Annotated in this window: 100 protein-coding genes and 1 CRISPR repeat array (2 of these 101 cut by a window edge); of the genes, 50 read left to right on the top strand and 50 right to left on the bottom strand. The window is 57.8% G+C overall.

From position 1 onward, the window contains the following. The 3 genes in view from cas9 to cas2 are tightly spaced (at most 3 nt apart) and all read left to right on the top strand, a layout consistent with a single transcriptional unit that may run on beyond the window. Positions 1-2,482: the 3' portion of a type II CRISPR RNA-guided endonuclease Cas9 gene (cas9, locus tag HMPREF1627_RS02835; RefSeq protein WP_034500968.1), read on the top strand. 830 nt of this gene lie to the left of the window's left edge; 2,482 of the gene's 3,312 nt are visible here — the last part of the coding sequence; its start codon lies off the left edge, out of view; it ends in the stop codon at positions 2,480-2,482. A 3-nt stretch (positions 2,483-2,485) separates the two neighbouring features. Next, positions 2,486-3,397 (top strand): type II CRISPR-associated endonuclease Cas1, encoded by a 912-nt coding sequence (gene cas1, locus HMPREF1627_RS02830; RefSeq protein WP_034500967.1) that lies wholly within the window; start codon positions 2,486-2,488, stop codon positions 3,395-3,397. A gap of 1 nt (position 3,398) precedes the next feature. Then, positions 3,399-3,719 (top strand): CRISPR-associated endonuclease Cas2, encoded by a 321-nt coding sequence (cas2, locus tag HMPREF1627_RS10925; protein ID WP_052040820.1) that lies wholly within the window; start codon positions 3,399-3,401, stop codon positions 3,717-3,719. A gap of 57 nt (positions 3,720-3,776) precedes the next feature. After that, a CRISPR array of direct repeats spans positions 3,777-5,158; the repeat unit is 36 nt; unit sequence GTTGGGAATCAGTTACCAATCCTCTTGATAGACTTC. Positions 5,159-5,291: 133 nt separating this feature from the next. On the opposite strand, the gene HMPREF1627_RS02825 is transcribed toward cas2, so the two are convergent. Further along, positions 5,292-6,392, bottom strand: coding sequence for a LacI family DNA-binding transcriptional regulator (locus tag HMPREF1627_RS02825; protein ID WP_034500966.1), 1,101 nt, complete (start codon positions 6,390-6,392; stop codon positions 5,292-5,294). Between the two features lie 192 nt (positions 6,393-6,584). Here HMPREF1627_RS02825 and HMPREF1627_RS02820 point away from each other — a divergent pair, with 192 nt between their 5' ends. The 8 genes from HMPREF1627_RS02820 (at position 6,585) to codA (ending at position 19,665) form a co-directional block, all read left to right on the top strand. Then, on the top strand, positions 6,585-8,651 hold the full coding sequence (locus HMPREF1627_RS02820; protein ID WP_034500965.1) for a TIM-barrel domain-containing protein: 2,067 nt from the start codon (positions 6,585-6,587) through the stop codon (positions 8,649-8,651). A gap of 34 nt (positions 8,652-8,685) precedes the next feature. Then, positions 8,686-9,933, top strand: coding sequence for a sugar ABC transporter substrate-binding protein (locus HMPREF1627_RS02815; RefSeq protein WP_034500964.1), 1,248 nt, complete (start codon positions 8,686-8,688; stop codon positions 9,931-9,933). Positions 9,934-10,098: 165 nt separating this feature from the next. Beyond that, positions 10,099-11,022, top strand: coding sequence for a carbohydrate ABC transporter permease (locus tag HMPREF1627_RS02810; protein ID WP_034500961.1), 924 nt, complete (start codon positions 10,099-10,101; stop codon positions 11,020-11,022). Beyond that, positions 11,022-11,963 (top strand): carbohydrate ABC transporter permease, encoded by a 942-nt coding sequence (locus tag HMPREF1627_RS02805; RefSeq protein WP_034500959.1) that lies wholly within the window; start codon positions 11,022-11,024, stop codon positions 11,961-11,963. The genes HMPREF1627_RS02810 and HMPREF1627_RS02805 overlap by 1 nt, the downstream gene beginning before the upstream one ends. Positions 11,964-12,199: 236 nt before the next feature. Continuing rightward, positions 12,200-13,942, top strand: coding sequence for an alpha-glucosidase (locus HMPREF1627_RS02800; protein ID WP_034500956.1), 1,743 nt, complete (start codon positions 12,200-12,202; stop codon positions 13,940-13,942). 329 nt (positions 13,943-14,271) lie between these two features. Then, the gene (locus HMPREF1627_RS02795) at positions 14,272-16,929 is read left to right on the top strand and encodes a glycoside hydrolase family 66 protein (protein ID WP_052040805.1); all 2,658 of its coding nucleotides are present in this window, start codon (positions 14,272-14,274) and stop codon (positions 16,927-16,929) included. 217 nt (positions 16,930-17,146) lie between these two features. Beyond that, positions 17,147-18,406, top strand: coding sequence for a cytosine permease (gene codB, locus HMPREF1627_RS02790; RefSeq protein ID WP_034500951.1), 1,260 nt, complete (start codon positions 17,147-17,149; stop codon positions 18,404-18,406). Then, positions 18,403-19,665 carry a cytosine deaminase gene (gene codA, locus HMPREF1627_RS02785; protein WP_234305220.1) on the top strand — a complete coding sequence of 421 codons (1,263 nt, stop codon included), beginning with the start codon at positions 18,403-18,405 and terminating at the stop codon, positions 19,663-19,665. The genes codB and codA overlap by 4 nt, the downstream gene beginning before the upstream one ends. Here codA and HMPREF1627_RS02780 read toward each other — a convergent pair. From HMPREF1627_RS02780 to HMPREF1627_RS02740, 9 genes are all read right to left on the bottom strand, one after another. Continuing rightward, positions 19,662-20,597: a carbohydrate kinase family protein gene (locus tag HMPREF1627_RS02780; protein ID WP_052040804.1), complete on the bottom strand. Its 936-nt coding sequence runs from the start codon at positions 20,595-20,597 to the stop codon at positions 19,662-19,664. The two genes, codA and HMPREF1627_RS02780, sit on opposite strands and share 4 nt — an antisense overlap. After that, complete coding sequence (locus HMPREF1627_RS10920; RefSeq protein WP_420705308.1) at positions 20,594-20,950, bottom strand: ureidoglycolate lyase; 357 nt, start codon at positions 20,948-20,950, stop codon at positions 20,594-20,596. Before HMPREF1627_RS10920 ends, HMPREF1627_RS02780 begins: the two co-directional genes overlap by 4 nt. A 170-nt stretch (positions 20,951-21,120) precedes the next feature. Beyond that, entirely contained in the window at positions 21,121-21,873 is a 753-nt protein-coding gene (locus HMPREF1627_RS02770; protein ID WP_034500949.1) for a BtpA/SgcQ family protein, read from the bottom strand. Positions 21,874-21,878: 5 nt separating this feature from the next. Next, on the bottom strand, positions 21,879-22,697 hold the full coding sequence (locus HMPREF1627_RS02765; protein ID WP_034500947.1) for an energy-coupling factor ABC transporter ATP-binding protein: 819 nt from the start codon (positions 22,695-22,697) through the stop codon (positions 21,879-21,881). Then, positions 22,690-23,547: an energy-coupling factor ABC transporter ATP-binding protein gene (locus tag HMPREF1627_RS02760; protein ID WP_034500944.1), complete on the bottom strand. Its 858-nt coding sequence runs from the start codon at positions 23,545-23,547 to the stop codon at positions 22,690-22,692. Before HMPREF1627_RS02760 ends, HMPREF1627_RS02765 begins: the two co-directional genes overlap by 8 nt. Next, entirely contained in the window at positions 23,541-24,368 is an 828-nt protein-coding gene (locus HMPREF1627_RS02755) for an energy-coupling factor transporter transmembrane component T (RefSeq protein WP_234305219.1), read from the bottom strand. Before HMPREF1627_RS02755 ends, HMPREF1627_RS02760 begins: the two co-directional genes overlap by 7 nt. A 27-nt stretch (positions 24,369-24,395) precedes the next feature. Then, positions 24,396-24,995, bottom strand: a complete 600-nt coding sequence (locus HMPREF1627_RS02750) for a hypothetical protein (protein ID WP_034500942.1) — start codon at positions 24,993-24,995, stop codon at positions 24,396-24,398. Further along, entirely contained in the window at positions 24,985-25,737 is a 753-nt protein-coding gene (locus HMPREF1627_RS02745; protein WP_034500940.1) for a GntR family transcriptional regulator, read from the bottom strand. Before HMPREF1627_RS02745 ends, HMPREF1627_RS02750 begins: the two co-directional genes overlap by 11 nt. 191 nt (positions 25,738-25,928) lie before the next feature. Next, positions 25,929-26,285 (bottom strand): pilus assembly protein N-terminal domain-containing protein, encoded by a 357-nt coding sequence (locus tag HMPREF1627_RS02740; RefSeq protein WP_034500939.1) that lies wholly within the window; start codon positions 26,283-26,285, stop codon positions 25,929-25,931. Positions 26,286-26,457: 172 nt separating this feature from the next. Between HMPREF1627_RS02740 and HMPREF1627_RS02735 the strand changes: the two genes are divergently transcribed. The 3 genes from HMPREF1627_RS02735 to ndk all read left to right on the top strand — a co-directional run bounded on the left by HMPREF1627_RS02735 (position 26,458) and on the right by ndk (position 28,754). Next, positions 26,458-27,258: a nitroreductase family protein gene (locus HMPREF1627_RS02735; RefSeq protein ID WP_199805872.1), complete on the top strand. Its 801-nt coding sequence runs from the start codon at positions 26,458-26,460 to the stop codon at positions 27,256-27,258. Between the two features lie 61 nt (positions 27,259-27,319). Next, entirely contained in the window at positions 27,320-27,985 is a 666-nt protein-coding gene (locus tag HMPREF1627_RS02730; protein WP_034500938.1) for a hypothetical protein, read from the top strand. A gap of 298 nt (positions 27,986-28,283) precedes the next feature. After that, positions 28,284-28,754 (top strand): nucleoside-diphosphate kinase, encoded by a 471-nt coding sequence (gene ndk, locus HMPREF1627_RS02725; protein ID WP_034500937.1) that lies wholly within the window; start codon positions 28,284-28,286, stop codon positions 28,752-28,754. On the opposite strand, the gene HMPREF1627_RS02720 is transcribed toward ndk, so the two are convergent. Genes HMPREF1627_RS02720 through HMPREF1627_RS02705 form a run of 4 tightly spaced genes read right to left on the bottom strand, consistent with a single transcriptional unit; the run spans position 28,751 to position 30,944 of the window. Then, entirely contained in the window at positions 28,751-29,317 is a 567-nt protein-coding gene (locus tag HMPREF1627_RS02720) for a YbaK/EbsC family protein (RefSeq protein WP_034500935.1), read from the bottom strand. The two genes, ndk and HMPREF1627_RS02720, sit on opposite strands and share 4 nt — an antisense overlap. After that, on the bottom strand, positions 29,310-29,951 hold the full coding sequence (mobA, locus tag HMPREF1627_RS02715) for a molybdenum cofactor guanylyltransferase (protein ID WP_052040801.1): 642 nt from the start codon (positions 29,949-29,951) through the stop codon (positions 29,310-29,312). The genes HMPREF1627_RS02720 and mobA overlap by 8 nt, the downstream gene beginning before the upstream one ends. Further along, positions 29,930-30,415: a cyclic pyranopterin monophosphate synthase MoaC gene (gene moaC, locus HMPREF1627_RS02710; protein WP_034500933.1), complete on the bottom strand. Its 486-nt coding sequence runs from the start codon at positions 30,413-30,415 to the stop codon at positions 29,930-29,932. The genes mobA and moaC overlap by 22 nt, the downstream gene beginning before the upstream one ends. A gap of 10 nt (positions 30,416-30,425) precedes the next feature. Beyond that, positions 30,426-30,944, bottom strand: coding sequence for a molybdopterin-binding protein (locus tag HMPREF1627_RS02705; protein ID WP_234305218.1), 519 nt, complete (start codon positions 30,942-30,944; stop codon positions 30,426-30,428). 135 nt (positions 30,945-31,079) lie between these two features. Here HMPREF1627_RS02705 and narI point away from each other — a divergent pair, with 135 nt between their 5' ends. The 7 genes from narI to HMPREF1627_RS02670 all read left to right on the top strand — a co-directional run bounded on the left by narI (position 31,080) and on the right by HMPREF1627_RS02670 (position 37,096). Further along, positions 31,080-31,868: a respiratory nitrate reductase subunit gamma gene (gene narI / locus HMPREF1627_RS02700; RefSeq protein WP_034500931.1), complete on the top strand. Its 789-nt coding sequence runs from the start codon at positions 31,080-31,082 to the stop codon at positions 31,866-31,868. Between the two features lie 199 nt (positions 31,869-32,067). After that, on the top strand, positions 32,068-32,331 hold the full coding sequence (locus HMPREF1627_RS02695; protein WP_009408046.1) for a SemiSWEET family transporter: 264 nt from the start codon (positions 32,068-32,070) through the stop codon (positions 32,329-32,331). A 411-nt stretch (positions 32,332-32,742) separates the two neighbouring features. Then, positions 32,743-33,453 (top strand): helix-turn-helix transcriptional regulator, encoded by a 711-nt coding sequence (locus HMPREF1627_RS02690; RefSeq protein WP_234305217.1) that lies wholly within the window; start codon positions 32,743-32,745, stop codon positions 33,451-33,453. Positions 33,454-33,527: 74 nt separating this feature from the next. After that, on the top strand, positions 33,528-33,944 hold the full coding sequence (locus HMPREF1627_RS02685) for a TOBE domain-containing protein (protein WP_034500923.1): 417 nt from the start codon (positions 33,528-33,530) through the stop codon (positions 33,942-33,944). Then, positions 33,941-34,765: a molybdate ABC transporter substrate-binding protein gene (gene modA / locus HMPREF1627_RS02680; RefSeq protein ID WP_052040800.1), complete on the top strand. Its 825-nt coding sequence runs from the start codon at positions 33,941-33,943 to the stop codon at positions 34,763-34,765. The genes HMPREF1627_RS02685 and modA overlap by 4 nt, the downstream gene beginning before the upstream one ends. 40 nt (positions 34,766-34,805) lie before the next feature. Continuing rightward, positions 34,806-36,461, top strand: coding sequence for an ABC transporter permease (locus tag HMPREF1627_RS02675; RefSeq protein ID WP_034500922.1), 1,656 nt, complete (start codon positions 34,806-34,808; stop codon positions 36,459-36,461). Positions 36,462-36,463: 2 nt separating this feature from the next. Further along, positions 36,464-37,096, top strand: coding sequence for a hypothetical protein (locus HMPREF1627_RS02670; protein WP_234305216.1), 633 nt, complete (start codon positions 36,464-36,466; stop codon positions 37,094-37,096). Positions 37,097-37,119: 23 nt separating this feature from the next. On the opposite strand, the gene HMPREF1627_RS02665 is transcribed toward HMPREF1627_RS02670, so the two are convergent. Beyond that, positions 37,120-37,482: a hypothetical protein gene (locus tag HMPREF1627_RS02665; RefSeq protein ID WP_034500921.1), complete on the bottom strand. Its 363-nt coding sequence runs from the start codon at positions 37,480-37,482 to the stop codon at positions 37,120-37,122. A gap of 470 nt (positions 37,483-37,952) precedes the next feature. Between HMPREF1627_RS02665 and HMPREF1627_RS02660 the strand changes: the two genes are divergently transcribed. The 3 genes from HMPREF1627_RS02660 to HMPREF1627_RS02650 are packed head-to-tail and all read left to right on the top strand — an operon-like array spanning position 37,953 to position 42,554. After that, positions 37,953-39,701, top strand: a complete 1,749-nt coding sequence (locus HMPREF1627_RS02660) for an ABC transporter ATP-binding protein (protein ID WP_034500920.1) — start codon at positions 37,953-37,955, stop codon at positions 39,699-39,701. A 1-nt stretch (position 39,702) separates the two neighbouring features. Continuing rightward, the gene (locus tag HMPREF1627_RS02655) at positions 39,703-41,655 is read left to right on the top strand and encodes an ABC transporter ATP-binding protein (RefSeq protein ID WP_034500919.1); all 1,953 of its coding nucleotides are present in this window, start codon (positions 39,703-39,705) and stop codon (positions 41,653-41,655) included. 29 nt (positions 41,656-41,684) lie between these two features. Then, complete coding sequence (locus HMPREF1627_RS02650; protein WP_034500918.1) at positions 41,685-42,554, top strand: alpha/beta fold hydrolase; 870 nt, start codon at positions 41,685-41,687, stop codon at positions 42,552-42,554. 66 nt (positions 42,555-42,620) lie between these two features. On the opposite strand, the gene HMPREF1627_RS02645 is transcribed toward HMPREF1627_RS02650, so the two are convergent. The 5 genes from HMPREF1627_RS02645 to HMPREF1627_RS02625 form a co-directional block, all read right to left on the bottom strand. Continuing rightward, complete coding sequence (locus HMPREF1627_RS02645; RefSeq protein WP_034500917.1) at positions 42,621-43,403, bottom strand: amino acid ABC transporter ATP-binding protein; 783 nt, start codon at positions 43,401-43,403, stop codon at positions 42,621-42,623. Continuing rightward, entirely contained in the window at positions 43,403-44,251 is an 849-nt protein-coding gene (locus HMPREF1627_RS02640; RefSeq protein WP_034501153.1) for an amino acid ABC transporter permease, read from the bottom strand. Before HMPREF1627_RS02640 ends, HMPREF1627_RS02645 begins: the two co-directional genes overlap by 1 nt. 128 nt (positions 44,252-44,379) lie before the next feature. Beyond that, positions 44,380-45,261: an ABC transporter substrate-binding protein gene (locus HMPREF1627_RS02635; protein ID WP_034500916.1), complete on the bottom strand. Its 882-nt coding sequence runs from the start codon at positions 45,259-45,261 to the stop codon at positions 44,380-44,382. A 228-nt stretch (positions 45,262-45,489) separates the two neighbouring features. Beyond that, entirely contained in the window at positions 45,490-45,648 is a 159-nt protein-coding gene (locus HMPREF1627_RS10555; protein ID WP_034500914.1) for a hypothetical protein, read from the bottom strand. A 130-nt stretch (positions 45,649-45,778) separates the two neighbouring features. Continuing rightward, the gene (locus HMPREF1627_RS02625) at positions 45,779-46,378 is read right to left on the bottom strand and encodes a TetR/AcrR family transcriptional regulator (RefSeq protein ID WP_034501152.1); all 600 of its coding nucleotides are present in this window, start codon (positions 46,376-46,378) and stop codon (positions 45,779-45,781) included. Between the two features lie 94 nt (positions 46,379-46,472). On the opposite strand from HMPREF1627_RS02625, the gene HMPREF1627_RS02620 reads away from it, so the two are divergent. Further along, positions 46,473-48,752: an FAD-dependent oxidoreductase gene (locus HMPREF1627_RS02620; protein ID WP_034500912.1), complete on the top strand. Its 2,280-nt coding sequence runs from the start codon at positions 46,473-46,475 to the stop codon at positions 48,750-48,752. Positions 48,753-48,765: 13 nt separating this feature from the next. On the opposite strand, the gene HMPREF1627_RS02615 is transcribed toward HMPREF1627_RS02620, so the two are convergent. Genes HMPREF1627_RS02615 through HMPREF1627_RS02605 form a run of 3 tightly spaced genes read right to left on the bottom strand, consistent with a single transcriptional unit; the run spans position 48,766 to position 52,095 of the window. Then, positions 48,766-49,242 (bottom strand): cupin domain-containing protein, encoded by a 477-nt coding sequence (locus HMPREF1627_RS02615; RefSeq protein ID WP_034500909.1) that lies wholly within the window; start codon positions 49,240-49,242, stop codon positions 48,766-48,768. After that, a complete protein-coding gene (locus HMPREF1627_RS02610) occupies positions 49,239-50,615 on the bottom strand; it encodes an amidohydrolase family protein (protein WP_052040819.1) in 1,377 nt (458 codons plus the stop codon). Before HMPREF1627_RS02610 ends, HMPREF1627_RS02615 begins: the two co-directional genes overlap by 4 nt. 4 nt (positions 50,616-50,619) lie before the next feature. Then, complete coding sequence (locus HMPREF1627_RS02605) at positions 50,620-52,095, bottom strand: adenosylhomocysteinase (protein ID WP_234305215.1); 1,476 nt, start codon at positions 52,093-52,095, stop codon at positions 50,620-50,622. Between the two features lie 128 nt (positions 52,096-52,223). On the opposite strand from HMPREF1627_RS02605, the gene HMPREF1627_RS02600 reads away from it, so the two are divergent. From HMPREF1627_RS02600 to HMPREF1627_RS02590, 3 genes are all read left to right on the top strand, one after another. Next, positions 52,224-52,607: a hypothetical protein gene (locus HMPREF1627_RS02600; RefSeq protein ID WP_034500907.1), complete on the top strand. Its 384-nt coding sequence runs from the start codon at positions 52,224-52,226 to the stop codon at positions 52,605-52,607. 20 nt (positions 52,608-52,627) lie between these two features. After that, a complete protein-coding gene (locus HMPREF1627_RS02595; RefSeq protein ID WP_034500904.1) occupies positions 52,628-53,536 on the top strand; it encodes an HAD hydrolase family protein in 909 nt (302 codons plus the stop codon). 68 nt (positions 53,537-53,604) lie between these two features. Then, complete coding sequence (locus HMPREF1627_RS02590) at positions 53,605-54,189, top strand: hypothetical protein (protein WP_234305214.1); 585 nt, start codon at positions 53,605-53,607, stop codon at positions 54,187-54,189. A gap of 122 nt (positions 54,190-54,311) precedes the next feature. Here HMPREF1627_RS02590 and HMPREF1627_RS02585 read toward each other — a convergent pair whose 3' ends face one another. Beyond that, positions 54,312-54,902: a hypothetical protein gene (locus HMPREF1627_RS02585; protein ID WP_052040799.1), complete on the bottom strand. Its 591-nt coding sequence runs from the start codon at positions 54,900-54,902 to the stop codon at positions 54,312-54,314. A gap of 153 nt (positions 54,903-55,055) precedes the next feature. On the opposite strand from HMPREF1627_RS02585, the gene HMPREF1627_RS02580 reads away from it, so the two are divergent. The 3 genes from HMPREF1627_RS02580 to HMPREF1627_RS02570 are packed head-to-tail and all read left to right on the top strand — an operon-like array spanning position 55,056 to position 57,266. Beyond that, positions 55,056-55,577 (top strand): peptidylprolyl isomerase, encoded by a 522-nt coding sequence (locus HMPREF1627_RS02580; protein ID WP_034500899.1) that lies wholly within the window; start codon positions 55,056-55,058, stop codon positions 55,575-55,577. A gap of 13 nt (positions 55,578-55,590) precedes the next feature. After that, on the top strand, positions 55,591-56,493 hold the full coding sequence (locus tag HMPREF1627_RS02575; RefSeq protein ID WP_034500897.1) for a rhomboid family intramembrane serine protease: 903 nt from the start codon (positions 55,591-55,593) through the stop codon (positions 56,491-56,493). A gap of 8 nt (positions 56,494-56,501) precedes the next feature. Beyond that, positions 56,502-57,266 (top strand): Rossmann-like domain-containing protein, encoded by a 765-nt coding sequence (locus HMPREF1627_RS02570; RefSeq protein WP_034500895.1) that lies wholly within the window; start codon positions 56,502-56,504, stop codon positions 57,264-57,266. A 483-nt stretch (positions 57,267-57,749) separates the two neighbouring features. Here HMPREF1627_RS02570 and HMPREF1627_RS10135 read toward each other — a convergent pair whose 3' ends face one another. Further along, positions 57,750-58,178 carry a cell division protein CrgA gene (locus HMPREF1627_RS10135; RefSeq protein ID WP_234305213.1) on the bottom strand — a complete coding sequence of 143 codons (429 nt, stop codon included), beginning with the start codon at positions 58,176-58,178 and terminating at the stop codon, positions 57,750-57,752. Between the two features lie 187 nt (positions 58,179-58,365). On the opposite strand from HMPREF1627_RS10135, the gene HMPREF1627_RS02560 reads away from it, so the two are divergent. The 3 genes from HMPREF1627_RS02560 to HMPREF1627_RS10550 are packed head-to-tail and all read left to right on the top strand — an operon-like array spanning position 58,366 to position 59,999. After that, on the top strand, positions 58,366-59,094 hold the full coding sequence (locus HMPREF1627_RS02560; RefSeq protein ID WP_081940744.1) for a DUF881 domain-containing protein: 729 nt from the start codon (positions 58,366-58,368) through the stop codon (positions 59,092-59,094). After that, entirely contained in the window at positions 59,087-59,833 is a 747-nt protein-coding gene (locus HMPREF1627_RS02555; protein WP_034500891.1) for a class E sortase, read from the top strand. Before HMPREF1627_RS02560 ends, HMPREF1627_RS02555 begins: the two co-directional genes overlap by 8 nt. A 13-nt stretch (positions 59,834-59,846) precedes the next feature. Next, entirely contained in the window at positions 59,847-59,999 is a 153-nt protein-coding gene (locus HMPREF1627_RS10550) for a hypothetical protein (protein WP_034500888.1), read from the top strand. 113 nt (positions 60,000-60,112) lie between these two features. Here HMPREF1627_RS10550 and pknB read toward each other — a convergent pair whose 3' ends face one another. From pknB to HMPREF1627_RS02515, 7 genes are read right to left on the bottom strand one after another with little or no spacing between them, the layout of a single operon-like run. Beyond that, positions 60,113-62,119 carry a Stk1 family PASTA domain-containing Ser/Thr kinase gene (pknB, locus tag HMPREF1627_RS02545; RefSeq protein WP_034500885.1) on the bottom strand — a complete coding sequence of 669 codons (2,007 nt, stop codon included), beginning with the start codon at positions 62,117-62,119 and terminating at the stop codon, positions 60,113-60,115. Beyond that, the gene (locus tag HMPREF1627_RS02540) at positions 62,092-63,639 is read right to left on the bottom strand and encodes a serine/threonine-protein kinase (RefSeq protein ID WP_034500882.1); all 1,548 of its coding nucleotides are present in this window, start codon (positions 63,637-63,639) and stop codon (positions 62,092-62,094) included. Before HMPREF1627_RS02540 ends, pknB begins: the two co-directional genes overlap by 28 nt. Next, entirely contained in the window at positions 63,636-65,093 is a 1,458-nt protein-coding gene (locus tag HMPREF1627_RS02535; protein ID WP_034500880.1) for a peptidoglycan D,D-transpeptidase FtsI family protein, read from the bottom strand. The genes HMPREF1627_RS02540 and HMPREF1627_RS02535 overlap by 4 nt, the downstream gene beginning before the upstream one ends. Beyond that, positions 65,090-66,508: an FtsW/RodA/SpoVE family cell cycle protein gene (locus HMPREF1627_RS02530; RefSeq protein WP_034500878.1), complete on the bottom strand. Its 1,419-nt coding sequence runs from the start codon at positions 66,506-66,508 to the stop codon at positions 65,090-65,092. The genes HMPREF1627_RS02535 and HMPREF1627_RS02530 overlap by 4 nt, the downstream gene beginning before the upstream one ends. Continuing rightward, positions 66,508-67,848, bottom strand: a complete 1,341-nt coding sequence (locus tag HMPREF1627_RS02525; protein WP_034500875.1) for a PP2C family protein-serine/threonine phosphatase — start codon at positions 67,846-67,848, stop codon at positions 66,508-66,510. The genes HMPREF1627_RS02530 and HMPREF1627_RS02525 overlap by 1 nt, the downstream gene beginning before the upstream one ends. A 1-nt stretch (position 67,849) precedes the next feature. Next, a complete protein-coding gene (locus HMPREF1627_RS02520) occupies positions 67,850-68,326 on the bottom strand; it encodes an FHA domain-containing protein FhaB/FipA (RefSeq protein ID WP_034500874.1) in 477 nt (158 codons plus the stop codon). Then, complete coding sequence (locus tag HMPREF1627_RS02515) at positions 68,323-69,024, bottom strand: FhaA domain-containing protein (RefSeq protein ID WP_034500872.1); 702 nt, start codon at positions 69,022-69,024, stop codon at positions 68,323-68,325. Before HMPREF1627_RS02515 ends, HMPREF1627_RS02520 begins: the two co-directional genes overlap by 4 nt. 232 nt (positions 69,025-69,256) lie before the next feature. On the opposite strand from HMPREF1627_RS02515, the gene HMPREF1627_RS02510 reads away from it, so the two are divergent. Continuing rightward, positions 69,257-71,893, top strand: coding sequence for a SpaA isopeptide-forming pilin-related protein (locus HMPREF1627_RS02510; RefSeq protein WP_034500870.1), 2,637 nt, complete (start codon positions 69,257-69,259; stop codon positions 71,891-71,893). Between the two features lie 86 nt (positions 71,894-71,979). Here the strand turns inward: HMPREF1627_RS02510 and nrdF are convergent, their stop codons facing one another. The 6 genes from nrdF to HMPREF1627_RS02480 all read right to left on the bottom strand — a co-directional run bounded on the left by nrdF (position 71,980) and on the right by HMPREF1627_RS02480 (position 79,208). Continuing rightward, complete coding sequence (gene nrdF / locus HMPREF1627_RS02505; RefSeq protein WP_034500868.1) at positions 71,980-72,942, bottom strand: class 1b ribonucleoside-diphosphate reductase subunit beta; 963 nt, start codon at positions 72,940-72,942, stop codon at positions 71,980-71,982. A gap of 136 nt (positions 72,943-73,078) precedes the next feature. Further along, a complete protein-coding gene (locus tag HMPREF1627_RS02500) occupies positions 73,079-74,389 on the bottom strand; it encodes an alpha/beta fold hydrolase (protein WP_034500866.1) in 1,311 nt (436 codons plus the stop codon). 316 nt (positions 74,390-74,705) lie between these two features. Further along, positions 74,706-75,035 carry a branched-chain amino acid transporter permease gene (locus HMPREF1627_RS02495; RefSeq protein ID WP_034500865.1) on the bottom strand — a complete coding sequence of 110 codons (330 nt, stop codon included), beginning with the start codon at positions 75,033-75,035 and terminating at the stop codon, positions 74,706-74,708. Beyond that, entirely contained in the window at positions 75,035-75,844 is an 810-nt protein-coding gene (locus HMPREF1627_RS02490) for an AzlC family ABC transporter permease (protein WP_052040798.1), read from the bottom strand. Before HMPREF1627_RS02490 ends, HMPREF1627_RS02495 begins: the two co-directional genes overlap by 1 nt. 104 nt (positions 75,845-75,948) lie before the next feature. Beyond that, positions 75,949-77,013 (bottom strand): ribonuclease H family protein, encoded by a 1,065-nt coding sequence (locus HMPREF1627_RS02485; RefSeq protein ID WP_034500863.1) that lies wholly within the window; start codon positions 77,011-77,013, stop codon positions 75,949-75,951. An 11-nt stretch (positions 77,014-77,024) separates the two neighbouring features. Continuing rightward, positions 77,025-79,208 carry a S9 family peptidase gene (locus HMPREF1627_RS02480; protein ID WP_034500862.1) on the bottom strand — a complete coding sequence of 728 codons (2,184 nt, stop codon included), beginning with the start codon at positions 79,206-79,208 and terminating at the stop codon, positions 77,025-77,027. Positions 79,209-79,462: 254 nt separating this feature from the next. Between HMPREF1627_RS02480 and HMPREF1627_RS02475 the strand changes: the two genes are divergently transcribed. Together HMPREF1627_RS02475 and HMPREF1627_RS02470 are read left to right on the top strand one after the other, a co-directional pair. Continuing rightward, the gene (locus HMPREF1627_RS02475; RefSeq protein WP_107066751.1) at positions 79,463-79,888 is read left to right on the top strand and encodes a GtrA family protein; all 426 of its coding nucleotides are present in this window, start codon (positions 79,463-79,465) and stop codon (positions 79,886-79,888) included. 126 nt (positions 79,889-80,014) lie between these two features. After that, the gene (locus HMPREF1627_RS02470) at positions 80,015-80,911 is read left to right on the top strand and encodes a patatin-like phospholipase family protein (protein WP_034500858.1); all 897 of its coding nucleotides are present in this window, start codon (positions 80,015-80,017) and stop codon (positions 80,909-80,911) included. A 64-nt stretch (positions 80,912-80,975) separates the two neighbouring features. Here HMPREF1627_RS02470 and HMPREF1627_RS02465 read toward each other — a convergent pair whose 3' ends face one another. The 7 genes from HMPREF1627_RS02465 to nrdH form a co-directional block, all read right to left on the bottom strand. After that, a complete protein-coding gene (locus tag HMPREF1627_RS02465) occupies positions 80,976-83,519 on the bottom strand; it encodes an ABC transporter permease (protein ID WP_034500857.1) in 2,544 nt (847 codons plus the stop codon). Positions 83,520-83,524: 5 nt separating this feature from the next. Then, positions 83,525-84,256 carry an ABC transporter ATP-binding protein gene (locus tag HMPREF1627_RS02460; protein WP_034500856.1) on the bottom strand — a complete coding sequence of 244 codons (732 nt, stop codon included), beginning with the start codon at positions 84,254-84,256 and terminating at the stop codon, positions 83,525-83,527. Between the two features lie 165 nt (positions 84,257-84,421). Next, positions 84,422-86,203 (bottom strand): ABC-ATPase domain-containing protein, encoded by a 1,782-nt coding sequence (locus tag HMPREF1627_RS02455; protein WP_034500854.1) that lies wholly within the window; start codon positions 86,201-86,203, stop codon positions 84,422-84,424. 6 nt (positions 86,204-86,209) lie between these two features. Further along, positions 86,210-86,830: a hypothetical protein gene (locus HMPREF1627_RS02450; protein WP_034500853.1), complete on the bottom strand. Its 621-nt coding sequence runs from the start codon at positions 86,828-86,830 to the stop codon at positions 86,210-86,212. A gap of 489 nt (positions 86,831-87,319) precedes the next feature. After that, a complete protein-coding gene (gene nrdE / locus HMPREF1627_RS02445) occupies positions 87,320-89,476 on the bottom strand; it encodes a class 1b ribonucleoside-diphosphate reductase subunit alpha (protein ID WP_034500852.1) in 2,157 nt (718 codons plus the stop codon). Further along, positions 89,446-89,862 carry a class Ib ribonucleoside-diphosphate reductase assembly flavoprotein NrdI gene (gene nrdI, locus HMPREF1627_RS02440; RefSeq protein ID WP_034500851.1) on the bottom strand — a complete coding sequence of 139 codons (417 nt, stop codon included), beginning with the start codon at positions 89,860-89,862 and terminating at the stop codon, positions 89,446-89,448. The genes nrdE and nrdI overlap by 31 nt, the downstream gene beginning before the upstream one ends. Positions 89,863-89,955: 93 nt before the next feature. Beyond that, complete coding sequence (gene nrdH, locus HMPREF1627_RS02435) at positions 89,956-90,216, bottom strand: glutaredoxin-like protein NrdH (protein WP_034500849.1); 261 nt, start codon at positions 90,214-90,216, stop codon at positions 89,956-89,958. 728 nt (positions 90,217-90,944) lie between these two features. On the opposite strand from nrdH, the gene HMPREF1627_RS10745 reads away from it, so the two are divergent. The 3 genes from HMPREF1627_RS10745 (at position 90,945) to HMPREF1627_RS02415 (ending at position 98,287) form a co-directional block, all read left to right on the top strand. After that, positions 90,945-95,411: a prealbumin-like fold domain-containing protein gene (locus HMPREF1627_RS10745; RefSeq protein WP_234305212.1), complete on the top strand. Its 4,467-nt coding sequence runs from the start codon at positions 90,945-90,947 to the stop codon at positions 95,409-95,411. Between the two features lie 80 nt (positions 95,412-95,491). Continuing rightward, a complete protein-coding gene (locus HMPREF1627_RS02420; protein WP_081940743.1) occupies positions 95,492-97,117 on the top strand; it encodes a SpaH/EbpB family LPXTG-anchored major pilin in 1,626 nt (541 codons plus the stop codon). Between the two features lie 105 nt (positions 97,118-97,222). Continuing rightward, entirely contained in the window at positions 97,223-98,287 is a 1,065-nt protein-coding gene (locus tag HMPREF1627_RS02415) for a class C sortase (RefSeq protein ID WP_052040797.1), read from the top strand. Positions 98,288-98,369: 82 nt separating this feature from the next. Here the strand turns inward: HMPREF1627_RS02415 and HMPREF1627_RS02410 are convergent, their stop codons facing one another. Further along, the gene (locus HMPREF1627_RS02410) at positions 98,370-100,103 is read right to left on the bottom strand and encodes an L-serine ammonia-lyase, iron-sulfur-dependent, subunit alpha (RefSeq protein ID WP_034500847.1); all 1,734 of its coding nucleotides are present in this window, start codon (positions 100,101-100,103) and stop codon (positions 98,370-98,372) included. A 129-nt stretch (positions 100,104-100,232) separates the two neighbouring features. Between HMPREF1627_RS02410 and HMPREF1627_RS02405 the strand changes: the two genes are divergently transcribed. The 5 genes from HMPREF1627_RS02405 (at position 100,233) to HMPREF1627_RS02385 (ending at position 104,067) form a co-directional block, all read left to right on the top strand. Beyond that, entirely contained in the window at positions 100,233-100,712 is a 480-nt protein-coding gene (locus HMPREF1627_RS02405; RefSeq protein ID WP_034500846.1) for an S-ribosylhomocysteine lyase, read from the top strand. A 56-nt stretch (positions 100,713-100,768) separates the two neighbouring features. Next, positions 100,769-101,533, top strand: coding sequence for a 5'-methylthioadenosine/S-adenosylhomocysteine nucleosidase (mtnN, locus tag HMPREF1627_RS02400; RefSeq protein ID WP_034500844.1), 765 nt, complete (start codon positions 100,769-100,771; stop codon positions 101,531-101,533). Between the two features lie 11 nt (positions 101,534-101,544). Further along, positions 101,545-102,033, top strand: coding sequence for a low molecular weight protein-tyrosine-phosphatase (locus tag HMPREF1627_RS02395; protein ID WP_034500842.1), 489 nt, complete (start codon positions 101,545-101,547; stop codon positions 102,031-102,033). After that, the gene (locus HMPREF1627_RS02390) at positions 102,030-102,875 is read left to right on the top strand and encodes a hypothetical protein (RefSeq protein WP_034500841.1); all 846 of its coding nucleotides are present in this window, start codon (positions 102,030-102,032) and stop codon (positions 102,873-102,875) included. The genes HMPREF1627_RS02395 and HMPREF1627_RS02390 overlap by 4 nt, the downstream gene beginning before the upstream one ends. A gap of 97 nt (positions 102,876-102,972) precedes the next feature. Next, the gene (locus HMPREF1627_RS02385; protein WP_081940742.1) at positions 102,973-104,067 is read left to right on the top strand and encodes an ROK family protein; all 1,095 of its coding nucleotides are present in this window, start codon (positions 102,973-102,975) and stop codon (positions 104,065-104,067) included. Between the two features lie 102 nt (positions 104,068-104,169). Here HMPREF1627_RS02385 and HMPREF1627_RS02380 read toward each other — a convergent pair whose 3' ends face one another. Genes HMPREF1627_RS02380 through HMPREF1627_RS02365 form a run of 4 tightly spaced genes read right to left on the bottom strand, consistent with a single transcriptional unit; the run spans position 104,170 to position 110,863 of the window. After that, entirely contained in the window at positions 104,170-104,718 is a 549-nt protein-coding gene (locus HMPREF1627_RS02380) for a phosphoribosyltransferase (RefSeq protein ID WP_034500839.1), read from the bottom strand. Between the two features lie 50 nt (positions 104,719-104,768). Beyond that, a complete protein-coding gene (locus HMPREF1627_RS02375) occupies positions 104,769-105,281 on the bottom strand; it encodes a SprT-like domain-containing protein (protein WP_034500837.1) in 513 nt (170 codons plus the stop codon). 8 nt (positions 105,282-105,289) lie between these two features. Then, on the bottom strand, positions 105,290-110,038 hold the full coding sequence (locus HMPREF1627_RS02370; RefSeq protein ID WP_034500835.1) for a DUF3418 domain-containing protein: 4,749 nt from the start codon (positions 110,036-110,038) through the stop codon (positions 105,290-105,292). A gap of 45 nt (positions 110,039-110,083) precedes the next feature. Continuing rightward, positions 110,084-110,863, bottom strand: a complete 780-nt coding sequence (locus HMPREF1627_RS02365; RefSeq protein ID WP_034500834.1) for an alpha/beta hydrolase — start codon at positions 110,861-110,863, stop codon at positions 110,084-110,086. 168 nt (positions 110,864-111,031) lie between these two features. On the opposite strand from HMPREF1627_RS02365, the gene HMPREF1627_RS02360 reads away from it, so the two are divergent. The 5 genes from HMPREF1627_RS02360 to HMPREF1627_RS02340 all read left to right on the top strand — a co-directional run. After that, complete coding sequence (locus tag HMPREF1627_RS02360) at positions 111,032-111,319, top strand: hypothetical protein (RefSeq protein WP_034500833.1); 288 nt, start codon at positions 111,032-111,034, stop codon at positions 111,317-111,319. Between the two features lie 21 nt (positions 111,320-111,340). Then, positions 111,341-112,483, top strand: coding sequence for a VIT1/CCC1 transporter family protein (locus tag HMPREF1627_RS02355; RefSeq protein ID WP_034500830.1), 1,143 nt, complete (start codon positions 111,341-111,343; stop codon positions 112,481-112,483). A gap of 118 nt (positions 112,484-112,601) precedes the next feature. Continuing rightward, entirely contained in the window at positions 112,602-113,351 is a 750-nt protein-coding gene (locus tag HMPREF1627_RS02350) for a trimeric intracellular cation channel family protein (RefSeq protein ID WP_052040796.1), read from the top strand. A 122-nt stretch (positions 113,352-113,473) separates the two neighbouring features. Next, positions 113,474-114,847, top strand: a complete 1,374-nt coding sequence (locus HMPREF1627_RS02345) for an amino acid permease (protein WP_034501133.1) — start codon at positions 113,474-113,476, stop codon at positions 114,845-114,847. 198 nt (positions 114,848-115,045) lie between these two features. Continuing rightward, positions 115,046-115,343: the start of an HNH endonuclease family protein gene (locus HMPREF1627_RS02340; protein WP_034500826.1), read on the top strand. It continues 404 nt past the right edge of the window; only the first 298 of its 702 coding nucleotides appear in the window; the start codon lies at positions 115,046-115,048; its stop codon lies off the right edge, out of view.

Raw genomic sequence — 115,343 nt, 5'->3', positions numbered from 1 at the left:
TGATTTCCAACTCTTCAGGATTGTTTCAGTGCTGACGAATCTGCGTGTTCGTGAGGCAGGAGCGGAACGTTGTCTGACTCCCGAAGAACTGAGCGGGTTGACAGATTTCCTTCTCGATGCGGGGCTGAAACAGCAGGTGACTTGGGCCGATCTGGCGGATAACTTGGGTATTGAGCGCGCTGACTTGCGTGGAACAGCGCGTCCCTCAGTTGATGGAGAGCCCGCTTTGCGTTTCCCGCCAACAGATGTCACCACCGAAAAGATCATGGCTTCAAAGGTGAAGTGGCTCAAGGAATGGTGGAAGTCCGCAGATAGTGAGCGACGCGGATTCATGGTCGATGCACTGTCGAACTCGGGAGGTTCGACGGGTGATAACGATATCGATGATGAAGTTGCAGAGCTCCTTGAACAAGCGACCGAAGACGAACAGACAGAGCTTGAAAAAATTCAGCTTCCTCAAGGACGAGCAGCCTATTCCTTGGATAGCTTGCGCAAGCTCACGGAGCGGATGCTGACTGAGGGCGTGGACCTTCACACTGCTCGAAAGCAGCTCTTTAATGTCGACGATGATTGGCGACCAGAACCCGAGCCAATCGAGGCCCCGGTTGGAAACCCCGCAGTTGATCGTGTTCTCAAGCAGGTTGCACGTTGGCTCAATATGGCTACAGATCGCTGGGGTGAACCGGTTGTCATTAACATTGAACACACGCGTGACGGCTTAGGTTCGGAGAAAGTTGCCAGAGAGCTATTGCGTGAGAGCCAGAGGCGGCAGGATCTCAACCAGAAAAATATGGATGAGATGATCCAGCAACTGGGAATTTCAGGTAAGGCGCGCCGTTCTGCTCTGGTGAAGCACCAAGCAATTCAACGTCAGAATTCGATGTGCTTGTACTGTGGAACCACGATTGGCTTTGAAACCGCCGAAATGGATCATATTGTTCCTCGTGCAAATTCAGGATCTTCGAATGAGCGTTCGAATCTTGCCGCTGTCTGCCGTACCTGTAACCATCAAAAGGGTGCAGTGCCCTTCGCTGTGTGGGCGACCTCGGGTCAGGCGCACGCGGGTGTTTCTTTAGAGGGTGCAATCGAGCGAGTCCGTGCGTGGGAACGCGATCCGGCTATGCGTCCGAAGCAATATGCTCATTTCCGTGAGGAAGTGATTTCCCGCCTGAAGTCGCGTAAGCCGGATGAAGAGTTCGACGGACGTTCCATGGAATCCGTTGCATGGATGGCGATTGAGCTCCGTACGCGTATTGATGGCTTCTACCGGAAGCTCAAAGCAGAGTCGGTTCCGAACATTGGTATTTATCGCGGTCAGCTGACTGCGGAAGCGCGCAAGGCCTCGGGATTTGAAAGTCGTGTCAATCTAATCGGTGGAAAAGGTAAGACGCGTTTTGATCGCAGGCACCATGCGATGGATGCCTTGGTCATTGCGATGATGAACCAGTCTGTTTCGCAAACCTTGGCATTGCGCGTCAATATGCGGGAATCACAGCGCATCACCGGCCAGGAAGAAACTTGGAAGAACTTCTACGGGAAGCCCGGTCAAGCCAGCGATCGTTTTGAGCAATGGCGTGAAGGAATGCTTCGCGCGGTCGAACTCTTCAATATTGAGCTCGCGAAGAATGCCATTCCTTTCCATGAGAATGTTCGTCTGCGCGTTGGTTCAAGTAAGGTTCACGACGATACGGTTCGTAAGTTCATTCACGCGAAGCTTGGCGAAGCCCTGTCTGTCGCAATGATCGATCGCGCGGAAACACCTGCGTTATGGACTGCATTGACCAGACTTCCTGACTTTGATCCGAAGGAGGGGTTACCTGAAGATCCGTCGCGGGAAATCTATATTCACGGTCGGAAGATCACCGCAGACGAGCAGTTGAACTTCTTCAATTCGCCATCTGCCTGTTTGAAGGTTCGCGGTGGCTATGTGGAGATTGGAAGCTCAATTCACCACGCGCGGATTTACCGGATCGATGGGAAGAAGACAACGTACGCTATGGTGCGTGTTTTTGCTACAGATCTGGTGAAGATGACTCACGAAGATGTCTTCACCACGCCGCTGAAACCATCGACGATTTCCATGCGTACTGCTGAGCCGAAGATTCGGAAGGCACTAGCTGACGGAACCGTCACTCAGATCGGCTGGTTGGTTGAAGGCGATGAGCTACAAATCGAGACGGATAAGTACTTGAAGGGATTTGTCGGTGAGGTGCTTGCCCAGTATCCGGAGTTGACAAGCTGGAGGGTTGCTGGGTTCCCAGATCCCGCAAAGTTGCGCTTGCGTCCCTACCTCTTGTCCGTTGAGGGGCTGGAAAAGGGGTCTTCAAAAGAACTCAGTGACTTACTCGAGGGACAAGGATGGCGACCAGCAATTAATGTCTTGCTCGCATCAGGTGTTGTATCAGTGGTACGTCGGAACTGCCTTGGTGAGCCGCGTTCAAATTCACAGAATTCACTTCCGATTACTCAACTGCTGAGGTAGCTCATGGCAGAACAGTGGCGCGTGATTGACCTCTGCGAATTTGAGGGGGCGCTTCATTCCACACGGGGCGGGATAGAAGTATGCCCTGAGGGTAAGGATCCAGTTACTCTTCCCGTTGCAGAGCTTGCAGTTGTTCTCATCGGGATGAAGGTCGATCTCAGCGCCGCTGTTCTGCACAGGCTTGCGGACGCGGATATTGCAGTTCTTTTCTGCGACTGGCGTGGGATTCCTGAAGGGGCTTGCTATTCATGGTCGGATCATGGGCGAGTAGCAGCACGACATCGGGCTCAGGCTGACATGACTCTTCCTCGAAAGAAAAATGCGTGGGCACGCATCATTAGAGCAAAGATTGAGGGACAGGCAAACGTTCTTCAGAATCTTGGTCGTTCAGGGAGTAGCGAACTCTTTGCACTCGCGGACCAAGTCCGCTCAGGTGACCCCGACAATATTGAGGCGCGTGCAGCACGTTTTTACTGGTCGCGCGTTCTAGGTGAAGGGCGACAGCCTGGTGCTGGTCAGCTCATTGGTTCGAATGCGTGTCTTGATTATGGCTATGCAGTGTTACGTGGTCACGTGATTCGGGCAGTGCTGTCCGCCGGATTAGCTCCGGCGCTAGGTGTCTTTCATCGTGGAAGGGGCAACGCTTTCGCGCTTGCCGACGATCTTATTGAACCTTTCCGTCCAGCGATTGATGAAGTTGCTCTGCAATTGTCTCCAACGGCATCTCCGTCAGATAGTGATGTGAAGCGGATATTGGTTGCTGCGGCTTCACAGAAATTCGATTCGGATGGTTATGGAATTTCGGCAGTTGCTCAAGATCTTGCGCAGCAATACGGGCGTTATGTTGAAGGAGAAGAAGAGCGCCTAAAAGTTCCCGCATGGCAGGGACCCGCATCCACTGATCTGAGTGGTTGAGATGGTGGATAGTCCCATGTGGTGTCTGGTCATGTTTGATCTTCCAGTTGAAACAAAAGCCCAGAGGCGGGAAGCAACGCGATTTAGACAGGCGTTGCTGGATTGGGGATTCACAATGGTCCAGTTCAGTGTTTATGCAAAATACTGGCCAAGCGGTGGGCAGAACCATGCGACTCTTCGACAGATTCAGTCTCATCTCCCAGAGGGAGGTCAAGTGCGAGTTATCGGGATTACGGATCGTCAGTGGGCAACTGGACTTCATTTTGAACAGGCTAAGAAACAGAAAACGGAGGGGGCTCCTGAGCAGCTCACTATCTTCTGAATTACAGATCACTGCTCTTGATAGACTTCGTGGCTGCTCTCTCGTAAGAGGAGAGGCGTTGGGAATCAGTTACCGATCCTCTTGATAGACTTCGACCAGCTTGGGGGACATGGTGATCTTCGTTGGGAATCAGTTACCAATCCTCTTGATAGACTTCTTATGTGGGAGCTGTCCGGGCTTTACGAGTTGGGAATCAGTTACCAATCCTCTTGATAGACTTCCATCCTGGCGTACCGCTTCTCGGATGGGGTTGGGAATCAGTTACCAATCCTCTTGATAGACTTCAAACTAACCGAGACCAGCGTTCCCGCATGTTGGGAATCAGTTACCAATCCTCTTGATAGACTTCGACCTGATCTGACTACTCATCCCGCCGGGTTGGGAATCAGTTACCAATCCTCTTGATAGACTTCCGAAGCGATACCGTCCGCCGAGGACTTGGGTTGGGAATCAGTTACCAATCCTCTTGATAGACTTCTCATTCCATATGGATGCAGGCGGGATCAGTTGGGAATCAGTTACCAATCCTCTTGATAGACTTCGGAAAGATCACGCAAATCTGTCACGATTGTTGGGAATCAGTTACCAATCCTCTTGATAGACTTCAATATTGAGGACGATATGCAGCTTAATTGTTGGGAATCAGTTACCAATCCTCTTGATAGACTTCTTAAGATTCTTCCGGCTACGGCTGAGATGTTGGGAATCAGTTACCAATCCTCTTGATAGACTTCGGGAACATCTCGCGAACGCGAGACCATTGTTGGGAATCAGTTACCAATCCTCTTGATAGACTTCTTAACGTCCCCAGCATCGTCCTTACTGGAGTTGGGAATCAGTTACCAATCCTCTTGATAGACTTCCGCCTGGCAGGCGCTGGAAGCTCGACAGGTTGGGAATCAGTTACCAATCCTCTTGATAGACTTCTCACAGCTGTACTCGCTATACTCGCCGGGTTGGGAATCAGTTACCAATCCTCTTGATAGACTTCACCACCGAGAACAAGACCGTGACGCTGGGTTGGGAATCAGTTACCAATCCTCTTGATAGACTTCGCGAGTGTAAACGATGTGCGTTCCGTCCGTTGGGAATCAGTTACCAATCCTCTTGATAGACTTCACAAGGCTGTTCAACTGTTCCATATCAGGTTGGGAATCAGTTACCAATCCTCTTGATAGACTTCCTCAGCGGCTATGCAAGGCGTCGGCGCGGTTGGGAATCAGTTACCAATCCTCTTGATAGACTTCCATGTGCCCAAAATACATGTTTGTGACTGTTGGGAATCAGTTACCAATCCTCTTGATAGACTTCTTTCAACACTCCTAATGTTGACAGCGATGTTGGGAATCAGTTACCAATCCTCTTGATAGACTTCTATCGTCCCGAAGCGCAAACCATTTCACGTTGGGAATCAGTTACCAATCCTCTTGATAGACTTCAGAGGATTGGTTTTCCCGTGGAATAGCAAGGTTTTCGGGGCTTCGAACGATTAAAATTCGGAGCCCCGAACGCTATTTTTGGCACTTTTCGGCATCTACGAAAGAAAAACTGAAGGCCAAAGACGGCCTCACGCTATGACCGATCAGCACCAACAACCGTATTCCCAGGCACGAAGATCGGATCAAGCAAGGTCAGGCCATGCACGGGACGGCGGATCTTGGCCTCGGAATCTGCCGAGGTCGCGGCATCGGCGGCTACAGCTTCCGCGGCGGCTTCCTTTCGGGGCTCGCCATCAATTTGGGCGACCAACATTTCAACCGCACGCCTCAATAGTTCGTCGGGGCGCGTATCAAAGTGATCGACATCGAATAGGCAGTGCGCGCGCTCGGCAGACCAGCCGCTGGCTACCAGTGAGACATCGCGGCCAGGACGAATCCCCAGGTCAATCAGGGCATTGCACCAGTCATCCGCAGAAATCGTCGGCCCCAAAACGTAGGAATCAATCCGGTTATCACCGGCAATTTGCCCAACGAGCTTACGGATCTCACGGATTCCCGTCCCGCATGTACGCGAGAGCAAAGGAATCCCCGACTCGCCCGCAGTATCAACAACCGCCTGCCTGAACTGCGAGACGAAGTTCAACGATTGCACATCGGGGCTTGCCGAATGGACGAAAGCAATGTTGCGCGCTCCCGCGTCACGCAGGCGGTGGACCGCGGCGTGCCCGGCCTCGTAATAATCAACGTCGATGGACTGGACCGGTGCATTAAAAGGCCCAGACCCCGGGGTTCCAATGAAAACAGTGGGGATCTTGCTCTCTGCAACGACGCCCAAACGAGCATCATTGAAGCGCACCTCCATGATGAACAGGCCGTCGCACAGCGCGGTCTGCATGACTCGACGAAGCCCCGCAGCGCCCTCGTCGGCGGTGATCAGCAGCAGGTCAAAATCGTGTTCGCGCAAGAGCTGCGCCAGAGTGATCAGCATGTAGTGCTGGGCCGCCGCGTCCGCACCCTCGTGGTAGGGGACCACTACTCCCAGGACGCGAGACTTTCGCGAACGCAAGGACCGGGCACCCGCATGGGGCTGATACCCCAGCTCTTTCATTGCAATTTGGACACGCTTTTCCGTCTCGGGGGAGACGGCTCGGCGTCCACTCATGACATACGAGACCGTGGTTTGCGAGACTCCCGCTAGTTTTGCAACGTCTCTGCTGGTTGGCTGACGCGCCATCTCAGGTCCTCCCGGTATCTTGACAGGATCGCGTGAACAACTTATTGTGAGTTCCGCATCACATGTGCGGGCGTCGATGCCCGCAAATATTTTTTATCCGACGAATACGTATGCGTAATGAACAATACCAGAAAAACTCCTGAAAATTGTCATTAAGCGAATACGTATTCGTCCGGTCAAAAAGGAGCACAGGTGTACACGAAGAAGCAGTACCCCGGCGCAGTTGAACTCTGCTTCGCGCACGAGTTCATCCGCATTGAGGCATGGGGGCGCAACGCGCTTCGTGTGCGCATCGGCCCCTCTGCAGACTTCCCCCAAGGACTAGGAGCCCTCGAAGCGGGGCCTGCCACCGGCCTCGGAAGCATGGAAGAAGCAAAGGTCACCGAGGTCCCCGGCTACGACAAACCCGAAGAAGTCTTCACCAACGGGCGTATCAGCGTCGTCGCCAACCTTGACGGTGGAACAGGAATCGCCCGCTTCCTCCTCGACTTCCAAAAGGACGGCGAATCCGTCCTGCGCGAAGCCCCCGAGCACTTCTGGTGGCCGGGCGCCCACGGAATCTACCCCGGTTTCGGCGGACACGAAGTCCACCAGTGCTTCGCCTCCGACCCCAGCGAACGCTTCTACGGAATGGGCCAGCACTCCTACGATTTCCTCGACCACAAGGGAGTCGTCTCCGACCTCATCCAGCGAAACGGCGAAGTGTCCATTCCCTTCGTCCTCTCCGACAAGGGTTACGGTTTCCTGTGGAACAACCCCTCCGTCGGCCGCGTCGAATTCGCCAAAGAAAGCACCCGCTGGGTCGCCCAAGGCAGCGAGTGGATCGACTACTGGGTGTGCGTGGGCGATACCCCCAAGGAAATCCTCGAGGCCTACGCCGACGCCGTCGGTCACGCGCCCCGCATCCCTCAGTGGGCACTGGGACTGTGGCAATCGAAACTGCGCTACACCAGCCAAGAAGAACTCATGGAAGTCGCGCGCGAATACAAGCGCCGCGGCCTGCCCCTGTCCGTGATCGTCACCGACTTCATCCACTGGCCCGCAATGGGGGAGTGGCGCTTCGACGAAAACGAGTACCCAAACCCCGAAGCAATGATGGCCGAACTGGAAGAAATGGGCACCAAGCTCATGGTCTCCGTGTGGCCAACTGTCTCTCCGCTCGCGCAAACGGACGCAGAAATCCGCGCCAAGGGCCTCTTGGTCGGCACCGAAGCCGGCGTCGAATACCACCAGACCTTCCGCGATAAGGGAATGGACCGCCCGCTCCCCGTTGCCTTCTACGACCCGACAAACCCCGCGGCCCGCGAGTACGTCTGGGACAAACTCAAAAACAACTACTTCGACCTGGGAGTTCGCATTTTCTGGCTCGATGCTTGCGAACCCGAACTCAACCCCGGTCACCCCTCCAACCTGCGCTTCTACGCCGGAAGCGGCCTGAACGTCTCCAACCTCTACCCGCGTGAAAACGCGCGCATGGTCTGGGAAGGGATGCGTGAGCAGGGCGAAGACCAATTCCTCAGCCTGTGTCGCAGCGCGTGGGCCGGCCAAGCCAAGTACGGCTCGGCGGTATGGAGCGGCGACATTGCCCCCACCTGGGAGGCGCTCTTCACTCAGGTCCGAGCCGGCCAATCCATCGGAATCTCAGGAATCCCGTGGTGGACGAGCGACATTGGCGGCTTCCACGGAGGCGACCCCAGCGATCCCGCCTACCAGGAACTCTTCGCCCGCTGGTTCGAGTTCGGCACATTCTGCCCGCTCATGCGCGTCCACGGTCACCGCGAACCCCGCGAGGACGTGGCCTCGGACAACCCCGGAGGACCCAACGAAATCTGGTCCTACGGCGAGGAAGTCGCGCAAATCTGCGCGCGCAACATTCACCTCAGGGAAGCGCTGCGCCCCTACATCGGCCGCGTCATGGACGAGGCCGCCGAGCGCGGAATTCCCCCGATGCGCGCACTCTTCCTCGAATTCCCCGAGGACGCGCGCGCGTGGGAAGAAGAAGGAGAATTCCTCCTCGGTCCCGACCTCCTTGTCGCCCCCATTGTCGAGGCCGGCGCCCGCAGCGCTCGCGTCTACCTTCCCGCGGGAGTGCGCTGGCAGCAGCTGCTGATCGCAGGCGGTGAAGAAGGAGAGAAGGCAGGTACGGCCTCGTACACCCTGGGAGACGTCTTCGAGGGTGGGCAAGAGGTCACCATCGATGCACCACTGGAGTGCATCCCCGTATTTGTCCGTGAAAACACGGAACTTGGTAGTTGCTGACGGACAACTATCAACACTCAAAGGAGAGAGAATAATGGCACACACATCGAAGCTCGCAATGCGCGGCGTTGCCCTTTTCGGTGCCTCAGTGATGGCACTGGGACTGGGCGCATGTTCGGGAGGCAAGTCGGATTCTTCGTCTGGCGCCTCCGGTGGACAGGTCACCGTTGAAATGTGGGACTACCTGAGCGGTGACACCGCCAACAGCTCGATCGAAGCATCGATTGCAGAGTTCGAGAAGGCAAACCCCGACATCAAGGTCAAGCGCACCACCTTTGCTTTCGCTGACCTGTCGAAGTCCATTCTCCAGGGCTCGGTCGGCGGCGAGGTCCCCGACGTTGCAGTCGTGGACGTGGTCGACAACCAGAACTTCGCGTCTTTGGGCATGCTCAAGGACCTCAGCGGTGATGGTATCAACAAGTCTGATTTCTTCGATGGCCCCTGGTCCTCGGTTGAATTCGATGGAAAGACCTACGGTATTCCGCTGAACTCGAACAACCTCGCCCTGTACTACAACAAGACCATGCTCAAGGAAGCCGGTGTTGAGGTTCCGACCGACTGGGAGTCCTTGAAGGAAGTTGCAAAGAAGACCACCAAGGGCGACGTCAAGGGCCTGGCGATTTCCGGTGTGAAGTCTGAGTCCGCAACCTTCCAGATCCTGCCCTTCGTGTGGCAGACCGGTGGCGACCTGTCCAACTACAGCGAGTCCGGCGCAACCGCACTGGCCTACCTGCGCGGCATGATTGAAGAAGGCTCGATGTCCGAGGCCGTCTCCAACTACACCCAGGAAGATGCACGTACCCAGTTCATCACCGGCAAGGCCGCAATGATGATCAATGGCCCGTGGGAGCTCTCGACCCTGACCAAGGATGCCGAGATCGAATGGGACGTCGCTCCGCTTCCTAAGGACAAGCGCGCAGCAACCTCGATGGGTGGCGAAAACGTTGTCGTCATGAACGGTGCAAAGCAGTCCGAGGCAGCCGTGAAGCTCGCGAAGTACCTGACCAGCGCAGAAGGCGCCAAGATCTACTGCGACGGCTCCGGCCAGCTCTCCTCGCGCCCCGACCTGCAGGGCAAGCTCAAGCTCTCGAGCGATCCTAAGCTCAAGGTCTTCGAAGATCAGCTCCAGTATGCACACGCACGCGCATACGGAAAGGACTACCCGAAGATTTCCGAGGCCATCCAGCTGTCCATGCAGGAAGCCCTGACCGGTGCGTCGACTCCCGAGGCCGCAGCAAAGAAGGCCGCGGACACGATGAACCCCTTGCTGCCCAAGAACTGAGCGGCAAAGGACACAGGTCCGGCGAGTATCGTAGGCCTCGTCAAGGACCGCACAATACCTAGTGGCACCCCACGCGAGTACGAACGCAACAATGGGAGCCCGTGGCAAAGCCACGGTATCCCTACTCGCGTGGGGAGCCCGCAACTCTGAGTAAGTGAATTTACGATGACGCGAACAAAGAAAGCGGGTCACGACGCAGGATCTCGTTCCATGGCGCGCACTCGTCGCCTGGGGTTCCTCCTTGCGCTACCCGCAATCATCTACATAACAATTTTCCTCGTTGTTCCCCTGGTCTATAACATCTGGCTGTCAATCTCTGACGCCAACGGTTCCAATCTCATTACGGGCGACTACCACCCGACGGGCTTTGCGAACTATAAGGAAATGCTGGCCAGCCCCGGTTTTTGGAATGGCGTCAAGCTTTCGGCGATCTTCACCGTCGCGTCCCTTGCTTTGCAGTTCCTCGTCGGATACGCGCTGGCACTGTTCTTCCGCAAGCCCTTCCCCGGAAACGGCATTATTCGCGCGCTACTGCTGGTCGCCTGGATTCTTCCCGCCGTTGTGACCGGCACGATCTTCCGCTGGATGTTCGACTCTGATTTCGGCGTCATTAACTACTTCTTGACCTCAATGCACCTGGTGGACAAACCGGTCATGTGGCTCACCGGTCCAACAACCGCAATGGTCGCGGTCGTTGTCGCAAACCTCTGGGTTGGAATGCCCTTCAACATGCTCCTGATCTTGTCGGGATTGCACACCATTGACGATGGCTTGTACGAGGCCGCCGAAGTTGATGGTGCGGGCCCCATCCGTACCTTCTTCTCCATTACGGAACCCCTCATGCGTCCTGTCGTCTTCTCGCTCTTGCTCTTGGGCGTCATCAATACCTACAAGGTCTTCGACCTGATCTACACGATGACGAAAGGCGGGCCCGTTGAAGCGACGACGACTTTGCCGATCTTCACCTACCTGCAGACCTTCAAGGTCTTCGATTTTGGTAATGGTGCAGCCGCCTCGATGCTGACGATGGTTCTGCCCTTGGCGCTGTCGTGGTTCTATGTTCGTTCGCTGGATAAGGAGGACGCGTAATGTCTGTGGAGACTTCTGAAGTCCAAGGTGTGGCCAGCGAAAGTGCACCCAAGGACGGAAAGCGCGCCGAGGCCTCGGAAACGAGGACTTTTGCGAAGACAAAGCACGAGAAGCGTGAAGGCCGCGTGCGCATCACAAAATCTGCCGCCGCATGGGTCATGGCGATCTTCTATCTTTTCCCGGTCTATTGGATGGTGTGCACCGCCTTCAAGACGCAGAAAGAAACATTCGTTCAGCCACCGCACCTCATCCCGCAAAATCCGACGCTTGATTCCTTCCGAGTCGCATTCAGCGACAACTTTGGGATCTGGAAGGCGCTGGGGAACTCGGCGATCATCGCTGCTGGGTGTCTGGTGTTGACGCTGCTCTTTGCAATCCCCGCGGCCTACGCGATCGCGCGAATGAGGAGCGCAGTGACAACCGGAATGCTGATCTTGTTGAGCGTCGTTCAGCTCCTCCCCGCCATCGCGATCTCGATCCCGATGTTCGTGCTCTTCCGCCAAGCGGGAATGGTCAACACCCTTCCGTCGATCATCTTGGCGGACGTGACGGGCACCCTGCCTTTCGCGATCATCATGCTGCGACCGTTCTTCAAGCAGTTCCCGAAGGAAGTTGAGGAGGCGGCGCGACTTGATGGCCTCGGAATCATTGGAACCATCGTTCGCGTGGTGATCCCAACGATTCGCCCCGGCGTCATCATGATCGGATCCTTCTCATTCCTCATGACCTGGGGTGAATTCACCTTTGCGTTGACCTTGCTGACGAAGGCGGATCTGCAGCCTTTGACGGTTGCTTTGAACCGCTTGATCGGTCAGTATGCGACGAACTGGAATGACCTGATGGCTGTGGCCACGGTTATTGCAATCCCGGTTTTGATCCTCTTCATTGCTCTGCAGCGCTACATCGTCGCTGGCCTCGCCGGTGGCGCGACGAAGGGGTGAAGGGGATATAGCGTTGCGAGGCCGGGGCGTGCCCTCCCCACTTCGCTCTCTCATTCCTGCTTTAGCTCACTGACTCCGGGCCTATGACTGTTCTAAGGCCGTAGGTGAGCGAGCTAAAGCAGGAGGGGATGGACGCGTGTAGACATCGCCCAGAAGTTGGTGTTCACTGAGATCACGAACATCCAAGGTCCGCAGGGCATTCGCACCTCCACCAACGAAGATTTGGCAGGTTCTCTGTGTTATTCGATGAAACTCAACTTCCCGAAACGCACTCGGCACTTCACTTTCCGGCCGATGAATGGTGGAAGAGCGCGGTTGTTTACCAGATCTATCCCCGCTCATTTAACGACGCGAACGGAGATGGTTTCGGCGATCTCCAAGGGATCCGCTCCAGGTTGGGATACCTGAAGGAACTGGGCGTTGATGTCCTGTGGCTTTCGCCGATCTACCGCTCGCCCCAAGCCGATAATGGCTACGACATTTCCGATTATCAGGACATCGATCCCGCTTTCGGGACCATGGACGACTTCAATGAACTCATCGCAGACGTTCACTCCCTAGGGATGAAACTGGTCATGGACCTGGTCGTCAACCACACCTCGGACGAGCACCCGTGGTTCATTGAGTCGCGTTCCTCGATCGATAATCCAAAGCGCGATTGGTACTACTGGCGTGACCCGCGTCCGGGTTTTGAGGGAGGAACCCCCGGAGCCGAACCCACAAATTGGGGGTCATTCTTCTCCGGTCCCGTGTGGAAATACGACCCGCATACCGGTCAGTACTACCTCCATCTCTTCGCAGAAAAACAGCCCGACCTGAACTGGGAGAACCCCGAAGTTCGCCAGGCCGTCTACGAAATGATGCGCTGGTGGCTAGACCGCGGGGTCGATGGCTTCCGAATGGATGTCATCAACCTGATCTCGAAGGTCCCCGGCCTTCCCGATGGCACCTGCCAGCCCGGTCAGGATCTTGCCGACGGAAGCCCCTTCTACATGGAGGGACCGCGCCTGCATGAATTCCTCCAGGAAATGCACGGCGAGGTCTTCGAAGGCCGTGGAGCGATCTTCACCGTTGGGGAAACCCCCGGGGTGCTCCTCGAAAATGCGCCTCTCTACTCTGATCCCGCGCGCCACGAAGTCAACATGATCTTCCAATTCGAGCACGTCGGCTTAGGGCTGCCTGAAGGAAAATTCGGCCGCCGCACCCTGGAAGCGGGAGACCTCGCGGACTCGCTCACGCGCTGGCAAGAAGGCCTCGCCGAGCGGGGATGGAACAGCCTCTACCTGTGCAACCACGATCAACCGCGCACGGTCAGTCGTTTCGGCGATGAAAAGTACTGGTATGACAGTGCGACTGCGCTTGCGACAATTCTTCATCTCCTGCGCGGAACCCCCTATATCTACCAGGGTGAAGAACTGGGCATGACGAATACGGTCTTCGCGGGGATCGAGGACTTTGAGGACATCGAGTCCACCAACTACTACCGTGTGGCCACCGAACACGGAGACGATCCCGAGCGCGTCCTTGATGGCCTGCGTGCGATGGGCCGCGATAACGCGCGCACTCCCGTCCAGTGGGATGCGTCGGACAATGCCGGTTTTACGACGGGTACGCCGTGGATTACTGTCAATCCGAACTACCCGGTCATCAACGCCTCCGAGCAGGTGGGGGACCCGGTCTCGGTGTTCTCCTACTTCCGCGCGCTCATTCGCCTGCGTCATCACCTGCCGGTTATCGCTGATGGGCGCTTCGAGCGCATCGACGCCGGCCACCGTGAGATCTTCGCCTTCCGCCGCACCTTGGGTGAGCGCCAGCTGGTAGTTATTGCAAATCTTTCCTCGAAAGATCTGGCCCCGGTCCTTCCTTCAGAGATTTCCGAGGCCGTACCTGCGTTTGTCCCAGTCCTGACCAATGCGAATGTGTGGGAAGAGATGGGTGCGCCGCTTGCTCCGTGGAGGGCGCGGGTTTTTCTTCGATAGTCATCGTGTCAACCATTGAGACCATTCATGTTTGAATTCGCTGGAAATTCACGATTTTTCTGAGAAATAGTGAATACGTATTCGGTGAATTGAGGCTCTGACCTGCGCTGATAGTTATCAGTGCAGGTCAGAGCTGTTTTATTGTCACTCTTCCGCGGTATTTCAACGATTTTTCAATCCAGAATTAAGTCGCTGTGATTCATTGTTATGCCAATGTTGCGTGCAGGAATGGTTCTGGATGCGTTCAGGCGATCTTTGTAGCGTCATCGCGAAGCTTTAACAGGCTGTTTTCGCTGATAACACGCAGAAAAACAGAGTGAGGGATACGCATGCGGATTGGAACCGCAAAGAAGATCGGGGCGCTCGTAACCGCCGGTGTACTCGCGGGAAGCGCGACAGTACTCGGCGCAGAATACCGAGCAGAAGCCGCCCCAACAATTACGAAAGTCTGGGCCGACAAAGCGCGTTATGAGCCGGGGACACCTGTCACTGTCACTGCCCAAACTCAAGGGAGCGGGGAAGTAAACTTCTCACTCACCCACCTGGGAAAGCAGATCGATCACTACACCGCCCAGGCCTCGGAAAACGGCAAAACAACCTGGACTTTTACTCCCCCGAGCACGGACTTCACGGGCTACATGGTGGAAGTCGACACTAAAGATTCCCAGGCGAATACGGCGATTGACGTTTCCAGCACTTGGACGCGATACCCGCGCTTTGGCTACCTGGGTAACTACAGCGCTGATCTCAGCGGAAAGACTGACGGCATCATCGATCAGCTGGCCCAGGACTACCACATCAATTCGCTCCAGTACTACGACTGGATGTGGCGTCATGAAGACCCGGTGCGCTACGAAGACGGCAAGGTCGCGCCGCAGTGGAGCGACTGGAAGAAGTGGAACTTCTCCTCGGACGTCATCAAGCAATTCATCGCCTCGGGCGATGATGCCGGCGTCGCCTCGCTGCCCTACTCCATGAGCTATGCAGCACTTGAGGGGTACCAAAACCACGGCGTGAGTAGCGACTGGGCAATCAACATCCGAGGCGACAACGACACCCGCGTCCCCTGGACAAGCGTCATGATCCCCGGCCAGCAGGACACAACCCTGCACATGATGAACCCGCAGAATACTCAGTGGCGTCAGCATATGGTCGATCAGTACAAGAAGCAGATCGAACTGGGCTTCGAGGGAACGCATATCGACCAGCTCGGTAACCCTCAGGGCGCGTGGGATGTCAACGGGAACCCCGTCGACCTCGAAGCCGGTTTTGCGTCGCTCGTGAACGAGACTTCGGAGCAGACGAAGAAGCCTGTTGGACTCAATGCCGTTGACGGCTACGGTTCCAGCCAATTGGCTCAGTCCAAAGCCGACTACCTCTACACCGAGCTGTGGGGCAGCCAGGCCTCGAACTCGAACTTGGCGGACTATCTGGAACGTCAGCGCAAGGAGTCCGGAGGCAAGAGCGCAGTCGTCGCTGCATACATGAACTCCGACTCCGTGACGGGCGACCGATACGAGGCCGAGGACGCGTCTCACGCGGGACTGCCCACGGCCTCGGACCACGAGGGCTACACGGGCAAGGGATTCGTCGAGCAGCCCGAATGGCGAAGGAAGGCTGTCTCCTTCAACGTCAATGTCACTGAGAGTCGCAACTACGGTCTGGTCTTGCGCTGGGCGAATGCAACCGGACGCATGGCTGTGCGCAGCGTGTACGTCGATGGCAAGAAGATCGGCGTCCTGTACATGGGATCAAGCCCGACACATTTCAACGACAACTCTGACATCTGGACCCGGTGGAGCACGGGCGAGGCCAGGAGCACGTGGCTGGACAAGGGACAGCACACAATCACCTACCAGTTCGATGAGGGCGACTATGGGGATATCAACGTTGATTCGCTGACTGTTTCCTCCTTCGACACTCCTTCCGTTGAGCTGGCCGATGCGATCTTCGCGGCAAATGGCGCGCACCACCTGGAACTGGGCCAGGACAACAACATGCTCAATGGCCCCTTCTTCCCTGACCGCATCAAGTTCATGAGCTATGAGCTGCAGGACTGGCTGCGTAACTACTACAACGTCATTACCGGTTATGAAAATGTCCTCTACGGACCCGAGCTTCACCGCGTCAGCCGAGGAGTGTCGATCCAGGGGCATAACGTCAGCTCCAACGGAAGCGCAAACACCATTTGGGCAAACGCCATGACCAATGGCGATACGCAGGTCCTTCACCTGATCAACCTCGAGAAGGACAACGACGGCAAGTGGCGCGACCCCACCGCAAAGCCCGAGACTTTGCTTGGCTTGCCCGTCTCCTACACGATTGGCGACGGTGAAGTTCCCGCGCACTTGTACGCGGTCAGTCCCGACGTTGATGGCGGTCGTGCTCGCGAGATTCCCTTCACCGTGAAGACCAACGAGCAGGGACAGCTCACCGTGAACTTCACGGCAGACATGCTGTCCGTGTGGGACTTCTTCTACACGCAAAAGGACGAGGCCGCGCACAACGATAGCGGTAACACTGACGCTCACTCGGACGCCGACACTCCTGACAACACTCCGAGCACTCAGCTTCGGGAGGGTGCGCTGGTCAATGGAAATGGGAAGTGCTTGGACCTGTGGGATGGCGCAAGCCTCAATGGTCGCAAGATTCAGGAGTGGGATTGTGTGCGCACGACTTCTTCTGAGCGAAGCGCCTCCGAGCCGATCTACGCACAGAATGTGACCTTCGATCAGGGCAAACTCATGCTGGCCGGTAAGTGCCTTGACATCTTCGAGCAGCGCAATGAGAACGGAACTCCCATTCACTTGTGGGATTGTGTTCCCGCGCCCACGCAGGAATGGAGGCAGTTGTCAGGCGGTCAACTGCAAAACGTGGCGACTGGGAAATGTCTGGCAGTTCGGGAAGACTCTTCCGAAAATGGGACAGTCATTCACCTGTGGGATTGCCATTCAGGGCAGACTGAAACATGGAGTTTCAAGCGGTAGCCGCTGGGGAACTCCGTAGTGGCCGTGGCCCCATTTCCTTGGAGGGAGAGGTGGGGCCACGGTCTTTTTTCTGGGTGCGTTATGTCTCACATGGAATGGGTTTGCAATGAGTGTTCGCGGCGCGATAGTCTTTTGACAATTTGGGCTGGTTTAGCACCAAGTTGATGAAGTTTACGAATGTAGTGCCACGAAACCTTAGAAGCAGGAAGGATAACCGATGAGCACGATCGCCCCCACCCGAGAAAAAGAAGAAGTCACTCGACATGATGATGACTTCTCATTTGAAGCAGTTCCATCTCAGAACCGACGGTCATTTTGGGCCGTCGGTTTTGTTATGCTCGGCTTCACCTTCTTCTCAGCCTCGATGAGCGTTGGAGCAAAGCTCGGAAACGGCCTGAATTACTCACAGTACGTGTGGGCGGTGATCATCGGCGGCGCGATCTTGGCCGTCTACACCGGATCCCTGGGCTACATCGGCGCAAAGACCGGACTGAGCTTCGACCTCATGTCTCGCCACACCTTCGGACGCATTGGTTCCTACCTCCCCTCGGCGCTCATCTCCTTCACGCAGATGGGTTGGTTCGGTGTCGGCGTGGCAATGTTTGGTATCCCCGCAGCAGAAACTTTGGGAATCAGCCCCTGGCCGGTCGTTATCGTTGCAGGCGGACTCATGACCGCTTCGGCCTATTTCGGAATCAAGGCCATCGAAATCGTCTCCTTCATCTCGGTGCCCCTGATCGCAATCCTCGGTAGCTACTCGATGATCGCCGCAGTGAACGACGGAGGCGGCCTCCACGCTGTCTTCGGACAAAACCAGGGAATGACCACGGTGACCGCAATCGGCCTCGTGATCGGAAGCTTTGTCTCCGGCGGAAGCGCAACCCCGAACTTCACGCGTTTCGCTAAGACCACCACTTCGGCGGTCATCACGACGGTCATCGCCTTCTTCATCGGCAACACCCTGATGTTCTCCTTCGGCGCGGTCGGCGGTGCCTTCACCGGCAAGGACGACATCTTCTACGTCATGATGGCCCAGGGACTGCTGATCCCTGCCCTCATCGTCCTCGGTGCAAACATCTGGACAACGAACAACAACGCCCTGTACACGACCGGTCTTGGATACGCGAACATCACCGGAGTCAACAAGAAGCCCCTGGTCCTGATCGCTGGAGTCATCGGTACCTTGGGTGCCCTGTGGCTCTACGACAACTTCGTCGGCTGGCTGAGCCTGCTCAACGCCACCCTGCCCCCCATCGGCGCGGTCCTAGTCGCAGACTACTTCGCCCGCAGGAAGACCTACGTGACCGAAGGCGAGAGCGCAACCACCATCAAGTGGGCGCCAATCGTCGCCTTGGTCGCAGGCGCACTCACCGGCTGGCTGACCCCCGGCTTCGGAATTGTCTCGATCAACGCCATGGCTGTCGCGATCCTCGTCTACTTCGTCGGAAGCGCAATCGAGAAGGGAATCCGTCGATGAGCATCCCCGCAAGCGCTGGAGTGAACCTGCTCATCAAGGGTGTCCGTATTGAAGACGGACCCACCGGAGTCGACATCCGCATCACGGACGGAAAGTTCGCGGAAATCGGCGCGGGACTGACGCCTCGTGAAGGCGAAGAAATCCGCGATTTCACGGGCAAGCTGGTGCTGCCTCCCTACATCGAATCCCACGTTCACTTGGATACGGCGCTGACCTCGGGCCAGCCGCGCTACAACGAAAGCGGAACCCTCTTTGAGGGCATCGAGGTGTGGAGCGAGCGCAAGCAGAGCCTGACCTACGAGGACGTCAAAGATCGCGCCGGCCGGGCACTTCGCCAGCAGGCACAGTTCGGCATCCAGTACGTGCGCTCGCACGTCGACGTGACGGACCCGGACCTGACGGCCCTTCGCGCGCTTATCGATCTGCGCGAGGAACTCAAGGACTCCATGACCCTGCAGTTGGTCGCCTTCCCGCAGGAGGGCATCGAGTCCTTCCCCAACGGACGCGACCTGATGCGCCGCGCGGCGGAAATGGGTGTGGACGCCATCGGTGCGATCCCGCACTTTGAGTTCACCCGCGAGTATTCCGTGTCCTCACTGAACTTCGCAGTCGAGCTCGCCCAGGAATACAACCTGCTCATGGACGTGCACTGCGACGAAATCGACGACGAGGCCTCGCGCGGGCTAGAAACACTGGCCACGCGCGCACTCGAAGCCGGGATTGGGCCGCGAGTGACCGCCTCGCACACGACGGCGATGCACTCCTACAACAATGCGTACTTCCTGCGTCTGGTGCGCCTGCTCAAGATGAGTGGCATCAACTTCGTATCGAATCCGCTGGTTAATACGCACCTGCAGGGGCGCGTCGATACCTACCCAAAGCGCCGAGGCGTCACCCGCGTGAAGGAACTAACCGAGGCAGGAATCAACGTCTCATTCGGGCAGGACGACATCGAGGATCCGTGGAATCCCATGGGTACCGGAAACTTGCGTGATGTCGTGCTCAACGGCCTGTATGTCACGCAGATGATGGCGCGCCCGGAGATCACGGGTTCGTACAACTTCATCACCCACAATGCTGCGCGCACGCTGAGCCTGTCCGATTACGGCATCGAGGTTGGAAACACGGCGAACTTCATTGTGCTGGACGCCGAGGATTGGTTCCACGCACTGAGCTTCGGTGCTCCTGTGCTTGCGAACTTCCGCGCCGGCCGAGTGCTGGCGGAGTGCGAACCCCTCGCACGCCGCGTGCACTTCTAGGGATTGCCGAGGCCGCGCTCCCTTGAGGGGAGCGGGAGCCTTGCGCCTTTGGTACTGACTGCCTGGGCTCCGCTTCTGATTGCACTATCAAGAGCGGAGCCCAGGGGTTTGTCGAGGGCCAGTTCTGCAACCAGGGTTCCGACAAAAGCATCTCCTGCACCAGTTGGATCAACTACATGCGTGGGGATTGCGGGGCGATGTTCCCATGAATCTGCTTCCCTGGTATAGACCCAGGCACCTTTCTCTGCGCCGGTTACGATAAGAGTCGGCGGCAAGGTTGCATCTTTATATTTGCTGGTGAGTAAGGGCATTTCGTTTGTAATGTCATCCCAGCTGGTCGCAAAACACCTGCGGACACCAAACTCATTGACAATGAGAATGTTGGCTGTTGACAGGATTGGATCAGTAGGGTCAAATTCGGCACCAGTGTCTGCATCGATGACGAATCGACCACCGCTCACTTGCATAGAGGAAATGGCCCTAGCAAGTTGGTCGTTATTCCTCACTCTACGGATCTTTTCAGGAGTCGAGCACAGGATAGTCGAAGTCGAGATTCGTTCTAGAGCTTGCTCATCTAGGGTGACTGTTTCAGATTGTCGATCAGGGTAGATGACAGCGTTAGAACCTTCGGTTATGAACACTAAACAGACTGGCTCAACACCGTCAGCGATTTGTGTAATGAGTGAAGTATCGATCCCACAGCTATTGAGATCATCGAGCAAAGTACCTGAATCGGGACAATCTTTGAGGAAGCCAATGAGAGCAACATCGGCTGTGCTGCAACGAGCGGCGACAGCCATGTTGGCGATTGTTCCTCCGGGGATTCGAGCCAGTGAAGAAAATGTCGCTTTGTCCCCCAGCTGTGGCCAGTGATCGAGCGGACATAGGACATCCATAATCGGTTCCCCGATGAATGTCACACGTGCGTTCACGAGTGCCTCCTCGGCCCTCCGTCTGTGCAGTGAGCAAATAGTGCGCTTGTGACACAACCGCCTTCGATGGGGATCCATTCGGAAGGAAAACGAGGGTCAGAGTCAGCAAGCCAGTGATACGCAGTCGAACTATCAATTCCGAAACACGGTGAATGCCATGTCCCACGATGGAGGATCATCGCACAGCCACGTGGGATGACAATAAATGCTGAGTCTTCAGCAGTTGGTACGGGGTGCTGTGAAGAACAGACTGCGAAAATGATAGGTTCGGAGGTTGGGAGCAAGGTTTCTTGGGTGTGGTCATGTCGCTCGAGTGCAGTTACGGGCGTGTCGAAGCATTCCACGAAGGTCATTGCGAGGTTAACAGGATTGCTGTTGATCTTCTCCCGGCTTTTGAAGTCTTCCCAGCCTTCACCGGATGCTTGAATGACGGTGGGGTGCTCCGGAGAAAAACATAATTCTTGTCCCCATGCGGAGATATCATCGATACCCACCGTATAAGTGGGACGAACATGGGATTTCATCAGTGCCCCTCAAGTTTACGAACTAGGCGGACAAGCTCTGCGACACGTGGACGTTCAAGGTCGCCGTGGGCGTCGCCGTCTGTCTTCAACGAAGAGCCAATGATTGCTCCGTCGGCAATCCTCAGTTGTTCGACGCAATTTGATGCACGCACTCCGGCGCCAACAATTAGTGGAAAATCACCAATAATCTCGCGAAATGTTGAGATTTTCTCGATCTCAGTTTCGACACCTGTCGCACGTCCGGTGACGATGATTCCATCACCTCGTCGCATTGCGCGGTGAAGATCCTCTTCAAGAGAGTTTCCGCTAAGTACGGGTTGATTCTTAAGTCGCACGCCTCCCAAGATCACAGTGGGGGAGTTTTCTTGGCACCAGTTCACTCGCTCTTCAAAAGCTGGTTCTTGCTCGGGAGGAAGCTGCCCCGCCAGGGAGTCGAGTTGAATGAATGGAAGTTGGTACTCGACGGCAAGATCGAAGCTTTTGTCGTTATCCCAGATGATATCGACACCGACAAACAGTTGAGGGAATTCTTCGAGAATACGAGGAAGGCAGTAGACAACATCGTCATAGCTTCCAAAGTAGTTTTCTACGATAACTCCGTCGAAACCTTCTTCACTGAAGATCTCACTTTCTTTGCGCGCGCGGTCCAGAATGTCCTGCTGTCCCTCGCCTTTGAGATGGAGCATTCCCAACAGGAGCTTTGATCGGTTGTGAGGCCATTGTCCAAGACAGGCACTACGTGAAGGAGTCATTATTCCTATCTTTCTGCAGTAGTGAAGATCTGATTAAAAAATGCGTGCAGAGCATCAAGCGTGATGAGATCCGGCGAAGCATTCGCGCGGCGGGCAACCTCAACACCTGGAGGAACACGCAAATACGAGCGCTCAAGGACCGCCTCGTTTGCGAATACAGAGGATGCAGTGTCGTCGCAAATGATGGTTCCTTCGGACATAACGACAACTCTGGGGAAATTTTCAATTACAAAACGCATGTCGTGCGATACCGCAATGACACATATTCCTTCTTGGGAAGCCCACTGGAGGATTCCACTTAGCGTTTCCCGTCCGATGTCATCAAGGCCTGCGGTGGGCTCGTCAACGATGAGGTAATCGGGGCGCAGTGCAAGAGCCGCGGCGCAGGTAACGAATTTCCTCTGAGCAAGAGGTAGATCCAAAGGATTAGTCTCGGCCTCATCCGTGAGGGCACAGACTTCTAGAGCATCGCTAACCCTCTGATCGATCTCTTCAGCGGTGAGAGTCTTTCGACGTTCCAGAGCGTAGGCACACTCATGATGCACGCTCGTGCAGAAGATCTGATCATTCGGATTTTGAAAAACGTAGCCGATATGTTGGGCGATCTGGTCGCTCCGCATACGTGTAAGGCTTGTCTCATCAAGGAATACTTCGCCAGACGAGGGCGTAATAAGACCGTTGAGGAGTTTTGAAAGCGTTGATTTTCCCGCGCCATTTTGCCCGACAAGAGCAACTCGTTCGCCCGAAGTAAAGCGTACGGAAACTCTGTTGAGAGCAAGGTTTCCATCCGGGTATGAAAACGAAATATCACGGCATTCAATCATGATGTGCTCCGAGATCTGTTACTCGGGTAGATGCAGCGATGTCAGCCCAAGCGTCTTCGCGAGTGAGCCATGGTGAGCGCCCAATTTCGGCCGATAGACGCAGTACTTCAGGGAAGCCGCAGCGCACACCATCATCCAGTGCTTTGGGGAGTACCTGTTGTGCCCTTCCTTGAGCGTAGGTGCGTCCTCGATCGACGATGATAAATTCATCGACGATATCTACAAGTAGATCGACCTTGTTTTCCGCCAGAAGTACTGTTTTTCCTGTGTTCTTCAGTGAGTAAATTACCTCCAGAATCATGTCAGTGGTCAAAGGGTCGAGCTGCGAAGTTGGTTCGTCAATGAGCAAAATGGGAGTATCCATGGCCAAGACAGCAGCCAACGAGACTCGCTGACGCTGACCCCCTGAGAGTTCGAGGGGGTCTTTAAAGGCAAGGGACTGTAGATGTGTATCGACAATAGTCTGGGCGACACGATCAATCATGCGATCGCGGTCCCAACCAAGGTTTTCTAACCCGAATGCGATTTCTTCGACGACTGTAGTGCACACCCCTGTGAGTTGTGTGTAGGGGTTTTCGAAGACGAGGCCGATAGAGGCTGCAAGTTGTCGGTCGTCCAGCTCGGTGAGATCCTCACCGAGAATACGGATACTTCCGGTCACTGTTCCCCCAAGAATAGAGGGAATGAGTCCGCGCAGAGTATTGCACAGAGTCGTCTTTCCAGATCCGTTTGGACCGATTAATCCGTAGATCTTTCCTTGCTCGAGTTCAAGTGAAATGCCGTCGAGGGCATTGGTCGGAGCTAGTGGGTGGCGAACCGAAAGATCAGTGACGCTTATTGCGTTCACCATAGGAATCGACCTCCCAAAGCAATGGCTGTTGATACAAGTAAAGAGATAAGTAGGTAAAGAGCGTCCCTAACAGAGAACTTTTGGTGAGGTTTGAGAAGCTGTGTATCTTTTGAGACACCAAAACCGCGAACTTCCATTGCAATCGCGCGTTCTTCAACGCTTGCGAGAGAAGAAAGAACCAGCGGAGACACCGTTGGAAGTAACGCGCGTAGGCGAATCCAGCGACTTCCGTCCACTTGGATCCCGCGTGATCGTTGAGCATCTTGGACGGCACTTGCGCGCTGTCCAAGTTCAGGGACCAAGCGGATCGAGTTCATGACGACATAAGAGGCTTGTCGGCTCGCTCCCATTGTCTCAAGAGCCTGAGCCATGTCTTTGAGGGAAAGTATTGAACTCAGAAGAATGAGTGGAGCGCATACCGCAAGCAACATGGCGATGTACCAAATTGCAGAATCGACCCCTTCTTGAGTGACAGTTAGGGGGCCAACATGGAAGAGAACAGAATCTCCGTATTCGAAGAAGGCGCGAACAAAGAGGGTAAAAACCGCAATCGTTGTGCCAATCTTCCAAAACCTTGGCCAGAACACCGAGAAAACTCCGAAGAGAGTGGAGGCAATGATGATCACTATTGAGAAGGCATAGTATGTCGGCGCATCGCCGGTGCTGAGAACCCCGATCATGAGGAGCACAGGTATGGCAAGGCGTAGCAGAGGGTGAATTCTCTCAACGAATCGTTGTGGAACATCCTGCGCAATCTCGTCGAGAATTGCCTGCCGCATCGTGGTGTATTCCGCGGTGTTCTGGCTGGAAGCCGTAGTCATGACATTACTTCGTCGGCGTCTGAATGCTTACTTTGTAACCTTTTGACGAGAGTGGAGGTATTTCTCTCCATTGGGGAACTTCGCAAGTGTGCGCTGTGGCAAGGCAATCAAAATGTAGAAAACGACAAGAGCTGTGATGACTTTGTCTGTGATATCGCCTGAAACGCCGGCACTCATTGCTGCCAACCAGTTTGGAGCACCAATCTGACGCAAGAGGCCAGCAATGATGCCTGTTCCTGTTGAGGACAAACCGTGGTACACGATGATCGTGATAAGTGATCCCGATACGCCGGTAGTAATTCCGCCAATAATTCCCGAGAGTAATGAACGCAGGAATGTCGAATAGCCGTTGTAGTGGGACAAGATTGTCGCGACTCCACCGGTAATAACGAAAAGCGGAATGTAGAAGATGTTGGAGGGGTTCGTAATCAGAGATGCAAGGCCAGTGATAACACCGACGATCGTTGCTGGCCAGAAGCCGGAGATGACTGCGGTGAGTACAACGCCGATCGAATCAAGCCAAATTGGGAGCTTGAGGGCAAAAACGATATTGGAAACAACAATATTAAGAGCGATGGCGATGGGGATGACGTAGAGCGTCATCTTGTTCATCTGCTTAGCAGACATGGGTATTCTCCTCTTTGAGAGTTACAGGTTCGGCATATCCTCTGACCTGATCAATCGTCATGGTTGCCTGGACGCGTGTGGAGTACGTGACTTCGCTGTCTTCAATGCATGCACCATTGTGGTCGTAGGTTGATCCTGTGACGTGAAGCAGGCATCGCGTTCCCACGGGTTCGCCCAACACTGTTCGGGTTTCTTGGTCAATGCTTCGCGCGCTCATCGAAACCACCGAGAACTTCGGAGTTGTCCGATAGGCATCGCGAAGGATGTGATAGATCGAGGCATCGGTGAAATCAACTTGTTGGATGCCGGGGAATAGATCAATCGGGAGGAAAGAAATATCGAGGCTCACCGGGAAAGAGCCGTTGTCGTTCTCAATCAAGCGAAGGCGCTTGAGACGTAGGAAGGGCCGATTCTGACGCAGTACCACCGAGTGATCCAAGACGCGTGCGCGGGCGTGGTCGCTTGTCCCCTCGAGGCGGTCGGTCAACGAGCCGAATCCCCACAAGACACGCTTGTTTTCCTGTGAGGTAACGAAGGTTCCTTTACCTTGATAGGACCGAAGATAGCCCTCACTGACGAGGACTTGGAGTGCGCGGCGGACTGTTCCCCGGGTCACTGAGAACTGCTCGCACAGAATGCTCTCAGAAGGAATCCGTGAACCGGCGGTGAGATCGCCGTCCAGGATTTGGCGTCTGATAGTCTGTGCGATCTGTTCGTAGACCGGAGGGGAAATGCTTGTCACCTCATGCTCCTTTGCAATCTGCGGACAGGCGACAATATATGATGTAGATCATATACAGGTCAATATCCCTCATGTACGTATTTTCTAGACAAGTTCAAGGAAAAGTACATGAATATGAGTCTGTCGACTTAGGTAAAACAATGCCCCGGGGGCCAGCTCACCTGGCCCCCGGGGACGAGATTGAATAAATGTCAGTTGTTACCTTCAACAACCTCGAGAGGAATCTGGTATTCCTTGCCGTTGGGGTCGGTGAGCTTAATGGTGGTTTCACCGACCTTCTTGGGGTGAATACGAAGGTTCTTGGAGCCCTTGACCTGCTCGGCAATTTCCGCGTCAGCAATCTCAACCTTTGCCTTCGAGACGCTGCCATCGAGCTTGAACTCGAGGTCACGCTGCTCGGGGAGCTTCACGCCGGTTTCGACGACCGAGGCCGGGTCCTTGGTGATGAACTTTTCGTTGGTTGCTGATGAGGGGCCACTGGAGCAAGCAGCAAGACCGGTTGCTGCCATAACGGCAATGGACATAGTTGCAATGAGAGATTTACGCATGAAGCTAAGTTTAGCGATAGCTGGAGGAGCGTCCATTTTTGCCACCACATTTTGGATAATTGCACCAAGTTGTCGCCAAATTGTGACCAGATAGGACCGTCAAAGGGAAGAAATGGCGAAAAGTCAGCCGCAAACACACAATAGAAATACGCACTTCGACCAAAGGAGCAAAATGCAGGCTGAAGACTATCGCAAGGTTCCCGAAGTTGGGCTGACCAACCCGACCATCGACGTCCTGCGCGCACATCGCACCATCCGCAAATTCGAGGACACACAGCTTGGCCTCAAGGAACGCGATGCCCTCATCGACGTAGCCCGTCGCGCGCCCACCTCATCCTTCCGCCAGCAGTTCTCAATCATTCACATTACCGATGTGGCAAAGCGTGATGCTCTGGCTGAGGTCGCATGCCAGCCCTACGTGGGCACCAGCTGCGGCGATCTCTTCATGTTCGTCGTCGACCTCTACCGCAATGCGCGAATTCGTGAGGAAGCGGGAATGGATATTGCTCCGCTCCAGCGCACCAATCTGTTCTTAGCAGCCATGGAAGACGCGGTTTTGGCCGCTCACAACATGGAGGTTGCCGCTGAATCCATGGGTTTGGGCACGGTTTACCTTGGCTCGCTGCTGCGAGGTCCCGCGCGCACGATCGAGCTCCTCGAGCTGCCGCGCATGACCTTCCCGATCCTCGGCCTACTGGTGGGACGCCCGCTGCAGGACCCGCCTTACCGTCCTCGCGTCCCCAAGGACTTGGCAGTCGGCGAAAACACCTACCCGAAGGTCGAGGGTTCCTACCTGGAGGCCCTTGCCGAATATGACGAAGACGTACGCGCCTACTACGAAATGCGCAAGGCTGGCCTTGGAGCCACCAATGCCTTCACTCAGATCATCAGCGAACAGATGGGACTGCCTGACACCTTTGACACGGCCCCCGTCCTTGAGGTCTTGCATTCGCAAGGCCTGTGCCTGAGTTAATTTCCATTGCCGAGGCGGTAGGGCGTAGGTGGTCATCGACCACGTTGAAAGAGGAGAGTTTGTGAGTACACAGGTCACGCAAGAACTGGGGTTTTCAACCTACGTGTTCGTCGAGCGCCTAGGTAAGAACGCAGCAATCTTGCACCCTTTCCCTGAATTCAATATCTCCTTGGTGGCGCGCGCACTTGAGGAAGCGGGACTGCCGATTTCCATCATGGGCGAGCACGCACCTGAGCGCGGAGAAGGAATCTACTTCCAAGAAGAACCCTTCCCGGATGAGTTCCTCGGGATTTTGGCCGATGCGCTGAGCGTTCGAGGCATCGGCGCTTACGCCTACTGCCTCGTTGATGGATCACTGGGCGATCTGGATCTGCACCTCTTCACGCGCGTGGGCGGAAGTTTCCCGCGAGCGGGTAAGAAGGTCGTGCTGATGCGCCTCTACTTGGGGCGAAACGCCGAAGGCCCCGCAGCGACAACATGGATTTTCGGCGCGCCCGCGGACCTTGAGGAAGTGAATGGGCTCCTGGGGGAGAAGTACGATACTCAGCCCGTGTCGGATCCCGCCGGGTTTGCGGCAATCGAAATTCAACACCCGGAGTTTTCGGCGGGATTGCAGGAACCTTCGCAGATCATGGACGATATTTTCCAGACTTTGGGGCGTCATGGTTTTGAGGGTCCAGCATTTGTGGAAGATCATTTTTCGCAGTCCAATGATGCGAATCTGTGAGCTGCGGGGTTAAAGCCAAGTAGCGCAGTTGACGCATGGGAAACCTGCTCCAGAAAACTCCCAGGAAACGCACGTATTCCTCGCAGTTGATCTTCGTAGACTAAGTGCATCAGACAACGAGTGACTGGTGTTGCTCGTATCTCTCCGGAAGACTTTCTGGGAAGACTGCTCTGTGTTGATGGGATAACGAAAAAGGGCTGACCATGGCGGTCAGTCCTTTTTCGTATCGTCTGGGGCTATGACTTTCGGCCCATCGCCGGTTATGCTGAAGCGTCCTCACTCAAGCAAAGGAGATTTTGTGAGCGCCGATTCCGTTCTGATTACACGTCAGCACCTATTGGATCCCTCGTTGGAGCACACCCTTATCCTCGTCAAGCCCGACGGTTACGCCCGCGGTTTGACCGGTGAGATCCTGCGCCGCATCGAAGCGAAGGGCTACATCATCAAGGGCCTGAAGATCATGGTTGCCTCGCGTGAAATCCTCGCTGAGCACTACCGCGACCACGCAGGCAAGCCCTTCTTCGAAGGCCTCCTGGACTTCATGAGCGCCGGCCCCCTGGTCGCGATCATCGTTGAAGGCCAGCGCGTCATCGAAGGTATGCGCACCATGATGGGCTCGACCGATCCGACAACCGCTCCCGCCGGCACCATCCGCGGGGACCTCGGACGCGCCTGGGATACGCCGAACATGGAGAACATCATTCACGGTTCAGATTCGCCTGAATCCGCACTGCGCGAAATCGGCATCTGGTTCCCCGAAATCGACTAAATTCCCAGGCCCTCCACTATTTTGGCGCCGGGAAGCGCAGCAAGGAGCTCTCCGGGAACGAAGAGCTTTGAGCGGCGCAGCCCCGAGCCGATGCAGGACCATCCCTGCACGCAACGCGAATCGATCAACAGTCGCCAGGCCTCGGGGATGCCAAGCGGAGTGATCCCTCCGTATTCCATCCCCGAGGCCTCGACTGCGCGTTCTTGTGGCCAAAATGAGGCTTTTCGTACGTCGAGAAGCTTCTTCACCACGTGATTGACATCAGCGTTGGTCGTTGCGCGCACAACACACGCTGCGATTCTTTCTTCACCCGCGCGCTTGCCCGCAACCAAAATACAATTCGAAGACAGCGCAAGATCCATCCCGAAAGCCTGGGTGAGAACTTCCGTATCAGCCAGTTCTGGGTCAACTTCACTTACTCGCGCTAACGAGGCCACCGCGGGGTTGGCCGCTTCAAGCGCAGTGAGCGCGCGTGCGACTGGCGGAGCCACAAGATCGAGGTGCTCAAGAGCGGGACGGGTCTCCAAGCTTCCCGAACCCGGAATTTCAATCGATTCACTCACTTGAGCCTTCTCCTTCTGTGCGAAGCTCCCCGTCTATTGCGTATGTCTGTGCGCGCTGCAAATCAAGGGGAGTATCAATATCAGCGACCCACGATGCCGGGGCTTCGATATCAACGGTATTGAGCTCGGCAAGCAGCGAACGCATCGAACGATTGACCCACTCACTCGCGGGGAAGCGACTCACTGCCTCGAGCGAAAAAATTCCGATGAGATTTTGACGGTAACCATCGGCGCATGCACTGACGCCATCCACGTGCTTTCCTTTCGCCGCCAAATGAGCCACGGCCTCGAGAAGGCGAGGAAAGCACAGGGATGCAAGGGGAGCGTCCACGGGAACAAGGCCAATCCAGCGCGGCATCGCATAAGCATCCCCGAGGATCCTCTTCACTGCATCGACACCGGTCAAGAACCCGGCCGCAGGTCCGGATTTCGGCGGGTCTTCCATCACTCGAATAACGTCGCAGGGGACAGTGACAGTTTCGGGAACAACGCACACATGCGGAATATTCGGTTGAGAGATCAGCGCCCACTCCAGCGCTCGCCGACCTCGAATGACCAAGTCTGGTTTTGACGCTCCACCTAGGCGCTTTCCATCACCCCCGCCTAGGACAATTAATGCGCTGAGCGAGTCCATGTTCCACTCCGGCCGCCGCTCTTTTCCTCGACGTAGCATTCGCGAATGGCGACCATCTTATCGACGCCCTTCACCATGTCGATGACGGTCAAAGCCGCAACGGTGACGGCTGTGAGGGCCTCCATCTCAATTCCCGTTCGGTCAGCTGTGCGCACGGTCGCGCGAATCTCAACCCCGTCCTCGGCCAAGGAAAGGTCAACCGCGCAGTAGTGAACGGCAATGGGGTGGGCCAGAGGCAACAAATCGGGAGTGCGCTTCGAAGCTTGGATTCCAGCGATGCGTGCGACAGCAAGGACATCGCCCTTGGGTACTGACTCGTCGCGAAGGGCGTTCATGATGGCAGGCGAGCACTCGACGAATCCACGGGCTCGCGCCTGGCGGACGGTCGGAGTTTTCGCCGTGATATCAACCATGTGTGCCTCGCCGCGTTCGGTGAGGTGAGTAAAGGGGTGTGTGTCGCTCATGTTTCTTCTTTCAGACACGAATTGCGGTAAGAATCGACCAGGGTTCAACCGAGGTGACGTCTTCAGGGACAATGGCCAGTGCGTTCACGGAGTGCAAAGAGGCAACAAGATGCGAGCGCGAACCTAGCCTGTGCGTGGGAACAACAACCGGAGTTTGTTCGGGACCATCGGGTTCGGAAAGAACAACTGGAACCAGCTGACGTTTACCCGCCGGCGAGCGCCAGCCATTCGGCGAAGTCACAACAATGGGGCGTAGTAGTTCGTGCCCATCACGACCAGTAAGTTCAGCCAAAATTGGTCGAACAAACATGTGGAAGGATACGAAGACAGAAACGGGATTGCCCGGGAGGGTTGCAAGAAGGACGTCACGTCCATCCGCTGCCTGAAGAACTCCGAAACCCTGGGGTTTCCCGGGCTGCATTGCGACGCGGACAAATTCAACGCCCTGTCCCAAGCCGACTTCCTTGACCACATCGTAGGCACCTGCGCTGACGCCGCCCGAGGTGGACGAGGCTACTTTCGCGCGCATGCAGACGCTTGTCCGTCAAGGCCCTCCCAGCGAAATGGTGGGAATGGCTGATCGCGGTGATCTTCCTTGGCCCACTGTACAAACTCCGTCATCCCTTGTTTCGCCCGCGGGTGAGAACGAACTCTAAGGATTGTCATGAACCTTTTCCTCTGGGGAGTGCTTCCCTACATTTCATTCACCCTTCTGATCGGTGGGTTGATTTGGCGTTACCGCAGTGATCAGTACGGATGGACTTCACGTTCCTCCCAGCTCAACGAGGGGCGTATCCTGCGACTGTCCTCGCCCTTGTTCCACTTCGGTATTTTGGGTGTGGCGCTGGGTCACGTCATGGGTCTGGTTATTCCTCAGTCCTGGACCGAGGCAATGGGTGTGAGCGAGCATGCCTACCACATGGTGGCCATCATCGGTGGTGGTATTGCCGGCCTGATGACGCTGGTTGGTCTGTTCGGCCTCTTGTATCGACGTATCGTCAAGAAGTCGGTGCGTCTGGCAACTAGCCGCAATGACATCTTCATGTACCTTCTTTTGACCTGCGCCATCCTCTTGGGAGCTGCAGCCACCTTGACGACGCAGATCTTGGGCAAGCCTGGTGGTTACAACTACCGCGAGACAATCGCAGTGTGGTTCCGTTCGATTTTCACGCTCCAGCCTGATGTCTCTTTGATGACGGATGTCCCGCTCCAGTTCAAGCTGCACATCATTGCTGCCTTCATCCTTTTTGCTGCCTGGCCTTTCACTCGTCTGGTGCACGTCGTCTCGGCTCCGGTGGCATACCCGACGCGTCCTTACGTTGTGTACCGCTCACGTCGATCGGCGACTTCTACCTCTCGTCCCGCACGAGGATGGACGCCGGTTCGCGGTGGCGCTGCAGGTCCCAAGGCTCAGAGTTTCCCCGAAGATGATGCTCCCTACCAGGGTGCCTGATCTATGGTGATGTGATCTGAGGCCTGTATGTGCTGACCTGCACATACAGGCCTCAGTATTTGAAACGAATGACGGCTAGTTGTTGCCTGTGCACTAGAATGTCAACCAAGTCCCTGAAGACAAGGAGTAGCTGTGACTAACGGCGAGGTGAAAGCCGGTCGATTCTCCTTTCTGATATAAAAACCCCAGGAGGTATTACATGTCTAAACAAAAAATTAATCGCTTTGTCGGATCTATTGGAGCTTTTATTGGGATCCTTGTCTTTATTGCATATATTCCACAAATTATCGCTAACTTACAAGGAGAAAAAGCTCAACCATTCCAACCACTATTCGCAGCATTTTCTTGTTTAATTTGGGTAATCTATGGTTGGACAAAAGAACCTAAAAAAGACTGGATCCTCATCATTCCCAATGCAGCGGGAGTGATATTAGGCGGTTTAACTTTTATTACTTCTTTATAAAAATTAAATAAACAAAACCAGCAGCTTCATAAAATAGTTGCCGGTTATTTCTGCCGATTGCAAGCATTCTATTTGTTCGGGCGAACTATATTCAACAATATATATACCGAATTTAAATCTAAATTAACTAAATTAGATTTCATATACAAATAGACTAAAGTTCAATTTGGTACAAATGTGGCACAAGTAAGACTTTTCGTAAAACCTGGTTTGACAAGAATAGCTTTCAATTAAAGTAAAAACAATGCAATATCTTCTGTTTTCGGAACTATATATACATATTGATTTTATAAAATATGAATCAATTTATTTTAAACAGGGGAATAGTTTAGTTCTGTAGAAATGTAATTTATACACTTACAAAGCTTATTCTGACAAACTTTATGACTGTTTATGGAAAAGGGGTAGAGATTGAACGGCATCGAATACATGATCACCCAGTTGGCGACCGCATCCCCGGCGCAGCGTAAGGTTCTGCACACCCTTACCGATATTGGTCGCGAAGCAACCGTTGTTGAAATCGCAGATCGTTTGGGAATCCATAAGAACTCGGTTCGTGAGACTCTTGTTCCTTTGGTCGAACAGGGCTTAGTTGTGCGTCGAACTCACAATCCCGAAGGGCGAGGCCGCCCCGCGATGTATTACGAAATTGCTGTCCTCGAAGACGCTGCCCGCCTCCAGCGTCAGTCGACGGAACTTCTTATTGCTGCGGCCTCGGCAATGGCGCAGGCGGAGGATGGCGGGGAGCAACTCGCTGACGCAATGGGGCGCAATTGGGGGCAGCAGTACGTTGACCTCATTCGCGAATCAGGTGCTTTTGATGCTGCTCGAGATGATCAGGACGCGCTCTTCTCTTTGTTGAGGGTGTTCCTGTCGACGCGTGGCTTCCGTGCCGAAAATACCGATGATGGGAACATTTCTATTAATTCCTGCCCCTATGTGGGTATTGGGGATACCCGCATTCAACGGATCGTTTGTCGCATGCACGGCTCGGCTGTTCGCCACATTGTGGAGGAGCTCAGCAACGGGGCCATCTCGCTGACGGTTGTGCCCTTTGCCGATGATTGCGGATGCCGAGTGATCTTTGAAGACATTCCCGTACGCCAGGCAGCTGGAGAATGACGTATTTGCGGAGATTCCATCTATAAAGCGCAATTTATTCGGAGAAATCTGTTAATTTCTACTAGACTGAGTGAGTGCCACACTACAAAGTCTCCACTCTTGCAACTCTCCTTGGCGTCAGTGACGATACCGTTCGCCGTTGGCTCGACGAAGGCCTAGTCAGACGCGCGGAAAACGATGGGAATACCGGCCCACTACGCGTTGATGGCGCATCGGTTGCCGAGCTCATTGTCAGTCAACCCGAAGTTCACCAAATCGCTGCAGGGCAGGACTCTCAGTCCGTTCGAAACCACCTTCAGGGGCTGGTTATTGCAATCCGCAGTGACACAGTAATGAGCCAAGTCGACCTGCAGTGTGGGCCCTATCGAGTCGTCTCTCTGATCTCCACCGAAGGGGTGCGCGAGCTGGGGCTTGAGGTCGGGTCCATCGCTATGGCACAAATCAAAGCAACGAATGTTTCTCTTCAAATCCCGCGCGGAGGAAACCTATGAAACGCTTCAGTGGAATTGCCGTAGTTGCGGCATTCAGTCTCATTACTCTTTCATCGTGTTCGGGAGGAAGCGAATCGGCTTCCTCGAGTTCCTCGACGGCCTCGTCAGCTGCAGCGACTGCCAGTGCTACACCCGTCGAGCTCAACGTTTTTGCAGCAGCCTCGCTCAATAAGGCCTTCCCGGAGATCGCTGATACGGTCCTCAAGGAAAGCGATCCGAACATCAAGGTGACCTTCAACTTCCAGGGTTCCTCCACCTTGGTCGATCAGATGAAGGAAGGTGCACCTGCTGACGTTTTTGCCTCTGCAGACCAGAAGAACATGACCAAGGCAAGCGATGCGAAGCTTGTTGATGCACCGAAGCCCTTCGCATCTAATGTCCTGACGTTGATTGTTCCCAAGGGAAATCCCGCCAAGATTACCGGCCTTGACTCCTCTCTTGACGGCAAGAAGCTTGTTGTGTGCGCACAGGGCGTTCCCTGCGGTAACGCAACCAAGCAGTTGGCTGAAAAGCTCGGCGTCACCCTCAACCCTGTTTCGGAAGAACAGAAGGTGACCGACGTACGCGCAAAGGTCGAGAGCGGTGAAGCTGATGCAGGCCTCGTCTACGCGACCGACGCGAAGGCTGCCGGCGACAAGGTCGAAACCATCGAGGTCGCACGAGCGAACGAGGTCGTGAACTCATACCCCATCGCCCTGACCGTCTCGACAAAGAACAAGGAAGCCGCGCAGAAGTTCATCGATGCTGTTCTTTCCGATAAGGGACAGGCAGTGCTGAAGAAGTACGGCTTCTCGGCACCGACCGCTGCGGATAAGGGCTGAAATCGCCTTCTACTACTCACAGTAGTTTCGGAATAATCTCATGAGAAAGAAGCACAGGCATGCGGGGATCCCGCGTTGGATCGCACTCCCCGCGGCCTGTGCTGTTCTTTTTCTCCTCGTTCCTTTCATTGCACTGCTCCTGCGCATTGATTGGGTTCAATTTCCCCATCTATTCACTCAGGCACTGGGTTCTCAGGCTCTTGCCCTCTCGCTGCGCACCTGTCTTGCCTCGACACTTGCCTGCATCATTGTTGGAGTTCCGCTGGCGCTGGTGTGTGCGCGTGCGCGAGATGTGTGGTGGTCGCGGCTTCTGCGCTCCATGGTTACTTTGCCCATGGTCCTTCCTCCGGTTGTCGCAGGCTTGGCGCTTCTCATTACGTGGGGCCGCCGAGGCCTGATCGGAGCCTATCTGCAAATATTCGGAATCAATATCGCCTTCACGACGCTCGCGGTCATCATGGCGCAGACCTTCGTGTCGCTGCCTTTCTTCGTTTTATCGCTTGAGGGGGCATTGCGCACGCGAGGCTTCAAGGAGGAACGCGTTGCGAGTGCGCTGGGTGCATCGCCTTCTCGGACACTGTGGTCGGTGACCCTGCCTCTGATGATCCCAGCGCTGGTGTCTTCGACTGCCTTGGCCTTCTCGCGTGCACTGGGGGAGTTCGGCGCGACGATCACTTTCGCGGGTTCTTTGGCTGGAGTAACCCGCACGCTTCCCCTCGAGATTTACCTCCAGCGCGAAGAATCAACCGATATGGCATTGATGCTTTCGGTCATCTTGGTCTTTGTTGCGCTTGTCTTGGTTGGCGGAGCTTCGGCCTTTTCGCAGTGGTGGTATTCGCGCCTCATGAGTGGCGCCGCCCTTGACGAGGCGAATGTTCCCTCAGGGGCCTCGCGCGTGGCTACGCAGCCCGACCACGGCCTCGGGAATGAGAATGGAGACGCGCAGGGCCAGCATCCACGCGTCCCCGTCCCCGGCGTGCGGATTGCCGGGAAGTTTCCCGAGCGACGTATCGATGTCGACCTCACCTGCCAGGGCGGCGCCGTCACTGCGTTTATGGGGCACAACGGTTCGGGAAAGAGCACGTTGCTGTCGGTGCTTTCTGGTGTCCTCGACGCTCCGCAGATGACCTGCACCTGGCAGTGGCCAGACGGCGTTTCAGGTCGCCAGCCGAAGATCGCAACTTTGGAGCAGAAACCGGTCTTGTTCCCCCATATGAGTGTGCTTGCCAATGTTGCCTTCCCCTTGCGTTGCGCGGGTATTTCCACCGACGAGGCCGAGGTGCGTGCGCGCGAAGCCCTGGAGTCTGTGGGTTTGGCAAGCTTGGAGCAGCGTAGGCCCGCGCAGGTGTCTGGTGGCCAAGCACAGCGAATCGCCCTTGCGCGAGCACTGGTTGTGGACCCGGATGTGCTGCTCTTGGATGAACCGATGGCGGCGCTTGACGTCGAGGCCGCGCGCGGCTTACGCGAGTTGATTGCGCAGCGCTTTGCGGGTAGGACCATCATCATGGCCACGCACCAAATTGAAGACGCCGCGGCACTGGACGCGTGGATCATCGTATTGAAGAATGGTTGTGTTCTTAGGCAAGGCCCGTGGCGGGAAATTGTCGATCAATCGATGAGCCAGGCACAGGGTAGTGATTCCGCGCTGTTGGCAATGGGGCTGAGTGCTTTGGAGAGGGCACTCGGGCAGGAGTAAAGGTGAAGACGCTGCTATCGCTTCGCTCAATGAGTCGGCGCGGAACGGTCAACCTGTGGCTATTCATCATCACCGCCATCACCGGGCCGCTCTTCTACCTGATGTCTCCGAAATTGTGGTCTTTTGCGATGGTGAGTTGGGCTCTTGTGTGCGTGACGCCCATTGTGGTTGCGATCGTGTTGATTCCCGTCATCAAGGGCTGCGCTCAGGGGAGCGTGCGTGATGCCGTGAGATTTCGTCGTCGCTTGTCTCCCGCGATGTCCAAGGCGTTGTGCGTCGGACTGGTCGCCATTGACTGCGGTCTTGTGGGAATGGGCGCTGTCTTGTCGTCTCAGGTAGTGGCAGATGTCGTATCGGGCAGTGAGAGCCTCACCGTGCGTTGCGTGGCGCACAAAGAAGAGACATCAACCGTGATGCGCAGGAGAAATCTAAAGACCCGCATATTTACCACGCATGTCACCTTGGCGAAGGAGTCCGGCGAAGAGATCAAGCTGAAGTTCACTGACGGCACGAATTACACGAATACTCACGCATACAGACAACTGCGTAAGCACTGTGCTTATGAGGATATGTTTACGGTTTCGATGTATCCCCGGACGCGCGTGGTAACACACGTCAGTGAGGTCCGCGGATAAGACCTCACTGGCCTCACTGTCTATTACGGATTAAAAAGAAGTCCAAAGACGAAGAGATAGACCGGGAAGAGCAGAATCATGACGGAAATCGTGCAGAGCAGAAATGAACGGCTCTGAGCGCCCAGGGCGGTTAAGAAAACCCCCAAGGCTACTGAAATGGGGAGGAATAGGTCCTCACGGCTGGTCAACCCCGCCCACAGAAGCATGATGGCCACCGGGAGGAGAAGAAGGTAAAGCATCGTTGAGGGCGTGTGCTTGGTAGAAAATCCCCAGGTCCACTCAGCTGCCCCGAGTACGTCGGCGCTGGGGTCGAGGCGGCGAGTAGGAATGCTGTCCTCGGTCTGCTTTTCGGGGGTCGCCTGCGGTGCTACCTGTTCGTTCGTCATTGCTCGCGCTCCTCTAGATTTGCTGTCTTGTGAGTAGATTGTGCTGGGGCACAGTATAACGAAAGAAAGTTTGAAGATTTAGTGGCTTCTATGGGAGGCAGCTGCATGGATAGAAAAACACTGTGGGGGCCGGTGAAACCGACCCCCACAGTGCATCCCATCAACACAATATGCGTAAAAAACAGCGTCCCTCAACAGGTAAAAGGAGACGGGGCCTTGCGACCCCCGATGTCTGATATTGCAAATGTACGAGGCGAATCTGTGGGAGCTTTGGGGTCAAGCTATGAATAAGCTATGAATGAGAATGGCGGAGGAAATGACGCGCAATGCCAATTGATGCGGCGACAGTTAATATGAAGGCATCACATCTTTTCGGCATTCCTACAGTGGTCGCGGTGAAGCTTCGTGCTCAAAACACTGCCGGGTAGGTATGTGCTACACACAGTAATCAGCCAGGGGTTCAGTACTATATGTCAACTATTCGCACCTTGTTGAGGAGCCTTCGCGAGTATCGTCGCCCATCACTCCTGACGCCGTTTTTCGTGACGGGAGAAGTCATTCTTGAGTGCTTCCTCCCCTTGGTCATGGCATCCTTGGTTGATCACCTCCAAGGAGGTGCACTCACTCCGGTCGTGCGCCTCGGCATCTTCATGCTGGTCATGGCGATGTTCTCGCTCCTTTTCGGGATCCTCGCTGCGCGCTTCGGTGCGACCGCAGCAGCTGGGCTGGCAAAGCATCTGCGTCAAGACCTCTTCTTCAAGGTCCAGGATTTCTCTTTTGGAGATGTCGATCGTTTCTCGACATCCTCCCTGGTGACCCGCATGACAACGGACGTGACAAACGTCCAAAACGCCTACGGCATGATCATCCGTGTTGCCGTCCGCGTCCCCTTGATGGTTGTCTTCTCGATCATCATGACGCTTCGCATCAACTGGCACATGTCCCTGATTTTCCTCATCATGTTGCCTTTCCTGGCGGCAATCATGTTCGGGATTATCATCTTTATCTTCCCGGTTTTCCGTCGAATCTTTAAGAAGTACGATGCCCTGAATAACTCCGTCCAAGAGAACATCGCAGGCATCCGAGTTGTGAAATCCTTCGTCAACGAAGAGTACGAAAAGACCCGTTTCGCCAAGCGCTCAGAAGAAGTGCGAGCAGACTTCACTTTCGCGGAAAAGGTTCTGGCGCTCAATACTCCCGTCATGATGCTTTTCATCTTTGGCGCAATCATGCTGGTGGACTTCATCGGCGCGCAGATGATTGTTGCTTCTGGCGGCACGGAGTTGACCACAGGCCAGCTCTCGGCCCTGATCACCTACGGCATCCAAATTCTGACGGCCATGATGATGCTCGCCTTCATCTTCGTCATGATCACGATTGCCGGAGAATCCGCGAATCGTATCGCGGAGGTTCTTCGTTACGAATCGCCGCTGACCTCTCCCGAATACGGTATTCGCGAGGTCCCCACCGGGGATATCACCTTCGAAAACGTCACCTTCAAGTACAAGGAGGACTCCGAGCGCCCCGCTCTATCGGATATCTCCTTGACCGTTCCCGCCGGTTCAACACTGGGCATCGTGGGCGGAACAGGTTCCGCAAAGACCTCACTCATCCAGTTAATCCCTCGCCTGTATGACGTCACCGAAGGAAAGGTCACGGTCGGCGGCATCGACGTTCGCGACTACCGCCTCGAACCCCTGCGAGATGCGGTTTCCGTCGTCCTCCAAAAGAACATTCTCTTCTCGGGAACCATCAAAGAGAACCTGCGTTGGGGTAACCCTGACGCGACCGATGCGGAACTGATCCGCGCGTGCGAGCTTTCCCAGGCGGACGAGTTCATCCGCCAATTCCCTGACGGCTACGACACCATGGTCGAACGAGGCGGCGCCAACCTTTCCGGCGGCCAAAAGCAGCGCCTGTGCATTGCTCGCGCGCTCCTCAAGAAGCCCATGATCCTCATTTTGGATGACTCAACCAGTGCGGTGGATACCAAGACCGACGCCCTGATCCGCCAAGCATTCGAGACTGAAATCCCCGATACGACGACGATCATCATCGCTCAGCGCATTTCTTCAGTTCAGCACGCCGACCAGATCATCGTTTTGGACGATGGACGTATTAAGGAACACGGCACGCACCAAGAGCTTCTGGATTTGGGCGGCGAGTACCGCGAACTTTACGACACGCAAAACAGCCCGAGCGAAAGCGAGGTGGCCTGAGATGACGACGCAGCAAACGGAACAAAAAGAACAGGCACTGCAAGCGGAAGAAAAAGATCCGCACAAGCTCGAGGGCGTTCCCAAGCCGCTCGGTCGCCTCCTCAAGTACCTGTGGGCGAGTTACAAGGGTCTTCTCCTTGTCGTTTTCGTCTGCATCATTGTTTCGGGAATCGCATCGGCTGTTGGCGCGATCTTCCTCCAGCAAATCGTTGACCGCGTTATTCTCCCGGGCATGGAACAGGGTCTTCCTGCGGTTATGCCGACCTTGATCCGCATCGTTACCGTGATGGGGATTGTCTTCGGTTCGGGAATCGTGTGTTCATTCATCTACACGCGACTGATGGCCATCATCACCCAGGGCACCTTGAAGAAGATGCGCGATGACATGTTCGATCGCATGGAGTCCTTGCCCCTGAAGTTCTTCGATACCCACCCGCACGGCGCGGTGATGTCGACCTATACCAATGACACGGATGCGCTGCGTCAGTTGATCGGTCAGTCAATTCCGACCTTGATTTCTTCCATCTTGACCATCGTTGCGCTGCTCGCAACTATGCTGAGCTACTCGGTGTGGCTGACACTTGTGGTCCTTTTGATGTCGGGAACAATGTTCGGCGTAACCAAGAAGATGGGCGGTGGCTCAGCGAAATTCATGGTTGCCCAGCAGCGCTCACTGGCCGACGAAGAAGGCTATATCGAAGAAATGATGGATGGCCAGAAGGTCATCAAGGTCTTCAACCACGAAGACGCCGTCAAGGAAGAGTTCCTCACATACAACCACCAGCTCTTCAACGATTCGCAGCGCGCGAATCAGTACGGCAATATGCTCATGCCGGCGCTGGGAAACATCGGAAATATTCTCTACGTCTTGGTCGCACTCATCGGCGGCGTCATGATCGAGTTGCACGCCCCGAACCTTGGTTTTGCGGGTATGGGCACAATCACCGTCGGTATTGTCGTTTCCTTCCTAGGCATGGTGCGTAACTTTACGCAGACGCTGGGGCAGGCCTCGATGCAGGTCCCGATGATTGCGCTGGGCCTGGCCGGCGCCTCGCGAGTCTTTGCCCTCATGGAAGAAGAGAGCGAAGAAGACGAAGGCTACGTGACACTGGTCCGCGCACGCGTCGATGAAAACGGCGAGGTCCACCCCACTGAGGAACGCACGGGAGTGTGGGCATGGCGCCACCCCCACAGCGATGGAACGATCACCTACACTCGCCTGCGCGGCGAGTTGGTCATGGAAAATGTCGACTTCTCCTACGACGGGAAGAAGACGGTCCTGCACGATATCTCGCTGTGGGCAACTCCCGGTCAGAAGATTGCCTTCGTTGGTGCGACGGGTGCGGGTAAGACGACCATCACCAACCTGATCAACCGTTTCTACGATATTGCCGATGGCAAAATCCGCTTTGACGGAATCAATATCACCAAGATTCACAAGCCGGATCTGCGTCGCTCTCTGGGCGTTGTTCTCCAAGACGTAAAGCTCTTCACCGGAACGGTCATGGACAATATTCGCTTCGGGCGCTTGGACGCGAGTGATGAAGAGTGCATTGCTGCCGCGAAGCTCGCGAATGCGCATTCCTTCATCGAGCGTCTTCCCGATGGCTACCAGACCATGCTGAGTGGAAATGGTTCGAGCCTGTCGCAGGGCCAGGCCCAGTTGCTCTCTATTGCGCGCGCAGCTGTTGCCGATCCGCCGGCGATGATTCTGGACGAGGCGACCTCCTCGATCGATACGCGTACCGAGTCGCTGGTCCAAAACGGTATGGATAACCTCATGGAAGGACGCACGGTCTTCGTCATTGCTCACCGCCTCTCCACGGTGCGCAATTCTGATGCCATTATGGTGTTGGATCACGGCCGTATTATTGAACGTGGAAGCCACGACGAACTGATTGCTCAAAAGGGCGTGTACTACCAGCTGTACACGGGAGCTTTTGAGCTCGAGTGAAATTCCCACGTGCGTGGGGGGGGGGATGTATGCAGATACGTGGAGAAGTTCATTGCGAGCCTTTTGGGGGAGAGCTTCCCGAAGGCTTGCGTTGCCTGGGGATTCCCAGTGCTGCTGGCGTCTTGACTGCGGTAGTAACTGACGAGGCCGTGGCTGGGTCTACCCCTGCGCTCCTCGTGCCAGGTTTTACCGGTTCCAAAGAAGACTTCACTCCCTTTATGCCCTATTTGGTGCAGCGCTCTCGCGCGGCACTTGCATATTCGCAGCGAGGACAAGCTGATTCCGCGGCCCCGGTAGGCGTGAAAAATTATCGTTTGAGTGATTTTGTCGGTGACCTGATTGAGGTTGCTCGATCAATGGGTGCGCAGGAGAATCCTGTGCACCTCTTGGGGCACTCATTCGGAGGCGTCATTGCGCGGCAGGCCGCGGTGAAAGCCCCTGAGCTTTTCCGCTCACTCACCCTGTTTTCTACCGGTCCTAGGCCTCCCGAAGGAATGCGGTGGACTCCCTTACGTCAGCGTTTGCTGTCTTCGACAACGGGGAAGAGACTTTCGGCTTGGTATATCTCGCAGTTCTTAAGTGAGGATCCCAGGGACGAACTCATTGCACATCGTTCACTGGTTACCAGCGAGGATTCGCTGATGGGAGCGGCCTTTATCTTGGCTCGTTACCCGGATGTCTCTGTGCCTTTGCGCCAGAGCGGACTTCCCGTACTGATCACTCACGGGGTAGGGGACAGTGTCTGGCCGGAGCGAATGCATCGTCAAGAAGCTCAGGTTCTTGGAGCACGCTATGAGACGATTCCTGACGCGAAGCACAGCGCTCAATTGGAAAATCCTGCTGTTTTGGCTGATGTCGTCACGCGCTTTTGGGAAGACGTCGAATCACTTGCGGACTAAATGCCGTGTGCCCCTTGGCAGCTTCCGTGGGAAGCCGCCAAGGGGCACACAACTATTCGCTTATTCTCAGTGGAACACTCGAGCAAGGAACTCTTGAGTCTGAGGCATCTTCGGGTTTCCGATGACTTCCTCCGGCGGTCCCTGTTCGACGATCTTTCCGCGCTCCAGGAAGACGACACGGTCGGCGACCTGACGGGCAAAGCCAATCTCATGTGTAGCCATGAGGATCGTTGAACCGCCGTCCTTGACCTCGCGAACCAAGTCGAGCACTTCGCCAACCAGCATGGGGTCCAGTGCCGAGGTGATCTCGTCGAGAAGCAAAAGTTCGGGGTTCGTGGCGAGTGCGCGAACAATTGCCACGCGCTGCTGCTGACCGCCCGAAAGACGATCGGGGAACTCGCGGGCCTTTGAGGCAAGACCGATTCGCTCGAGCAGGCTCATTCCGCGCTCCGCTGCCTCTTCGGGGCTCCACCCGTGAACCTTGCGCGCTGCAAGGGTGACGTTGTCGATGACCGACATGTGGGGGAAGAGGTTGTAGTGCTGGAAGACGACACCGATCTGCGCGCGGATTTTATCCGCGTTGATGCTCGGATCGGTGATGTCTTGGCCAGAGAGGAAGATCTGTCCATCGTCAACGCGTTCCAAGAGGTTGGCGCAGCGAAGGAGGGTGGACTTACCGGAACCGGAGGCACCCAAGAGGACCACGACCTCGTGACGGCGGACGTCAAGGTCGAGGCCGCGCAACACGATATTGGATCCGAAGCGCTTGACGACGCCTTGGATGCTCAGGACGGTCTCATCGGTGGCTGCTTGCTCGGCGGCCTCGTTTGTGGCTGTTGTCTGGCTCATCAGACGGTTCCTCCCATCTGTTCGCGCTTACGCAGGCGCGCGGTGTACCAATCGGAAAGACGAATGAAGGGGAAGGACAAGATGATGAAGAAGATACCTGCAACCACGTAGGAGGTGAAGTTGTAGGTAGTTGCCTGCTGGAGCTGAGCGGCTCGGATGGCATCCGTTGCGCCCAGGACCGAGATCAGGCCCACGTCCTTTTGCATTGAAATGAAGTCATTCATCAGTGCCGGAGTGACCTTGCGGACTGCCTGGGGAACGATGATGTGACGCATGGTCTGACCGTGGGTGAGGCCAAGGGAGCGTGCTGCATAGCGCTGCGAGGGGTGAACGGATTCAAGACCCGCGCGCAGAACCTCAGAAACGTACGAGGTGTAGGTGATGATGAGCGCGACAGTGCCCAAGAGCGTGACGTCGATACGCCTCGTGGGGTTGAGCGCCGGGATGCCGAAGCCGATCAAGTACAAGACGACGATGAAGGGGATTCCGCGGAAAATGTCGGTGTAGGCGGCCGCGAGGAAACGCAGCGGGAAGAACACCGGTCCAGCCAAGGTGCGGGTAGCAGCCAGGAGAGTAGCGAAGATTGCCACGCCGGTTGCTGCCACCAGCAGCATGCGGATATTTAGCCACATGCCGGAGAGCACGGCGGGAATGGCCTGACGTGCGTATTCCCAGTTAAAGAAGGTTTCCTGAGTGGTCTTCCATCCGGGAGAGGAAGCAAGGACCGCAACAATGATGGCGGCGATAATCAGGGTTGAAATCGCGGAGATAAAAAGTGAACGAGTGGTGCGTTTACGTCGATAGCGACGGCGCTGCTCTTCGACCGCAGAGACCGGGAATTCAGCCATTGGGTCATCTGAACGAGAGTGATTGAGCACGGGGTCCTCTAAATGGATAACGAGTGCGCGGGGCAATCAGCGGAAGGATAAATGAAAATTCTCCGGCTTGGGGAAGACCCCAAGCCGGAGAAGAAGAATCACTGCTCGAAGATCGGAGCTGACGCGGCATCCGCCAGCCACTTCTTCTGGAGCTCGGCCAGAGTGCCGTTGTCACGCAGCTTGTCGACAGCCTTGGTGACTGCCGGGGTCAGCGCGCTTCCCTTGGGCAGCAGCAGACCGAAGCTATTGCCGTCCTCGTTTGCGGTGAACTGACCGACGACCGTGCCGTTGTCAACCTGGGTTGCGATCACGTTGAATGCGGTGGGCAGATCGACGACGATCGCGTCAACCTGTCCGCCCTTGAGGGCCTGGACAACATCGGCGGAGCCGTTGAAGACCAGGGGATCAACGCTGGGCTTGAGCTTGTTCATCACGTAGTTCTGGGAAGTAGTACCGGCCTGGACGCCGAACTTAAGCTTCTTCAGATCGTTGATGCTCTTTGCTTCAGCGGCAGGAGTGCCCTTAACGGCGACAACCGCTTCTGAGGTTGTGTAGTAGGGGCTGGAGAAGTCCACAGCCTGCTTACGTGCATCGGTGATGGAGAACTGCTGGATGTTGAAATCCCAGTCCTTGGCGCCGGGTGCGATCGCCGAATCGAAGGTGGTGCGCTTCCACACGACCTGATCCTTGGAGAAACCGAGCTCACTGGCGACGGCGTAGGCAACTGCCGCCTCGTAGCCTTCACCGGATTCGGGCTTGTCGTTGAGGACCCAGGGGCTGTAGGCCGGATCGCCGGTGGCGATGGTCAGCTTGCCCTTGGTGACGGTGGGAAGTGCTTCGCCGGTTGCGTTAGCGTCGGCGCTTGCGGAAGTGGTGTTGCTTGAAGTGGTCCCGCCCGCGCACGCGCTCAGGGCCATGACGGTGGTTGCTGCGATTGCGACGAGTGCGGACTTACGGAAACGGATCTTGGGACGAACCACGTGTGCTCCCTAAGGAAATATTGGGACAATTTTGTTGTGAGTGCCTGTCAACCCAAGGGTGAAGCACCCACGCTATAAGGCTAAATGCAATTGCGACCGGGTGGGAAGCGATATTGCAGATGGTGAGATTTGGTAAAAATCACTCTGGGATGCGGGTTAGACTATATCTAATACCCGAGGGCAGACCCGATGATTGGATCTGCCCTCTGATTTATTTGACGCTAATGGTCACTTGCCAAGCTTGTCTTTGATGTCTGAAACGACGTCCTCGGCCTTATCTTTCGCTGCCTCTACAGCTTCTCCGACCTTGTCCTTGAGATCTTCGGCCTTGTCCTTTGCGGTTTCCAAGCCCTCTTCGGCCTGCTTCTTGATGTTTTCCAGATCCACGGTGGGCTCCTTGAATAGGGGTGTTTCCAGTGATTACTGGAACGTTCTCTCAGCCTAGGGCACGGTGGTGTTCTTGTCGATAGATTCAATCTTTAAAGGAGACGCGGGTGACGCATCGCGCATATTCTCCTCACTCCCTAGGAACACCATCGATAAAGAAGGGGGAGTCGATGCACTCGTGTGCGAATTGGTGTGTTTCTTTTCCTTCGTTCCCCCCAAGTGCGGGCGGTCCGTCGAGAATGAGGATCGCGAGGCCGTGGATGTATGCCCAAAGCGTTGCTTCTGCGCGTGGATCCTCGCTCCCGTAGGCAATTTTTGCGAGGCCGTGGAGCTGGGAACGCGCTGCTTGGCTAGCCTGGATGAGCTCGGGGTGTGAGTCGGGATCGTACATGTCAGAGCGGAACATGATGCGAAAAACCCCTGGATTTTTAAGCGCGAAAGTCAGATATGCGTGTCCTGCTGCGCGTGTCGTCTCCTGGGGGGTTGCGTTGGTGCTGGCACGAAGTGCTTCGCTGAGCGATTTTTCCAAGGCGAGGAATCCCTCTGTGATCAGCGCTGCAAGGATTCCCTCTCGGCTTTTGAAGTGGTGGTAGGGAGCCTGGTGTGTGCATCCGGCTCGCCTCGAGACCTCGCGCATGGATAGGGAAGCGGGCCCTCCTTCGTTGAGGAGTTCTCCGCTGATAGTGAGGATTGTTTCGCGTAGGCCGGGGGCTTCGCTTGAGCGTGTCATGGCATCAGTATAGGGGAAATAGACCGTCACTACTTGACAGTGTCTAGGAGTGCATGATTCTATTACTAGACACTGTCAAGCAGAAGGGGTGTGTATGTACGACGCAATTGTGATCGGTTCAGGAATAGGTTCATTGACAACCGCAGGACTGCTCGCAGGAGTGGCGAAGAAGCGGGTGCTCGTCCTCGAAAAACACTCCACCCCAGGGGGACTCACCCACGCATTTCGACGCCAAGGCGCAAGCTGGGACGTGGGTTTGCACTACGTCGGCGACATGGCTCCCGGGACTCGGCCTCGTCAAATCTTTGATTACCTCACGGGCGGGAAGCTTTCGTGGATGCAGATGCCCGATAGCTACGATCGCTTTTGCCTCCCAAAGCTCGGGGTGAATCTTGATGTCCCCTCGGATGCCGGCGTCTATCGCCAGCGACTCGAGGCGCTCTTTCCGAAGGAGAAACGAGCACTGAAGCGCTATTTCAAGGATGTTGCGCGGGCATACTCGTGGATGACGCTCAACTATGTTCGCCAGGTTGTCCCGCAGCAGGTTGCCCCTCTTGTCGCTTTGACGCAGAAGATGCGCACCTCCCTCGCATGTGAGACGACCGCGCACTATATGAATCGTCGTTTTCGTGATCCCGCTTTGAGAACTCTCCTGACGACGCACTGGGGAGACTACGGAGTCGAACCCGAGCGCAGTGCTTTTGTCGCCCACGCGATGATCGTCGGCCACTACATGAATGGAGCGTGGTTTCCCCAGGGAGGAAGCGGGCAAATTTCGCGAATGGTCGAAGAAAAGATCCGCGCGAATGGGGGAGAAATTCGCGTCTCTCAAAGCGTAGAAGAAATTCTTGTTCAAAACGGTCGGGCGGTCGGAGTCCGCATCACAGACACTTCCGGTACACATCCAGTGACCTATGAAGAACGCGCACCGATCATCGTTTCAGGAGTCGGGGCAAGCGAAACGTATAACCGTCTACTTCCAACGCAGGGAAGCATTGGAAAACTCACGGAAGAGATACGCAAAACGATCGCGCGCATGGGACACGGAGGAACAGCGGTCATCGTCTACCTCACGCTTGACCACTATCCCGAAGGGATCGACGGCTCCAACATCTGGATCAATGAGGGTGATGGTTCGCAGACTCCCGCGGAGTTAACCACTTCCCTGCTCAACGGCACCCCACAAACGGCATTCGTTTCCTTCCCGGGGCTCAAAGCAGGCGACCAGCACGCCACCGCAGAAATTGTCTCCTTCGTTGAAGCCGGTGCTTTTCGTACGTGGGAGGACACAATGAAAGGGGATCGAGGAAGTGACTACGACTTGCTCAAATCGAAAATGGCGAGGGGACTGGTCGCACTCGTTGACCGCACTCTTCCGGGCTTCGCGGATGCTGTTCGCTACGAAGAAGTAGCGACGCCTCTGAGTATTGAGCACTACACCTCTCATTCAAAGGGATGCTTCTACGGCCTCCCCCTCACCCCGCAACGATTCACAGCGGGACTGACCACCCCAGAAACGCCGATCCCAGGGCTCTTCCTGACGGGCCAAGATGCAGGATTCCCTGGAATTGTCGGGGCCACAATGGCGGGGTGGACAAGCGCATGTCGAATCCTCGGGCCAAAAGGCTATCTGCAGATCAATCAGAGCCTGAGCAGCGACCCGGAGAGTGCATGTGAAACCTCAGATCCAGAACCAACACAGGACCCATCCCGCAGCGCGCCACGCCTCGCCGCTCAGGTCGTCCATGCGGACTGGCTAAGCCCCCACATCCGAGACATTGTCCTCAAGCTCCCGCGTTCACTGCAGTGGCGCCCCGGCCAGTATGCCCTGATCCGAGTTGCTCCCTTTGAGTGGCGGCCATATTCCTTGGCAAGTGCATCTGGAGAAAGTGCCCGTTTCCTCATCGATGTGAGAACCAAGGGGAAGGGAGCAGCATTCGCGCGCGGCCTAGAGCCTGGAGACAAGGTTGAACTCCAACTCCCATTGGGTAATTTCGAAATTCACAGCGAAGATGCCGAAAACGACGAGGCTCCCACCCGCCGCAGGATCTTCATTGCAACGGGAAGCGGGATTGCGCCATTTTGTGCTGCTTTTGAGGAGGGGATCCGTGCTGACGAGCTGCTGATCTTTGGATGCGCAAACACGGATGAGGATCTGACGCTACGACTCGAAACCCCGATCCCTCCCATCATCCGCTGCATAACACGCGAATCAAGCACTACCGCATTTAAGGGCCGCGTCACGGACTACCTTCGCACGAGCGGCATCGATCAAAGCGCCGACTACTACGTGTGCGGCTCACCGACCATGGTCGCCGATGTGCGTCGCGTGATCCGAAGCGGAGGGGGACGCGTCTACTGTGAATCCTTTTAGACGCGCGAATCTCTTATTCGCCAGCCGAGGCTAATTTCCAGTCCTCGAAAGAGAATTCGGGCGAGACAACGCAAGTGGCCAGCGCCGCTTGGCCTCGAGCAAAAGTACGCTGCCACGAACCGGCGGGGACAAGGAATTGCACGGGGTTCGAAGGCTCAGAAGGGGAGAGTTCCTCTTCCTCAGCTGCCGGCGATCCTAAGATCACGATCTGCGGCTCGGAACTTGGAGCCTCGCCATCTCCGCCGAGGTGAATCTCCAAGGCTCCCGGCCCCGACCAGATCCACAACTCATCGGAGTGCACCAGATGCCAAGCAGCTTCCTCGTCGCGATCGAGCACAAAGAGGATTGCCGAGGCCGTGGCTCGCTGGCCGCGAGGGGTTTCCACATGCGTGGGTGCGGTCCAGGTGCGACGGAAGTGGCCGCCCTCGGGGTGAGGAGCAAGGTTAAGTTGCTTCACAAGTGTGGAAGCGAGCGGGGTGAGGGTAGTCATTGCATGTCTCCCTCAAAGATGTCGGCAAAACGCGGATCAACCCAGCGCAGGTTCCCGTCAATAATCGTTGCAATCTGACGAGAAGCACCGGTTTGAACGAGCTCTTCGATGGTGTCGACAATCGTCGTCACGGGTACATCGAAAAACACCATGTCTGCGACCGCACCGGACTGAAGCTGCCCGACACGTTGCCGGCCAGTCGACAATCCCAGTGCGACAGCCCCACCCAAGGTCGCCGTGTGCAAAAGACGGCGAGCCAAGTCGCCTTCCCCATAACCCTGAGCGCGAGCGATCTTATACAAGAGCGCAACGTCTTCCATGACGTCAAGGCTAGGAGAAGAAGACAGGGAGTCCGTCCCAACGGCCAGCAAATTACCCTCATTTAGGTAGGCGGCAACAGGGGGAGCATCCAAGCCAATGACACGATTTGAGCGCGGACACAAAGCAACAGCAGTATTTCGAGAACGCAGGCGACGCCGGTCATCTGCGGTCATGTACACGCCGTGGGCAACGTGGCAATCAGGACCCAAAACCCCCAGCTGATCAACGAATTGCGTCGCCGAGAAGCCCCCACCTAGGGAACGCATCTCTGTGAAGGAAGTTGAGGCCCCACTGCGCCACAAATCATCCAACTGCGCAGTGCGACCTTCTTTCCACTCGGCCTCGGAATGGGACTCTCCCAAGTGAATGTGCAGGCGGAGGTTGCGTCGGCGCGCAAGATCGGGAAGATCCAAAAGCGGTTCCGCATCCAATGAATACGGGGCGTGCGGGGAAATGCCGATCTGCGGGGGAGTGGGCATCGCATCCAAGGAAGCGTTGACGCTTGCCGGACCGCGAGCCGCCCAATCCTCGTTCGACCACCCCATGACTTCCCAGTAGGCGACGCCGTGCAGACCCAGGTCGTGAAGCGCGCTCGCGGCCTCGGGGTCGGTGACAACGTCGGCAGCGCTGGTTGTCCCGTAACGGATCGATAGGCGAGCACCCCGCGCGGCCTCGGCCTTCCAATCGAATTCGGTATGGTCATAGACCGCGTCGAAAGCCTGCGCCCACGAGGGGAAACCCGTGTAGCGCCTCGCGCCGACCTGCGCCATTCCTGTGTACTGCAGGTGGGTGTGCGCATTGACGAGGCCGGGCATGAGTACCCCGTCTACGTGGTGTTCGACGAAGGGACACCCCGCCTGTTCAAGGGCGTGGATCACCCAATCGCGCGATCCTACGTGTTCGATTCGCCCGCCGGAAACCGCAATAGCACCGTCCAAGACGGATGGAGCGGTGATCGGAATGACGAGCCCGGCTGAGTAGACCTCGACGACGTCGGAGTGTGGACGGGGGCTTTGGATCTCTGCGTCATCTTGGGAAAGCGTCGAAGTCATGGAACTATTGTGCATTGCTTGTTCCACGAAGTGCATCAAGCGCAGCCCGAGATACCGCATCATCAGCTTGGTGAGGAAGATTGTGAAGCCCAGGAGAAAGCTCTTCCCCACGGGTCAATAATTCAGTGAGCGCCGCGACTTGGACTCCGAAACTCATGTCCATGATCTCGATGGGGTTTCCCTCGCCGGCCGTGTAGTTGATGCCCTCTCCCTTTTCCAGGAGGCGTAGGGACTTGCCCTTCGGATCACTCAGGTTCTGGATGTGTGCGGGACCGGCCTCGGTAAGAGTCCACCCCGCGACCAGTGCCTGCTCGACCTCAACTTCACCGACCACACCGCCCGCGACGGTGACAATAGCGTTTTCGGGGAGAGCCTCAAGCGCGCCAAGGGGAATGGTCGAAGGCTCACCCGTCGCGGAAATCAACATACCCGCGCGAGCGGCAAGCTCAGACAGTGGGGTGACAGTGAAACCATCCATGCGTGCTTGGAGAGCGCGAACCGGGTCAAGTTCTACGACGCTGACCTTTCCTCCCAGTGCTCGGCCAAAGCGAGCACACCCCTTGCCGACGTCTCCATAACCAATCACTCCGATCGTCATTCCAGGGACGGGGGCCCCAATCCCTGCGGGGTCAATGATGTCAAGAATCGTTGTCCAACAGGATTGGCCCGTGCCGTAGGCGTTGTCGAAGAGGGTCTTGGAACGTGCATCATTGCTGGCAATCACGGGAACGCGTAGGGGGAAATGGCGCAGCGGACGCAATCCCGAGGTCGTTTCCTCGGCGGCGCCGCGCAAGGCGGAAAGCGCTGTAGGAGCGCGATTCGGATCGTGAGCCATGCGAATGAGATGCGAACCGTCATCCAGCAGATATTCGTTGTTTTCAGCGAGGAACTCGCGGGCCAGCACCTCCTCCTCTTCGGGGCTCGCTTGGGAGTTAGCGAAGACCTTCAGTCCCGCACGGCGCAGTGCGTCGGCAACGTCATCGTGGGTCTCGCTTGCGTGCCCAAAGACGCTCACCTCAGCACCGGCCTCGGAAAGCATCAGGGCAAGCGCCGCAGTTTTTGGTTCCAAAACAAGGGCGAGGCCGATGCGGCGACCCGGGAGCAGGTGGGCAATGCGGCCCACCGCGGCCTCGGTGACGGGCATGAGCGAACGGGCCCACGCAATGCGCTCGGGATCTTCGGGGCCACGCAAAAGTGAGGTATCGGGAGCGTAAACTCCTTGGAAGCTGCCACCGGGAGCGAGGACGGTGATCGCACCCGGGCGCGGAAATGCCCCCTCATCTAGGTCGAAGATCACGTCGAGGCCGGTGGGAGTCGAGGGAGTGTCCTCGGCACAATCCGGGGTAATGACCTGGGCTCCGAAAGCCTCAAGGAGCGCGGTGAGCTCGCCGTCGGAGGTGATGAAACGTCGTCCGGCGATCAACATATTTGTTGCGCGGGCGTATGCCCGCAGAAGCACTTGCGCATGGGTCATATCCATCAACCTAGCAGATTGACTATTCCAGCTGATGGCGGGGCAAGGGGTGTCCCTGGCAGTTTTCTTTGAGATGGCAATGGGATAGTGTGAGCAGACATCGTTGGCGCTCAAAGGTCGAGAGGAGACGGTCGATGCAGAAAACGAAAGAAGCAGATCAACCCAAGACACATCCATCTTCGGGCAGCGTGATTTCAATGTCCGGCGTCATCTCTGCCGTATGCGCAGCGCTGATGCTCGTGATGTTTCTACTGGCCTTCTTCAGTGAAATTGTTGGCCGTGGGTGGGCCACCCTTCTCTTTGTGGAGGCATTTGCGGTCTATGAGCTTCCCTTGGGAGTCGTCGCGTTTTTCGTGGGGCTATATGCCCTGACCGCCTCGCGAGCGCACGGTAGACGCCTGTGGAGTTTGGGCGGATATGCCATCGCCGCGGTCATTCTTATTGTGCTCGTGAACCTGATGCTTGCGGGCGAGGAACTCTTTGATCGTCTCATGGACATCTACATCTTCTACCTGTGACTTCAGCGAGGGTGAGAACTATGGTCAGCGATCCCGCATCCTATGCTGGTGCCCAGATCCGTCTTGTCGCCGTCGACATGGATGGAACGCTCCTCGACGATGAGAAGAATTTTCCTCCCGGATTAGACGAGCTTCTTGATCACTTGGAGCAACGTGGAGTCGTCTTTGTTCCCGCTTCCGGCCGTCAAGTGTGGACCTTGATCGATATGTTCCCCGAGCGCCCCGGACTCACTTTTATTGGAGAAAACGGCGCGATCGTCATGCGCGACGGCCGCGAAATCTCTTCGGCCCCGCTTGACCTTGCGACGGTGCGTGAGAGCGTGCGCTTGGTCCGTCAATACGCATTGCCGAGGCCGGGTGCGACGGCCGCACGCGAGGACGCCGGGGAGGGGAGCCTACGAGAGAACTTCGACGGTGGCCTCGTCGTATGCGGGAAAAACTGCGCGTACGTGGAGCGCACGGACGAAGCTTTTTTGGCGGCTGTCGCACCCTATTACACGCGCACGCAATGCGTTGATGACCTGATGAAGGTGATCGATGACATTGAACAGGGGCGGATCGACGAGGCGATCATTAAGCTCGCCGTTTACAGTGCCGGTGACGTGACTGCGCTTGCGGATCAAACTTTGGGGCGCTTTGCGCGCAGTCATCAGTTTGCGATCTCGGCCGCGAATTGGGCTGATCTGCAAGACCGCGGCGTTGATAAGGGACGCGCATTGCGCGCACTTCAAGACTATTTGGGAGTTACTCCGGGGCAGACGGCTGTTTTCGGCGATGCGGGAAATGATCTGTCGATGATCGCTCAGGCTGAGTTTTCTTTCGCGATGGAGAATGCCTCTGCTGACGTGCGTGCAGCGGCGCGCTTCCTTGCGCCTTCGAATAACGAGGCCGGGGTTGTGAAGGTGCTTCAGGTTCTTCTTGCTGAATAAAGCTTTGCGTAGGTGCCCGGCCTCCTATAGTCTCAATCCCCGGAATACTTATTCGCGAGGAGGACATTGTGAGCATGTCGGGCGGACCAGGCCAAGGAAGCAATCCCTATCAGGGCGGAGTCGCTGGAGGAATCCCTGATCAGGAGCAGCCGCAGAGCACAGTGCCGGTCCAAGGAGCAGCACTGCCGCAAACTGCCGGAGTACCGCTGAATCCTCAGCTTGTTCAGCAGGGCGCCGCGCTCTATCAGGGCCCTGGGTACCAGGCAATGCCGCAGCCGGCTGGCCAATACGTGGGTGCACCTCTGGTCCAAGGTGAAGCCAAGCTGAAGCGTTCGCCGCTCATTCTTGGTTTTGTCGGCTGGGTGTTTGTCGCGTGCTCGTTCTTGTTGCCCTACCTCCTCATTCGAGACGCAATTAAGAGCGGACACCCCGAAGGCGCCGGCTGGGTGTGGATCCTCTTCTTGATAATGTGGATCGGTCTTGTTGCGCCGGTCAACATTTTCGGCGTGGTTTTGGCCATGCCGAGTCCTGCAGTCCCCGTGTCGGAGAAGCAGCGCAAGCTCAACACGTGGGGAATCGCTTTGAATGTGAGCCCCTGGGTGCTTGGAGCTATTGGGTTTGTGGGGTCGATGTTCTACGTGTTCGGCGTGTAGTGGAGCGTTAGAGGATCGTGCGCCTTCGCTGACGACGGGTTTGACGAAAAACTGATGGGGGGTCGCAACGCTGAGCGTTGCGACCCCCCACAAAGCATGAAGCCTGTTGGAGGCGTTCTGTCTTACTCGGCAGAAGCTTCCTGATCGGCTGAGTAGTCTTCGACTTCCAGGTCTGCCCAGTAGTCTTCGGCCCAGGGATCTTCGATCGGCTGGCTGCGCTTCCACAGGACGTAGCCTGCGCCGGCTGCTGCTGCGGCCACAGCGGTGAAGCACAGGGCGCGCAGGAAGCGGCACTTCTTGCAGGACTTCTTGCGAGCCGGAGTCGTCAGGGCCTTTGCGGATGCCGAGCGTGCAGCGCGTGCACGTTCGCCAAGATCGCCCTCGCTGGAGAGTGCAGCAGCGGACTCGGTCACTGCACGGTTGAGGCGAGGCAGGTAGTCGTCGACGACATGACCGTGAATATCGGATAGGAAGGGCTGTGCGCGATCGGCAACGGCCTGTGCGCGATCAGTTGCGGACTCTACAAGGGGGGTGGCGCGCTCGATTGCGCTTGCCAGTGCAGCCTGTGCACGGGGAGCTGCCCAATCCAGTCCCTGTTCTGCCAGATCGGCGGCGCGCACGGCAATGCGGCCCGCGTGCACTGCCGCTGCGTCACGGAGCTGCAGGCTCTGAGCCTTGAGCTTTTCGGTGTCGATGTTCGGGGTCCTAGCCATGATGTCTCCGAATCTGTCTAAGAGAGTTGCGTTCGCTTTTGAACGTATGTGACTCCTCTATTGTGCACTCTTCCTCCTTCGCATGCAGCGTAATCGCGGGAAAACTCGGCAAAATCTCGTGCCGATTTCACGTGAATCTGGAACGATGGAGTCATGGAAGCAACAATTCATACCAATATGGGCGATATTCGACTCGAGCTTTTCCCCGAGCAGGCGCCCAACACCGTCAAGAACTTCACCTCCCTTGCCAAGGGTGAGCGCGAATGGACCGATCCTTCGACCGGCCAGCAGACTTCCCGTCCGCTGTACGACGGCACGATCTTCCACCGCGTAATCGACGGCTTCATGATTCAGGGCGGTGACCCGCTGGGCACCGGCACAGGCGGCCCCGGATACCAGTTCAATGACGAAATCCACCCCGACCTGAACTTCGACAAGCCCTACCTGCTGGCCATGGCCAACGCGGGCAAGCGTATGGGCAAGGGCACCAACGGCTCACAGTTCTTCATCACCGTCGCCCCGACCCCGTGGCTGCTTGGCAACCACACCATCTTCGGTGAAGTGATCGATGATGAGTCCAAGCGCGTTGTTGACGCGATTGCCACGACCCGCACTAGTCGCGGTGACCGTCCGGTTGACGATGTCGTGATCTCCTCGATCGATATCGTCGACTGACACTAAGGAAACTATGTCCCAGCCTCTGTATGGGCGGCGCTCGGATCCCTACGCCGCACCAGAATGCCCGCGCCACCCCGGTGTGCGCAGCGTCGACTACTGCAAACGCTGTAATCGACCGATGTGCACCCAGTGTGTCGTCCCCACGGAAGTTCGTTCGATCTGTGTGGATTGCGCGGGCAGAGGCCGAGGCAACTTCTTTGGTCGCTCCCGGGCAGCTCGGCCTCGTCAGGTCGGGAATGTGCGGATCGGCGCCGAAACCCCGCTGATCACCTACGCGACCATTATTTTGTGTATCGGTCTGTGGCTCGGGGACTTTGTGGGCAACCACATTGTCACGCGATACTTGGGTTTCACTCCTCTTTACGGACTCATTCAGCCGTGGCGTATTTTGACGACTGCATACCTGCATCTCAATCTCACCCACTTGGCCTTCAATATGATTTCGCTCTATGCCGTTGGGCGAGCACTGGAACCCCTCTTGGGGCGGGCCCGTTTCTTTGCCCTGTACCTGATCAGTGCTCTTGGCGGCTCAATCGGCGTCCTGGGATGGGCGCTCATTGATACCTCTACGGTGAACACAGTCACCGTAGGTGCGTCGGGCGCGATTTTTGGCCTCTTCGGTGCGGTTTTCGTTCTTCAACGCGCGGCGGGCATCGATGCGCGCGCAATCGCCGGGCTTCTTGCCGTCAACCTCCTCTACGGTTTCATCGTTTCGGGCATTTCTTGGCAGGCGCATATCGGCGGTCTCATTGCGGGAATGCTGTGTGCGTGGGTGCTGCTCCTTCTGGGCCGGCCACGCGCTGGAATGACCGCGAAGAAGCAAGGAGTACGTACAGCTATTGGCGTTGCTGGAATGTTTGCCGCCGAGATCGTCATCCTTGTCGTCACCTACATGGTGCTTATCGGAATCTAGGACTCGCAATGTTGGATATGTGGAATCCGTGGGAGATCTACGATCGTTTGATCGAACAGGTCGATCCTTCCGTGCGCGTGAGCGCGTGCGGGCGCGCAGGCAAGTGGGCCTTCGTTGAGAATTCCGAGGCCGGCGCCGGGATGGCTTTCCATATGCCCGTTGAGTCTGTGCCGCGTTCCCTTCCCGAAGACATCACGGGACTGAGTTTGCGCGAGGTTGCAGCTTTCGCGAAGAGTTGGAACTTTGCCGAGGCCGCGATCGGCATGGCTGCGCTCAACTCGTGGTATGCCCTTCCATCCCGTGCTGAAGCTGCCGGATTTGAACCCTGCGAGGTCAATAACTGGCAGAACCTTTTTGATCCGTGGGCGAAGGAGACCGCAGGCAAGAGGGTTGCGGTCATCGGCCATTTTTCCTTCGCTCCAGCCGCCCTTCCCGCGGTTAGTGAATTGATCGTTCTCGAGCGCAATACTCTCCCCGGTGACTTGCCGGATTCAGCCGCCGAGTATGTTCTGCCGACGTGTGATTACGTGTTTATTACGGGTTCTGCTTTCGTCAACAAGACCATGCCGCGCCTTCTTGAACTTTCCCGAGGCGCGCGCACGATCATCGTTGGTCCCTCCTCTCCTGCGGCACCGATGCTTGCGGAATACGGCATGGATTCACTGACAACCTTCTCGGTTACCGATGTCTCTTCCTTCCAACCGGCACTGAGTGGTCACTTGCTTGGAGGCATGTACGAGGCTGGAAGACGCATCGAGTTTCACGCTCACTAGTAGCGCGGCATAGTCACAGCGTCGATTTACTCGAAGGGAAAAGCCCATTTCAGGGCTATTTTCTTACCCTTTCCCCACGTTCCTGAATGATTACTGTGCGCCTGGTGCGAACTAGCTGTTGTTTAGTTTTGAGGGTGTGGATAACGTGTGGATACTGCAGCGAATGGGCTTTGGAAGCTGAAAGTCAAGGGAAAAATCACATTTTTCGTGATCTTTGCAGTAGATTCTAGATTTTCGTTGATATTTCGCGGTTTTCTGGTTTCAATACACAATTCATCCAATCGAATTCATACGTAAATCTGGGAATCGAAGCTGGGTAATTACACGCGTGAGATTTATCCCCAGCTGTGGATTCGCCTGTGGATAGAGTGTGGGTGGATGTGGATTTTCGCGCGAGTATGTGGATAGCGTGTGAAATGCATACAAAGCTGGGGGGTGTTCGCGTGCGAACACCCCCCAGCAGGAGTTTTACCAGATCAGCGCTTAGCGCCAGCGCATCGTCATCAAGAAGCCGATGAACGCGATGCCACCACCCACTGCGAGGTTCCATTGGCCCAGCTGCGGAATCGGGTAAGCGGCGCTCGAAATGTAGAAGACAACGATCCACAACAGGCCCACAATCATGAGCGTCGTGAACAACGGGGCCCACCACACGGGAGAGAGCGGAATACCATCGGTCCAGGCGTGAATCTCAGACTCGGACTCAGCGGCTGCACGCTTCGCAGCCTTCGCACGCTTGTCGCGCTTTGCCTTATCGCGCTTGCCAGCCTTGCCGCGCTTCTCACGCTTCGAGCGCTCATCCTTCTCGCTGGTCTCGCGCTTGCGATCCTCGCGCCTTGACTCTTCTGCCTGAGTCTCTTCGGACTGCGACTTCGTGTCCTTCTCGCTCTCGCTCTTCTTCGGCTCAGCCACGATTATCCTTTCTTGCGGCAGGTATTCGGGAGCTACTCCCGGGTAACGCCGCGACAGGCGGCCTCCCTCTAGCCTAGCTGGACTGGGCCAAACATCAAAAGCAACTGGGCGTATACACCCCAAACAGGGGATACTAGAACTACACTGCCCGGGCTCTATGAAAGCCTGCTCGCAACCAGGAGACGACGTGAAACTATTTGGACGACCGCTTAAGCGTCCGCGGGGGCGCACCCTGCGTTCAGCGGCCTCGGTTCTCCTCGTCACCACGGCCTCGGGAATCCTCTTCGTCGCAAGCGCACACTCCAACTCGGAAACCCGCTCGCAAACCCACGTTGACCTCGCCGGCCTCGTCGGACACCGCCAAAACGAAGTGAAGGAACTCCAAGACTCCGTCGCCTCGCTGAAGGACCAGATTGCCGGCCATGTCCCCGCCACAAGCCAACAGGGTTCGGACACCGTCGATGAACTATCCAAGCACCCCGTTTCAGGACCCGGCATCACCGTAACGCTCTCCGACGCCCCAACCGACACAGTTCCCGATAACGTCAACCCGAACGACCTTGTCATCCACCAGCAAGACATCGATGATGTCATGAACGCCATGTGGGAGGGCGGCGCCGAAGCAATGACAGTACAGGGAGTACGCATCGCACCGCGGACTGTTGTTCGCTGCATCGGAAACGTCATCCTTGTCGGCGGCACATCCTACTCGCCGCCCTATAAAATCTCGGCCATCGGAAATGTGAATCAGCTCCGAAATTCGGTCGAAACGAATCCTCGAGTCGTCAATTACCAGCGTTATGTGGCACGCTACGGATTGGGCTGGGATCTGAAAACTTCAGATAACCTCGAGTTTCCGGCGTCCGCCCAAGACCTATCCCTTCGATACGCACAGGTGGTGAAAGAGAATGGGTGAACACGTAGAAGAACCGGCAGCCCCCCGCCGATCGCGCGCCACCTTCCTCTCGGTCATCGGCGAGCTCCTCATTACGATTGCCGTCATTTTGGGGTTGTTTGCCGTGTGGCAGCTGTACTGGACCAGCTACAAGGTGGAAGGCCCGCGTGCGCAGGCCGTTGCTGACTTCTCAAATCAGCACCCCTCAAAGCGCACACTCGGCGAGCGCCACACCGAGGACCCGCCGGAGTTCACCCAGACCCCCGCGATCGATGAACTCTACGGCGTCATACACGTTCCCTCATGGAATTGGATGAAAATCCCCTTGGGTGAGGGCACAACCGGGACGATCATCGATCAGGGCTGGGCTGGTCACTACAAGGACACCGCGCAGCCCGGGCAACTTGGAAACTTCTCTGTTGCCGCACACCGTCGTTCCTACGGTAACTCCTTCCGTTTCATCGATCTCCTCAAGCAAAACGACAAGGTCGTTGTCGAAACGAATGACCTTTACTTGGTCTACACCTACCAGTCCAACGAGATTGTTCCTGCAAACGACGAAACGAATATCCGCGTCATCGCGCCGGTTCCTGGAGACCTGACATTCTCGAAGCAGCCGACTGAACGCCTGATGACCATGACGACCTGCAACCCCGAATACGGAAATTCCGAACGATTCATCGTCCACCTCAAGCTTGAATCGTGGACCCCGAAGAACACGGGCGTCCCCGCCGAATTGCTTGACGAGCCCGTGGAGTAAGGAAGGAAAAAACATGTACGGATGGTTCTTCCGCCACCTTCCGGGACCCACGTGGTTCCGCGTCTTCTTGTGCCTGGTCATCGCTGCCTTCGCAGTCGCAGTGCTTTTCGCCTACGTTTTCCCGTGGGCAGAGCGCTTCTTCGGCTTGGGTGGTGCCTCGGTCTGATTAACCGGGGCTGCGCCTGCTTTGAGCGGGCAGCGCCGCTAAGTTACTGAATATAGGTGTTGGGGGCTTGGCAGTGCCAAGCCCCCAACACTATGTAGGTTTTACGATCCGCCTCAGTGACTCGACGCGCTGGGCGATGCCGAGCCGTTAGCCCCCTGCGAAACGTACAGGGTGATCGAGCTACCCTGACGCACCGAGGAACCCTCGCTGGGCGTCACGCCGGTGACAGTGCCGGCGGCAGCATTACGATCAGGCATCTGAATGATCGTCACGCGCAAGCCCAGAGCCTCCAGCGACGAGGCCACGGTCGTGTAGTTCTGTCCCGTCAAGTTATCGGGGACGACGACGTTACCCGAAGCGATGTTGAGCGAGATCGTGTCACCGCGCTTCACCTCGGAACCAACCGCGGGCGAAGTCGACACGACGCGGCCCTGCGAAGCCCCGGCCTCGTCGACAGTGTTGACGTTGCCGACGGACAAGCCGGCCTGGGTCAGGGCATTGCGCGCCTGATCCTGGCTCATACCCGTGACATCGGGGACCGTGACCTTCTGAGAACCGGAAGAAACATAACCGGTGATGGTCGATCCAGCGCGGACCTTTGAACCAGCAGAAGGACTGACGCGTGCAATCTTGCCGCTTTCGACGTTATCTGACGCTTCCTTCTGATCCGACAGAGTCCACTTCAAACCAAGCGCCTCGACGGTCTGCTGGGCTTGAGCCGGGCTCATGCCAACAAGGTTATCGGGAAGCGTAATCGAAGCAGGACCGGAAGAAATCGTTGCAATCACTCGAGAACCAGGCTTAGCGGCAGTGCCTGCAGCAGGATCCGTCGACACGACAGAACCCGCGGGGATCGTATCGGAGGCGACCTGTTCATCGGCGACCGCCCACTCAAAGCCCTTGCTCTTAATGGTCTGCATCGCCTCGGCCTGAGACTGGCCGACAACATTGGGAACCTCGGAGGTGGAATCTTCGCGAGAATGCGTGACCACGAGCCACGTAATGCCAATGAGAGCGACAAGAACGACAGTGATGATCCCAGCGATCAAACCTGCAGGACGCTTCTTCTTGGAGTCTTCTTCCTCGTCTTCATCTGCGCGACGGACCGCGGTTGCCTGCGAACCCGGGCGTGCGATCCTGGTCTGCGTTGCATCCGAAGGTGAAGAGGGCGAAGGGAATGCCGGCGCAGCCGCAACTGCAGGAAGCGTCTGGGTTGCCGCGCTTTCCCACACAGCGGTCTCGGGGGCATTCACATGAGCACCGTGAGCCGCGCGCAAGAGGTCAGCCTTCATTGCCGCCGCGGAAGAATAACGATCGTCAGGATTCTTAGCCAGTGCCTTCATGACGACGCGGTCCATGGCCTCGGGAACATCTCCCGCAATGGACGAGGGGAGCGGCGGAATGGTCTGGACGTGCTGGTAGGCAACGGCCACGGCAGAATCACCCGTGAAAGGCGGCTTTCCAGTGAGCAACTCGAAAAGCAGCACGCCCGTGGAATACAGATCCGAACGAGCATCAACAGGCTTACCCTGCGCCTGCTCGGGGGAGAGGTACTGAGCTGTGCCCACGACCGCATTGGTCTGCGTCATAGTCGCCTGTGAATCGGCGATTGCGCGAGCAATACCGAAGTCCATGACCTTGACCTCACCCTTGGAGGTCAGCATGACATTTCCGGGCTTGATATCGCGGTGCACGAGGCCAGCCGAATGCGAGTACTCGAGTGCAGACAAGACGCCGGCAACAATGTCGACGACCTCGGCGATCGGGAAAGGACCCGCATCGTCGGAGAGGAGGTCCTTGAGCGGACGCCCATCGACGTACTCCATGACGATGTAGGGGATCGAGACCTTACGACCATCGGGGAGCAGCGTTGCCTCTTCACCCGTGTCGTAAACGGCAACGATGTTGGGGTGGTTCAGCGAAGCAGCGGACTGCGCTTCGCGGCGGAAACGCGCTTGGAAGACGGAATCCATCGCCAAGTCAGTTCGCAGCGTCTTGATAGCAACGATTCGCGACAGGCGCTTGTCGAACCCGAGGTGTACTTCGGCCATGCCTCCGCGCCCGATAAGCGAGCGCACCTCATAGCGTCCCCCTAGAACTCGAGGGGCGGAATCTGCCATGTCGTAACCTCCTGATTGGATGAGACCTCTGCACTTGTTCGGTGCAAGAGCGACCCGAATCTGTTGTGGATAGTAGCAACTGCAATTAAGAAAATCGTGAGAGAGATCAAGAAGATGACCAACCACTTCCCGATCTGGTCCTTACGCGTTGGCTCCGGTGCCACAACAGAACGATTGTAGCGAGTCTTCACGGGAGCACTCGTGCGGATTGTCCCGTTCTCTTCGGTGACTGCGTGCCAGCGGATGAGAGCAGGATTGATCGTCACGCGCTGTGGTCGTGTCGCGCTTCTACGGCGCCGGGGCATCTCTGCCGAGGCGGCGGCCGCCTTCGTGGGGGAAGGCCGGCTCTGACGCGTGGGCGCAGCAGGTTTCGCGGCCTGCGCCTCGGGCGTCATCGTTTCGGGCAGACGAGGCGTGCGCGGGACACTTCCCATTCGCGAGGCCGCAGGCTTGCGCGCAGCCAAGGAAGGCTTCGCTGCCTGCGCCTCAAGATCGACTGGCTCGAGGAGATCCGCCGGAAGCGAGCGCCGCTGCGTGTGCTGAACCGGAGCGCCGGAGCGAAGCGTCGGATTCACACGAGTCTCAACAGCGGGAGCTCCAGGAGTCGGAGGAGCCCCATGGTGGGGGGCCTCAACCGTCGGCGGGGGAAGCGGACGCGCTCGGAGGGAAACCCCCATCTCACTTCCAGCCGCAACCAACTCGCGGACCAATGCCGAACCCGATTCAGGGCGCCGCTGAGGATCCTTATCGAGGAGGTGATAGATGACCCGGGCCAAGGGTTCGGGAACCGAGTCAGGAAGAGCGGGGACAGGCTCATTCACATGGGCGAAAGCGATATCGACCTGTGACTTCCCGGTAAAGGGGCGCACCCCCGCTGCGGCCTCGTACGCAATCACACCCAGGGCGTAAAGGTCACCCAAAGACGTGGCCTTCTCGCCCATCGCCTGTTCGGGGGGAAGGTACTGGGCGGTCCCCATGACCATGCCGTCGGCGGTGAGATCAATCTGCGAGTCCGTGCGCGAGATCCCGAAATCGGTAAGCTTCACCATGCCATCGGGACGAATAAGAACGTTCGCGGGCTTAATGTCGCGGTGAACGACTCCGGCTTGGGCTGCCGCACCAAGGGCCATGGCGATCTGCATGAGGATCGGCATGAGGTACTCAGGAGAGATTGACTGTCCGCCTCGCAGGTAATCGGTCAGGGGGCGGCCCTCAACCAACTCCATGATGATCCAGCCGCGGCCATTTTCTTCGCCAGAATCAAGAACGTTCGCGATATTCGGGTGCTCAACGCTCATCGCGTTTCGAGCCTCAATGCGCAGGCGAGATAGGGAAAGTTCCTGCCCGGAAAGCTCGGGGCGCAAGACCTTCGCGGCAAGGGTTCGGCCCGTGACACGGTCACGTGCCTTCCACACCTCGCCCATGCCGCCCTGCGCGATCAGGGAGAGCAGGAGATATCTGCCGCCAAGAAGTCGTCCGGCAAGCTGGTTAGGGGTAGTCGAAGGCTTCGAATCGCTCACTTCAATCCCTCCTGGAGGAGTGCGCGTGCGATGGGACCCGCATCGCTTCCGCCGTGGGGAACAGGCCTGGAATCATCGCCCTCAACCAAGACTGCGAAGGCGATCTTCGGGTTGTCAGCAGGCGCAAAACCAACGGCCCATGCGTTTGCGCGTCCCGAACCGTCGCCCACTTCAGCTGTTCCGGTCTTCGCCGCCACGGAGATACCGGGAAGAGCCATTTCGGTGCCCGTTCCGTAGGGCTGGGAGACGACTCCCTGCATGAGCTCAGTCATTTGGGAAGCGATCTCGGGACTGATCTTTTGACCGACGCGCACCGGAGAAGTCTCGGACTGAACCTGGAGGTCAGAGTCAACGATCTGCGAAATCATGTAGGGACGCATCATGGTGCCCTTGTTGGCAATGGTCTGCGAGACCATTGCCATTTCCAAAGGCGTGACCTTCACCGAGTACTGGCCAATGGAGCTCATCGCGAGCTGCGCAGAATCCGTTGAATCCGGGAACTGCGAGGCAGTCACGCTCAAGGGGATCTTCTGGCTTGTCCCGAACTCGAAACGATTCGTCAGGTCAGCCAAATCTGTATGAGTGAGCTTTTCGCTGGCAAGAACGAAAGTCGTGTTACACGAGCGTGCGAAGGCCTCGGCAAGAGTGGGGTGTCCGTTACCGCACTCCGTCGACTCGATATTCGACACCGAGGTCTGGGTTCCCGGAAGAACTGTTGAGACGGGAGAATCCATCTCTGTTTGCGGCGTGACAGCGCCCTTCTCAAGCAGGGCAATGGTGGTGAGGATCTTGAAGCTCGAACCGGGAGCGTAAAGATCGCCAGCAATCGCGCGGTTATACAGGGGCTTGGAGGGGTTATTAATCAGATTCGTGTAGGCCGTGTTGGCTTCCTGGGAATCAAAAACCGCCAGGGAATTCGGGTCATAGGACGGCGAAGAATACATGGCTAAAACGGCACCGGTCTTGGCGTCGAGAGCAACGACTGCTCCCTTACGATTCCCCAGCTTTTCTGCGGCGATTTGCTGCATTTGTGGGTTGAGCGTCAAAACAACGCCGCCACCTTGACGGTTCTGACCCGTGAAGAGATTGCGGAAACGCTGAGCGAGGAGGGCCTGAGACTGGCCATCTAAGATATCTTCAGCCGCAGCTTCCATCCCGGTGGACTGAGAGAAGGCCGCCGAGAAATAGCCGGTCGTGTGCGCGTAGAGCGGACCCTGGGAATAAGAGCGCTGGTAGCGCGAGGATCCTTCAATCTTTTCGGAGGACGCAATCGCAGTGCCATCAACAATGATCGGGCCGCGATCGGTTTCAGCAGCGTGCAAAATCGTGCGTTGATTGCGGCCATCAGCGTTCAGCGAAGGGGCTTGAATGACCTGATTATTAGTCACCATCAAACCGAGGGCCGCGAACATCATGAGCACAATGACAAAAAGGCGACGAATCTGAGTATTCACGCGCGACCTCCCATGTGCTCGGGTGCTTGACGGCGCTTAGGTTCCACCTCGGGCAGGCTGCCAGACGTCCATGCGGAAGGCACGGAAGGACGGCGCGCAGCGTCAGAGACTCGGATCAGGAGCGCAACAGCCAGCCAAGAAGACACCATCGAGGAGCCACCGGCCGCCAAGAAAGGCGCGGTCAAGCCGGTCAGAGGAATCAGCCGGGTAATTCCGCCCAAAACAACGAAAATCTGGATGGCAAAGGAGAAGCTCAGACCCGTGGCCAAAAGCTTTCCGAAACCGTCTCGGACGCCGATCGCTGCGCGCAGGCCTCGTTCAATGAGGACCAAGTACAGGACAAGGATCGCCGCAAGACCGGTGATTCCCAGCTCCTCGGCGAAAGAAGACAAAATGAAGTCCGAGTTCGCCAGGGGGACGAGCTGCGGGTAACCGCGGCCCCACCCGGTTCCCATGAGCCCGCCCGAGGCCTGGCCGAAGAGCCCCTGAACCAGCTGGTAGGAGCCTCCCGCCTCGGCGTTGTACACATCGGGTTCAAGGGCATTGAGCCACACGTCAAAGCGAGCGCGCACGTGACTAAATGTCTTGATCGCAATGAAAATTGCGGGGACGAACATGGTGAAACCGATGACCAACCACGAGACTCGATTCGTTGCGACGTAGAGGGTTGCAACGAAAAGCCCGAAGAAGAGAAGCGAGGTTCCCAGATCGCGCTGGAGGACAAGAATTGCCACACCGACAAGCCAGACGACCAAGATCGGACCCAGGTCGCGCGCGCGTGGAAGACGTAATCCCAACACCTTCGGGCCGCCGATGGTCAAATTATCGCGGTTAGTGACCAGGTAACCGGCGAAGAAAATCGCCAAAGTAATCTTCACAAGCTCGCCCGGCTGCATAGACAGCGGGCCGAGGCTGATCCACACTCGTGCTCCGTAGGTTTCCTTGCCGAGGCCAGGAATCATAGGAAGCAGAAGCAAAACAACGGAAACCAGGCCAAAAGTGTAGGTGTAGCGGCGAAGAACACGGTGATCACGCACCAGCACCAAGACAACCGCGGCAAGGACGATGGCGATTCCAACGAACATCAACTGTCGGACACCGACGGTGTCCATGCCTAGGGCATCAAGAGATAAGTCGATTCGGTAGATCATCGCCAAGCCCATGCCGGTCAGGGCAACCGCAATCGGTAAGATCACGGGGTCCGCGTAGGGGGCGAGGAAGTGAACACCGACCTCGGCAACAATCGCCAGAGCCACCAAGATCCCGATGTGGAGTCCCAAATTCGCGGGGATTTCCCCCGTGCGGTTGAGTGTGGTCAGGACGTAGCCGCCGATTCCAACCGCCAGTGCGATCAGCATGAGGAAGAGCTCAAGGACGCGCCGGGGGCGGACAGGATTAATGGAAACGGTAGCCACTAGTTGCCCCCCTCCTGTGTTGCTTCAGGGGTGGGGGTGGGTTGGCTCTGGTTTTGTTGGTCGCTGTTTTGCTGAGATTGTTGAGCCTGCTGCGCTTCGCGCGCCTGCTGAAGGGCACGCTCGCGGGCGTTTGAGCGCAAGATCGCAACATAGGCGTCGACTTCACCGCGCGAGGAACGCGTGACGGGCTCTTGAAGACGCTGCTGATCGACCGCTGCGAGCTGGTCGAGCTTCACGTCGGTGATTTCAACGGCGTGGGAGAGATTCCACGAGCCGATGGACTGTGGGATCCCTTGGAAAATGACGACTGAGCCGTCTTTGCCCATGACGTAGTACTGGGATTGGCTCCACTGCCAGCCCAACCAGCCGGCAATAACGACGCCAATTGCGAGCATCAAACTGATGACGGGCAAGAGCCAAGCGAAACGTGGGCGCCGAGGAGCGTCGGCCTCGGCCTCGGCCTCGTCGTCGACGGGAAGCTCCTTGGTCGGGGAAGCCAAAGCCGCAGCGCGAGCCGCTGCCCCGCCACCCCCACGGGTGGGCGCGAGGCGGTCCTTCGCAGCAGCGCCAACGATCTGCGGTGCGCTGGGAGGGACGGTGCCCGCGGGGACGATATCAGCGACCACGCAGGTGACGTTATCGGGACCACCCGCAAGCAAAGCCAGCCGGATCAGTTCTTCGGCGCACTCTCCGGGATCGCGGACATCGGTGAGAATTTCAGCGATCGTATCGGAGGAGACAACTCCGGAAAGCCCGTCAGAACACAGCAGCCAGCGGTCTCCCACGACTGCTTCACGCATGGTTTCATCGGGAGTGACATCGGCTTGAGAATCCCCAAGGATTCGCATGACGACATTGCGCTGCGGGTGATGTTCGGCCTCTTCAGGAGTGATTTGGCCGCTGTCCACCAGGTACTGAACAAAAGAGTGATCGGTGGTGACCTGGGTCAGGGTGTCGCCGCGCAAGAGATAGGCGCGCGAGTCGCCGATGTGGACCATGGCGAGCTTGTTTCCCGAACGCATGAGCGCGATGCAGGTTGTCCCCAGTCCAGCGAGCTCGGGGTCTTGCTCGGAGCGCTCGGAAAGTTCCTCGTGCGCGTCCATGAGGGCATCGCGAAGAGAGGGGAGAAGAGTCTCAGCGGGGTGGGAGTCGGTATCGAGGGGAACCAGGTGAGCAATAGCAACCGAGGAAGCGATATCGCCGCCTGCGGGGCCGCCCATTCCGTCGGCTAAAACCAGAAGATTCGCGCCCGCATAGCCGGAATCTTGGTTATTTTGGCGCACCAAGCCGACGTCGCTGCGAGCGGCGTAGTGAAATTCGACGGGCTTGGGTGGGGCCATGTTACTTCACCAATTCGAGGGTCGTTTGGCCGATTCGGACGATATCTCCCACGTTCAATTCCCGAGGCGACGTCAGTCTTTCGTCGTCCACGAAAGTTCCGTTTCGGGAACCAAGGTCTTCGATCCACCAACGTCCGTCAGCGGGGGTCAGACGCGCGTGTTGGGAAGATGCGTACTCGTCTTCCAAAACCAGTGTTGATGAGGGCGAACGTCCAATGACGATCTGAGTGCTTCCGAGGGGAATGATCGTGCCCACAAGCGGGCCTCCGGTGAGGAGAAGATTTCGCGGCTCGGAAGTATGTGTTGAACGCCTAGATTCGCGGCGCTTACGATCCGCATCCTTGCGTCCTTTTCCGCGCGGGGTCACGACCGTGCCGAAGATATCGCGGCGCAGAGTTGAGACCGCTCCCAAAACGAGGAGCCACAAGAGGACAAGGTAGCCCAAGCGGAAAAGGGTGAAGGTGAGATCTGAAGTCACTGGGCATCCTCACTTTGCGGGTGCGTCCAGAACAGGATTCGGGTGCGTCCGATGGTGATCTGGTTTCCGTCCAAAAGGGTCGCTGCATCAATGCGGTGGCCTTCAACGAAAGTACCATTTGTTGAACCCAAATCGGTAGCAATCACGCCGGTCGGAGTAATACGAAGTTCCAGGTGACGGCGCGAAACGCCCGAGTCTGCAACGGTGATGTCGGCCTCGGCTCCGCGGCCAATGACAGTGACGGGTTCGGTGAGGAGCCACTTCTGGCCGTCGATGTCGAGGATGGGGTGCTCGGGGGAGGGTGACGAGGCCGTGGCCGGGGCGGCAGCGCCTCGTTCGTTGCGTGCTTCCACTTGGAGCTGACCGGTGAATTCTTCCGAGTCGCGCGTGAAATCAATGGAGATTGGGCCGAGAAGGGCGTATCCCTGGGAGGCTGCGTGATCGGTTACCTGTTGGGCGAATTCGCCGGCGAGGATGTCGAGGTCACCCAATGCATCCATATCGGAGGGTGCCATGCGGATGAGGAAGTGGTTGGGGGCAATTGCACGGTCGGTGGAGAGCTCTTGGACGTGGTCTTCCATGGAGCGCTTGAGCGCCGAGGTGATGTCAACTGCTTTGATTCCCGAACGGAAAACACGCGAGAAGGCGCCGTTTACACCGCGCTCCACGGCGCTTTCAAAACGGTCGAAAATACTCATGCAGCCTGTTCCTTGTTCGGTATCTAACCCTTGCGCGTAGGCCCTAACCCGAAGGTTTCGACAGGCCTACTGACAGTATTTTACATTTTCGTCCCAAATTGGGTGGGGTGAAGGGTATTTGAAAGGCTATTTGAGTGGGCCCGTTAAGGTGCTCTATTGATGACGCAGGTCACATGTTTGCAATGTCAATTAATGCTGTTAATATCATGTGAGATCCCTGATACGGAGACATATGAATCGGTTCAGAACTGCCCCCCAACCGCAGCATGTACAGCGTCGTCCTGAGCGTCGAAAGTCTACGCGCTATGCGGTGATTTCGTGCATCCTTGCAGCCCTCATTGCCCTTCCCGCAGTGACTAATTTTCAATCCCCGGCCCGGGCAGATGCCCCCCTTGAAACACCCGGTGCCGACACCATTACTTTCAATCGCTCCGAAGGTCGAATTGGCAAGGCTGTTCTCAATGACTCGGGAACCGATCGAAGCACCGTTGTTGCTGACAACTCTTACTTCGGTGTCGTCCGCGGAATGACCAACTACGACTCCTCGGATCCGAACCAGCGCTCCGTCGCTTATCGCGCGGGTTATTCCCAAGACTGGCTTGACGCGAATGTTGCGAATAACGGCGACTACTGGTCCTACGTTACTCGAGGCGTGGCCTGGGACTACCACATGGCCGCTTACTACCACTACGCCTACCACGGGGACTACACTCCCAACGCGATCTCGACCTCGACAACCAGTGCGCTCGGATACAAGCCGAATGACCCCGGGACGGTCTCCCTCAACAGCACCTTCCTTATCGGTACGGTTCGACACAACAACTTCCCGATCTACTCCCAGATTCACTGGGTGCACTCGTCTTTCGACATTCGTATTGGTGACCTGGAGGAATCCTTCCCCTTTGACCAGCAGGAAACCGACAACGACACGGACACGACGGCCGTGCGACGCAAGGGAGGCCCCTACGAGTGGGTCTCCCGTGCCTCCGCGCCGCGCACCTGCCCATCGACTGCCCCCTACTATGCGCTCGCTCGATCCGATGGCAACTGGCACTGCTTCAAAAGAGTTGGTGAAGGAAAAGGCAGATACGACATCTACACGGATCAGCCCCAGTACTATCCGGGTTCGGCGGGCGTGCCCGACCATACCCCCCAGTCAGACGACGTCCTGACAATCACGAAGACCACCTCGGACCAGACGATCAGCGTCAACGGGATCCCCTATCGACTCGTCCTCTACGGGTTCGTTCCCAGCGCCGATGGTTCTTGCCCGGCAACACCCCCTGCTGGCGCCACGCCGGTCTCCACCTTCACGACCAAGGAAAACCAGAGCTCCTTCGGCTGCCTCTACGGCTCCTTCAGCCAAGAGCGCTACCTGCGCGTCGCGAAGACGGTCACCGAGGACTCCGAGCAGGTGGGCGAAACGATCCCACCGTTCACCTTTACAACGATGGGCGTTGGTGACTGGTCCGCGCCCACGGGAACACCGCTCAGCACCAGCGTCACGGCCGATGGCTTCGTCGGTTGGAACTCCTTCGAGGACGCGAACCTGACCCCGACCGCTTTCGGCAAGGCCGGGGCGGTCACCTCCGGGTACAGGGCCTTCATGCCCGGCTTCTCTCAGTTCGTCGTCGCTGAGACAGGGCCGCGCATCGCCGGCCGATTCCCGTTGCAGTTTGGAGCACCGGGGCGTTTCGGCCCCTGGAAGACCAGTGACGACCCGAACTCCGCGCAGTGGAACCTCGTCGACGTGACCTGTCTGAACGGCATTGGCGAGCGGGTCAACGTTACTCGTGACCCTGACACGGGCGGTGTGGACTTCTCCCAGGTCGCCCCGGCCTCATCCCCCGCAGCCCTGCCCATCACCTGCACCTTCACGAATGAAGAAAAGGTCCCCAAGCTGCGCATCCAGAAGGACCTGGAAAGCGTTGAAGGCGCAACGACCGATGACATTACAGTGACCTATCGCATCAGCGCCACCAACGACGGCTCGCTCAAGGGAACAACAGGTCGCTTGACCGACACCCCGGACTTCGCACCGGGATTGAATGTCCGCTCGGCTGCGGTCGCGACCACTCTTGAGGGACTTGCAAGCGCTGCAGTGCAGCCGGCCGCCGCATCCTATGTCCTTACCGAAGGCGCGGATCTTGAGCCCGGTCAGTCAGCCACGTGGTACATCCGTATGCGTGTGAGCCGAGATAAGACCGCGGCGGGCTACAACGAGGTCGCGCTCGAGTGTGCAACCCAGAATGATCGCCTTCGCCCAAAGAATGGTCTGTATAACCGCGTCAGCGGAAACTACGACCACGATGGTGAATCCAATAACGAGGCCTGCGCCCCGGTTCGCCCGCGACCGATCCGCATCGAGAAGGCCGGCACCCAACCGGTCGGAACTCAAAACGATGATGGAACCTATCCGCTCAATGGCGCGGCTTTCGCGATCTATGACAATCAGGCACTCACCGGTGCTCCGATCAGCGTTCTTGATGGTGGATCCAGTTTCGTCAGCCCCTCTCTTGAAACGGGGAAGACCTACTGGCTGGTTGAGACCCGCGCGCCTGCAGGACACGTTCTGCTGCCGCGTCCCATTCCCTTCCATATCAGTGTTGGAACCGATGCTGCTGCCTCGACCGTGATCACCACCGATTTTGGTCCCGATGATGGTTTCTCCTCCGTGAGAGTTTTACCCGCAAAGGCCGGCACTGGAGATGCGGCTCTGACGGGTATCCGCGTGGTTGATACTCAGGTTGGGCATCTACCAGTAGCCGGGTCCACAGGCATCTACCCCTACCTTGGAGCGGGTGCTGTGCTGATGGTTGCTGCCGGTGGCATCGTGTGGATGAAACGACGCGAAGGGCTTGAAGCCTAAGAAATAGCGAAGGAGGGGGCGCCCGCCAAACGGCGGGCGCCCCCTCCTTTAACGCTCAGTCAGGTGAGTTAAGCAGGGCTCAGAACTCAGAAGTCCCAGTCCTCATCTTCGGTGTCGACCACTTCGCCCATGACGTAGGAAGAACCAGAACCCGAGAAGAAATCGTGGTTCTCATCCGCGTTCGGGCTCAGGGCCGCCAGGATCGCGGGGTTCACGTTCGTCGCATCGGCGGGGAAGAGGGCCTCGTAGCCCAAGTTCATCAGGGCCTTGTTGGCGTTGTAACGCAGGAACTTCTTGACGTCCTCGGTCAGGCCGAGCGGATCGTAGAGGTCCTCGGTGTACTCTTCCTCGTTTTCGTACAGCTCGAACAGCAGGGAGAAGGTGTAGTCCTTGAGCTCCTGGCGGCGAGCCTCGTCGGACTCGTTGACGGCCAGCTGGTACTTGTAGCCAATGTAGTAGCCGTGCACGGCCTCGTCGCGAATGATCAGGCGGATCAGGTCAGCGGTGTTGGTGAGCTTTGCGTGAGCGCTCCAGTACATGGGCGCGTAGAAGCCCGAGTAGAACAGGAAGGACTCAAGCATGGTCGAAGCGACCTTGCGCTTTTCAGGATCGTCGCCCTGGTAGTAGGACTTCACGATCTCCGCCTTGCGCTGCAGGGCCTCGTTCTCGTTCGACCAGCGGAAGGACTCGTTGATCTCCTCGGTGGACAAAAGCGTGGAGAAGATCGAAGAGTACGACTTTGCGTGCACGGACTCCATGAAGGCGATATTCGTGTACACCGCCTCTTCGTGGGGGGTACGGGCGTCCGGAATCAGCGAGACCGCGCCGATGGTTCCCTGGAGCGTGTCGAGCAGAGTGAGTCCGGTGAAGACGCGGTTCGTCATGCGCTGTTCTTCGGCGGTGAGCGTCTTCCACGATGCCAAGTCGTTGCTCAAGGGCACCTTTTCGGGGAGCCAGAAATTACCGGTCAGACGATCCCAGACCTCGAGGTCTTTGTCGTCTTCGATGCGGTTCCAGTTAATGGCTTCAAAAACGGGCGTTACGCTCACGCGTCCTCCTGACACGAGTGTTTCATGCGGCGCGATCCGGGATAGGAAGCGGGCCTGATAGTTCTAAAGACTACCGTCTTCGTCGGTTGAAATCTGCCTCTGATCGAATGAATCACGAAAATGACGAGGCTAGGAGCTAGTCCGCCAAAAGCTTGAGCAGATGATCAAGGACCTTGCCGCCGGAGTAGAGCGATCCATCGTGCTGGTACTCGTTCGTGATGTAGTGATGCGCTCCCATAAGCTCACCGGTCTGAAGGGAGAGCTCGCGCGGGACAAACATGTCGTCGTAGTACACCGCGGCGGCGACGGGAACGGAATTCTCAGCCAAGGCCTCGGGGAAATAGACGGGAGTCGCATCCGTCGTTTCGGCGAGGATCTGTGCGACCTCCGCCAAGGGAGCGAGCCCCGGGTCCTCGTCGAAGACGCGGTGCATGAAGTGCTCGCCCGTGAGGTAGTAGGGCTCGGAAGTATCTAGGGGATCGGCGTCCTTCGCGAAACCGGGAACTTCTTCGGCCAGGCGGTCTGCCGCCCAATTTGTTGCGGTTCCGCGCAATTCGGGCGTTGCGCAGGCGTAGATAAATTCCTGGAAAACGCCGTAGATCGGCGCAACATTCGTCGCGTCACCGATTGCTTCCATGAATTGGGTGGACAGGCGGCGCTGGCCGTTGATGGTTACCCACGGGCCCTCGAGCAGGTAGTGGAGTTGGTCCGTGCGTCCCTGTCCGCCCAGCATCATGCCGATCTGACGGAAGCGCGCGCTGCTCAGGCGCTCGCCGGTTGGGAGGAGTTCCTCGGTGTCGCGAAGGTGCGCGGCGATCTGGCGGATCGTTGTCTCGTCCTCGGGGTGACGCTGGAAATAGACGCGGTTGCGCGCTGCTGTGCGCTGGTAGGTCAGGCGGTAGATCTCGTCGACATGGACGAGGCCGGGCAGGCCTCCCGTGATGAGGCTGGCTTTCAGGCCCTGGGGGGCAAGCGAGAGGTACGAAGTTGTGATGAAGCCGCCGTAGGACTGGCCGAGAGTCGTCCACGGTTCGTCTCCCGCGAGTTCTTGGCGGAAGGCCTCGGCGTCGTAGACGATCTGGTCTTGGCGGAAATAGCGCAGGTAATCTGCCTTTTCCTGCGGGGTCGCAAGGAAAGAAAGGGATTGCGCATCCATGCGGGTGGACTGGCCGGTGCCTCGTTGATCGAGGAGGACCACGCGGTAATCCTGCAGGAGACGATTCATCCATCCGCTATCGAAGGTGCCGAAACGAGGGCTTGGATAGCCGGGACCGCCCTGGAGGAAGACGGCGTAGGGCGCGTTTTCCTTGCCGGGACGCACGATCTCGCGCGCGAAGATCTCGATGGTCGGGTTATCAGCGCCGAGGGGGCGCGTGTGATCGAGGGGGACGTCGAGGCGGTGCTCGTAGACGGTGTGAGCGTGGTGGATGTAGGAGTTCGTACGCATGGGACAAGGGTAGCGCGGCGGGGTGTGTGGCGGGGGTGTGCGCGGTGTGCGGGGCCCGCGGATTTGCCTACTACTCCCCCCGAATGTCACATGAAGTCGGTTCGGAAATGGCGCGCGGCGTGCCTCCTACCGCAATGTCACACGAAGTTGGTGAATGTCGAGGGAAATAAGCTGTGTCATTCGTTGACTTCGTGTGGAGGGGCGAGGCGGTGTGTGCCTTCGCGTGGCGGGGGGGCGTGCGCGGCGTGCGGGACGAGGCCGGGTCAGCGCAGGCGATAGCGGCGCGGGCTCAGCGTGGGCAGCGGAAGTAAGGCTTCTAGAGCAAGTTCAACATGAGGATGTAGCTGAGGGTTCCGAGGCCGACGCTCCACAGGAGGCGCCGTTTCGTTGCCAGATGGACAACAACAGTGATGACGGTCGCGACAATCGCCGCCCACCATTGGGAGCCTGCAGAGCCCGCGTTATCGCTGAGCGTCGCCAAGACGAGGATCAGCAAAATCCCCGGAGGCATCCATACGGCCATATTCCGAACGAAGCTGGACTCGCGCAGGGGCTCGAGGATCTTGAAGGGGAGCGCGCGCAAGGTGAAGTCGATGACAAAGACGACCAGGAGGATTCCGAAGAGGTAGGGGAGCGAGTGAGACATCAGGCCTCCTCACCGGTGTGTGGTGCGTGCGCTTGATCGTCGTAACCGGAGCGCGTATCAGGGGCAGAGAATCCGTCGGCGGCAGGCCGCGACTCGGATGAGCAATCAGCGCTGGGGCTGGAAGCGCCTTCGCTTGGTTTGGCAAGCATATGGCGCACCACAAGGGCACCGACGTACAGCAGCAGTGCAAGCAAAAGCCTTTGTTTAGGCCAGATGAGCATCGCGATGAGGAACGATCCAGCCGCCAAAACAACCGAGGGAATGTCCTTAAGGGAGCGAATCGAGTCGACGGTGAGGGTGATAAACAGCGCCGTGAGCGCGAAATCCAGGCCCTGGATCTGCGCGGGAATGAAAGACCCTGCAAGAACGCCAACCATGCCGGAGGCTACCCATGTCGCGTGATAGGTAACTTGCATGGCAAGGAGACGAGGCTTTGTCCAGCCTTCGGGGCGCGCTGCGGTGATCGCATAGGCCTCGTCGACCAGGGCATACATGGAGAATAAACGCGCGAACCTACCCTCGACTAGGTGAAGAGGGAAGGAGAACGCGTAGAAAAGATGCCGGAAGTTCACCAGCAGCATCGTCACAGCGATGACGGCAATTGGAGTGTACGAGGCCGCCAAAGTGATGACGAGTAGCTCAGCAGATCCTGAGAAAGCTGCTATTGACAGTGCCGGGGCCATCCACCACGGCATTCCCAGCTGCATGACCAAGATGCCGTATGCGATCCCCAGAGGAATGTAACCCGCCGCGATGGGTGCGGTCATACGGATTCCGGTGAGGATTTCCGCGCGGGTTGAGGATGGCATCCCTCTATTTTTGGCTACCGGAACAGGACGTACATGCGGTGTTCACGAATTGAAACAGAACGTATCGGTTAACTCGCGAGGTCGAAGATCGTCAGTAACACGAATCACCGAGCCGAAATTGGAGAGGACTGGTGCATGAGGATCCGAGGCCCGTCTTCCCCAACAACCCAGGTACTAGTTTCGCGTAGTTTCCCGCCTGTCCACGTTAAAACGTAGGTCACGACCCAAGTGATACCTGGTGTTGCACGTGAAACAGCCTCTGAACTGGTGTGATTGGGCAGTGATGCTTGTCCTTCGCAGCGGTCTATCGCCGCAGAATCGCTCAGAACAGCGCTGTCTTCACGCAGTCTTTTCGCTGGGATCACCTGGAAATTCGAGGCTTCCGCGTGCTCGGGTGCGCGTCCTTCCAAACCTTGTGTGAGAGAACCGTTGTGCCAGATGCGTATGCAGCTGGGGGCTTCGAGTGCTTTGAGGGCAAGAGAGTCTGCCTGAAGCCATGCATCAAGGAATTGGCGCTCAAGCAGTACTTCCGGAGCTTCCGTCCCCGTCGTGCTTTCCGGAATTTCCCCGCCTGCCGAGGCCGCATCAGCCTTGCGCGTAATGGTCCCCAATTCCGCCGCGCTTCCCGCAGTACTGGCCGCACTCGACACTTCTAGGGTTCCAGCGGATACCCCAGCACCGGATTCGGCACTTTCAGTCGACGCAAACCCCGGGCCCGTGGGAATATCACGGCCATCGCGATAGGCTTCCGCACACGAGCGCGCGGCGTCATCGGCCCGCTCGTTGAGAGGATGACCCGCATGGCCCTTAACCCACTCGAAGGTCACGATGCGCCCCTGCATGGCACGGTCAATCTCTTGAATGAGCTCCAGGTTTTTAATGGGTTTCTTATCGGCCTTCACCCACCCGCGTTTCTTCCACCCCGGTGACCACTTGGAGATCACATTGATCGCGTACTGAGAGTCCGCGAGGATATGGAGCTCTTCGTCGACTAAACCGGCCTGAGCAGTGGCCTTAAGGAGTTCGAGGACAGCATTCAATTCGCCCAGATTGTTGGTGCCGCTGGGCCACCCGCCCGCATCCCAACAATCCTCTGAGACCACCCAGGCCCATCCGGCAGGCCCCGGATTACCCAGAGAAGAACCATCCACTGCGGCTGTAATCGTCATAGGAAGTTCCTCTACTTGGTGATTCCGACCTGATGAAGGGCGAAGGCAAATTCTTGAGCCCTGGCCTGCCAACGCCCCCTGCGCCCAGAAGCTCCCGCGTGCCCCGCAACCATTTCGGTACGGATCACGACAGGAGACTGATCGGGAACCTGCGAGGTGGCCTGTCGAAGACGCTGGACCCATTTGTGGGGTTCAACGTAGAAGACTCGCGTGTCATTGATCGAGGTGGTCGCCATGATCGCGGGGTAACGCACGCCTTCGCGGACGTTTTCGTAGGGGGTGTAGGAACGCATGAGCGCGTAGATCTCAGGATCTTCAATGGGGTTACCCCATTCCTCCCACTCGCCCACGGTCAGGGGGAGTGAGGGATCCAAGATGGTTGTTAGTGCGTCAACGAAAGGTACCCCCGCGATCACTGCAGCAAAACGATCGGGTTGTGCATTTGTGACCGCACCCATGAGAAGACCGCCCGCGCTGCGACCCTCGGCGATCAAACGTTCGGGGTGAACCCATCTGGAATCAACCAGATAGTTCGCAACGTCCAAGAAGTCGGTGAAGGTGTGTGTTTTCACCAGTTTCTTACCGTCTTCGTACCATGCGCGTCCCATTTCTCCGCCGCCGCGAATGTGCGCAATCGCGTGAACGACGCCTCGTTTGAGGGCAGGAAGACGCAAGATGTCGAATTCGGGGTCAAACGAAACCTCGTAGGACCCGTAGCCGTGGATCCACCCCGCATGTGTTCCGTCGGGCTGGGCATCACGCCGGTGAACCAAAGTGACGGGAATTTGAGTGTGTTCATCACGGGCGGTCACCCACACGCGTTCTTCCGTGAAATCAGACGGATCCCAGTTGGGAACCTGAGTGACCTTGAGGATACGCGACTTCCCTGTTCGCAGATCGAGTTCTTCCACGGTGGGTGAAGTCAAAACACTCTGATACCCCACACGAACAAGGCAGTCTTCAAAACGCCCAGAACTGAGGGGATAGAGGCTACGGATCGTGCCTTCTTTGTTGAGTTCTTCCCCGAGTGTCCACAGATCACTGCAATCCGAGGCCGGAACGGGCTTTCCGTTGACAACTTTGAGCGGGCGCGTGCGCCGATAGTAGCGTGCTTGGGGGAGCGCGTCACGCCTGTAGGACAGGGTGAAGAAATCGCGATATGCCTCGAGATCGCTCAGGCGCTCACCGTCGCGGGCTGTGTAGAGCGTCACCCAGTGATCGGGGTCCACGACCGAATCGGCGGCACCCTCTTGAGGCAAAGGAATACATGCCAAGCTTCCCTCGCGTGAAAGTGCTGTGTGGATGACAAGCAGGTGGTCGCCTGCGGGCTCAACATTGACCTGGACATCATCGCGTTTAGCAACAATAGGCCGCGGCGGAACGCTGGGAGCATAAGGATCCCACAGCCATGCGCCGCCACTGGTTGTTGAGGTCGAATGAACAACGACGTGCCAAGGGTCGTTCGATGCGGAGAACCACAGGTCATAGGCCTCGTCAGGTTCTTCCAACAGCAGGGAGTCACCATCGGCATCCGCACCCACGTGGTGATGCATGAGCTGGAATTGCCTCCACGCGTCATCGACTCGCGTGTAGATGAAGGACTGAGAATCCGCGGCCCATGCAAACCCATAGCCCGCGTCGCTGACACGCTGATCAATGATGTCGCCGCTAGACGCATCTTGAATGATCCACGTCCAGCGCTCGTCGCCTTCGGTATCTTGAGACCAGGCGATCAAACGCCCATCCGAGGTCGGCACCAATTCCCCGACCTTGAAGAACTCTTCACCTTGGGCGCAGAGGTTTTCGTCGAGAAGAAGCTGCTCGCCTTCCAGTGTTTCGCTATCTGCCAGCACCGGAGTGTCCGGGTAGCGCGAGGCCGACACGCGGTAGTGCTTCGCATAGGAGTCTTCGTGATACTGGCGCTGGAAATACCACCAGTCCCCAACGCGCTGGGGAGCCGAATACACAACCGGCGCGGTGAAAGAATCAAACTCCGAAACGAGGTTCTCAGCCAGCTCCTGCGCAGGCTTGCAGACCTGTTCCGCCCATTGATTTTCCGCATGGACATGGGCAATGACATCCGGGTTGTCACGCTGACGCAACCAATCCCACGGATCATCAAAATAGTCCCCGTGAATGGAACGAACGCGCGTCCCAAAACGCTGCGGGGCAACAGGAGCGGTCTCTTCAGTCATGTTCATACTCTAAGGGAGCACACCGGCATCTGGAGCGCACTTGAGCTGAGCCTTCCCAAACGCTCGACGAAATAAACGTTAAAATCTTTACCGTGCCCACACAGGAAACAGAACAAGTGACGCCCACCACGGCCTCGGCAAGCATTGAGCAGCCGGCCCCCGCAAACGGGGAGACCCCCGCAAGCGCACCCGCGAATGGGGAGGCCCCCACAAGCGCGTCCAAACCCCCCGCCCCCCAAAGCCTCGCGGAAACACTGCGCGCATGGATCAAGGAATTCATCCAATTCGGTCTGGTCGGCGCAACCGCATTCGTCATCGACATGGGGCTTTTCAACCTGCTCCAACACGGCCCGCTCGGCGTCCTTGCCGGCCACGCAAACACCGCCAACGCCGTGGCTGCCAGCATCGCAACCATCTACTCGTGGATCATGAACCGAGTGTGGACCTACCGCGGACGCACCCAAGAAAACGCCGGACGCGAGGCCTTCCTCTTCTTCTTTGCCAACCTCTGCGGCATCGGAATCACGCAATTCTGCCTGCTATTCAGTCACCACATTCTGGGATTGACTTCGCCGCTGGCAGACAATATTTCCGCCTATGTCGTGGGCTTTGCTCTGGGAACGGCATTCCGTTTCGTCTTCTATCACTACGTCGTTTTCACTGGAAATTCAACGAAATAAGCGTCGACGAGGCCTCGCACCCACAGCCGCACGCCTTCCGTACCCCCGTGAGTAGCCGGGTAATTTTCGCCATAAAAGCGCCTGCCTCCCTTCGCAGGAGTCCCGCCTCGGACGTAGAGTCGAAAGGTGAAATCGACGAATCTGAAGCACATTGATGACACCGCACTTGTTTTTGAGGGCGGTGGTATGCGCGGCGCCTTCACAGCTGGAATTGTCGCCACTCTGATCGAAGAAGGAATTGACTTCCCGCACGTTTCCGGGATTTCTGCGGGTTCGTCGAACACCGTGAACTACGTGTCTCGAGATGCCAAGCGCGCACACGACACCTTCACCACTGTCGCAGACAGCCCTGAATTTGGGGGCTTCCGTCACTGGATCGAAGGCCGCGGCATGTTTAACGTCGATTACCTCTACGACGAGATCGCCCAGCCTGACGGGGACGCACCCCTGGACCTCGATACCTTCCTTGCCAACCCAGCTGAGGTCCGGATCGGCGCCTTCAACGCCACTCGAGGCGAAGAAGTGTGGTTTACGAAAGACGATATGCGCACGGTGGAAGAAGTCGGCCGCTGCGTGCGTGCTTCGTCGACTCTTCCCATCATCATGCCCACGGTCACAATTGACGGCGATACCTACGTTGACGGCGCTCTTGGCCCCAACGGAGGAATCCCCTTGGACGCACCGATGCGCGACGGCTACCGCAAGTTCTTCGTCGTCCTGACCCGCCCGCGCGACTTCGTTAAAACCCCGACGAAACCGGGTGTGTGCTCCGCGCTGCGCCTGGCTTTCCCGCGTCTTCCTTCCATTGCCGAGGCCGTGGCCCGTCGCACCGTCGCCTACAACGCTGCTCGCCGCAAGCTTTTTCAATTGGAAGAACAAGGGCGAGCACTCATCGTGACTCCGGGAGACCTGGGCATCGACAAGATGGAAATGAATGTTGATCGCTTGGAGGATGCCTACGATGCGGGTGTTGTCCGCGCACGCGCAGATCTTCCCAGGTGGGAGGCCTTCTTAGGCCTGTAAAACCTGAGCTTATGGGTGTGGGGCCGAGCGGAATCCGCTCGGCCCCACACCCATTCGGTGTCCCTTATTCGGTTGCAAGAGCCGCCGAAGGACTGACTTTTGCCGCTCGACGTCCCGGCAGCCACGAGGCAACAAGGGAGGCAAGTACCGCCACCGCGATGACTGCCGCGATTTGGATCCACGGGATAGTGATGAAAATGGTGAGTCCTTCCAAGGGGAGTGCCAGGATCCCGACGGCCCCGAAGAAGATTCCGAGTGCGGAGCCGATGATGGCTCCGGTTACCGAAATAAAGACTGCCTCCAAGGCGAGCATGGTTTTCATTTGACGCTTGGTTAGGCCAAGAGCACGGAGCAGCCCGTTTTCCCGCGTACGTTCGGCAACGGAGAGCGAAAGAGTGTTGGCAACACCGACAAGAGCGACCAGAACCGATACTCCCAAGAGACCAACGACGATGAGCAGCATCTGATCGATCATCTTGGAGTACATCTCGCGCTCAAGCGCTGACCCGTTGACGATTAAGGAACTATCGATTTTTGCGAGGTCCTTCTGAACGCTTGCTGCCGAGACGCCGTCCTTCAGCTTGACGATCATGTCCGTCACGGGGGCTTTCGGATTGAGCTTGAGTAGGTTTGCTTCGCTGACTTCGTAGGTGCCATTGAAGTTCTTGGTGTATTTCCCCTTCAGAGTGAGGCATTTTCCCTCACTCGAGCACACTTTGACGTCTTTGCCATTCCAGGCTTCCATACCGACCAGGACAGTTGAGTCATCGATCTGCTCGACCTTTGAGTGGGCGACCGTCGAATAGTTCGGCTCCCCGAAAATCTGACTCTGCTCATCGGCATCGTCCTGCGCGTTACCTGCCGGCGCCTCTCCTTCAAGGTTTACGGTGCCGTAGATCGAGTGGGCGGGAATGCTTGCAGCAACGCCCTCGGTTGATGCGACGCGTGCCTGAATATCACTGCTGAGTTCCCCAGCCGTAATCGTACTGACGGAAAGATCGAATGGACGGCGCTCATTGACCTCGTTGATGAGGGAGTCTCGCATCGAAGACGCACCGACCATCATGGTGACAACCAGGGTGACGCCAATGACGATTGAGGTTCCGGTTGCGGAGGTGCGTCCAGGGTTACGGACAGCGTTCTCGCGTGCCATACGAGCGAGCATTCCCGGCCACAGACGGCCAAAGAGCTTGGTGAACGTGGGAACAACGACCGTGCAGATCAGCAGAATACCGATGAGGCATGCCATGGACATGCAGAAGGACAGGGCGAACTTCTGCGTGGCGCTGCTGATCTTCAAAGCCGCAAGGAGGCATCCACCACCGACAACGGCCAGGAAGAGGCCGACGACAAGGGTGAGGCGGCGCGCCGCGCGAGAAGAGGCGTCGGCCTCGTTCACGGGAGAAAGGGCGGCGATCGGCGGAACTTGAGAGACCTCGCGGGCGGGCTTGCGTCCGACGAAGACGGTGAGGAGCGTTCCGAATGCCCACACACCGATCGCGTAGGGGATGGATAGGGACGCGACGATCGAGAGGAAATTCTCTCCCTCGACCATATGTCCCAGGCCGAAACCGCCAACCAATATTCCCAAGATCACGCCGATGAACGACGAGATCGCGCCAATTGCGTAGGTTTCACGGCGAACAAGTGAACGCACTTGCTGAACGTCCGCACCGAGTGCACGCAGGAGCGCCAACTCGCGACGGCGTTGCTGAAGAATGACTTTAAACGTCGAGGACACGACAACCGATGCGACAAGAATGGCAATCGCGGGGAAAATCAGGGCAATCGCAGTGAGGAGGGCGCCCGACACCTGAATCGACTTGAGCTGTTGCTCAATTTCCGATGCGGCGCTTTGGACCTTCACTCCCTTGACGGTGCTGAGATTCGACTCGAGAGTCTTCACCCAGGTGTCCTGCTCGGCGGCAGTCGGGTTCCCGTACTTGTCCCCGGGAAGGTTCGTTGCCACGCGGATCTGCCCGGTCGGCCCCATGCCAACTGCCGAGGTGAAGCCCTCGGTGGTCACATACGAAGTAGCGGTGATATTTGATCCCGAGTCGTAGATCCCGCTGACCGTGAAATCGTGTGCGCTTTCTGTTCCTTGGGAAGTCAGCGTGAGGGTTTCGCCGACCTGGAGGCCCAGTTCTTTCGCCGAAGTGGAGGGGATTGTGATTTCCGAGGCCGTGGCCGGGGCTTTCCCCTGCGTGTACTTCAGTGAGAGGAAGGGATCCGGGAGGAGGGGAGAGAGGAAGAAGGCATCTCGCTCGTCATGAGCCTTGCCCATGAGGGGGTATTGCGTGGAGATGCCGACGGCTGTGACTCCCGGAATCTTCTCGATCTGAGAGGTCACCGAGGCGAATTGCTGGGTAACGCCTTCGGGGGTAGGTTCCTCGGCGTTGTCGTCGCGGGAGGGCTCGATGGTGACAAGTGCTGTCGTGCCTCGGTAGGCCTCGCGAATGCTTCGGGTGAGCGCCGAGGTCGTCGTGTTCGTGAAGAGCAAGGTCACGATGATGAAAGCGGTGGAAATTGCGACGGCGAGGCCGGTTGAGAAATAGCGGCGACCGTGGGTGCGCAGGTTTGCTCGAAGCAGAGTGGATGTTGAACTCACTGGTGTCACCTCAGTGCAGCGTTGAGTTCGTCTTCGCTGGCCCCGCGAAGGTCTGAAACGATTGCGCCGTCGCGGACAACTAGGACGCGGTCGGCATAGGAGGCCGCGTGGACGTCGTGCGTCACCATGATGACGGACTGGTCGAGTTCGTTGACTGCACGGCGCAGTAGGCCAAGAACTTCCTTGGAGGAGTGCGAATCGAGGTTACCGGTCGGTTCGTCTGCGACGATGACTGCGGGGCGGCTCATGAGTGCGCGGGCAACGGCGACGCGCTGCTGTTGGCCACCCGAGAGCTCGGAGGGCCTGTGGCTCAGGCGTTGTTCCAATCCCAGTGAGGAAACGATGAGCTTGAACCAGTCCTCGTCGACTTTCTGCCCGGCGAGCTCAAGGGGGAGCAGGATGTTCGCCTGTGCGTCCAGGGTGGGGATGAGGTTGAAGCTCTGGAAAACGAAGCCGATTCGATCGCGTCGAAGCTTTGTCAATTGGCTGTCTTTAAGCGCCGTGATATCGGTATTTTCAATGAATACGGTTCCTGAGGTGAGCGAATCAAGTCCGGCCAGGATGTGCATCATCGTTGACTTACCTGAACCTGAGGGGCCCATGATTGCGGTGAATTCGCCCGAGTAGAAATCGACACTGACGTTGTTGAGCGCGCTGACCTGGGTGTCGCCCGATCCGTAGATTTTGGACACGTGGGAGAGGCGAACAACCGGGGTTGTAGATGGAGAAGTATTCATGTTCTCTATCTTGCGCGCAGCGGTGTGCTCTCCACTATGGGGGGATGCCCCGGGTGTCCCCTGATTTTCCCCGGTGGTGACCCCGAGGCCGCAGCGTTTATGTGCGGCTGCGGGTGGGAGCGCCGCTTCCACGGCCTCGTTCCTAGTGCTGCGCTTCTCCGAGCTTCAGCCCTGGTTGTTCGCGCTTTCCCCCAGCCGCAGTCCCCTGAATCGATTCACCGCTGCTGCGACATCGACGAGGCGTGGGCGGGCAAGGTGCCCCGGCAAAGAATGCGCACCGAACTTGGCGACAACGTCCAAGCCCTCAGAATTCATCGCACGCTCAAGGCGGGCTAAGAGCTGGTTGATATCCAACTTCCCATCCGCGTACGTGAAGAGTAGCCCACGCACCATCCACGCAATCGCCTCGGTCTGTCCCGGGTCAACGATCTGCTCCACGTCGCCTAGGTCGAGGTGCACCTTATCCAAAGTGATCGAGGACAAGCCCGCAGCCTTTGTCTTTGCACGCTCGGGTGCGTGCAAGCGAATGGGGAAACGAGGCTCGGAGGGAGCACTCATCGGCAGGTCCTCATGGGGACGGGGCAAGCGCGAGACAACCTCGCGCGCACGATCGGTGACATCGACGCATCGATAGTGGTCCATCATGAGCACGCGATCAGCCTGATCGAGGTAATCGCCAGAACCCCCCATGACCAAAATCGTCGAAACACCAAGGTCGCGGTGAAGAGAGGAAATACGATCAACCAAGGGAGTGATCGGTTCCTTCTCTGCCTGGACGAGCTCGCGCATACGCCCATCGCGAATCATGAGGTTCGTTGCGCTTGTGTCCTCATCGATCAAGAGCAGGGGAGAACCCAGCTCAATTGCCTCGACCAAGGAAGCAGCCTGAGACGTCGATCCCGAGGCGTTTTCCGTCGAGAAACGCGAGGTATCAGCGTTTCCGGGCAGATGCGTAATAAAGGGAGAAACATCCACTCCCGTGACGGCGCGGCCATCAGCAGCACGGACCTTCATCGCATTCGCGACAGTAGCCACATACTCGCGGCCGTCCCCTGGGATATGCGCATAGACACCGCGCTGAATCGCACCCAGCAGCGTGGACTTACCGTGGTAACCACCGCCCACGATCACCGTAACGCCCGGCTCAATAGCCATCCCGCGGAGGGTGCCCGCATGGGGGAGCTCGACCTCGGCCTCGAGAGTGGAGGGGGAAGAGAAGGGGATAGCATCCGCGAGGGGGAATTGGGAGACCCCGCTGCGGCGCGCAAGGATAGAGCCGTTGGCGACGAAGGACACCCAGCCGTACTCGCTCAGGATGGACTGGAGTGCGCAGTAGTCCTCGTAGACCTCGATGTGGTGCAGAAGGTCCTGGCGTTCGCGCTCAACTTCGGGAATATCGCTGAGGTAGTCGAAAGTGTCTTGGACAGCATCAGGAATATCGAGGTCGAAAATCTGCGCGGCGCGGCGGCCCAAAATCGTGCGACCGCGCGCGGGCATACGCACCTCGAAGCGAAGTTCGACGCGGTCGGGTTTGACCGTGCAGGCGCTGCGCTCGAGGATCTCAACGCTGGGTGACATGACCTGAAGGTCATTCAGGCGCCTCTCGCGAAGCGAACGATTAAAGGCGCGAAGGAGGTAGTCCGCGCAGGCCAGGCGCGCCTCGGAAGAAGAAATCGCAGCTTGAGGGAGCCCCATTTCCTGCGGCGTCGAAATTGCGCGCACCTTCGAGGGCGGTGCATAGGGATCGGCCTGGATGCGGTCGATAGACAGGGAAAAACTGCCAAAATCCCATAAGCCTAGGACCGACTTATAGGACGGGTAGGAACGCCCGTCGAGTTGGTGAAGTGCGCGAATGAGATCGCGGTCGCTCCCGGTGTGCTTGCGGTACTCGGCGGTCGAACTCTGTCCGGGGATTCGCGCTGAGGGCGAAGAATCGCGAGGTGACATGGGTGATCAGCCGACCGCTGCGGAGATGGTTGTGACCGCGTAGTAGATCAGGTAACCGGCCAGGCAGATGTGGATGACGGTGCCGATCACGCCGAGAGTGCGCGCAATCAGTGCCTGCTGGTAGGCGCTTTCGGGGATCTGAGCGGCGCGTGCGCGCCTGATTGCCGTGTTTGACCAGACCCATGCGGGAATCGTGCCAAAGAGTCCGATGAGGAATAGGCCGAGGACCGCGAAAACCATGGGGCCCGTGCTGGGGATGCTCTCGGCCTGCATGCTCGGCGAGGTCGGGTTGTAGGTGAACTCCGGGGCGCCGACGGGTGCTTGTGGCGCGAAGACGCCGGTTGCCGAGGCAGCGAGAGGCGCGGATGAGCTCTGCTGGGAAGCATGCGGCATGCTGAAGCGATCGCTCTCGGGTGTGCCCCAGGGGGTACCAACAGGAGTCTGCGGCGTGGCCTCGGGTGTCGTTTGTGAGCCCATGGGCGTGCTTGGCTGCGCGTTGATCGGATCGCTCTGTTGCGCGCTCAACGGGGCGCTTGGTTGTGACCCTGCTGAATCCTGCGGCGCCCGAGGCGTCGGCATGTTCGGCGGCTGGAATACGTTGGGCGCTTGAGGATCTGGTTGCGTCATGCCTCCATCATAGGCAATGGCATGAGGTCCAGGCGCGTTCCAAGCTTGTTCATGTCTGTCCAGGCCGCCTCCTGCCCGCTCCTGCCCGTCCAGGCCGCCTCCTGCCCGGCCATGCCTGTTCCTGCTTGCGCGAAGCTTGCTCCCGCCTGCTCTACATGAAGTCGGTGTTTGTCACAGGTTATGCCCTGTGTCTTTTTCCAACTTCGTGTGACTATTCGGATTCGCAAGACTGCTCGTGTCTGCGCCGAGCCGGCTCCTGCCCGCTCCTGCCCGCTCCACACGAAGTCGGTGTTTGTCACAGGTTATGCCCTGTGTCTTTTCGCGACTTCGTGTGACTTTCCGCGGCCGAGGCCGAGGCCGCGCCCCCCGTGTGTCTTTCCGAGGCCGCGGACGAGGCCGCGCATCCGCAGGCACACCCCCGCACCAGCACACATGTAGAGCGGGGGCCGGTTTCCCGACCCCCGCTTTACCCGCTATACGGACCTGACGTCACAGCATGCAGGACACGCAGCCCGAAACTTCGGTGCCTTCCAGTGCCATCTGGCGCAGTCGCATGTAGTACAGGGTCTTGATGCCCTTCCTCCACGCGTAGATGTAGGACTTATTGAGGTCACGCGTGGTCACCGTATCGGGGTAGAACAGCGTGAGCGACAGACCCTGATCGACGTGCTGGGTCGCCACCGCATAGGTGTCGATGATCTTCTCGGGGCCGATTTCGTACGCATCCTGGTAGTACTCCAGGTTTTCGTTCGTCATGTAGGGCGCCGGGTAGTAGACACGACCGATCTTGCCTTCCTTGCGGATTTCGATGCGCGAGACGATCGGGTGGATCGACGAGGTTGAGCCGTTGATGTAGGAGATTGAACCGGTCGGCGGGACCGCCTGCAGGTTCTGGTTGTACATACCGTACTGGGCGACGTCGGCCGCCAGGGCTGCCCAATCCTCCTGCGTGGGCAGGTGGATTGTCGAGGCCGCAAGAAGTTCGCGGCAGCGCTCAGTTTGCGGCTCCCAGACCTGGTCGATGTACTTACGGAAGTACTCGCCCGAGGCGTACTGGGAATCCTCAAAGCCTTCGAAGCTCACGCCGCGCTCGCGGGCGATCAGGCAGGATGCCTTGATGGCCTCGTAGGCGACGGCCATGAAGTACATGTTCGTGAAGTCTAGGGCTTCTTCGCTGCCGTAGTAGATGTGTTCGCGGGCGAGGTAGCCGTGGAGGTTCATCTGGCCGAGGCCGATGGCGTGGCTCATGGCGTTACCGCGGGCGATCGAGGGCACCGATTGGATATCGGACAGATCGGAGACGGCGGTCAGGCCGCGGATCGCGGTTTCGATGGTCTTGGAGAAGTCCGGGGAATCCATGGTCTTCGCGATGTTGAGCGAGCCCAGGTTGCAGGAGATGTCCTTACCAATGTGCGAGTAGGAGAGGTCATCGTTGTAGGTCGAGGCCTCGGACACCTGAAGGATCTCCGAGCACAGGTTCGACATGGTGATGCGGCCCTTGATGGGGTTCGCAGCGTTGACCGTGTCTTCGAAGACGATGTAGGGGTAGCCGGACTCGAACTGGATTTCAGCGATAGTCTGGAAGAAACGACGTGCGTTGATCTTCTTCTTGTGGATACGACCATCGTCAACCATCTCGTGGTACTTCTCGGTGACCGAGATTTCCGAGAAGGGCACTCCGTAGACGCGTTCGACGTCGTAGGGGCTGAAGAGGTACATGTCCTCGTTCTTGCGGGCCAGCTCGAAGGTGATATCGGGGATGACGACGCCCAAGGAGAGGGTCTTAATACGGATCTTCTCGTCCGCGTTCTCGCGCTTGGTGTCCAGGAACTGCATGATGTCCGGGTGGTGTGCGTGCAGGTAGACAGCACCCGCGCCCTGACGTGCGCCCAGCTGGTTCGCGTAGGAGAAGGAGTCCTCGAGCAGCTTCATGACGGGAACCACGCCACTGGATTGGTTCTGAATCTTCTTGATCGGGGCGCCGGCCTCGCGAAGGTTGGTGAGCTGCAGGGCCACGCCGCCGCCGCGCTTGGACAGCTGCAGTGCGGAGTTGATGCCGCGGGCGATGGACTCCATGTTGTCTTCGATACGCAGAAGGAAGCAGGAGACCAGTTCGCCTCGCGCGGCCTTGCCGGCGTTGAGGAAGGTCGGGGTTGCGGGCTGGAAGCGCCCGGTCATCATCTCGTCGACCAGGTGGCGCGCCATCTCGATGTCGCCCTGTGCCAGGTAGAGCGCGACCATGACAACGCGGTCTTCGAAGCGCTCGAGGTAGCGGGTCCCGTCGAAGGTCTTGAGCGTGTACGAGGTGTAGTACTTGAAGGCGCCCAGGAAGGTGGGGAAGCGGAACTTGTGCGCGTAGGCCTGCTTGTGGAGGTCCTTAATGTCCTGGAAGTCGTATTGATCGAGGACGTGCTTCTCGTAGTAGCCCTGCTCGACCAGGTATTCCATTTTTTCTTCCAGGTCGTGGAAGAACACGGTGTTCTGGTTGACGTGCTGGAGGAAGTACTGGCGTGCTGCCTGTCGGTCGGCCTCGAATTGGATCTTGCCATCCGCATCGTAGAGGTTGAGTTGCGCGTTGAGCGCGTGGTAATCCAGCTCGGGGGAGGGGGCTGGTTCTACTCCTGTGTCAGTGAGGTTTTCTGCCAAAACTCGCTCAATCCTTCGCGAACTCGTGAGACGTCTTCGGCGGTGCCGAGGAGCTCAAATTTGTACATGTGGGGGATGTGTAATTTTGCGGAGATGATGTCTCCGGCCAGGCAGTAGGCCGTGCCGAAGTTGGTGTTCCCCGAGGAGATCACGCCGACGCAGAGCGAGCGGTTGTGTTCGTCGTTGAGGAACTTGATGACTTGTTTGGGTACTGCGCCCTTGATGTTGCCGCCCCCGTAGGTGGGGACGATGAGGACGTAGGGTTGCTCAACGTGGAGGAAGCCGTCGCGGGGGAGGAGGGGGATTCGCTGTGCCGGGAAGCCGAGTTTTTCCACGAAACGGCGGGTATTGCCCGTCGCCGACGAGAAGTAGACGACGTTGACCATGTGGTCTTTTCCTTTCACGAGGCCTGCTCTGTTTGGGAGCAAAAAGTTGCCCGGTCCCCTGGGATGGTGGTGTGGGGACCGGGCGGGTTGCTTTTAGGCGTTGACGACGCGTCCCGATTCCATGGACGAGGCCTGTGCCGCGGCCTTGATGAGGTCGGGGCGGTAGCCGCTCCAGTGGTCATCGCCGGCGATGACGACGGGTGCTTGCTGGTAGCCGAGGCCCTTGATGAATTCGAGGGCTGAGGGGTCTTCGGTGAGGTCGACCTTCGTGTAGTCCAGTCCCTGCTTATCGAGTGCGCGGTAGGTCGCATCGCACTGGACACACATGGGCTTGGAGTAGACGGTGATGGACATGGTCTGACCTTTCAGTGTTGTGGGTAAGTGTTCGTTTTTCCGCTTGTTGACCCGGGGGAGCGGAACATGGGTCAACACTACACCTTGTGTGTCTATTCGCAAGCAGGCCCAATATGTTGTGTCTGGGGCGAAAGTGGGCACTAATTGTGGATGGGGGTGTGTGCTCCTGTGGAAGGGGTGTGGATGAATCTTGCTTACATCGGTGTAATTCGTGGAGTTTTGGGTTTTCGAGGCTGTGGATACAGGTGTGTGTGGTGTCCACAGAAGGGGGCTGCGCTGTGGGTAAGGACACGAAAATTTTGATGAATTTGCGTGCGAGATCGGCGTGTCGGGCGTCGGCAATTAAAAAGGGTAAAACCGACTTAAAAACAAAGTGCGTAGATGCTGAATAAGTAATGCACAAAACCTTATAAGTGTGAGCGACATCACGTATATGCTCTGAAAACTTGCATGAAAAGCAAAAGAAAAGGGTGTATATGCAGGTCAGGACGCATATGGGGAGGGTGAAATGGGTACAGATTTCATTCAGAAATGAATCAGGGTCGTTCCGAAGCTGGGAAAAGCCTGAAAGATTCAGTTGTAAATCGAAAGGCTTTCTTCTAGGGTGTAGTCGTTCTGATCTCCGTAGACAGTGGATGACACCAAAACTGTTGCTAACGCTACATTTATTGGTCGATTGTCAGTAAGCTGTCAGTAAATCCCACCACAACATGAGGAGTACGCTCAGCATGACGAATGCGAAAAGCCAAGCTACTTCGAAGCGTAGAACTGCGGCGACGCGCTTTGTGGCGGCATTAGCCGTTGCGGCGACCGCTGGTAGTGCACTGGTTGGAAGCCAGATCGTTGCTCCTCAGGCTGCGTATGCGGCGCAAGAGCCTGCTGCGACAAAGATTGATGTCGGCGAGGTCTCTGCCTGGATGGGTAAAGGCGTCACTAACGACTCCGAGACCGACACGAGCACGGACTACAACAACTTCATCCGCTACGGCATCGTGAAGGGTATGACGGAGGACCGGATCCGCACGGGCGATCAGCCGACCACGACGACGCTTGGCGGTCCCTATGCGAAGGCGAACGACGCGTGGACCTACATTGCCCGCGGTATGCCGTGGAAGTGGGATAACCAGGATGTTGACTACGGTGACCCGCCCGACAGCAAGGCGTGGATGCAGGCCCATTACGACAAGTGGAAGAATGCGGGCAAAAAGGCCATCTGGGTGAACGGTCAGTCGGCTATCGGTTTCAAGCCGAACAACCCCGGCGAGGTCGAGCCCGGCCAGACCTTCCTGCTTGGAGCGATTCGCCACAACAACCTGCCGATTGGCGGTACTACCCCGAATCAGCCCTACCTGCACTCCTCGCTAAACCTGCAGCTGACCGGTCTGATCCCCGGCGACACGGGCGAATCGTATCCCTTCGTTAACCACGAGACCTTCAACACTCTGTCCTCGACGATCATGTACCGCAAGGGCGGTGCGTACATCAAGCACCCCGGAATCGCTGGCACCGGTACCTGCCGTACGGACATCGGTATTAACGGTAAGGCTGCGACCGATCCTGCACTTCCGGCTTCCGGCGTTTCGTATCTGCGCGACGCCGTCATGGACCAGGGAATCTACTACGGCACGCCCCAGTGGGCAAAGAAGGGCGGCAAGTACGTTCTGGATGAGAATGGGCAGAGGCAGTTCATTGGTACCGCCTATGAGCCGGATCCGATCGACCCCTCCGACCGCTCGAAGGGTTACGTCAACAAGCCCGAGTCCCGCTCCGGACGCTACTACTGCGTCAAGTACGTGGGTGAGGGTAACGGCGACTACGACCTGTACAGCCAGTACTACAACAAGGGTGCCGAACAGCCCTTCAACCAGATCACCACGAAGAGGGCCCTGCCCATCGAGTGGCCTGGCGCCAAGGGTAACGTCAACGAGAACCCCTACGTCTACGACACCGTCAAACTGGAGAAGACAGCCTCGGACCGTACCTTCACGAAGAACGGTCGTACCTACCGTCTGCACCTGTGGGGTTTTGTTCCTGCCACAAACGCAACGAACTTCTTGACCCCCGATAACTTCAACTCCATTCCGACAGCGAACTGTCCGGCGAATCCGTCGGAGGACGCCGCACGTACCGACACCTTCGTCACACAGGAACTTTCGGTGAACTATGGCTGCCTCTACGGCGTCATCACCGAAGAACGAACGGTGCGCATCGCTAAGTCGGTCGAGGATCCGGACCATGCAAATCCGACGATTCCGGCAGCCTCCTTTGGAGTTACAACAGGGACGACTTGGCACGATAACACTGATCGTAAGCCCACTACGACTGGCAACGTCAGCGTCACGAAGCCCACGGCTTCAAGCGCCCCTGCGAACACCAAGTACATCTCGGCCGCAGAATCCGCGTCGCTGACGCCCACCGGTTTCGGCGAGGCAAACGCTGCGTACGATTCAAAGTTCATTCCCTTCGAAGTTGGCAACTCTGACTTCACCATTTCGGAAGATCAGATTGCTGATCCGCAGTGGAAGCTCAAAGACATCAAGTGTGTCAACGGCATCGGCGAAGACGTTGCCGTCACCAAGACAGAACGCGGTGTCAACTTCAAGAACGTTGGCGGCGCAGCCTCCAATGAGGCAGCCCCCATCACCTGTACCTTCGTCAACGAATACGAAGCTCCGAAGGTTCCGAACCTACGCGTTCAAAAGAGCATCGAAAACAATGGTGGCGTCACCGGCGCAACTGAGTTCGATGTCGATTACAAGATCGTTGCCACCAACGATGGAAACGGCGCGGGTAACACCGGCAAGCTGACGGATAAGCCCGACTTTGCCAAGGGCCTCGAAATCCAGTCCGCTAAGGTCGCCACGACCCAGGCCGGCCTCGCCGGTGCCGCTAACGCAACCGCAAGTGGCGGCGTCTACACCCTGACCAACGGAGTCAACCTCGATCCGGGTAAGACCGCTGAGTTCTGGATCCGCTTCCACGTGAAGCGCAACGAGTCGGCCGCTGGTTACGACGTCAAGAACCTCGAATGTAAGGTCACCGGAAACAACGTTCCGACCCCTGGCTTCGGTCTCTTCAACCAAGTCGTTGCCGAAAACGGCAAGGACTCTGACGGCGAAGACAACAACAAGGCGTGTGGCCCGGTTCCCGTCTCCAAGATGCGCGTCGAAAAGAGCATCCAGGTGAACGGTGCAACCACGGGTGCCACCGACTTCATCGTCGACTACAAGATCGTCGCAACCAACGACGGCAACACCAAGGCCTCAACCGGCAAGCTCACGGATAAGCCCGACTTTGCCAAGGGCCTCGAAATCCAGTCCGCCAAGGTCGCTACCACCCAGGCAGGACTCACCGGCGCAGCCACTGTGACTCCCGCTAACGGTGTCTACACCCTGACCAACGGAGTGGAACTCGATCCGGGTAAGACCGCTGAGTTCTGGATTCGCTTCCAGGTCAAGCGCAACGAGTCGGCCACTGGCTACGACGTCAAGAACCTTGAATGTAAGCTCGACGCCAACGGTATTCCCACTGCCGGCTATGGCCTCTTCAACCAGGTCGTCGCCGAAAGCGGTAAGGACCACGACGGTGAAGACAACAACAAGGCCTGTGGCCCGGTTCCCGTTACCAAGATTCGTGTTCAGAAGAGCATCGAAGCAAATGGCGGCGCAAACACCGGTGCAACCGAGTTCGATGTCGATTACAAGATCGTTGCAACCAACGACGGAAACCTGAAGACCTCGACCGGAATCCTCACGGACAAGCCGGAGTTCGCTAAGGGTCTTGAGATCCAGTCCGCTAAGGTCGCCACGACCCAGGCCGGCCTCGCTGGTGCTGCAAACGCCACCGCTGCAAACGGCACCTACACTCTGACAAACGGTGTGGAGGTTGAGCCCGGCAAGACCGCCGAGTTCTGGATCCGCTTCCACGTCAAGTTCAACTCCGCAGCAGCTGGCTACGACGAGACCGCTCTCGAATGTAAGCTCGACGCCAAGGGAATCCCCACCGCCGGCTTTGGCCTCTTCAACCAGGTCAACGCTCAGACGGGCAAGGACCACGACGGCATCGACAACAACAAGGCCTGCGGCCCCTACGTGCCCGCAAAGGTTCGCGTTGAAAAGAGCATCGAAGCAAACGGTGGCGCCACCGGTGCAGCCGAATTCGATGTCGACTACAAGATCGTCGCAACCAACGACGGACAGATCGCAACCACCACCGGCAAGCTCACGGATAAGCCGGAGTTCGCTAAGGGTCTTGAGATCCAGTCCGCAAAGATCGCGACCACGCAGGCCGGCCTCGCTGGTGCTGCAAACGCGACCGCAGCTAACGGTGTCTACACGCTGACCAATGGAGTCACCCTCCAGCCCGGCACTACCGCCGAGTTCTGGATCCGTTTCCACGTCAAGCGCAACACCGCTGCCTCCGGCTACAGCGAAACCAACCTCGCATGCCACCTCGATCAGAAGAACCTCCCGGTTCCCGGTTTCGGCCTCTTCAACCAGGTCTACGCCGAGAACGGTAAGGATCACGACGGCATTGATAACAACAAGGCCTGTGGTCCCAACGTTCCTCACGAGATCGTCGTCGTGAAGGCCGGTACCCAGAACACTGGTAAGACCTTCACAGACCCGACCAACCAGTACACCTCCGGAGATGGATCGGCGCTCTACCCGCTCAGTGGTGCAGAGTTCGCGATCTACAGCGGCGGCAACCCGCAGAACTCGACCTCCGCGACCCTCGTCAAGACCCTGTCCGCAGGAACCACGACGGACGTCTACTACTGGTCAGTCACCGGCCTTGAACTCAACACCGACTACTGGTTGGTTGAGACCAAGGCACCGGCTGGACACAGCCTCCTGCCTCGTCCGATCCCCTTCCGCCTGACCACGGATGGCAACGGCACCGTTGTCACCCTGGGCGCGGAGGTGCGCGATCAGACCAAGTGGGCCAACTCGGCCGTCCAGGCCTACGCCTCCGTCACAAACGCAACACTGCCCCAGAGCGATCAGGGCTTCGTTGTGGGCGGCGCACGCAAGGCCACCATCTTGGTCAAGGACACGGAGGTAGGACACCTGCCCGTCTCGGGCAGCCTCGGAATCTACCCGTACATCGGTGTCGCAATGGCGCTTATGGGCGGGGCGATGGTGATCTCTCTGGTCACCATGAAACAGCGTCGCAAGGCGGAAAACTTCGCCTGAGACACTGACCCTAGTTGATGACTAGTTCACATCACCATCACTCGATCTGTTCAAAGATCCCGTACAACAGGAGAACACAAATGACAACTCTTAAGACCCGTCGAGGCATCAGCCTCCTCGCCGTCATCGCAGTTGCTGCTGGCGCTGCTGCGGTTCCGGGTATTGCTACGGCAGCCCCGACCGCATCCGCATTCGGCGTCGTTGCAACCGCTCCCCAGCTCCCCTCGCTGGTCGACCTGGACCCCGCCAAGACCGGCTCCATCACCATCCACAAGCTGGTGAAGGATGACACCAACGGCACCACCGAAGGCACCGGCCTTGAGGACACCACCGTCACCGGCACCGGCCTCGACGGCGCAAAGTTCACCGTCCAGCGCCTGACCGGCGTCGACCTGACCACTCAGGCCGGCTGGGAAAAGCTCGTGGGCTACAACGGCAACGTTGACGCCGCAAAGGCTGACGGCGTTGACGCCCCGGTCGAGAAGACCACCGCTGGCGGCGGCCTCGCAAAGTTCGATAATCTGCCCCTCGGCGCCTACATCGTCACCGAAACCGAGACCCCCGCAGGCTACATCGGCTCCAAGCCCTTCATCATCACCGTCCCGATGACGCACCCCACCGAGAAGAACGAGTGGAACTACAACCTGCACGTCTACCCCAAGAACTCCAAGGCTGGCGTTGACAAGCAGGTCAAGGACGACACCACTCCCGCGGTTGGCTCCGAGATCAACTACACCATTAACTCCGACATCCCCAGCCTCCCCGCTGGCGACAAGCTGAAGACCTACATGGTCGCCGACCAGTACGACAAGCGCGTCACCATTGCGACCAGCGATGTCACCCTGGCGCTGTCTGACGGCACCGCTCTTGTGGCCGGCACCGACTACGATCTCAAGACCGCTACCGGAACCGTTGCTGCTGGTACAGACAACTACAAGTTCATCACCGCTGTCTTCACCGAAGCCGGCCGTAACAAGATTGCTGCCGCCCGTGCAGCAGGAACCGACGCCACCAAGGTCGTCATGAAGCTCAAGGGCACCGTCACCGGTCCGCTCTCCGGAAACGGCCTGGTCCCCAACAAGGTCACCCTGATCCCGAACACCCCGGCAACCCCGTGGGATCCCGAGTCGGGCACCACTCCTCCCCCGGAGTACCCGAACTCTGAGGTCGTCTCCAAGTTCGGCAAGGTCAAGATCACCAAGGTCTCCGCAGCCGATCCGACCGCCAAGCTCAAGGACGCCGAGTTCTCGGTCTACAAGTGCACCCCCACCGGACTGACCTCCGGCACCGACAACTTCGTTTCCACCAACGCAACTCTCGGTGACAAGATCACCGTTAATGGCAAGGACACCTTCACCACCGACGCCGACGGCGTCGTGGAGATCGACTCCCTGCGCAACAACGACTGGGAGAACAACAAGCAGGTCGACAACCCCGGTTGGTACTGCCTCGTTGAAACCAAGGCTCCTGCAGGCTTCGAGCTCCAGACCCGCCCGATCGCCTTCCAGATCCTCCAGTCCAACTCCAAGGCCGACAACCAGTACACCCTGGAGACCACGGTCAAGGATGCTCCTCACAACGGTGGATTCCGCCTGCCCGTCACCGGTGCTGCCGGTGTGGGCGTGCTGATCGCAGCTGGCTCGGCACTCGTTGCTGGCGCTGGCGCCATCACCATTGCGAACAAGCGTCGCAAGGAAAACGCCTGATCTCTAACTGAGATTTAGCCGGGTGCGGGAAGGCCCACGGGTCTTCCCGCACCCGTTTCTGTACAATCAACACCAACCCCCATCACCCCATCCAAAAGGCGACTCATGAGCGAGAACGACATCCACGCAGACGACAGCCTCACAAGCACCCCGGTTCAGGACAACACACCTGAAACCGCGGAAGAACGCGAGCATAGACTTCGCAAGGCAAAACGTCGCCGTCGCCTCTTCACCATCCTCCCCCCGATCCTGCTGGTGCTCGGCATCCTGGTCCTGCTCTACCCCGTCATCTCGACCTACCAGAACAACGTTGAGCAACAGCGCATCGCGAAAGCATTCAGCGCCGAACAAACCAACGTCGGCCGAGATGTCGTCAAAGACGAACTCGCACGCGCCGACGAATACAATCGTCAAGCAGCTGAAGCACCCATTCTTGACCCCTGGTTGGAATCCCAACGGCCCAACACCCCCCAATACTCCGATTACCTCTCACAACTGAACGTCAACCCCGTCATGGCGACCGTTAAGGTCCCCAAAGCCGACATCAGCCTGCCCGTCTACCACGGCACCGAAACCTCGACCCTTGAAAAGGGCGTCGGACACCTCTTTGGAACAGCGCTCCCCGTCGGCGGCGAAGGAACCCACACGGTTCTCACCGGCCACTCGGGACTGGGAAGCGCAACCATGTTCGACCACCTCAACCGCGTTGAACTCGGCGACGTCTTCTACATCGAAGTCTTGGGGCGCCACCTCAAGTACAAGGTCACCGACATCCGCACCGTTCTCCCAAACGAAACGGAAACCCTGAACAAGGTCGCAGGAAAAGACCTCGCAACCCTGATCACCTGTACTCCGTACGGCATCAATACTCACCGCCTCCTGGTCACCGGTGAACGCGTCCCCATGGACGATGCGCAGGTCGCAGAAGAATCGGCCAATGTTGAACCCGCAGTCGTTCAGACCTGGATGATCGCCGTTGTTGTCGGCATTATCATCGTCCTCATCACGACCGCAGTCCTATGGTTCCTCGCCCACAAGAACCGCAAGAAGCGCGAAGCAGCGCAGCTCGCAGCCGCAGAAAGTGGCGCACTCGCAGCTGAAGGCGACACCGCACAAGGCCTCGAAAGCGGAAACCCCGCAGCTACCGACGCTTCTGAAGCTCGCGAGTAGAGCTCACGCAATACGTCGTTCACACTCAGTGCCCCACCTTGGGAAACCAAGGTGGGGCACTGAGCTTCACGCACAACGGCTTTTAACACTCGACAACGTTCACAGCCAAACCGCCAGCCGAGGTCTCCTTATATTTCGAGAGCATGTCATTTCCCGTCTGACGCATCGTCTCGATTGCGACATCCAAAGACACGGTGTGCCGGCCATCGCCCCACAGAGCCATTCGAGCCGCATTAATCGCCTTCACAGCAGCAATCGCATTGCGCTCAATACACGGGATCTGAACCAAGCCGCCAACCGGATCACAGGTCAGCCCCAAGGAATGCTCCATGGCGATCTCAGCAGCATTCTCCACCTGCTCGGGAGTGCCACCCAAAGCCTGCGCAAGCCCCGCAGCGGCCATCGCCGAGGCCGAACCGACCTCACCCTGGCAGCCGACCTCCGCGCCAGCAATCGACGCATTGGTCTTAATGAGAGCGCCAATCGCAGTCGCCGCGAGCAAGAACTCGTGAATGCACTCTTGTCGAGCGCGCGCGCACTCCGATTCTCCGCCCAGAGGAAGCTTCGAGATCCCGGCCATCTGCTCGGGAGAGCAATTCGGGAACTCGGCACCGGCCTCGGGGCAGAAAGAAACAAGGTAACCAAGAACAGCGGGGATCACGCCAGCAGCACCATTCGTCGGCGCAGTGACAATGCGGTGACCCGCCGCGTTCTCCTCGTTCACCGCAAGAGCGTAGAGGTTAACCCAGTCCATGGCACGCAAAGGATCCTGCATAGCGCCGGCCCAGCCATGGCGCTTTTCCAAGCAAAATGCCTTCTCTGCGCGGGCACGCAACTGCGCTGCCAGGGCATTTGCGCGCCTGGGCACATCCAAACCACCCGGCAAAATACCCGTTGAGGCGATACCCGCATCGATCGCGCCGAACATCGTCTGCGCAATGTGATCGAGGTATTCGGTGAGTGCAGCAGCGGGACGCGCGGAAAGCTCATTGGCGCGCACGAGCTCGGCGACCGAGAGCCCAGAGCGCGTGCACTGTTCCAAAAGCTCGGCGCCCGTCGAGAAGGGGAGGGGAGCCGGAGTACACATTCCCGTCGTTTCCTGCGCTGAAGCAAGCGAAGCGATCTCGGGATGCTCGCTATCGTCATTCGTTTGCGCCATGACGAAGCCGCCGCCCACCGAATAGTAGGTGCGCTGCAACAACAATTCACCCGGATGCTCGACTACTTCGGAAGACGTCGCCCAACCCTGGCCATCAGGGGCGATGCTGTCTTGGCCTCGAGAAACGCCCGCCGTCGACGAAGCCTCACCGTAAGCACTGATCGTCAAAGCATTGACGTGGTAGGGCAGGACCCTCCGCGGAAGAAAACGAATATCCGCCTCGATATCAAAGGGAATCTCACGCCCACCCGCAAAAGGAAGCATCCCGCTCGAGGCGATCGAAGGGATGACGCTCTCGACCGTATCGATAGAAACAGTCTCCGGGTCATAGCCCGCCAAACCCAGCAGAACTGCACGATCGGTGTTGTGGCCTCGTCCGGTGGCACCAAGAGAACCAAAAAGCTCGACGCACACGTGGGAGAGCCGCGAATACTCTGGAAGCGCACACAGCTCCGTCGAAAAAGCCAAGCCCGCACGCATGGGACCCACCGTGTGCGAAGAAGAAGGACCAATACCGACCGAGAACATGTCGAAAACTGAAAGCGGGCGAGCAGCTGAACTTGCGGGGACCTCGCCGGCGACGATTGCGGCGGGAGTAGGCGTATCTGCGCTGTATTCGTCCTGTGTGGTGACGTCAATCGGCGGCTGAAGATCCATGGGTTCTATTGTGCCCGAAAAAGCCCCGTGAAGTGGAAAAGAGGGGCACCCGGTACACGGGAGAAAACTCTCTTGCGCCATGCGAGACTGCCCCGCGCACTTTGGGCGAATCTCTATAAACTTGATGTCATGACTGAACGCATGAATGTCGAATCCTTTAACCTCGACCACCGCAGTGTCCTTGCCCCCTACGTTCGCGTTGCCGACCGCAAGACTCTCCCCGGTGGTGACGTCCTCATCAAGTACGATGTCCGCTTCACGCAGCCGAACAAGGCTCACCTGGAGATGCCTGCCGTTCACTCCATCGAACACCTGAGCGCAGAGCTTATGCGTAACCACACCACCAAGCTCATCGACTTCGGCCCCATGGGCTGCCAGACTGGCTTCTACGCGCTGCTCCTGGGCGTGGAAACCGAAGAATTCCTTCCCATCTTGCAGGCAACCTTCGAAGATATCCTCAACGCAACCGAAGTTCCCGCCGCGAACGAGGTCCAGTGCGGCTGGGGCGCGAACCACTCCCTGTCCGCCGCGCAGGACGCCGTCCGCGAATTCCTCGCGCACCGCGACGAGTGGCTTGTCGTCACTCAGGACGATGCGGCCTCGTGCTGAGGCGTGTGCCGCTTTCTTCAACCGACAACTGACGATCTTTCCCAGAGAGGCCACTCATGTCCTTGACCCTGACCCCTTCGCGCGTTCTTCCCACGGTTGACGCCTTCATTCAGTGTGCGATGGTCATGGAAGCACAGCCCTTCCTTGACGCCCTTGCGCCCCTCCCCGGTGCCGATGCGGTCGAGACCCTCAACGTCGGCGCGGAAGGTCACCACCAGCAGAGCTATGCCCTTGGCCAGTTTGCGGGCCACACCGTCCTCGTCATCACCTCCGGCGTGGGCATCGCCAACGCCGCGGCAGCCGTCGCACGAGGCCTGACCATGGCCACCCCGAAGATCGTCATCGCGGGCGGCACCGCGGGTGGACTTGAAGGTGGAATCAAGGTTGGTGACGTCGCAGGCGCCATCTCCACGATCTACAACGACGCCGATGCCACCGTTTTTGGCTACGAACTTGGCCAGATCCCGCGCATGCCAGTGGACTACCACTCCTCGCAGCATGCGATCGACGCTCTTGCCAAGCTCGGCGAGGCGCAGCCCCACACCGTGCGCACGGGCCGCATCGTCACCGGCGATTCCTTTGCCTCCGAAAAGGTTGTTGCCCGAATTCGCGCTGGCTTCCCCGACGCGCTCGCGGTCGACATGGAAACCTGCGGAATGGCACAGGTGTGCTGGTCCAATGGCATCGACTGGATCTGCCTACGCGCGATCTCGGACCTGACCGGGGAAGGCGCCGATGAGGACTTCCACATGAACGGTGAAACCGCCGCATACCACTCTTTCGAGGCCGTGCGCGCATACCTCCCGCTCTTTTGCGCCTGAGAGGTGATGCCATGTCCTTTTCAGTCCTGATGGTCTGCACCGGCAACATTTGTCGCTCCGTGATGGCCGAGCAAATCCTTCGCGAGGCGGCCGCCAATAGTGGGGTCGACATTTGTGTTGATTCCGCGGGCATCAGCGATGAAGAACACGGGCATGGCATTGATTCGCGTGCTGCACGTGCACTGCGCGAGGGCGGGTATCGCGTGCCCTCGCATCGTGCTCGCCAGGTTCAGGCGGGGGAACTCCAGCGCTGGGATCTGATCCTTGCGATGACCTCCTCCCACCTTCGCGCCCTTGAACGGCTTGCGGGTGGCCCCGATCCGAAGATCCGCATGTTCCGTGATTTCGAGGAGGTTGCAGGCAAGCCCGCTCGCGGGGGCAGTCGTGATGTGCCCGACCCCTGGTACGGTGATTATTCCGATTTCGAGGCCACGCGCGCGACCATCGAAAAGTGCACTCCCGCGATCCTTGAGTATGCAGCAGGGAGCTTGAATCGGTGACGAAACGATTCACGCGCACGCGCGCGCTTCTCACGCTGTGCGTGGCGGCGGCCTCGGCAATGGGGATCGGGGGCTGTGGGCAAGCAGAACCCGAGATCACCCAGACGCCTACGTCGGAAGCGCCCCGCGGAATCGCGCTCGACTACACGGGGTTTGACCCGGAAAACTTTATTTCAGACCAAGTGCTGGATGATTCGACGACGATGACGGACGCGCAGATTGCGGCCTTCATCGAAGAAAAAGGCGAAGGCTGCCGGGCGGGGCGTGCGAATGATCAAGATATCCCTTGCTTGAAGGATTTCTCGGTCGTCACTGAGAGCTATGCGGGCGATGACTACTGTCCATGGGGATACCAGGGCGGTGAGGAAGAAAGCGCCGCGCAGATCATCGGGCAAGCCGCGCGTTCATGTGGAGTGAACCCGCAGGTTCTTCTGGTGACCCTCCAAAAAGAACAGGGCTTGATTTACGCCTCGGGCGGGGATTTTCAGTGGTTTAGCTACCCCAGCGCGATGGGGTACGCCTGTCCGGATAACAGTACCTGCGATCCCGATTACGCGGGTTTTCAACGGCAGGTCTACTATGCAGCGCGGCAATTTGCGATCTACCGGATAAAGCCTGAGCGTTATCGATTCCAGGCGGGGCAGCGGGTTGAGGCTCGCTATGCGCCCGCACAAGAGTGCACCACGACGCAGATTACTCCTGCTAACCGAGCAACTGCGAGCATGTATAACTACACGCCTTATGTGCCGAACAGGGGTGCGTTGAAAGGGCGTGGGGATGACTGCTCTGTCTATGGGAACGCAAATGTTTACGCATACATGCGAGCGTGGTTTCCACAATAATGTTGCAACTCAAGCAATGATGGGTGGCGCGGGTATACACTGACTATGCTGAGCACGCCCGTGTTCGTGCGACAACGTTGTTGCAGAGGGGCTCGTCATGGAACCGTATGATATACACAAAAGAACAGCGGATCCGCCGCAGGTCAAAACAAAGCCTCCGGGCTATGAACTATTTGATGAATGCGCGGTTGGAATCGCACTCTTACCGGGACGAATCCATGCTGTTGTCATGGATCGTTCGGGGCGTGTGCGCGAAGAACGTTCCCGCGTCATCACCAGTGACTCCGACAAAGTCGTCACCACCATCAATAAGCTAGGTGAAGAACTTGTCCAAAGCGCTGAACCATATGGGGCGATCAGGGGAATTGGCCTGAGTATCGACGGGAGAGTGACCCGTCAGCGCACCTGTGTTCTGGAAGCTTTGGGCTGGGATCATTTCCCACTCCTCCAATACATCACCGTTGATGCGCGGCTTCCTCTATCGATCATTACAAACCTTGAAGGCTTGGCAACCTACGAAATCGCCTATGGGGTTGGGCGGAGGATGGATGATTTCCTTGTCGCTCAAATTGCAGAAAAGGTTGCGTTCGTTGAGGTCGAGGGCGGAAAACTCATTACAGATCCCACCGGGAAATACGAACGAGTCCTCCACCTTCCTATCGCGGGGAGTAATGGTGTGTGCTCGCTGGGACACATGGGGTGCGCCAGCGGCGCGCTGATCCCCTCGGCTGTTCTTGCTCGTGCTCGAGGCGCACGCCTCGATGAAGGGAAAGACGACAGGCCGCGCGACATAGAAGAACTCATCACCATGGCCCGCACCGGAGACTTCGTCTGCCGGCGAGTTGTCATGGAATTCGCCCGCAACCTTGCGGTTTTCTTGCAAGGACTCAGCTACATTACGCAAAAGGAGCGCATTGTCCTTGACGGAAGCGGGGTGCGAATCCTCGCCTCGGACTGGGCGGTGCTCTTCGAAGATGAACTCTTCTCTTTTTCTTCAAATGGAGTTGTCGCTCCGACTGTCGTCCACCGCTCAAACGCAGACAGTCGTTGGGCGTGCGGCGCGGCAGCGCATCTGTTTGCAACCGTTGGGGGTCCCAGGAACCTGCGGGTGATCAACCGGAATGGGGATATTCAAGGCACTGAGGTCGTACACCACCAGCGCGAGCACTACGCCTCTCTAGTTGCCTTGTAACGAGGCGTTGAGGGCCGGCAAAATAATCACGGGACTGCGAGTAGCGCGCAGTCCCGTCATTGTGTGTCGTAGAGCCTAAGCGTGGAGCCTCAGCTCAAACGACTACTGTGCCTGAACGACAGGCAGAACAGACCAGGGGAAGTTAATCCACAAATCGGTGTAGTGCCACACGAAATCCGGATCGATGATTGACACCGGCTTCTTGTAGATCACCGCGGAGCGTGCTTCGACCTTTGCGTGCGCCTGACCATCCAAGCTCAAACCGCGCTTTTCAATAAGCTCCATGACCTTCTTGAGGGTCTTACCCGAATCAGCAACGTCATCGACAACAAGGACCTTCTTGCCATCCATCGCGGAGACATCCATCAGCGGGGGAAGAACCTGCGGCTCATCCAAGGTTTCGCCCAGACCCGTGTAGAACTCCAGGTTCATGGTGCCGATTGCCTTCACACCCAGTGCATAGGAAAGCGCGCCGGCCGGAATCAGGCCGCCGCGCGCGATTGCAACAATAAGGTCGGGCATCCACCCGGAATTGACGATCTGCTGGGCAAGTTCGCGCGAAGCATCGCCAAACTGTTGCCAGCTCAGGTTTTCGCGGTTCTCACCGGTATTGGTAGTTGCGCCGTCGTCGAAGGGGGTGGAAGCAGTCATGCGATGAGTCCTTTGAATGGGATCAAAAAGATCGGGTGAATGGACATATGTTAACGCGTGCGCTTCTTGAGCGCACGTAGCTGGCGAGCGTACTGCCCACCCGGCTCACGCGCCTGGCCGTTAAAGGACCACTGGAAAATCCGCGAGGGATCGAAAGTGCGCGAACATGCGCCACAGGAAGTGACCCTGCGGGGCATAGAATACAAATCCCGAACAGCCCCACACACGGGACACACTCCCCTCCACGCGGGCCGAGGTGCAGGCAAGCCTCCTGAAAGACGCGCGCGATCGGGGGAACCTAACTCGCGGGCTTTCGCCTGCCACACCTCGTCGTGATTGTGACTGGATCCCACAAGGGCATGGGCGATCTCGTGGAGAATGACTCCGCGAACTGTTGGCGCGTCATACAGGGCGGTCAGTGGCCCAGACAGGGTGATTTCCTTGCGGGAATGGACGCACGAACCTGCTCGCCTGCGCGCACGATCAAAACGAAAAGACCACTCACTCAAGCCGTGCTGGTTCATCAGCTCGCGCGCCATCTGTTGCGCGTCTTCACGTTCCACGCCTCCCCCTAGATGGCCTCGTGAAGGCGATCGATCGCGGCGAGCATGCGCTGCGGGGAAATCTTGCGTGCGGTTCCAAGTTCTTGAGCGAAGAGGGACACGCGCAATTCCTCGCGCATCCATAGGAGTTCTTCGAATGCGGCCTCGTGGCGCCCATCGAAGGGACGCGTATCCATGAGCTCGCGCAACTCCTCAACTTCCTCGTCAATCTGGGACAAGGCCGCGCGCGATTTCTCGTCGCGAGAAACATCTGCGGGCGAGCGCAGAGCCTTGCGCAGCCGCACGGATTGCGCCTGAATGTAGCGAGGAAGGTTCAGCAGTCGCTCCAGCGGCGTTGCGGCAATGAAACCGTCAAAAACCAGTGAGGACGCGATCGCTTGAACGTCACTGCGCAGGCTCGCATACGCGGGGCCGCTGGCCTCGGCAAGGTGGTCTTGCAGCTGTGCCCAGGATTCCATCGCGCGGACAACTACTTCGATGATCGAGTAGACCTGGTCCTCGTGGCGGTCACGAATACGCGTGGAAAGATCCTCGAAGGCCGAGGCGTCGCGGATCGCCCACAGCCCGCGCTCGCCCGCAAGGGTGTCGCTCAGAGCGCGCACGCTTGCCAATTGCGCATCGGCAATGAGCGCCTCGGTGCTCGGGTAGGGCGTTGAGGTGAGCATGAGGGCCTCACGACCCGTCCAGCGCGTTGATACGCGCTTTGTTGACAGGCGAATTGTGCGCAGGACAAGGTTCGCAATACCGAGGCGGTGTTCGCTTCGCGCCTGAGAGGCATTCGCCATCACCCGTACTCCGGCGAGCGGATTATCGCGATCCCCCTGGGGGACAAGCGCCGGGAATGCGCGGATGAGCAAGCCCTGCGCGCGCGATTCAACTGATTGTGGAAGCGGCGCGCTGGGGAAGGCCTCAAGATTGTCCGCGAAGAGTTCATGTTCGCCGCTTTCCATTGCCGAGGCCGCGCCCGCGGGCGCTTTCGATCCTGCGTTGGGTGCAGGCAAATGAGCGGTGGTGACGGTGTCTGCTTCGGTGGACACCTCGCCCGCCTGCGGCTCCCCTTGAGTCTGAGCTGTTTTCGCAGAGCGTTTCTGGGCCTCGCTCAGGGCTTGGCGAACAGCGGTGCGCAAGGCACGATCGGTTGCTCCAGCAAGGGTGCGCTTGAGGTAGCCAAGGTCCTTACCACTTCCCAACTCGTGGCCGTCGTGATCGTGAACGACGAAAGTCATCCGCAAGTGATCGGGAAGAGAATCCTCCATCGCGCGCAGATCCGAGTCGCTGAGGTCAACTCCGCGCAATTCTCGCAGCGCACGCGTGAATAGTTCGTTGAACGAGGCCGATTCGGCAGTACGTGCGCTGCCGTGCTCGGAAGACGTGGCCTCGGCTTTGGCAGTGTCGCTTGGAACTGCCGATTCAGGAGAGTGCTTTGCAGGAGTTTGCGCAGTCCCCGCACTCTTGCGCGTGCTTCGCGCTTGACCGGTTCGCTCGCCCCACGCAGCTAAACGACCCAAAGCCGCGCTCAAAGACGCGGGGTCTTCCTCTTGAGCCTGCTGTTGTGTGGCCTGCGCTTTCTTCGGCGCAGGGGCACTGAGGTCAACGCGGCCACGGCGCACGTCCTCGATCCACGCCGCCACGGTCTTTGCGACCTCGGGAGCCGGAGCAAGCAAGCGACGCTTTGCTTTGGGGAGCGCGCGGATTGCCTCGGTGATGAGCTCTTCACGCATCCCGGGCACCAACCAATCGGTCCCCTCATCGCTCACGCGCCCCAAGGCCTCGATCGGGATCGACATGGAGACACCATCACGCGGGGAACCCGGGTGGAACTCGTAGGACAGGGGAAGACGCAGCTCGCCCTGCGCCCAGTGATCGGGGAAACCCGCGCCGCTTTGGCCGAGGCCTCGGGGAAGAAGAAGCTCGGGCGGGTAGTCCAAAAGCTTTGGATCCGTGCGTTTCTTGTCCTTCCACCAACGGTTGAAGTGCCCGGTGGAAATGATCGACGCCGGAAGAATGTCATCAAAAAAGCTTTCAAGCGCCATTTCATCCGCGACGAGGCCGTGGGTGCGACTCCTGCGCTCCGTTTCGCGTGCGCGCTCGATCGCCTCGTCGTTGCGTCGCTGGAAGGCGTGGCGCTCACGCCACTGACCCTGAACAAGCGCGTGGCGGATGAACATCTCGCGGGCAAGCTCGGCCGCAGTGACAGGGGTGCTGAGGGCCGCTGCGAAGGGTGAGTCGCTGGGCATTGCGCCACGAATTGAACCCAGGGGAGTGGCCCCCAGGCGTCCAAGAAGAACCGGACGGTCTGCGATCAAGGTCAAGCCGTAGAGCATGACTTTTTCTTGGACGTAGGCTGCGCCTCGCGAGGAATTCCAGGTCGGCTCGGAATAGACGTGAGTGAGGAAATCCTTGGCAAGGGGCTCGACCCATTCGGGGCGAATCCGTGCCACCGTTCGCGCGAAAAGTCGCGAGGTTTCGACGAGTTCGGCTGTCATCACCCAATCGGGGTGACCGGTGATTCCAGAACCCGGCCAGATCGTGAAGTGGGTTCCGCGGCTCCCCGTGTAATCGCGAGTCACCGGGTCCCAGGCTCCGAGGCTGGATAAAAGCCCGACAAGAATCGAGCGGTGAATGTCATCCGTATCAACCGCGCTTGTCGATCGTGTATAGGCCACAGCGGCACGCGCGGCTGCGTCGGCGATTCCCGCACGCGAGGCCTCGTCAACAACATCCCCGGCCGAAGGAATGCCGAGGGGCTCGGTATGGATGCCGATAGTGCGGGCCATATCGCGCAATTGGTGGGCAATGTCGCGCCACTCGCGGAAACGCAGGTAGTGAATGAATTCGGCGCGGCACATGCGTCTAAAGGCTGTGCCTGACAAGTCGCGCTGTTGGATGTGGAGGTAGCGCCAGAGGTTGAGGTAAGTGAGGAAGTCCGAGTGTGGATCGGTGAAACGCGCGTGTGCGGTGTCGGCGGACTCCTGGTGGTCCAAGGGCCGTTCGCGGACGTCTTGAATCGATAGAGCCGCGACAATGATGAGAATTTCCGAGGCGCAGCCCGCATCCTTGCCGGCAAGCAACATGCGTCCAAGACGCGGGTCGATAGGAAGACGAGCAAGATCGCGGCCGATAGGCGTGAGCTCAAAACCGCTTTGCGAACTCGAAGAATTCTCCAAGGCGCGAAGTGCCCCAATTTCGACGAGCAGATTGATGCCGTCGCGAATAGCACGCGAATCAGGAGCATCGACGAAGGGGAAAGAAGCCACATCGCCCAAGCCCAAGGCGCTCATCTGCAAAATGACCGATGCAAGCGAAGTGCGCAGGATTTCTGGCTCAGTGAAAGGCGGCCTCGACGCGTAGTTTTCCGCGGAATATAGGCGAATTGCGATGCCATCTGCCACGCGCCCACAGCGTCCCGAACGTTGGTTTGCGCTTGCTTGCGAGACTTCTTCAATGGGGAGGCGCTGCACCTTCGTCTTATTGGAATAGCGCGAAATACGCGCCAAACCCGGATCAATGACATAGCGGATTCCCGGAACCGTCAGCGAGGTTTCGGCAACGTTCGTCGCCAAGACGACGCGGCGGTGAGAGTGCGCCTCGAAAATTCGGTGCTGCTCTGCGGAACTGAGGCGTGCGAAGAGGGGAAGAATCTCGATATCCGCCGGATTCTTCGACCGCGAGATATCGCGCGGTGCACGGTTGCCGAGGTGGTCGTGAAGGGCCTGCTCAACATCGCGGATATCGCGCTCGCCGGGGAGGAAAACCAAGATATCTCCGGGGCCCTCGCTGCATAGTTCATCAACCGCGTGGCAGATCGCCGTCTCGAGGTCGATCTCTACTCCCGCGCCGTAGCCCTCCACAGCGAGAGGATCATCCGCGTCCTCTAAAACCAGTTGTTCGACGCCGCTGCCGGCCAGCATTTCTTCCCCAGTTGCCGAGGCCGTGGGGGAGAGGAGCGCGTTCGTGTCCTTCCCGGAAGTCGAGGAGTACGAGGTCGGTGCATCAGCGGCAAGCGGGCGATAGCGAATCTCAACAGGGAAGGTGCGTCCCGAAACCTCGATGACCGGGGCTGCCTGGAGCAGCGTACCCTCTCCGATCGGGCCATCCCAGGTGCCAAAGTGCTGGGCAAAACGATCCGAATCGATTGTTGCCGAGGTGATGATGACCTTGAGATCAGGGCGCATAGGGAGCAGTCGCGCAAGGTAACCCAAGATAAAGTCAATGTTGAGGCTGCGTTCATGGGCCTCGTCAATGATCAAAGTATCATAGCGGCGCAGCATCGGATCCGACTGGATTTCCGCCAAAAGAATGCCGTCCGTCATCAGTTTGACGAGGGTCGTGGGGCCGACCTCGTCGGTGAAACGCACCTGATAGCCAACGACCTCGCCGGCCTGTTTACCGACCTTTTGCCCCAGTTCCGAGGCGATTCTTTCCGCGACAGAGCGCGCGGCGATACGTCGAGGCTGGGTGTGGCCGATCATCCCGGCGATTCCGCGGCCCAATTCTAAGCAAATCTTGGGGATCTGCGTCGTCTTCCCCGAACCGGTCTCACCCGAAATGATGACGACCTGATGCTCGCGGATTGCCTGGGCGATTTCCTCGCGTCTAGCACTGACGGGAAGATCCGGGAAAGAAATGACCGGAAGCGCAGCGGCCCGAGCGGCAAGCTGTTCGGGCGTGAAAGGACGAAAAGGCGCGGGCGCATGGGCTGGGCGGCCCCTGCGTGAGTGTGAGCGCCGACGTCTGGGCTGCTGGGAAGAGGACACCCCTTCAGAGTATCGAAGAACGCCTAGGCCAGCTGGGTGTGTGCGTTACTGGCGAAATTCTCCGCTGGGCTCAGCCCACAGCTGTGCCCACTCCAGTGCGGCCTCGCGCAGGATTTCGGGATGCTCGCCCGCACCAAAGGAGGTTTCGTGGATCAACTCCACGCGCGAGCCATCGGGAAGGCGAGGGAAGGCATCGCGAGTGAGGTCCACGAGGTCCAACTCGATATCGTCAGCATCGTGGAGGATCAGGACGGGGGCTCCCGAAGGATCGATGATGCCCGGGTCAACCATCGACAGGTCGGCAAGTGTTTGCTTGGAAATGACGAAAGACTCACGGGGGCCCTCAGAGTCGTCGGGGATCCATGTGCGGCCCGTGTGCTCCAATTCGTCCAGCTGATTGCTGGAGAAAATCGCGCTCCAATCGTAGGAAAGGGGGCCCAGGACAGGTGCCGATAAGAAGAGCGCGGTCGCGTGGCTCAGACGCGCCGCAAGTGCGGTCACCGAGCCGAAAGAGTGGCCGTGAATGAGCTGGTTAGTGAAGCCCTGATCCGCAAGCCAGCCCGATGCTGCCTGGAGGTCTTCGATCTGGGACTCGCGAGAAATCACCTCATCATCAGAAAGGCCGTGCCCCGAATAATCGAATTGCAAAGTCGCGTAGCCCGCCTTGCGGTAGGCGCGCGCGAGATCGTCAAAATGGCCGCCGGAATGACGGTCTGCAAGGAAAGAGTGAGAAAACAGGACAACGGCGTCCCGAGAATCTACAGGCTGAACGAAAGTTCCCGACAGTGTGATCCCACGGGGAGTGTTCATACGTACTTCGCTCATGACTCCACCGTATCGGTTTCTTCTCGGATGCGAAATACCTCATCTCACAACGTGCGAAAAGGTAAACAAGTAGCGAATAGCTTTCGCCACCCACTAGGCTGGTTTCTATTCCAGACTCACATCGCACGACGGTGCGTTTAAGCGCCCGCGTTGAAAGAAAGGCGTCTCGTGGGAACGAAAATGGGAATCGCCGTCGGTTTCGGTATCGGCTACGTCCTAGGAACTCGAGCAGGCCGCGAACAATACGAAAGAATCTGCCATTTCGCCGCGAAAGTGCGCCGTTTCCCCGTGGTCGCACGTCCGCTAGACGCAGCCGGTGAAAAGGTCTCTTCCCTCGTGCGCACCCAGGGAGAGAAGGTCACCGATAAGGTCGCCGATGCCGTCAAGGAACGTCTCTTCCGGATGCCGGCCCAGGCCTCGGAAGACGACGAAGACCTACCGACCTACGCAGACTGAGCGAAAACACGCCCTCGAACAATGACTGAATCCCTCAACACAGCAGCCGAACCCACGCGCGCACAAATTCGCCGCTGGAGGCGCTATCTCGCCGAAGAACGCATGGAAGCACGCACCTATCGCGCGCTCGCGGAGCAGCGAACCGGCGAGGAACGCCAAGTGCTTTTGGGCCTCGCAGAGGCAGAAGGTCGCCACGAAGAATACTGGCTCTCTTTGCTGGGTGAACACGCGCTACCAGCGCCTCACCCGCCGCTGCGTACCCGCATCTCGGCAATGCTCGCCTACATGTTTGGAACGATTTTCGTCCTAGCCATGGCCCAGCGCACCGAACAGCGATCCTCGTATGATGACGATGATGATGCTCCCGCGCAAATGGCGGCCGATGAACGAATTCACGGTGAAGTTGTGCGCTCGCTGGCTGAACGTTCGCGCCAAACTCTGGCGGGAACCTTCCGTGCGGCAGTTTTCGGCGTGAACGACGGTCTGGTTTCCAACCTTGCGTTGATTTTGGGCGTTGTCGGCGCGGGTATGAGTACGTCGAACATTTTGACGACCGGTATTGCGGGCCTTCTTGCAGGCGCGCTGTCGATGGCTGCCGGCGAGTGGGTGAGCGTACGCTCGCAGCGTGAACTCCTTGACGCCTCCATTCCCGATCCCGAGGCCGACCGTTCCCTTCCCTCCCTCGACGTTGACGCGAACGAGCTGGCCCTGCTTTTCCGCGCGCGTGGTGAGGATGCGGAGCACGCTGATGCGCATGCCGCTGAGGTTTTCCGTCAGCTTGCCGAGGCCGAGGGGCGCGTGGGCGAAGACGCCGAGGACACGTACGCTATGCGTCGCCCGATCTTCGCCTCGCAAAATGAGCAGAACGCGGGGGCAAGCGAAGAAGTCGGAACCCCCATTCGGGCCGCGGCCTCGTCGTTTATTTGTTTCGCGACCGGTGCTCTCTTGCCGCTCATCCCTTACATTCTTGGCCTGAACGGAATGGTCGCAGCGGGGGTTGCGGTTGGACTTGTCGGCTTTGCGCTCATGTTCACCGGTGGAATCGTCGGTGTCCTTTCGGGACGGCCGCCCGCTCCTCGAGCACTGCGCCAACTTCTCATCGGTTTTGGCGCGGCTGGTGCGACTTTCGCCCTTGGATTGCTTTTTGAGACGAGCGTGGCCTGAGGGGCTTGACTTGGGGTGAGCGGAACTGAGCATGTCCGGGACACTGAGTTCGGCCTCGGCACTCAATCTTGGGTTCTGAGATCGTCCCCGTCGCTCCTTGGAATCTGTTGAGAAGTGGATGACAATAGGGACCGTGCTCGATACCCTCAATCAGACCCTGCCGGATCTCTTCCGCGTCATCGACCTCCTTGGCGTGCTGCTCAATGGGATTCTTGGCGGACGCATTGCGCGTATCAAGCGCTTTGATGCCGTGGGCTTCATGGTTCTTGCAATCATGTGCGCGCTCGCGGGAGGCATGCTCCGTGACATTATGCTCGATCAGGGGCCGCCCGTTGCCCTGACCGATCCCTTCTACTTGGGAACCGCGCTTGTCGGTGCGCTTGTTGCTATGCTCTGGCGCCTGGACTCGCGTTTTTGGCGGATCGCCCTGGTCCTTGCTGATGGCACGGTCTTGGGGTGCTGGGCTGCTACGGGTGCGCTGAAGACGATCAATGCTGGGCTCGGTGTCGGGCCGGCAATTTTGCTGGGAATCATGACTGCTGTGGGAGGCGGAATGATCCGCGATATCTCAGCTGGAATGGTTCCGCAGGTCTTCGGCGGGAACAATCTCTATGCAACACCGGCTTTCGTCTCTGCCGCGATCATGGCTGCTTTCGGGCAGTCGGGTCTGGAACAGATCGGCATGTTGATTGCGACAATCGTGGGATCAAGTTTCACGGTTCTTGCACATTGGAGAAAATGGCAGCTTCCGTCGCATAATGACTGGACACTGACAATGACGGCAACGCAGCTTCGTGCATTGTTACGCTTGCGTTCCGTCGATCATGAAGATGCACAGAAAATTATTGAGGAACGTTCGGATCAATGAGCAATGAGGCACGTACATCGATAACAAATACACAGGCAGCAGCCACAACTGCACAGGGCCAAGCGCCGGTTCTTGGCGGAAACAAGTCCGGCTCGAAGAAGTTTAAGTCCTTCCACCTGCAGATGATGGCGCTGGGTAGCGCGATCGGCGCCGGGTTCTTTGTGGGCACCGGCGTTGCCGTTGCCGAGGCCGGTCCCGCAGTGCTGATCTCCTATATCCTTGCTGCGCTGATCGTTGTTGCCGTGATGTATTCCCTCGCCGAGCTCGCTGCAGCGATCCCTTCCTCTGGTTCGTTCTCAACCTACGCGGAAGCTGGGATTGGACGCTGGGCTGGTTTCACGTCCGGCTGGCTCTACTGGGTCATGCTCATCATGGTGCTGGGATTGGAAATGACCGGCGCTGCGCAGATTTTCACTCACTGGTTCCCGGGCGTTGCTCAGTGGGTCGTGACCTTGGTGATTGTCATTGTCCTGGGCGGGATTAACCTGCTGGCTGCCGGACACTTCGGTGCTGTCGAGGCGGGTCTTGCGGCCTTGAAGGTCCTGGCGATTATTGCCTTCTTGGCTATCGGTCTGTTTATGCTCATCGGTTTCATTCCGGGGCGTACGCAGGGCTTGCACGAGGCCTTCGTTGGGAACGGGGGCTTTGCGCCTGCGGGCATTTCCGGAATCGCCGTCGGGCTCCTTGCGATCATCACCTCCTTTGGCGGCCTCGAAATCGTCACCATTGCCGCTGCCGAGGCCGACGATGCACGGCGCGCAATGTCGAAGGCAATCCGTTCCGTCATTTGGCGCATTCTGGTCTTCTACGTTGGTTCAGTGACCCTCCTGATCTGCCTGCTTCCGTGGAACTCCGTGGAAATGAGCAAGCGCCCCTTCGCGGCCGTCCTCGAAATGGCGCACTTCCCGGGGGTCGGCGTCATCATGGATATCATCGTCTTCACTGCGCTGGTCAGTGCCTTCTCGGCAAATATCTACGCTTCTTCCCGTATCGCCTACTCCCTTGCTTCTCGTGGTATGGGTCCGCGTTGGCTTCTGGGTTCGAAAGTGGAAGAAGTTGCGCACACTGACGAAGAGACCATTGAGGTTGCTGCTCTACACGGCGATATTGAGCATGGTCGCACTCCCCGGAACGCGGTTGCGGTCTCAGTTGTGTTGTCCCTGATCTCGGTCGCCCTCAACTGGCTCTTGCCCGCCGTGATTTTGCAGATTCTGCTCAATGCGGTTGGAATGGTCTTGCTCATCGTGTGGATCATGATCGTCATTGCGCAGATCCGCCTGCACCCGTCTTTGGAAGCGCAGGGAGCTTTGTCGCTGCGCGTTCCGGGATGGCCCTGGGTTCCGAGGCTGTCGCTGCTTGGCCTCTTCGCGCTTATTGTGCTCATGCTTTTTAACGCTTCGGGACGCGCTCAGCTGCTTGCTATGGGGTCTCTGACGTTGCTTTTGGTCTGTATCTACTTCCTGGGCGAGAAGCTGCGTGAGCGGAAAGCGGCGTAGAACTGTACTGGGAAACCCGTCTCCTTCCGGGGAGGCGGGTTTCTTTTTATCCACAGGGTGTAGGGCCTTTCGGCGTTTTCCACAGATCTGGGTGCTGTCGTGGTTAATGATGACTTCCTGCGGCATAGTGTGAGGGAGGCATGGATATTGGTCCCTTAGAGCGTCGCTAGTTCTCAGGAAAGTCGGGAGGTGAGGAAGATGAAACGCACACACCGGGGGCGTCTGATCATTGTGTTCAGTGTCTTCCTCGCCGCTTTTGCGCTGCTGCTGGGATTCTGGTGGCGCACCTCGGGGCCCACACATGCAACGGGGCCGGCGGATATGACCTTGGGTAGCGCTGATGATAGTCGCCGCGCGCTTGAAGAACTGCGCGTCATTGAGAATGGCTCAGAATCAGTCCCACAGTATTCTCGGGATCAATTCGGTCAGCGCTGGGCTGACGTGGACCGTAATGGTTGCGATACCAGAAACGACGTGTTGAAGCGGGACCTCCATG

Origin of the sequence: Actinomyces sp. S6-Spd3 (genome assembly GCF_000758755.1) — a bacterium.
Taxonomy (GTDB): domain Bacteria; phylum Actinomycetota; class Actinomycetes; order Actinomycetales; family Actinomycetaceae; genus Pauljensenia.
Note: the sequence above shows the minus strand (reverse complement) of the source record. Positions and strands in the feature narration are given on the sequence as shown.

Excerpts from the sequence above, each read along its gene's own strand:
- cas1 (WP_034500967.1), top strand. The coding sequence starts at position 2,486 with ATGGCAGAACAGTGGCGCGTGATTGACCTCTGCGAATTTGAGGGGGCG.
- cas2 (WP_052040820.1), top strand. The coding sequence starts at position 3,399 with ATGGTGGATAGTCCCATGTGGTGTCTGGTCATGTTTGATCTTCCAGTT.
- HMPREF1627_RS02825 (WP_034500966.1), bottom strand. The coding sequence starts at position 6,392 with ATGGCGCGTCAGCCAACCAGCAGAGACGTTGCAAAACTAGCGGGAGTC.
- HMPREF1627_RS02815 (WP_034500964.1), top strand. The coding sequence starts at position 8,686 with ATGGCACACACATCGAAGCTCGCAATGCGCGGCGTTGCCCTTTTCGGT.
- HMPREF1627_RS02810 (WP_034500961.1), top strand. The coding sequence starts at position 10,099 with ATGACGCGAACAAAGAAAGCGGGTCACGACGCAGGATCTCGTTCCATG.
- HMPREF1627_RS02805 (WP_034500959.1), top strand. The coding sequence starts at position 11,022 with ATGTCTGTGGAGACTTCTGAAGTCCAAGGTGTGGCCAGCGAAAGTGCA.
- HMPREF1627_RS02795 (WP_052040805.1), top strand. The coding sequence starts at position 14,272 with ATGCGGATTGGAACCGCAAAGAAGATCGGGGCGCTCGTAACCGCCGGT.
- codB (WP_034500951.1), top strand. The coding sequence starts at position 17,147 with ATGAGCACGATCGCCCCCACCCGAGAAAAAGAAGAAGTCACTCGACAT.
- codA (WP_234305220.1), top strand. The coding sequence starts at position 18,403 with ATGAGCATCCCCGCAAGCGCTGGAGTGAACCTGCTCATCAAGGGTGTC.
- HMPREF1627_RS10920 (WP_420705308.1), bottom strand. The coding sequence starts at position 20,950 with ATGACCTTCGTGGAATGCTTCGACACGCCCGTAACTGCACTCGAGCGA.
- HMPREF1627_RS02770 (WP_034500949.1), bottom strand. The coding sequence starts at position 21,873 with ATGACTCCTTCACGTAGTGCCTGTCTTGGACAATGGCCTCACAACCGA.
- HMPREF1627_RS02765 (WP_034500947.1), bottom strand. The coding sequence starts at position 22,697 with ATGATTGAATGCCGTGATATTTCGTTTTCATACCCGGATGGAAACCTT.
- HMPREF1627_RS02760 (WP_034500944.1), bottom strand. The coding sequence starts at position 23,547 with ATGGTGAACGCAATAAGCGTCACTGATCTTTCGGTTCGCCACCCACTA.
- HMPREF1627_RS02755 (WP_234305219.1), bottom strand. The coding sequence starts at position 24,368 with ATGACTACGGCTTCCAGCCAGAACACCGCGGAATACACCACGATGCGG.
- HMPREF1627_RS02750 (WP_034500942.1), bottom strand. The coding sequence starts at position 24,995 with ATGTCTGCTAAGCAGATGAACAAGATGACGCTCTACGTCATCCCCATC.
- HMPREF1627_RS02740 (WP_034500939.1), bottom strand. The coding sequence starts at position 26,285 with ATGCGTAAATCTCTCATTGCAACTATGTCCATTGCCGTTATGGCAGCA.
- HMPREF1627_RS02735 (WP_199805872.1), top strand. The coding sequence starts at position 26,458 with ATGCAGGCTGAAGACTATCGCAAGGTTCCCGAAGTTGGGCTGACCAAC.
- mobA (WP_052040801.1), bottom strand. The coding sequence starts at position 29,951 with ATGGACTCGCTCAGCGCATTAATTGTCCTAGGCGGGGGTGATGGAAAG.
- moaC (WP_034500933.1), bottom strand. The coding sequence starts at position 30,415 with ATGAGCGACACACACCCCTTTACTCACCTCACCGAACGCGGCGAGGCA.
- HMPREF1627_RS02705 (WP_234305218.1), bottom strand. The coding sequence starts at position 30,944 with ATGCGCGCGAAAGTAGCCTCGTCCACCTCGGGCGGCGTCAGCGCAGGT.
- narI (WP_034500931.1), top strand. The coding sequence starts at position 31,080 with ATGAACCTTTTCCTCTGGGGAGTGCTTCCCTACATTTCATTCACCCTT.
- HMPREF1627_RS02695 (WP_009408046.1), top strand. The coding sequence starts at position 32,068 with ATGTCTAAACAAAAAATTAATCGCTTTGTCGGATCTATTGGAGCTTTT.
- modA (WP_052040800.1), top strand. The coding sequence starts at position 33,941 with ATGAAACGCTTCAGTGGAATTGCCGTAGTTGCGGCATTCAGTCTCATT.
- HMPREF1627_RS02675 (WP_034500922.1), top strand. The coding sequence starts at position 34,806 with ATGAGAAAGAAGCACAGGCATGCGGGGATCCCGCGTTGGATCGCACTC.
- HMPREF1627_RS02665 (WP_034500921.1), bottom strand. The coding sequence starts at position 37,482 with ATGACGAACGAACAGGTAGCACCGCAGGCGACCCCCGAAAAGCAGACC.
- HMPREF1627_RS02660 (WP_034500920.1), top strand. The coding sequence starts at position 37,953 with ATGTCAACTATTCGCACCTTGTTGAGGAGCCTTCGCGAGTATCGTCGC.
- HMPREF1627_RS02655 (WP_034500919.1), top strand. The coding sequence starts at position 39,703 with ATGACGACGCAGCAAACGGAACAAAAAGAACAGGCACTGCAAGCGGAA.
- HMPREF1627_RS02650 (WP_034500918.1), top strand. The coding sequence starts at position 41,685 with ATGCAGATACGTGGAGAAGTTCATTGCGAGCCTTTTGGGGGAGAGCTT.
- HMPREF1627_RS02645 (WP_034500917.1), bottom strand. The coding sequence starts at position 43,403 with ATGAGCCAGACAACAGCCACAAACGAGGCCGCCGAGCAAGCAGCCACC.
- HMPREF1627_RS02640 (WP_034501153.1), bottom strand. The coding sequence starts at position 44,251 with ATGGCTGAATTCCCGGTCTCTGCGGTCGAAGAGCAGCGCCGTCGCTAT.
- HMPREF1627_RS02625 (WP_034501152.1), bottom strand. The coding sequence starts at position 46,378 with ATGACACGCTCAAGCGAAGCCCCCGGCCTACGCGAAACAATCCTCACT.
- HMPREF1627_RS02620 (WP_034500912.1), top strand. The coding sequence starts at position 46,473 with ATGTACGACGCAATTGTGATCGGTTCAGGAATAGGTTCATTGACAACC.
- HMPREF1627_RS02615 (WP_034500909.1), bottom strand. The coding sequence starts at position 49,242 with ATGACTACCCTCACCCCGCTCGCTTCCACACTTGTGAAGCAACTTAAC.
- HMPREF1627_RS02610 (WP_052040819.1), bottom strand. The coding sequence starts at position 50,615 with ATGACTTCGACGCTTTCCCAAGATGACGCAGAGATCCAAAGCCCCCGT.
- HMPREF1627_RS02605 (WP_234305215.1), bottom strand. The coding sequence starts at position 52,095 with ATGGATATGACCCATGCGCAAGTGCTTCTGCGGGCATACGCCCGCGCA.
- HMPREF1627_RS02600 (WP_034500907.1), top strand. The coding sequence starts at position 52,224 with ATGCAGAAAACGAAAGAAGCAGATCAACCCAAGACACATCCATCTTCG.
- HMPREF1627_RS02595 (WP_034500904.1), top strand. The coding sequence starts at position 52,628 with ATGGTCAGCGATCCCGCATCCTATGCTGGTGCCCAGATCCGTCTTGTC.
- HMPREF1627_RS02585 (WP_052040799.1), bottom strand. The coding sequence starts at position 54,902 with ATGGCTAGGACCCCGAACATCGACACCGAAAAGCTCAAGGCTCAGAGC.
- HMPREF1627_RS02580 (WP_034500899.1), top strand. The coding sequence starts at position 55,056 with ATGGAAGCAACAATTCATACCAATATGGGCGATATTCGACTCGAGCTT.
- HMPREF1627_RS02575 (WP_034500897.1), top strand. The coding sequence starts at position 55,591 with ATGTCCCAGCCTCTGTATGGGCGGCGCTCGGATCCCTACGCCGCACCA.
- HMPREF1627_RS02570 (WP_034500895.1), top strand. The coding sequence starts at position 56,502 with ATGTTGGATATGTGGAATCCGTGGGAGATCTACGATCGTTTGATCGAA.
- HMPREF1627_RS02555 (WP_034500891.1), top strand. The coding sequence starts at position 59,087 with ATGGGTGAACACGTAGAAGAACCGGCAGCCCCCCGCCGATCGCGCGCC.
- HMPREF1627_RS10550 (WP_034500888.1), top strand. The coding sequence starts at position 59,847 with ATGTACGGATGGTTCTTCCGCCACCTTCCGGGACCCACGTGGTTCCGC.
- pknB (WP_034500885.1), bottom strand. The coding sequence starts at position 62,119 with ATGGCAGATTCCGCCCCTCGAGTTCTAGGGGGACGCTATGAGGTGCGC.
- HMPREF1627_RS02525 (WP_034500875.1), bottom strand. The coding sequence starts at position 67,848 with ATGGCCCCACCCAAGCCCGTCGAATTTCACTACGCCGCTCGCAGCGAC.
- HMPREF1627_RS02515 (WP_034500872.1), bottom strand. The coding sequence starts at position 69,024 with ATGAGTATTTTCGACCGTTTTGAAAGCGCCGTGGAGCGCGGTGTAAAC.
- HMPREF1627_RS02510 (WP_034500870.1), top strand. The coding sequence starts at position 69,257 with ATGAATCGGTTCAGAACTGCCCCCCAACCGCAGCATGTACAGCGTCGT.
- HMPREF1627_RS02500 (WP_034500866.1), bottom strand. The coding sequence starts at position 74,389 with ATGCGTACGAACTCCTACATCCACCACGCTCACACCGTCTACGAGCAC.
- HMPREF1627_RS02495 (WP_034500865.1), bottom strand. The coding sequence starts at position 75,035 with ATGTCTCACTCGCTCCCCTACCTCTTCGGAATCCTCCTGGTCGTCTTT.
- HMPREF1627_RS02490 (WP_052040798.1), bottom strand. The coding sequence starts at position 75,844 with ATGCCATCCTCAACCCGCGCGGAAATCCTCACCGGAATCCGTATGACC.
- HMPREF1627_RS02485 (WP_034500863.1), bottom strand. The coding sequence starts at position 77,013 with ATGACGATTACAGCCGCAGTGGATGGTTCTTCTCTGGGTAATCCGGGG.
- HMPREF1627_RS02480 (WP_034500862.1), bottom strand. The coding sequence starts at position 79,208 with ATGACTGAAGAGACCGCTCCTGTTGCCCCGCAGCGTTTTGGGACGCGC.
- HMPREF1627_RS02460 (WP_034500856.1), bottom strand. The coding sequence starts at position 84,256 with ATGAATACTTCTCCATCTACAACCCCGGTTGTTCGCCTCTCCCACGTG.
- HMPREF1627_RS02455 (WP_034500854.1), bottom strand. The coding sequence starts at position 86,203 with ATGTCACCTCGCGATTCTTCGCCCTCAGCGCGAATCCCCGGACAGAGT.
- HMPREF1627_RS02450 (WP_034500853.1), bottom strand. The coding sequence starts at position 86,830 with ATGACGCAACCAGATCCTCAAGCGCCCAACGTATTCCAGCCGCCGAAC.
- nrdI (WP_034500851.1), bottom strand. The coding sequence starts at position 89,862 with ATGGTCAACGTCGTCTACTTCTCGTCGGCGACGGGCAATACCCGCCGT.
- nrdH (WP_034500849.1), bottom strand. The coding sequence starts at position 90,216 with ATGTCCATCACCGTCTACTCCAAGCCCATGTGTGTCCAGTGCGATGCG.
- HMPREF1627_RS10745 (WP_234305212.1), top strand. The coding sequence starts at position 90,945 with ATGACGAATGCGAAAAGCCAAGCTACTTCGAAGCGTAGAACTGCGGCG.
- HMPREF1627_RS02420 (WP_081940743.1), top strand. The coding sequence starts at position 95,492 with ATGACAACTCTTAAGACCCGTCGAGGCATCAGCCTCCTCGCCGTCATC.
- HMPREF1627_RS02415 (WP_052040797.1), top strand. The coding sequence starts at position 97,223 with ATGAGCGAGAACGACATCCACGCAGACGACAGCCTCACAAGCACCCCG.
- HMPREF1627_RS02410 (WP_034500847.1), bottom strand. The coding sequence starts at position 100,103 with ATGGATCTTCAGCCGCCGATTGACGTCACCACACAGGACGAATACAGC.
- HMPREF1627_RS02405 (WP_034500846.1), top strand. The coding sequence starts at position 100,233 with ATGACTGAACGCATGAATGTCGAATCCTTTAACCTCGACCACCGCAGT.
- mtnN (WP_034500844.1), top strand. The coding sequence starts at position 100,769 with ATGTCCTTGACCCTGACCCCTTCGCGCGTTCTTCCCACGGTTGACGCC.
- HMPREF1627_RS02395 (WP_034500842.1), top strand. The coding sequence starts at position 101,545 with ATGTCCTTTTCAGTCCTGATGGTCTGCACCGGCAACATTTGTCGCTCC.
- HMPREF1627_RS02385 (WP_081940742.1), top strand. The coding sequence starts at position 102,973 with ATGGAACCGTATGATATACACAAAAGAACAGCGGATCCGCCGCAGGTC.
- HMPREF1627_RS02380 (WP_034500839.1), bottom strand. The coding sequence starts at position 104,718 with ATGACTGCTTCCACCCCCTTCGACGACGGCGCAACTACCAATACCGGT.
- HMPREF1627_RS02365 (WP_034500834.1), bottom strand. The coding sequence starts at position 110,863 with ATGAGCGAAGTACGTATGAACACTCCCCGTGGGATCACACTGTCGGGA.
- HMPREF1627_RS02355 (WP_034500830.1), top strand. The coding sequence starts at position 111,341 with ATGACTGAATCCCTCAACACAGCAGCCGAACCCACGCGCGCACAAATT.
- HMPREF1627_RS02350 (WP_052040796.1), top strand. The coding sequence starts at position 112,602 with ATGACAATAGGGACCGTGCTCGATACCCTCAATCAGACCCTGCCGGAT.
- HMPREF1627_RS02345 (WP_034501133.1), top strand. The coding sequence starts at position 113,474 with ATGATGGCGCTGGGTAGCGCGATCGGCGCCGGGTTCTTTGTGGGCACC.